This window comes from Burkholderia latens (genome assembly GCF_001718795.1).
Lineage (GTDB): Bacteria > Pseudomonadota > Gammaproteobacteria > Burkholderiales > Burkholderiaceae > Burkholderia > Burkholderia latens_A.
Map to the genome: position 1 here is coordinate 458333 of NZ_CP013437.1, position 115343 is coordinate 573675.

Consider the following 115343-nt stretch of genomic DNA (forward strand, 5'->3'; position numbering starts at 1 on the left):
AGGAACCATCATGAATATCCTCGCATTCGATGCGGGCTTGGTTGCTCAACTTGCAGCCAATATATCTCAATATTAAGATAGTTCGGAAGCACATGTGGGGAGCAGCAGTGGAGCAGGCAGATGGCAAAACTATCATTCAGTGACCACGATCTTTATTATGCGGACGTCGGCAGCGGCCAACCGATCATATTGATTCACGATCTGGGTAGCTGCGGTCTCGCATGGGCGCGGCAAATGCCGTTTCTCCGTCAAGCGGGTTATCGCGTGATCGTGCCGGATCTGCCGGGGCACGGTGCGTCCTCGTATCCGGACCGCACGCTTGACGTGAGGGAACTTGCCGGCGGCGTGCAGTTTCTGCTGGATTACCTTGGCCTCGAAAGTGCCGCCCTCGTCGGCATCTCGCTTGGTAGCGCGATCGCTTTGACGATCGCTCTCGATGCACCCGCACGCGTCGGCAAGCTGGTCGTCTGCAACGGCTTCTCGAACCTGGTCGACGACGAATTCGTCCGCCGCTTCGAGCTCTGGAAATGCGGTTTCGCGCGCGACGATGGCGCAACGCGGTGGTTCGAGGAAATGTGGCCTCTGATGGTGAGCGCCGAATTCGCTCAATCGGAAGACGGTGAAATCGCGTATCAAATCGGCCATGCTCGTGCGGCAACCACCGATTCCGCGCAGCTCGCCCGCCTCTGCATGGGGATCGCGAACTACGACGTCAGAAGGCGACTGAATCTCATACGCAGCGAAACGCTCGTGCTGCAAAGCGAAGATGGCAGCATTTTTCCGGCGACCGAAGGGCAACGGCTCGCGGCCATGATTCCGGGCGCCCGCTTCGGAACGCTTCCCGAAGGCGGGCATCATGCAAATCTCGACCGTGCCGGGGCGTTCAACTGGGCGGTATTGCGCTTTCTGAGCGGGTCGAACGCTGTGTAGGTGTTCTTATATTTCTCGTTTGAATGGGCGAGATGCGGGGACTGTCATTGACCCCACGCCACAAAACTGTCCCGCTTGAATGTGGAAAATTCCGGCGTGCCGTCTAGCGAACCAGCCTGCACAGATCCCTGCCGGCACCGTCAACGATGGCCAGAACCGCGCACAAAGTCTTCCGACAGAGGGCTTTGCTGCGAAATCGTCAGGTTTTGCGCGAAAAGGACGGATACCCCTACGAATGCGAATGCCCGCACCAAACTGAACCGTTCGGTTTAAAATGCTCGCATCTCATCGTGTGGTGTTCCGAAATGGGCAGACCCAAAAAATTCAGCCGAGACGGCGTGTTGGAAAAAACGCTCCCGCTCTTTTGGAAATACGGCTTCGCCGGCACCTCGCTCCAGCAGCTGGAACAAGCCACCGGCGTCAATAAGTCCGGGCTCTATTCGGAGTTCGAGGACAAGGAAGACTTGTTCCTGCATAGCCTTCTCTATTACTACGAGCATCGGGGCGCACAGCAGATCCTCACCGCAGAACCGAAGGGCTACGGCAACATCGAGCGCTTTCTTCGGCTCGGCGATCCGCAAGACAACGGCTGCGTGGGCTGTTTTTCCGTCAATTCGATCCGTGAATTCCCGTCGCTGTCCGAGCGGGTCCGTGAGGTGGTTGGTGCGTATCACCACAGGCTGATGCCGCAGATCATCGAAAACGTCGAAGCGGAACGTCACCAGCTCCCGGCCGCAACGATCGCAACGATCGTCACAGTGTTCTTTGCCGGTTATTGCATCGAACGCAATTTGCCTCAACTGGCGGAAAGCGACGCCGTCGGCGCATTCATGCAAGCGCTGCGCCTTCTCTGACGCCCCCGACGGCCGGCGCCTCGGCCCGATAGCCACTTCATTTTGAACCGATTGGTTTTTTTAATTGGCGTAGGCCGCTCCGCGCACTCATAATGAACCAATCGGTTCAATAAAGTGCCGATCCAAACGGAGAGCAGCCATGGCCTTGAAGATTCACCCCATCAATTTCGGCAACATGTCGCTCGATTCGAGCGGTCTCGTGCTGTTTCGCGAACCGGGCAAGCAGGTGACGATCCCGGTGCTGGGCTTCCTGATCACCGGCGGCGCACATCCGGTGCTCGTCGATACGGGCTCACGCAACGTCGAGCAGTACACGGCTTTCGGCTTGCCGTACGAAGTCACGCCGGAAATGACGATCGAGCATCACCTTGCGCAGCATGGGCTGAAGATGGGCGATATCCGCCACATCGTGCACACGCATGCGCATATCGATCACGTCGGCATGACCGACCGGTTTCCAATGACGACCACCGTCGCAATCTCGCGCCGCGAGCTCGAATTCGCCGCCTCGGGAATCATGGGCCCGCTGATGTACACAGCCGCCGATACGAAGCATCTGATCGACCGCCTGCACACGCGCGGCGCGATCCGTCTGCTCGACGTCGACGGTACGTTCGAGGAAGAGATCATTCCGGGCGTCGCAGTCCGCCTGTCCGGCGGTCACACGCCGGGTTCCCTGTCGGTGCTCGTCGAAACCGATGAAGGCATCGCGAACATCTGCGGCGATATCGCGTACAACCTGCAGGACCAACTGATCGACCCGATCCTCGATCAGGCCGCGCACGAACCCACGATCACCGCGAACCGCGCAATGTCGACGCTCGACGAAAAGCGCGCGATCAAGCGCGCGCTCGCAACGAGCCGGTTTCTGCTGCCGAGCCACGATGCGCCTGCCCTCGTCGAGGGCGGAAAGGTCGTCGGCGTGATGCAAAACGCGATCTCGAATCCGCAGGCCGATGTCACGAAGGCCGCCGGTTACACGTCGTTGGCCGCCCGTTGATACCGATGTCATACCCGCTACGTCGAGCGCTCGGGCTGCTGATCTGTGCGGCGGGCGCATGGCACGTCGCGGCCGAGCTGGTTCTCCACGCATTCGGCAGTTGACCGGCCGCCCCTGTGCGCTTCGACCCGGCTTTCCGGAGCGCGCGCTTCCCAGGCTCGAAAGGACCCAACATGACTACACCCTTTTCAGCGCGCACGACCCGCGCGCTTCGCATCTTGAGTCTCGCATACTTCGTCCAGGCGACGGGCGCGCTGTCCGTCGTCGGCAGCCTCGATTCGATCTCGCATCAATGGGGGCTCGCGGATTCGCAAAGCGTGTACCTCGTGACCGTATTCGGCGTCACGTTCGCGCTTGCAGCGCCGCTGCTGCAGGTCGGCTTCGGCCATCTGCGGCGCCGCCGCCAGGTATTGCTCGGCCTGACGCTGTTCAGCGCGGCCGCCTTGCTGCTCGCAGCCGCGCCAAATTATCCGGTGCTGCTGCTGTCGCGCGTGCTGATGGGCGTCGGCGCAGGGTTCATCGGCCCGGTGCTCGGCGCGTTGGGCTCGAGCCTCGTCGAACGTGATCAACAGGGCAGCGCGATCGCCGTCGTGCTGCTGGGCCTGAGCGTCGCCGGCCTGGTAGGCATGCCGCTGTCCGCGTGGATCGCGCACGCGTGGGGCGCGCGCGTGCTCTTTCTCGTCATTGGACTCGCAGGCGCGGTAACCGCCGCGCTTATCGTTCGGGCAGTCCCGGACACGAGCCAGGGGGAAACCATCGAATTCGCGACGATGGCATCGTTGCTGACGCGCACCGATACGCTCAGCGCGTTTCTGGTGGTGTTCTTCATCGCGGCCGGCGTGTATTCGACCTATGCGTTCATTGCGCCGATCATTCGCGACGTGTTCCACGCCGGCGCCGATACGGTGTCGACCGCGCTGATCGTATTGGGCGCCGCGGGCATCGCGGGCAACCTCTTCGTGACGCGCGCCGCGCGCCGCTATAGCGCCGAAGCGATGCTGTTTGCCGGCCTCGGATTGCTCGCGCTGGACCTCGTGTTTCTCCGCTTCACGCCGCCGAGCTTGCGTCTGTTGTTCGTCGCGCTCCTCGCCTGGGCGTTCGCGACCGACCTGCTGTGGCCGTCGCAGCAACGGCGCATCGTCGAACTGATGCCGCAATGGCGAGGTATTGCGCTGGCGTTGACCGCGTCGTTCGTGTTTTGCGGCATCGGCGTCGGCTCAGCCGTCGCCGGTTGGGTCTATCCCGTCTTCGGACTGACAGGCTCGATCGGCAGTTCGCTCGCGTTTCTCGCGCTGGCGACCGGCAGCCTGCTCGTGTCGCGCGCCGCGGTCCACGCAAGACGCAGCGCCGCCCCATGCAGTGCATCGCTTCAATCGTGAACCGGCGATGCCCCCATGCAGCCGAGTCGCGTGCGGGCCGCGCGCATCCGCGTGCGCGTCGCGAGGACCCAATGGCAGGCCCATCGCACCGCGTGGCGCTCGTTCCGCTGCGCTCGGCAAGCGCTTTTTCCGTCTATTGCAGAAACTGTTTCTCGCCATTTCGCACTACTCCAGAGCCGAGCGACGGACGACAATCCGAACGACTGCTCCGTCCGCGCAAACGCGCGTTCACGTGTTCTTCTCGAGGCATAGCCATCATGTTGAGTGCGATGTCGACCCTTCTCGCCAGCCAGTTCGTCGGCGAGTTGCTCGCGCAGCTGACGGGCGCGCCGATCCCCGGCCCGCTAGTCGGGATGCTGCTCCTGCTCGGCATCCTGATCTGGAAGGGCGGCCCATCGCCGGACCTCGAGAGATTCGGCGACGACCTGCTGTCGTGGCTCGCGATGCTCTTCGTGCCCGCCGCCACCGGCTTGATGACCGCATTCGACCAGTTGACGACGGACTGGTGGCGCATCGCGGCCGCCATCTTGATCTCGACGTTGCTCGGTCTCGCGACGACCGGATGGATCATGGAGCGACTCAGCAAAACGCTCGCTGCCGAAACGGAGACCGAACATGACGCCTGATCTCGCGTCCGCATGGGCCATATTGCAACACCAACCGCTTTGGGGGCTGCTCGCAACACTGGTCGCCTATCGGATCGGACTGTTCGCGAACCGGGCCGCGCACGGACACGTGCTCGCTCATCCCGTTCTCGTCGCGGTGCTGCTGCTCGTCGGATTGCTGTCGCTCGCGCATGTGCAATACCGCGACTACCTGGCGGGTGCGGAGTATGTGCACTTTCTGCTCGGGCCGGCGACCGTCGCACTCGCCATCCCGATGTTCCGCAGTTTTCACCACATACGCAGAACCGCTCGCGCGCTCGTCCCGGCGCTCGCGATCGGTTCGATCGTGTCGGCCGGCAGCGCCGCATTGATCAGCAAGGGGCTCGGCGCCGCGCCGGTGGTTACGGCATCGCTGATCGCGCATTCGGCAACCACGCCCATCGCGATGAGCATCTCCCGTCGCATCGGCGGCGACCCCTCGCTGACCGCGACGTTCACGCTGCTCACCGGCATCGCGGCCGTGCTGCAGATCGGCGTGGCGATGAAGGTGATGCGCGTCGTCGATTCCCGCGCGCACGGCTTGGCTGCAGGAACTGCGGGCCACGGGCTGGCCACCGCGCGAATGCTGAGTATCAGCGAAACAGCCGGCGCGTTCGGTGGGGTGGCGATCGGAATGAGCGGCGTGCTAACCGCACTTGTCGCGCCGGTGCTCGCCGCGCTGGTCCGATGAACGACGCTGCGAGGCGATCGCCATCGCGGCCGGGGAACGAAACAGCGGCGGCCGGTAATCCCGCGCGCCGCCGCTGCTTGACAGCCAGAGCCGGCAGACTCAGATCAGCTTCTCGAGCAGCACGACGTCGAGCGTCGCCTTGCCTTCGAGCGCAAGCGATAGCGCCTGGAACGCGGGCGCCATGCCGTGCACATTCAGCGCGTGCTCGTCACGCCACCGTTCGACCATCGTGAAGCGATGAAACGCGGCGCGGTGCCGATGCAGTTCGTACTGCTCGCATCCATCCTCGGCGCGAACAGCGGGAACCGCGGCCACCAGCGCCGCTTCCACCGTCGCGGCGTGCTGCGGATCTGCCGTAATCGTGGCAACCACATACTGCGTGGACATTGATACCTCCGTTTTCGATTGGACCGATCGGGCGCGAGCGGGCGCGTTGCCCGAATCGCGACCGCCTTCGTTGCGCGACTTCAAGCGGTATCCGCTGCCTGCCGTCCGCCCGACATGCACGTACGACGACCCACACGACCGCACCGGCTCGCGCGGCGTCACGCAATGAAACGTGCGCCGGATACGGCCATCCTCAGTCGACAGCCGGAAAGTCGAGCGTCGTGTCGTTCACGCGATTCACCAGATTGGTGAACGTAATCGACGTGACGACGAGGATCGTCTCGATCACCTGGCGCTCCGTCAGCCCGGCTTCCAGCACCGCGTCGAGAACGGCGACAGGCACCGTATCGCGGCTGGTCACGATCGCGCGGACGAACGCGAGCAACGCATCGCGGCGCGCATCGCCGGACGGCAGGCCGGCGCGGATGTGCTTCATCGCGTCAGGCGCGAGGCCGGCCATCCTGCCGATCATCGTGTGCGCCGCGACGCAGTAATCGCAGCCCGACAGCGCGCTGACCGCGAGGCGCACCGCTTCGACGTCGGCCTGCTCGAGCGAGCTGGCGGCGATAGCGGCGTCGACGTTCAGCATGGCCGCCAGACCGGCAGGACTATGCGTGCCGATGGTCGCATACGCATTCGGAACTTTGCCGATCGCGGCCTTGATCTGGTTGAAGACGACAGCGGTTTCCCCGGTCGCTTCCGACGGTTTCAGAGTGGTCAGGCGTGTCATATATATCTCACTGGCTGGATAATCGGGCGCCGGCCGACAATGGCCGACGTGATTAAGGAATGCGTATCGATGTCCGCATTCCGGGTCTTGACTAAGGGTCAAACGCGGCAAGGAGCAAATGCGCGCAGTCGCGCAACGAATGCGATCTGCGGCGACATTTTTCTCCATTCCTTCTCCATTCCTTATCGACGAAATGAATTTCGATTCCGGCGCCTTGGGCGCACCGAAAACGGCATTCGAATTCCGACGCTTTGAGGAAAATGCTCTACACGGCTCTCACGGCTCCGCGGAGCCGTCGATGGTTTCAGTGTGCTTCGCACAGCAGCGCGCGCATGGCATCGACGCGCGCGCGAAATCACCGGCCCTGCTCGCCTGGCAACAGATTGTTGACCACCGACGTTACGCCCGCGACGCGCGCTGCGCTGTCGCCGGCGCGCTGGACCTGCTCGCTGTCAGGCACGTAGCCGGTCAGCGTCACCACGCCATGGCGCACGAGTACCCGCGCATTGACCGCGTTCAGCCCTTTCGTTTTCGACAGCGCCCAGACGATTTTGCGCGACAGTGCCCGATCGGCGGTGCGTTCGGCCCGCCTGTCGGCCTTGTTCACTTCTTTCTGGCTGACGACCGCGTCAGAAGATGCAGCGGCATCCTGTTCTGCCGCATGGGCGGAAACGCCAAAAGCCAAATACGTTACGTACAGTACCGACGCAATAATCTTTTTCATCACACGCTCCTGAAAATACATCGATGGAAATTCGACAAGGGCTGAAACCCGATCGAATGGTAGACAACCGCCTACCCGCGCTCAATGGCGCATTTCCAAAAACAGCTTTAAAGCGATGCAGATGATCATGTCCCGCGGCGGCGCCCGCGGTACTCGCTATACCTGCGTATAGGTGAATTGAATATTTCCGACTAGTCGAATACCCGGCGAGACGATTTTCCGGACGACGCCGCAGCGGCACAGTACAGGCACGTGTTGCACGATGTCCGACCGACGCTCATCCGCGTACGGGATGCATGCAACGCGCTGCATTGCGCGAGCGGGCAATTCGGTGAAGTGACGAAGACGCTTCCGCGAGCGGAACTCGACGACACTCGCGGGCACACGGTCCCGCACTGGAGCCAGAACGATGCGTGCCACGATGCACGAGCTTCGACGTTCGCCGTCAAGCGCGAACGCCTGCACGACGACGCGCCGCGCGTTACTCGGCCGCGTCGCCGACGTAGTCGCGCATCGCCGCGATCATTGGCGCGATCCGCTCGCGCAGATGCGCATGGAGATATCGGACGGCGGGCGAAAACTGACGACGATGCGGGCACACGAGGCTAAGCGGAGCTGCCTCGCCGCGCTGTTCTGGCAGCAGCACGACGAGCCGGCCGGCCAGCACATCGTCGTGGACATCGAGCCACGACTTGTACGCGATCCCTCGACCCTCGACGGCCCAGCGTCTTGCAATCTCGGCATCGTCGCAAAGCAGTACGCCCTTCACCGTAACTTGACGCCGCACGCCGCTGGCGGGGAACACCCAGCGATCGTATACACGTCCACCCAGCACGAACGGCAGGCATTCGTGCAACACCAGCTCGTCGAGCGATGCAGGCGCGCCGTGCCGCTTCACGTAGCCGGGCGACGCGACGAGCACGCGTCGATTGCTTTCCGCGAGCGGCAGCGCAACGTAACTCGCGGCTTCAGGTGCGCCGTAACGAATCGCCACATCGACGGGGTCGCGAAACACGTCGGTTACGTAGTCCGACAACGACAGCCGAAGCACGAGCTTCGGATGCGCGTCGCGGAACACGCCGAGCCACGACAGCAAAGCGTTGCGTCCGATGTCCGACGGCGCCGCGATGCGCAACGTGCCTTGCAACGCCTGCTTGTCTCCATGCAGGCGTTCGCGCCCCTCGTGGATCGTCGACAGCACCTCCTCCGCATAGGGGAGGTATTGCTCGCCTTCCGCAGTGAGCTTGAGGCTGCGCGTCGAACGCGCAAAAAGACGCGTATCGAGCTCGCGTTCCAGCCGCTGGATGGCGGCGCTCACCTGTCCGGGTAGTAGATCGGCCTCCCTCGCCGCGCTCGAGAAGCTGCCGAGCGCCGCGGTTCTGACGAACAGTTGAAGGTCTTCCAGACGCACCATTTTCATTCCCGGAGTGAAAGTCCTCCCTAATGTAACGCGTTTTTTCGATAGATGAGGACGCGCAGTATTTCATCCACATGCAGCGACCTGCATGCCACTGCGGGTCGGTCGCCAGTCAAACACGATTCGGAGTTCATTGATGAAAGCAGTTGTCTACGCACGGCACGGCTTGCCCGCCGACCATCCGGAATCCCTGTTCGATGCCGACGTACCGAAACCGGAAGCCGGGCCGCGCGATCTGCTGGTGAAGGTCGATGCGATCGCCGTCAACCCGGTCGACACCAAGGTGCGCATGGGTTCGCCCACCGAGCAGCCACGGATCCTCGGATGGGACGCCGCAGGCACCGTCGAAGCGGTCGGCGCCGACGTGTCCATGTTCGCGCCCGGCGACAAGGTCTTTTTCGCAGGCTCGATCGCACGGGCCGGCGCCTATGCGCAATACGTTGCCGTCGACGAGCGAATCGCGGGCCGCAAGCCCGCGACGCTGTCGGACTCGCAAGCCGCGGCATTGCCGCTGACGTCGCTGACTGCGTGGGAATTGCTGTTCGATCGACTCGGCATCGAAGAGGGCGGCGGCGGCAGCGACGCATTGCTCATCGTCGGCGCGGCGGGCGGCGTCGGGTCCATGCTCACGCAACTGGCGCGTCGGTTGACCGCCCTTCGCGTGATCGGCACCGCGTCGCGCCCGGAGACGCGCGCATGGGTGCAAGCGCTCGGCGCACACGACGTCATCGACCATAGTGAACCGTTGCTCGAAGGGCTGCGCCGTATCGGTGCGCCGCAGGTGCGCTACGTCGCGAGTCTCACGCAAACAGACGTCCACTACGCGCAGCTCGTCGAGGCGCTGGCGCCGCAGGGCCGGCTCGCCGTCATCGACGATCCTGACGCGCTCGACGCAATGCCGCTGAAGCGGAAGTCGATTTCACTCCATTGGGAGCTGATGTTCACACGCTCCCTGTTCGAAACCGCCGACATGGTCAGGCAGCACGAAATCCTCGACCGGGTGTCCGCCCTGATCGACGACGGCGTGTTGCGCACAACCATGGCCGATCACTTCGGCACCATCAACGCCGCCAATCTGCGTCGCGCGCATGCGCTCATCGAGAGCGGCCGCTCGCGCGGCAAGATCGTCCTCGAAGGCTTCTGACGCGAGCAGCCCCGCCCGCATCGCAATTCCAAACACACTGAATCAGACCGGAGAACCCCCATGCGCTTCCCGCATCGACACATCGCTAGATTCCCCGTCATCCGCCGCCACGCCAGCGCGCTCGCCGCCGGGCTGGCGTTCGGCGTGCTGATCAAGCCGGCTATCGCGCAGCCGCCGGCTCACGACACGCCGGCTGTCGGACAGGCGACCGAGCGCACCCTCGGCGTCATCGAGACCGTCGCGACGTTTCCGGGGGCAATGCCCACTGGCGTGACGGTAACCGAACGCGGCAGGATCTTCGTGAACTTCCCGCGTTGGGGCGACGCCGTGCCGTTCACGGTCGGCGAAGTGCATGACGGCCGCGTCGTCGCTTATCCGAACGCGGAGATCAATCGTGCCGATGCGTCGCGCCCGGCCACGCACTTCCTGAGCGTGCAGAGCGTCGTTGCGGACGGACGCGGCCGGCTGTGGGTACTCGACACCGCAGCGCCCAATTTTTCGGAGCCGGTCGCCGGCGGCGCGAAGCTCGTTGCCATCGATCTCGACACGAATCGCGTCGTCAAGACCATCGTGTTTCCGGCCAACGTGATGCGCACACAGACCTACGTGAACGACGTTCGCTTCGACTTCCGCGTCGGCAAGGCCGGCGTCGCGTACGTGACGGACTCGTCGTTATCGGGCGTCGGCGGGTTGATCGTCATGGACCTCGACAGCGGCAAGGCGATACGCCGCCTCACCGGCGACGTGTCGACGTCCGCCGATCCGGCGTTCGTGCCGGTCGTCGAAGGGCAGACTCTGAAACTCCGCGACGCGAACGGCACGAGCAAGCCGTTCTCCGTGGCGTCCGACGGCATCGCGCTGTCGGCCGACGGCAAGACGCTGTACTACTGCCCGCTGTCGAGCCGACATCTGTACTCGATTCCAACCGCGATGCTGCGCGATCCGTCTATCAGCGACGCACAACTCGCAGCCGCCGTCACGGATCTCGGCGAGAAGGGCGCGTCAGACGGCCTTGCGAGCGACGCGAACGGGAACATCTATGCGGGCGACTACGAACACGACTCGATTCGCCGGCTCCAGCCGGGCGGCGAATGGCGGACCATCGTGCACGACCCGCGTGTGCTGTGGCCGGACACGCTGTCGGTGGGCGCCGACGGCTACCTGTACTTCACGGCGAATCAGCTCCATCGTCAGCCGGTCTTCCACGGCGGCAAGGACGAGCGTGAGAAGCCGTATGCGCTGTTCCGCGTGCGCATCGATGCCGGTCCCGCGCCGACCTATTGACCGCACCGCTACCCATTAACGACAACCGGAGTTTTTCGCAATGAACCTCGCCGACGCCGTCCATGCACGCCATACCGTGAAGGCCTTCGACAGCGGCAAATCGCTGCCGCAAACGGAGGTCGACACCCTGCTCGCGCTGCTCCACCAGTCGCCGTCCTCGGTGAATTCCCAGCCGTGGCATTTCGTCGTCGCGGCGACGCCCGAAGGCCGTGCGCGAATTGCCGCCGCCACGACCGGCACCTATGCGTACAACGCGCCGAAGGTCGTCAATGCATCGCACGTGATCGCGATGTGCATGCGCATCGACATGGACGACACACACCTGCAGACGATCCTGGAGCGTGAGTCCGCCGACGGCCGCTTCAAGACCGCCGAGATGCGCGCCGCCCAGGACAAGAGCCGGCGCTCGTACGTAGACATGCACAAGTACGAGCTGCGCGATACGGCGCAGTGGATGGAAAAGCAGGTGTACCTCGCGCTGGGCGGCCTGTTGCTAGGCGCGGCCGTGCTGGGCGTCGACGCCACACCGATGGAGGGCTTCGACAGCCGCGCGCTCGATGTGACCCTCGGCCTGCGCGAACGCGGTTTGACGAGCGTCGTACTGGTATCGCTCGGATTCCGCAGCGACGAGGACTTCAACGCCGAGCTCCCCAAGTCGCGGCTGCCGCGCGAGCGGATATTCACCTTCATCTGATCGTTCGACTTCGACGCGCGTTCGCCGCCGCCATGCGGCGTCGGCTCGCATCACCCCGAGGAGCGTCATCATGTCCGAGCTGGTTCGCGTGGAGCCGCAGAGCCGCACCGCGGCGGCGCCGCAGTCCAAATACGGCGGTGCGACGATATTGGGCGCCGCCATCCTGTTGTGGGGCGCCAACTGGCCCGCGATGAAGTTGGGCCTCGCGCACATCACGCCGCTGTGGCTGTCGGCGATGCGTTTCGCATCCGGCGCGCTCTGCCTGTTCGCGGTGCAGGCCGCGACCGGTACGCTCAGGATCCCGAAGCGCGGCGATCTGCCGTTTCTGGCCAGCGTCGGCGCCCTTCAGATGCTCGCCTTCACCGCGTTGAGCGCCATTGCGCTGCATCGCGTGGGCGCCGGCCGCTCGGCGGTGCTCGCGTATACGACGCCGATCTGGGTCACGCCCGTGTCGGTCCTCGTTTTTCGCGAGCGGCTTTCCCGGCGCACGGCGCTCGGCACGACGCTCGGCATCGCGGGCGTGCTGTTGCTGTTCAACCCGCTCGACGTCGACTGGCACGATCATCGGGCCGTGCTGGCGAACGTCATGTTGCTTGCAGCTTCGTTGTGTTGGGCGGTCTGCATCCTGCATCTGCGGCATTTCCGCAGCGAATCGAGCGCGTATGTGCTCGCCCCGTGGCAGATGCTCGTAGCGGCAGTACCGCTGGTCGTACTCGCGGTAATCGTCGAAGGGCGGTACACCGGCGATGGCAGCATCGCATTGACATCGGCGCTGCTCTACATCGGCCCCATCGCGACGGCATTCTGCTTTTGCGCGGTGAATGCCGCGAACACGCGCATGTCGAGCACGAGCATGGCGACCGCGATGCTCGGCGTTCCCGTCTTCGGCCTTTTCACGGCAGTGCTCTTTCTTCACGAGCCGCTCACCCCGGCGCTGGCGACGAGCGACGTTCTCATCGTCGCCGGCATCGCGCTTTCCATTACCCGTCGCTGATCTCGATCGTCTACCCAGGAGAATCTCATGGCCGGTCACGTCCCGCCGCAATCCGCGCTCACGCTGGTTACCATCGATCTGTCGTTTCATCGTGCGGCGTCCGCCGTCGTGCGGCGAATATTGAACGCGCATGGCGTTACGGTCCAGGAAGTTTTCGCGCCGCACGAACAAGCATTCCGGCTGCTGCGCGAAGGAAAGGCCGACATGCTGAGCAGCGCGTGGCTGCCGAGCAGCCACAGCATTTATCTCGCACCGTTTGAGCATGACGTCGAGAAAATCACGGTTCTTTATCGGCCATACGCGTTGTGGGGCGTGCCGGATTACGTTCCGGCCAGCGCAGTGCGCGCGATTCCCGATCTGAAACGGCCCGATGTCGCCGCCCGGATGGTCAAGCGGATTCAGGGCATCAATCCTGGCGCGGGCATCAGCCGCTTTTCGCGCGAAATCGTTACGCAGTATGGTCTGGACGACGCGGGCTATCACTTCGAGAACGGCACGCTCGACGACTGCGTTGGCGCCTTCGAACAGGCGGTCGCCGAGCGTCGCTGGGTCGTCGTTCCGCTGTGGACGCCGCAGTATCTGCATGAGCAATACACGATCCGCGAGCTCGACGATCCAAAGGGCCTACTGGGCGGCACGGACGACGCCACGCTGATTGTGAGGAAGGCATCGCTTCACGCGATCGCGCCCGCCGCGCTGGCCGAACTGCGCGCGCTGAACCTCGGCAATCGCGAGACGAGCCGGCTCGACTACGTGCTGTCACGCACCGGTGCGAAGCGGCCGAGCTGACGCGCGACGATCGGCGCCGCCAGATGCCGGCTCGCCGATCCGGTATTCATGCTGGATGAATTGAGTTTATGGGTGGGACTCGTTGATCGACCCGTCATGCGGCCAATACACTGCATCGCACTACGCCGACACGACCGAGGAAGCGCATGCAGCACGGAGCCACCGGCATCATGCAAGCGGCTCATGCACTTCCCTGACCTGTGTCGATCACTTCGTCACCCTCACCGGAGCAACAGCATGACGCAAGCACATCAAGGCACCGCACTCATCACCGGCGCATCGTCGGGCATCGGCGCAATCTACGCACAACGACTCGCACGCCGCGGCTTCGATCTCGTCCTCGTCGCCCGCAACCGGGACCGGCTCAACGACTTCGCGAAGCGCATCACCAACGACACGCAGCGCAATGTAGAAGTGATCGCCGCCGACCTGGGCGATCCGCATGCGCTCGCCGAGATCGAAGCAAAGCTGCGCACGGACGCGAGCATCACGCTGCTCGTGAACAACGCCGGCGTCGGCACGCACAAGCCGCTGCTCGAAAGCGACGTCGACGCCATGACGCGCATGATCGACCTCAACGTGACAGCGCTGACGCGCTTGACCTATGCGGCCGTACCGGGCTTCGTCGCGCGCGGCCGCGGCGCGGTGATCAACATCTCGTCGATCGTCGCAATCGGCCCCGAGCTGCTGAACGGCGTGTACGGCGGCAGCAAGGCGTTCACGCTCGCCTTCACGCAGTCGCTTCATCACGAGCTGGCGGACAAGGGCGTGCAGGTGCAGGCCGTTCTGCCGGGCGCGACGGCCACGGAGTTCTGGGACATCGGCGGGCTCCCGCTCGACAATCTGCCGAAGGAGATCGTGATGTCGGCGTCCGACCTGGTCGATGCGGCACTCAGCGGTTTCGACCGTCGGGAAGTCGTCACGATTCCGTCGCTTCACGCAGCGGAAGAATGGGACGCCTACGATGCCGCGCGTCGCGTCATGCTTCCTCATCTGTCCAACAGCGTCGTCGCTGCCCGTTACGCGGTCACGCATTGACCGTTGCCATCCATTTTCGTAGCTGCTTCCGTCACACATTCAAAGGAACGTCGATCATGAAACTCACCGGAAACACCATCTTCATCACCGGCGGCACGTCGGGCATCGGCCGCGCGCTCGCGGAAAACCTGCATCGTCGCGGCAACAAGGTCATCGTCGCCGGGCGCCGCAAAGCGCTGCTCGACGAGATCGCACGAGCGAATCCGGGCATCGACACCGTGGAGCTGGACGTCGGCGACGCGCAGCAAATCGAGCGCGTCGCACGCCAGCTGATCGCCGACTATCCGACGCTGAACGTCGTCGTCAATAATGCGGGCATCATGCCGTTCGACGATGCCGGTGGCGCGCTCGACGACGCCCAGGCCGTGCGCCTCGTGACCACCAACCTGCTCGGGCCGGTTCGCGTCAGCGCGGCGCTCGTCGAGCATCTGAAAGCGCAACCCGAGTCGTACATCATCAACAACAGCTCGGTTCTCGCATTCGTGCCGCTCGCGGCCACCGCGCTCTATTCGGCGACGAAGGCCGCCATTCACTCGTACACGCTGTCGCAGCGCTTTGCGTTGCGAAACACAAGCGTGCATGTTCTCGAGATCGCGCCGCCGTGGGTCGATACGGACCTGATCCACAAGAGCGGCGATCCACGCGCAATGCCGCTCGACGCATTCATCGCGGAGACGCTCGAGCATCTCGAAACCGCGACGACGGAAGTCGTGGTCGAGATGGCTCAGCCGCTGCGCAGCAACGTCGGCCCGAACGAGCATGCGTTCGTCGAGCAGTTCAATCAGGCGCTCGTCGACAACCCGATTCCGGTTGCATGAGTCGTTGCGGATCGACGTATGGACAACTTGAGGAGTCGCGTTATGGAAAGCCCCAGACATTACGAATACCTGTTCCTTGGCGGCGGCAAGGGTGGCAAGTCGCTGGCGATGGATCTCGCGCGTAGCGGCAAACGCGTGGCTGTCATCGAGCGCGGGATGATCGGTGGTTCGTGTATCAACGTCGCGTGCATTCCGAGCAAAACGTTGATTCAGAACGCACGCAACATGCACGCGTGGCGCACCGCTGCCGCGCCGGCGCGCCCCGTTGCCAACATGGCGCGCGTTCATGCGAACGTGCGCGGCGTCGTCGACGGGATGGTGGATATCAACCGCCGCGCGTTCGAGCAGTCCGGCCTCGAGCTGGTCATCGGCTCCGGCCGCTTCGTCGCGCCGCGGCGGATTGCCGTGCGCGCTGCCGACGGCAGCGAGCAGGTGTTCGAAGGCGAGAACGTCTACATCAACACCGGCACCGTCGCGACGATTCCCGACGTACCGGGGCTACGCGATGCCGGCCCGCTGACCCACGTCGAGGCGCTCGGCCTCGACGCGCTGCCTGAAAAGCTGATCGTCATCGGCGGCGGCTACATCGGCCTCGAGATGGCGCAGGCCTTCCGGCGACTCGGCAGCGAGGTCGTCGTCGTTCATGACGCGCCGCGCGTCGCCGCCCGCGAGGACGAGGACGTCAGCATCGCGATCCAGCAGGCGTTCGAAAGCGACGGGATCACGCTGAAACTGTCCGCCCGCTTGGCACGCGTGGACGGCCGGTCCGGCGCCGGCGTCACGGTCGCGCTCGGCGACGGCACCACGGTCGAAGGCAGTCATCTGCTCGTGGCGACCGGCCGGCGGCCGGTCACGGACGACATCGGCCTCGATCTGGCCGGGGTCGAGCGCGACGAGCGCGGCTTCATCAAGGTCGACGACACGCTCGCGACCACCGCGGAACGGACCTGGGCCATCGGCGAAGTAGCCGGCACGCCGATGTTCACGCACGCGTCATTCGACGACTATCGCGTGCTGAAGGCCGGCATCGAAGGCCGTGGCGGCAGCACGGCGTCGCGCGTGATTCCGTACGCGTTGTTCACCGACCCGGAGCTGGCGCGCATCGGCCTGAACGAAACGGACGCCAAAGCGCGGAACACGCCGGTCATCGTCGCGAAACTGCCGATGGCGGCCGTACCCAGAGCGCGCACCAACGGCACCACCACCGGCTTCATGAAAGCGCTCGTCGCGCCGGACACCGGCCAGATTCTCGGCTTCACGATGGTCGGCGCGGGCGCGGGCGAAGTGATGTCGGCCGTCCAGATCGCGATGATCGGCAAGTTGCGCTACACGGCGGTGCGCGACGCGATTCTTGCCCACCCGCTTCTCGCCGAAGGCCTCAACCTGCTTTTCGCAACGATCAAGTAAGCCGCCGCTCGCCCAGATTGCCGGGTTTTCCCGGCAGGGCGCGCGGGCCCGGCCGGCTGCTTGCGCCGTCGCGACGCCTGATGCGTCGCGACGGCGTCGGCACGTCCGCACGCGTGTCGCAGCCGACATAAAAATGACTGCACTTTGCGTACTCGCGTCGCCGCTATCCGGTAAAATCCGCGGGCGAGTTCGAATGGCGCGTCGCCTCGGTCAACAGGCACACGGACGGCGCGGCAGTCGCGAGCTTCGAGAAAAACATGCGTTCGTCGATACCGACGCCCCGCCGCGGGCGCGTGGGCATCGACCGGGGGTAAAGTCGCCGTTCTTCCACTTGCATCCAGCAACCCGCTGCACTTCGTTACCGAGCGAACGACGTGCACGCGCAGGTATGCGTCGCGGCGTGGAAACATGAATTGCTGTTGGCATTCGATATCGACGATCACAGGCGTTGCCATGGACGAATCCGCGCGGCCTGGCTCGCCATGCAACGAGGGAACCTCTTGGATCTGAACGCGACGCGCTCATCCGGTGATCCGGCCGGCAGCGACGACCCGAACGACGAAGCGCGCGAAAATCGGATCGCGCGGCATCTCGCGCTACGCATCCTGCCGATCTTCATGTTCGCGTACGTTGCCGCATACGTCGACCGCATCAACGTCAGCTTCGCGAAACTGCAGATGGGCGTCGACCTCGGTTTCACCGATGCGGTGTTCGGGTTCGGAGCCGGCACGTTCGCGCTGGGCTACGTGGTGTTCGAGGTCCCGAGCAACATGATCCTGCAGCGGGTCGGAGCGAAGCGCTGGCTCACGCGCATTATCCTGTCATGGGCGATCGTGTCGGCGCTGACCACGTTCATCGCGACACCGAAGCAGTTCTATGTGATGCGCTATCTGCTGGGCGTCGCGGAAGCCGGGCTCGTACCGGGCATCGTCTATTACATCTCGCAGTCGTTCCCGCGATACCATCGCGCGCGGGTGCTGTCCACGTTCTACGCGGCGCTTCCGCTGTCCGGGCTGATCGGCTCGCCGCTGAGCGGCTTCATCATGGAATACTTCGACGGCATCGGCGGCCTCGTCGGCTGGAAGTGGATGCTGGTCGTCGAGGCGTTGCCGGCCTTCGTCGCCGCGCTGCTTTGCTGGAGATATCTCGAGGACGACGTCACCCAGAGCCGCCACGAAAGCGACGCCGATCGCGCGTATCTGAGCCGGACGCTCGCCGTAGACCGCGCGCTCGCCGCCTCTGCGAACAACAACCAGATGTTCGGCAGCTGGATCTTCTGGACGTTTGGGGTGATCTACTTCCTCGACGTGTTCGGAATATACGGCTACACGCTGTGGGCGCCCACGATGATCAAATCGCTGGGCGTCGGAAGGGATCTCTTCATCGGGTTGATTGCAGCGCTGCCGAATGCGGTCGCAATGATCGTGATGATCACGGTCGGACAAAGCGCGGATCGTCATCGCGAGCGCCGCCTGCATACGGCCGCCCTGTTCCTGCTGGCAGCGGCCGGGCTGACGCTCGCGCTCGTCTGGCACGGCAACCTGTGGCTGACCGTGATCGCGCTGTGCATCGCCAATGCCGGGTTGCTGTCCGTGCCACCCGTGTTCTGGGGTATGCCGACGGCATTGCTCGGCCCGAGCAACGCGGCGAGCGGCATCGCCTGGATCAGCGCGATCGGCAACATCGGCGGCTTTTTCGGCCCCTATGTCGTCGGCGTGCTGAAGCAGTCGTCGGGCAGCTTCGTGCTTCCCGTGTCGTGCATGATCGTGTGTCTGCTGGCAGGCCTGTGTCTCACACTGACGCTGCCGACGCACATCGTGAACCGATAGGCTGCCGGCAGCGCACGCGCCGCCGCAGCGCATCGCGCCGGGGCTGCGGCGCCAACACCGTCATTCCGATGCGGGATCCAGCCCCAATGCTTGCGCGCCAAGCACGAATTCGGGCAGCGTTCGCGCGCCCATCTTGCGCATCGCATGGCCTCGATGGATCTTCACGGTGATTTCACTGAGCCCCATCTCCGCGGCAATCTGCTTGTTCAGCAGGCCGCTCACCACGTACTTCATCACTTCGCGCTCGCGCGGCGTCAATGTGCCGTAACGACGGCGAACGTCGGCGAGACGACCGTCCGACTTGCGGCGCTTCTCGTCCTTCAGCAATGCATTCTGGACGACGTCCAGCATGTCCTGATCGCGGAACGGCTTGGACATGAAGTCCAATGCGCCGTTCTTCATCGCCTTCACCGACATGGCGACGTCGCCGTGCGCCGTGATGAAGATGATCGGCAACTGGAGATCGCCGGCAACGATCTGTTCCTGCAAGGCAAGGCCGCTTTGGCCTTTGAGCCGGACGTCGAGAATCAGGCAGCTCGGCACATCGCGCTTGTCGAAATCGAGAAACTCCTGAGCCGAACCGAAGAGTTCCACGCCAAGACCGACAGAGCGAAACAGCCGGCCGAGCGCATTGCGCATCGAGTCGTCGTCGTCGACGACATATACGACAGAGTTCGTTGCGATGAGATCGGGACCGTTGCTCATGGCTGCGTGCTTCCTTCGACTGGTAGAACGAACTGCATCGATGTCCCCTCGTTTTCTTGTGATTCGGCCCAGATGCGGCCACCATGCCCTTCGACGATCGAACGGCAGATCGACAGGCCCATTCCCATGCCCTCCTTCTTGGTCGTGAAGAACGGCGTAAACAGCGAATCGGCGTCTTGCCTTCTGATGCCGTGACCGGCGTCATCCACCCTCACCTGCACGGACGTGCCGTCAACGAGCCGCGTCGACACGGCCAGCGTGCGCCTGCGGTCCGCGACGCCGCTCATCGCCTGCACCGCGTTCATCAGAAGATTGATGATCACCTGCTGCAACTGCACACGATCGCCGCGCACCCACAGCGACGGCTGGCAGTTCTGCGCGACTTCGACGTCGTGGCTCTGCAGCTCGCGGCGCATCAGATCGATCGATTGCTCGACGATCGACGTCACGTCGACGCGCGCGTCGTCCCGGTCGTTGCGCTTCGCCATCGCACGAATCTGCCGAATGATGTCCGTCGCGCGCCGCGCGTCGTCGGTCATCTGTTCGATCGAATCCCGCACCTCGTCGAGGTCCGGCACGTCGTGGTTGAGCCAACGGAGCCCGGCCTCGCCCGATGTGACGATCGCAGCCAATGGCTGCGTGACTTCGTGAGCGATCGAAGCCGCCAGTTCGCCGAGCATCGTGACCCGCGTGACGTGGGCCAGTTCCGCGCGCGAGCGCTCGAGCGCCTGCTCGGCCTGCCGGCGCGCCTCGATGTCCGTATTGACGCCGTACCAGCGGCGAATCCGGCCGTCGCCGTCGCGCAACGGTGCGGCGCCGATGATCATGCAGCGATACTCGCCGCTGCCGAGCTGGACCCGCGCCGTCACCTCGAACGGGCTGCCCGACGTAATCGCGTCGTGCCACGCCGCCTCGAGCGTTGCGATGTCGTCGGGATGCACGATGTCGCGCCATACGTTCGTGCCGTCGCGCGTTCTCACGTCGTAATCGGTCCAGCGCCGATTGAGGTACAGCAGCCGGCCGTCTTCGGCGGTGCTCCATACCATCGCGGGGATCGCGTCGATCGTTGCCACCAGTTCTTCCTTCTGGCGGCGCAACTCGGCCTCCAGCGACTTCGCCTGCGTGATGTCGCTGTCGGTGGACAGAATCGCTATCGGCTGGCCCGACTTGTCGCGCGACACAATCCAGCGGCTCGAAACCAGCACCGTCTCGCCGTTCTTGCGCGTGCGCGTAAGTTCCCCTTGCCAGCTGCCGTCCCGGATCGTCGTGTCGATCAGCTCGGCGATCGGCGATGCGGCTCCGGTGCGCGTCAGCTCGTGAAACGCCTCGCCGAACGCTTCGTGCGCGCGCCATCCGTACAGGCGCTCCGCGCCCTTGCTCCAGAAACGGACTCGCCCGTCAAGCCCGTACACCACGATTGCATCGTGCGTGAGGTTCAGCAAATCGACCTGGTTTTGCAGCATCGCGCGGCTGCTCTGATTGCGCAGCGCCAATGCCGACACAGTCACGATCGCAATGACACTAACGATACAACGCGCGAGCGAACTCACCGCGATCTGGTCGCTTTGAGCGAGCAGAAAACCGAGGAGAGTCAGCGACACGCAGGCCCATGCCACGCCGACGGTGACCGTCGGGGACGCAACCGACGCGACCAGCAGCACCACGACGACATACAGCACGGCGACCGCGACGTCGACCGGCGCAAACGCATCGATGAGGAACACCGTTAAGCCCAGTGCAATCGCTACCGCATACACGACGTAGGGGCTCGTGCGCAATTGAGCGTCGACATTCGGGCCCAGCGCCGACGCGTGCACCGCCGCGAGCTCGGGCGGCGCAATGATGTGGTCCACACGTACGCCGCGACCCTCGCTCATCTGGCGATTGCTATCCATATCGTGACTTGATAAAAACGGATGTCCGGATTACTGGGGGCCGCTGTTTGCGGCGACGTCCTCGAGGCGCTCCTGGATTCGCGCCGGATCCACCGGTTTGCTGAACACGCAGATCGCGCCAAGCTTCATCGCTCGCTCGCGCGTTGCTTCGGACGGAAAAGCCGTGATGAAGATCACAGGAGGAGCCGGCCCGCGCTCCAGCAGGGTTTCATACATCTCCAACCCCGTGATGCCCTTCATATGCACGTCCGAGATGATACACGCGACATCCAGTATCAGATCGGCGTCGAGGAACGCCTCCCCGGACTCGTAGACGCGCACGTCCCAGCCCAGCGAGCGCACGAGACTGCGCGTTGCCCGACGGATGGACCGATCATCATCGACGATGGAAACAATACCTCGGTTCGACATACCAGCGGGTCCTTGCCCTTCAATTCAAAAAAATGGCGAGATCGCGCATTCGAGGTCCGCGGGCTCGACCGCATCCTATGCCGCCGGCATCGGCACGCAAACTATACTTCGGTATAACGCCGCGCCCGATATGCGTGCAGCCACCTGGTCTGTGCATCTCACGCCGTGGCCGACAGCTGCTGGAAGCCCGCTGTAATGAACGGCCGCTCGCTGTTCGGCGTCCAGTACGGTGCCGCGTCGCGCCTGCCGTTCGGCGCCGACGTATGGTCGAAGCTGGCGATTTCCAGATCGCGAAGCTGGGTCTGCATCCAGTCGATGAACGCGCGTATCGACATCGGCACCTGACGTCGATCCGGATACAGCACCGAAATCGGCAGCGGCGGCGGGCCGTACTCGCCGAGAATGCTGACGAGCGCGCCCGTCGCCAACTCTTCCGCGACCATCCGTTCGCTCACCTGCGCGATGCCGACGCCTTCGACCGCATATCGAACGGCCGAACGCACATCGTTGACGGAAATCCGCTCGGCCAGCTTGAGCCGCGTCTCGGCGCCGTCCACGGTGTAACGGAACTCGCGGACCGGACCGAAGCGCCGCGGCGTGTAATGAATAACGTCGTGGCAATGGAGGCCGTCGGGATCGACCGGCGTGCCGCGCGCTTTCAGATAGTCGGGGCTCGCCACCGTCACCGCATGGAACTGCCCGACGCGACGGCTGCGCAGCGACGAGTCCGCCAACTGGCCGACCACGACCGCGCAGTCCACGCCGTTCGCAATCAGGCCGTCCGCGTCGCCGCCGACGTCGACGCGCAAGCCCACTTCCGGATGGTTCGCACGGAACACCGGCAGGAACGGCAACACCGAATGCGCGACTTCCTGATCGAGATCCACCGCCAACCGGCCGCGCGCGACCTTCCCCGCGCCGCTCAGTTGCTGCTGCATCAGTTCGATCTCGCCGAGAATGCGCTGGCAGTGCTCCTGATACTGCTCGCCCTCCGCAGTGAGCCTGACACAGCGGGTCGATCGCTGAAGCAACGTGACGCCGAGATATTCTTCCAGTCTGCGAACCAGCGTGCTGGCCGACGCTGCACTGATACCGAGCATATCAGCCGCTGCGGTGAAACTGCCGAGGCGGGCGACGTGACTAAACACTGACATCGCGTGCAGGGTACGGTCCATGCTGTTCTCCGGAAATTGTTGCGGTGGAAGGATTAACCGGAAGTCTAGAGAACCGTCGGCCTCCGCAATATCACCTCGTGGGAGTTTGGACCTTATACGATAGTGTTAGCCGCCACACCATCGACCCGGCGAAATCGCACGGCGGTACGTGGAATTGAACGGGTGATCGCTGCTGGTCACACGCAATCCGGCGCAGGGTCGCCTGGCCGGCTACTGACGGCCCGTGGATTTCCGATTCGTCACGTCGCCCAAATCCATTGGCCCGCAACGTAACTTTTGGCCGTTCTGACGAGTTCGCTTCCGAGCGGGATGCTCGCCCCGATTCCATTCAACACTGATGTCAGGGTAAACCGGTTATTCCTTCAAGGAACGCTTATGCCGGGCGTGCGCCACAAGCGACGGCCCGGCTGTTCGAAAGAGCGCGGTTTGCGCCCCTCTCTCTTGCGACAGTTCAACGCTCCCATGTTGGTGCAGCTGGTGCATCTCCTCTGACGTAGCGCTCGAGCACCGCATTGAGCACGCTGCGCTCGATCGAACCCTCGTCCGCGAGCGATGCTCCGGACCCAGCCGATGAGCACGATCATGCGTTGCCGCCATCCAGCGATTTCGGCGTCACGCACTGTCTGTCGACAGTGCCTGCTGCTTTTGGGCCTCAAGACCGGCGAGGCGTTCGCTGAGGGCTTTATGGATCATGTTGTGTGCATCGGTGCCGAGCACGATCCGTCTTGGCGCTGGGGTTTCGTGCGCGCTGGCGATAATCACGCGCACCATCTTCTCAAGATCGCCATTCGGCGCGAAAGCAGGATCGGCCAGCCGCGCACGCAGTGCGCCGATCGGCGAGTCCTTGTAGGCCGGCAGGTCTGCACCCATCCGGGCGCCGGCGGTGCATCGGAATGCCGTCCGCACACTGCCCGGCTCGACGATCGTCACGCCGATATCGAAAAACGCCACCTCAGCGGCGAGCGATTCAAAAAAACCCTCTAGCCCCCACTTGCTCGCATGGTAAAGCGACGCGCCAGGATGCGCGGCCTGGCCACCGTACGTAGACATCGCGACGATGCGCCCGCCACCCTGCGCACGCAAGTGAGGAAGTGCCGCACGTGTCACATGTATCGGACCGACCAAGTTGGTATCAATCTGGTCCCGGATTTGCTCGCTGGTCAGCCCTTCGGCCGGCCCGAACAGCCCATAGCCTGCATTATTCATCACGACATCGATCCTGCCGTATTCGGCAAACGCTTGCCGCACCACATTGGGGATGGCTGCGATGTCGGTAACATCCAATGGGAGTCGCCGAAACGATTCCGGGTAACGCGCGCGCAGGTCGTCGACGGATTGCAGTTCACGTACCGTACCGACGACACGGTGACCACGCGCGAGCAGTTGTTCGCTCATCTCGCGGCCGAAGCCGCTGTTCACAGCCGTAATGAACCACGTATGGGTCATGGCACGCTCCTTCAGTCGAATGGGAATCGGGTCATCACTGTATCCGCCGCTAAAGCAGGCGATAAGTGGTCTAATGCGGCATGTCTTGATGGCAAAAAACCATGAATAGCCGCCCCACTCTAAATGAACTGAGAGCGCTCAGCGCGGTTGTCAGTCACCGCAGTTTTCGAAAAGCCGCCGAAGAACTCGAGCTGGCTGCCTCCACACTTAGCCACATGATGCGCGATCTAGAAGAGCGACTCCGCGTGCGGCTGCTTAACCGAACGACGCGCAGCGTTTTCCCCACTGCGGCCGGGGAACGCCTCGTCACGAAGCTTCATCCGATTTTGCAGGATCTCGACAGCGTGCTCGCCGAGATGGATGCGAATCGCGATCACCCTACTGGCACATTGCGTCTCACTGCGTCCGAGACGGTATCGATGCTGCTTGTTCAGAAAATCATCCCCGAATTCCTGCACCGGTACCCGGAAATGCGCGTCGACCTCGTCGCCGAACCGGCCTTCGTGGATATCGTTGCCGAAGGCTTCGATGCAGGCTTTAGGCTCGGGGAGGCAGTGCCTCAGGATATGGTCGCGGTTCATTTCGGCGGCCCGTCTCGAATGATTCCCGTCGCATCCAAAACATATCTCGCTGCCCGCAAACCGCCGCGCACGCCAGTTGATCTCGCTGAACACCAATGCATTTGTTCCCGTACGCCGAACGGGCGGCCGTACAAGTGGGAGTTCAAGCGCCGTGGTCATGCAGTTTCGATTGATGTTCCGGGCCCACTGGTCTTGAACCGGACCGAATTGATGCTTGAGGCCGCACTACAAGGGCTCGGGGTGGCTTTCGTTCCCGAGCAGATGGCCAGGCCGTACCTCGATAATGGTTCGCTGAGCGCGTTGCTGAGCGAATGGTGCCCGACCTACCCCGGCTTGTATTTGTACTACCCCGGACGCCGACAAGTTCCCGTTGGTTTGCGCGCTTTTGTTGGCGTTCTTAAGGAGCTCGACGCTACGCGGTCGCATCGCGATGGTCCACGGGTGTAGGGCGTTCACAATAAGCGCTAGCAATGTTCATAGGCGCGCCAATATGTTCGGCAACCCTGCCGGCACCGGGTTCCGGGCCGCGAAAATTGTGGAGTTCGATAGCGCGATATCGCTCGCAGACCGGCATCGAGAGCCGCGTCCTTTCGGAAATCGCGCGCCTGGATACAGTTTATGAACAATCATGGAGTGTCTGAGCAGCCCGCTACGACGGCTTTCGCGGACACGCGCCGTCCCATGCAGCCTGAGCACCGCTAGCGCCAATCCTGAACACCAACCGTTGTCGTGGAGCATCCGAAAACAGGCGATGGCCGGATTCGCGCATGTCGTGCGCCCAGTCGGCCCGGCGCGCGGCAAGCCTCGCCGGCGTGACCGTGAGTGCGTCGTAGATCCGCGCCGGTGCGTCCGCCGACGGGGACGGTGCGCGCCCCGTGCGCGTTTCAGCGCCTCGCCGGCGTTAGGTTGCGGCGTGCGCAGCGCGATCAGGCCTTACGCGCGACGACACCCACCGGCGAAGCGGGCGCGCGTTTCGGTGCGGTCTTGTAGTGCGTGCTGTACAGCGCCGCGCCGACGAACACCAGCCCGCCGACCAGGTTGCCGAGTACCGTCGGGATCTCGTTCCACAGTAGATAGTCGACGATCGTGAAGTGGGCGCCGAGCATCAGGCCGGACGGGAACAGGAACATGTTCACGACCGAGTGCTCGAAGCCCATGTAGAAGAACACGAGGATCGGCATCCACATCGCGATCACTTTGCCGGGTACGGACGTCGACATCATCGCGGCGACCACGCCGGTCGACACCATCCAGTTGCACATCACACCGCGCACGAACAGCGTGAGCATGCCGGCTGCGCCGTGGGCCGCATAACCGAGCGTGCGTGCTTCGCCGATGCCGCCGATCTTCTGTCCGATTGCGTTCGGTGCTTCCGAAAAGCCGAATGTGAAGATGATCGCCATGAACAGCGCGACCGTCAGCGCGCCGGCGAAATTGCCGAAGAACACCAGCGTCCAGTTGCGGAACACGCCGCCCCAGGTCGCGCCGGGTCGGCGATCGATCACCGCGAGCGGCGCGAGCGTGAATACGCCGGTGAGCAGGTCGAAGCCGAGCAGGTAGAGCATGCAGAAGCCGACCGGAAACAGCAGCGAACCGGCCAGCGCGTTGCCTGTGTTGATCGTGATGCTGACCGCGAAGGCGGCTGCGAGCGCGAGTATCGCGCCCGCCATGTACGCGCGAATCAGCGTATCGCGGGTCGACATCGACAGCTTCGATTCACCGGCGTCGACCATCCTGGTGACGAATTCGTTGGGCGTGAGATAGGCCATGGTGTGCGCTCATAGAGTTGGACGGGCAAAAAAAACGCGCGAGGCACTCGCTGGACATGCGAGTGCCTCGCGCGGACGCTGTTATCCACGTGATCGGCCGCCACGGTTGGACATGGCGGGATCGTCAGGCCGCCATTAGCCCGACGAACGAGATGTTTGCAATTTTCATACCGGTGACAACGATATCGCGATGCAGGCCCGCAGGACGCGAAATGCCGGGGAAAATGCCGCGGACGATCGCAGCGAGCCGCACTCGCGCGGTGCAAACTGCACTTCGTGCATGCGCGTCGCGCGCCGCCGCGGTGCGTGAAGCGCGGTGCCGTTCCTGTCAGGTCGTGCCGTCGTCATGCGGTGTCTCCGGCGTGCTTCGCTGCGTACGGCGTCGCGCGGAAGGCTGCGCGTGCTCGTCGACGAATCGCTCGGGCGACGTCAGCGCGTCTTCCGCGATATCGGCAAGTGGCCGATTGCCATCCATCGACGCTTTTTGCAGCATCCGATACGCTTCGTCCTCCCGCATCCTGAAGCGCGTCATCAGCGTATTTTTCGCGCGCTGCACCAGCTTTCGTTCGTAGAGCGCGCGACGTGCCGCATCGAGCTCGACCTCCGCACCCGCCAGTCGCGCCGATTGCGATTCCAGCAGGGATTTCAGGCTGGCGAGCGTCAACGGATCGGAGCCGGAGAGGCGTCCCGGCAGCTCGTGAACCGCCGCGCGAGCCGACAACGGATCGCCGGCGAAGAACTGCGCGAGCGCCTGGATATGCGGGGGCGGATTGTTCCGCAACTGAGCCATCAGGCGCTCGGAGTCGCGAAGCGTTCGGTGCGCGTCGTCGATTCGCGCGTCGCACGTTTCCTGCACCTGCAGCGTCAGCGCAATTTGAAGGTACCAGAGATCGTCGACGCGGGCGCTCGCGGCGTCGAACCATGCTTTGCTCAGGCCGGCATCGAGCGCATCGCCCGCGCGCGCCGTGCATAGTACGCGGCGCAGCTTCTCGAGCGCTGCCATGTGCGGCTCCGTCATGCGGATTTCCCACCATGCGTTTTGCGCCGTGCTTGCGAAGCTCGCGAAGACTTCGAGACTGCGCTCCTGCGCGGCGATCAGATACAGCAGGCGCTGCTGTTGGTCCGCCGAAAACGTGCCCGCCGCGAACATGTGCGCGCCGACGGCGCGTTCCTGTCCGGCTTGCTCCTTGCCCTCGACGACATGGACGAGGGCAATCAGCATGCGCGACACCGACGGATCTGCCGCGCTGTCGGCAAACTGAAAAATCAGTTCCACCAGGCCGCCGATCACTGTGCTGAACGCCTGGACGGAATCGTGCGCCGACAGCCCAAGATGGTCGATCCGTTCGCGCAGCACATCCAGCGATTCCAGGTCGAGCAGCACCCACGCGATCAGCGACAGCAGACGCGACGTCGAGCCGCGCGCGGGCGTCAGCTCCAGATCCAGCCGCGCGCGCAATTGCGCGACGAGCGGCGCCGATTCACCGCGCGAAGCCGCGCGCTCCGCGACAAAGCGCTTGCCGCTCGACGCCAAATAGATGCTGGTGGTGCCGCGCTCGCGCTGTAGCGCGTGGATTAGGCGGCCGAGCAAGTCGACCAATTCGATCTGCTGGGCCAGGCGGCGCAGGGACGCGATTTCCTGCTGCTTGGCGAGCAGCGCAAATTGCAGGGCGGTGGCGGGCATGGTGGAGACTGACCGTCGACAGTGACTTGGTGCAGTGTAGTGCGGACAATAATCGTCGTTTTTTGACGCCTCGCCTACCAAGACTCGTGACGAAGGCGCAGTCAGCAACGAGGCGACCTATTTGGCGCCGCTCAAGCGCGAGCTTTAGTCGCTCCGCGATGCAGGCCAGCCGTGATACCCAGGCTTTTGAGCGGGCGCTCGCAGCATAGTGCACGGTGATAAGGTGCCCTATCGTGCTGGCACATTAGCCCCGGCATCAGCGTTGGCCGCGACCGCGCGCGGTTCCGGGGCGACGCGAACGACTCTGCACGACCTGTTGCCGACGCTCGAGCCAATGACAGTGTAACGGCAGGTATGACACACAAACGGCCCCTGTCGCTCTTGGCATTCGGGATGCCATAGGCCCAGCCTGTCGTCGCCTTTGCCTGGCATGGCTCTGGCAACGACGTTTACCGAGCAGACTTTGAAGCCCTCAATAACGGCCGCCAGCATCGGCCATTAAGCGTCAAGACTGGATCTGCCACGCCAGAACCACCCGCAGCAACTGTCTCGCGAGCGGTCAGGTACGCCAGGATTTACCGGAGGAGCGGTTGAGTCCGATGGGCGTGACAGAAGTGAAGAGGCGTCAGTTGCATCGAGCACGGGACGCCTTTACCTCGCGCGGCGAAGGCAGACCGAACTTGTCAAAGAGCCTCGCCAGATAAGAAGGCGATTCGATCCCTACGCTCAGCGCTGCCGACAGCACGGTTGTGCCGGGAACACTCAAGAGCGAACGCGCGCGCATGACACGTTGCCGGAGTTGATAATCGGTGACACTTTCACCGGTCTCCTCGCGGAAAATCCGGGTGAGATGACGTCGCGATATAGCGAATTCCGAAGCGATTGTCTCGATATCGATCCGCTCCGCCAGCATGACGTCAAGATACGCCTTGATTTCACTGACCAGCTGCTCGCGCGAAACCTTCCGATTGGCACCGCTCGGTGCGGCACTCAGCACAGCCGCCACGCACGCTGACGCAATCAGCCGATCGACCAGATCGCTTTGATACCGCAACATGTCATGTGCTTCCTCCGTTTCGTTGTCCGCGTCGAGCCGTGTCTGCAAACGCAGTGCCCCGAGCAGAGCAGGCGGCGGCACGCAGTAGCGCGGTGCATCGCCCACGGCAATCCGGACATTGGATTTGCGCGCACAAAACGAAACGAAGTCGCGCTCCGCATAGACCGCCGTATGACAATGCTCGCCGGGATTGCTCGCCGTGTCGTGAAAAACCCCCGCCGGAACCATCGCAAGCACGCCGGCGCCGATGCGTTGCGAATGCTTTGAACACTCCGAAGTCAGCGTCAGCGAGCCTTGATTCGGCAACAGGAACATGAATTCTTCGTGCTCGTGCCACGACGTCACGTAATCGGCCATCGTGATGCGACGGGTCGCAGCCACGCGATCGGCGGGAATGTGCGATTTAGACGTCTGATAAAACATGGCGAATACCTGCGACTTGGGACTTGATAGGGGTGGGCAGCTCGGATGCCAACCGCCATGGCCCGATAGTTCGCATTATCCGGCCCAAATGGAAGCGAATAAAAAACGCAGGCCGTGCATGCTGCGAGAGACGACGGACTGGCCTTTGCGCCAGCTTCACACAAGGCGGCATACCGAGCGGCGGAGCTAATAAGGGAGCAAGCGCATGAGCATCGTACAACGTGTGCGGCTCGTACGGGTATTTTCGACCACCGACGAGGGCGGCAATCCGGCTCCGGTTGTGCTCGATGCGAACGGCTGGTCCGACGCGCAGATGAAAGAGGTGGCCCGCAGGTATGGTCTGGAAAGCGGGTTCGTGATGCGCGCCGTCGATCCGCGCCATGATTTCCGCTTCCGCTTTTTTGTGCCCAACCACGAGATGGAGATGTGCGGACACGCGGCGCTGGGCGCATTGTGGCTGCTGCGTCAGACAGGCGCATGGCGCACGAACACAGCGCTGATTGAAACGCTGAGCGGCAGCGTCGAAGCACGTTACGACGCGTCCGACGCGCGGATCGAAGTCAGCCAGCCTGCGGGGCGCACCGAGCCGGTTGTTGACGTGGCGCTCATCGCCAGAACACTCGATGTATTGAACCTGGTTGCGGGCGATCTGCTGCCTGTCGGCATCGTCAACGCAACGACGAGCCGCACCAAAACGCTGGTGCCGGTCCGCTCGACTTCACGGCTGAATGCGATCACGCCGAAACTCGACCAAGTCGAAGGCTTGTGCGACGCGCTGTCGTCCACCGGTCTGTATCCGTTTTCGCCGGTTGTCAGCGCCCCGCACGTGTTCGAGGCACGGCAATTCCCGCGCGCGTCCGGCTATCCGGAAGACGCGGCGACCGGCATCGCAGCGGCAGCGCTCCTGTACGGTGCGCATCGCTATGGGCTCGTCGCCGCGGGGGGACGCGGCATCGTCGTGCGTCAGGGCGTGGCGATGGGGCGTCCGTCGGCGATCACGGTGAACTTTCGCGATCCGGCCGATAAAGGCAGCGGGTGTTGGCTCAGTGGCCCGGTTTGTCTGATCGACGAGGTCTGAGCGATGTTGCTAGGCACACTCGAAGTCGATTTGTCGACGCGCTCGCTGCGACGTGACGGGAAAGCTGTCCATGTCGGTTCGCGTGCGTTTGACGTGCTCGCGGTACTGTTGTCGGCGGCGGGACGTCTCGTAACGAAAGACGAGTTGATGGGCGCGGTCTGGCCCGGGACCGTCGTTGAAGAAAACACTCTGCACGTGCACGTCGCCGCGTTGCGAAAATTGCTCGGACCGCAGCGCGATCTGATCGTGACCGTACCCGGCCGCGGTTACCGACTTACTCGCAGACAAGCCCCGAGCGCGAATTTGGCGATGACTGGCGATATCCCGCAACGGCAAAGGGCACTCACAGGACGCGATGGCCTGGTCTCCGATATCTCGGCAATACTCGACACGACGCATGTATTGACACTGGTGGGCGCCGGCGGAGTTGGGAAAACAAGCGCGGCGATTGAAGCTGCTCATGCGGCACTATGCGACCGTTTTGATATCACGCGTTTCGTCAACCTTGCCGACGCCGCCACTGCCGGCCTGGTTTTGCAAAAAGTAGCTACGGCATTCGGCTTATCGATATCGGAAGACAGGTGGGGCGTGGACGAGCTTGCCGCAGCTCTACCACAAGATCGCACGCTGCTAGTGCTCGACAACGCTGAGCACGTCATCGATGCAGTCGCTCGACTTGTCGATTCGGTTTGCGTCCGGCATGACAACTTGCGGATGCTCGTAACGAGCCGCGAGCCGCTGAGAGTACCAGGTGAAGCCGTGTTGCGCGTGCGCCCACTCCAGGTGCCGCTCCCCGGCTCGTCCACCACGGAGATCCTGGATTGTGCGGCAGTGCAGTTGTTTATGCAGCGCGCGGAACAGTCAGGTTGCGACCTTGATAGTTTGAGAAAAAGCGCCCATCTCGTTGGGAACATCTGTCGCCGGCTCGACGGTAATCCACTGGCGATCGAAATGGCAGTGGCACGTGTCGGTACATTCGGCCTTAGCGGTGTTCACGGATTTCTCGACGACCGCTTCAAGTTGCTGACACGTGGATACAGGACGGCTCTTTCGCACCACCAGACGTTGCTGGCTAGCTTCGATTGGAGCTTTGCGTCGCTGAGCCCGTCGAGTCAGAAGCTATTTGGGCAGATTGCCGAATTCCAGAGTGCTTTTACGTTCGAGGCATTACGCGCGCTAGTATGTGACAGGAGCTATACAGTGTCCGACGTAGCCAGCGACATTGCCGAATTGACCGACAAGTCTCTGGTGAGTGTCGAGCCGGATCGAGACGGACACAGATTTTTTCTTTCCGAATCCGCTCGAGCATACGCATTGCAAAAGCGTCGCCTCGGAAGGGGCGACATTCAAATGCTCGCGCAGTATGCCGGTTACAACTTCGCTGCTCGTGGCGCGGCTCCGACCATCGGAACGGATTCGTTCAACGCGAAAGCGGAAGAGCGGGCGCTTGCCTACGACATCTGAGCATGCAGGGAAGTGGCATGCGTGGCCCCGCTAACGCCACCGAGCGAATAGCATCGGCCAGGTGAATGTGCTCTACGGGTGGCGAACGTGCCGCCGCGATGTATAGCCTGATCGGCACCGCACGCGTGAACGGCCTCGATCGCGACGCGTATCTCGCCTACGTCCTCGAGCACATTGCTGACCAGCCGATCAATCGCATCGACGAACTGCTGCCGTCGAACGTGGCGCCGTCGCTGCCGTCCACTGCCCACATCCAACCCCTCCGCGAGCGTCGCGATTCATCGTCGTCGACAACCTGCACAAATGAAAAAAAACGGCGCCGAGCCGGGTTCACCGAGTGAGGCGAGAAGGATCAAGGGCGAGCCAGGTGACGCCCGCACTTCGATTCGACTCCGCTCGCGACCAGCGCCCGCATCTGCTGCCAAAGATTCTGCTCGCGCCCGCCGAGCTCGTCGCGCATGCGGAACAGCTCCGTCCCACAAGCAATCTTTAGTTGCGCTACTGCCGGGCAATCGCCGCTTGCAGATTGAAGCGTTCTCCGGTTCGCGTTTCATGCTCATCGGCTCGAGAGCGCTTGCGAGCCAGGGTGTCGACTGATTCCCCCGTACGGCCACGTAACACCATATATAACGATTCATTTAACTTTCCGTGAGGACTTCGACACCGGCCGCTGACTACTCTGTGCGCATGTTTTCAGGACCTGCTTCCAGGAGCCGATCATGCCCACCCGCAGACACCTGCTGTTCGCCGGCGCCACCGGCCTTGCCGCGCTCGCGACGCTGTCGTCCACCGGCCGCCGCGCGCTCGTCGGTCGCGTGTTCGCCGCGCCGCCCGCCGCTCCGGGGCACACCCCCGCTCCGACGGCCGCCCCGTTCGAAATCACGCGCAGCGACGCCGAATGGCGCCGCCGCCTCACGCGTGCGCAATACAACGTGCTGCGCGATGCCGGCACCGAGCCGCCGTACAGCAGCCCGCTGAACGACGAGCATCGCCGCGGCACCTTTGCGTGCGCCGGCTGTGACCTCGCGCTGTTCTCGTCGGCCGCCAAGTTCGACAGCCACACCGGTTGGCCGAGCTTCTGGAAGCCGCTCGACCATGCGGTGGCGACCGAGGCCGATGCGTCGTACGGGATGGCGCGCACCGAAGTGCACTGCCGCCGCTGCGGCGGCCATCTCGGCCACGTGTTCGACGACGGCCCCCCACCCACCGGCCTGCGCTACTGCATGAACGGGCTCGCGCTCGCCTTCCACCCGGCCACTGCCTGACGCGTCGCCGATTCCCGACCGACCGGAGACTGCCCCATGCTGCTCATCGTCCTCGCCTACCTCGGCGGCATACTCACGATCCTGAGCCCGTGCATCCTGCCCGTGCTGCCGTTCGTGTTCGCGCGCGCCGACCAGCCATTCATCCGTACCGGCCTGCCGCTGTTGATCGGCATGGCGCTCACGTTCGCGGTCGTCGCGACGCTCGCCGCCGTCGGCGGCGGATGGGTCGCGCAGGCCAACCAGGCCGGCCGCTGGCTCGCCATCGTGCTGCTCGCGGTGTTCGGCCTGACGCTGCTGCTGCCGCGCTTCGCCGAACACCTGACGCGCCCGCTCGTCGCGGCCGGCAACCGGCTCACCGGCTTCGCGCAGCGCGACGGCCGCGCTGCCGGCCCCGCGTCGTCGCTGCTGCTCGGCGTCGCGACCGGCCTGCTGTGGGCGCCGTGCGCGGGCCCGATCCTCGGGCTCGTGCTGACCGGTGCCGCGTTGCACGGCGCGAACGTCGGCACGACGCTGCTGCTCGTCGCGTATGCGGCCGGCGCGGCGACGTCGCTCGGCATCGCACTGGCGATCGGCGGGAAGGTGTTCGCCGCGATGAAACGTTCGCTCGGCGCCGGCGAATGGATCCGGCGCGCGATCGGCGCGGCGCTGCTCGCCGGCGTCGGCGCGATCGCGCTCGGCCTCGATACGGGTGCGCTCGCCCAACTGTCGACCGTCACGACGGGCGGCCTCGAGACGAAGCTCGTCGACCGGCTCGGCGGACGCTCGCATGGCGCGCCGGCGGCGATGGCCGCGACAAGTGACACGAGCTCCGGCAACGGCGGCGCGGCAGCCGGCGCGATGATGGCCGCCACATCCGATGGCGCCCCGGCCCCCGGCGGCGCAATGATGCGCGCCGCCGACACGTCGCCCGCGATGCGCACGACTGCCGCGCTGCCCGTCGAAGGCACGCTGCCATCGCTCGACGGCGCGGTGCAGTGGCTGAACTCGCCGCCGCTGACGGCTGCCGGCCTGCGCGGCAAAGTCGTGCTCGTCGATTTCTGGACGTATTCGTGCATCAACTGCCTGCGCACGCTGCCGTACACCACCGCGTGGGCGCGCAAGTACGCGCCGTACGGGCTCGTCGTGATCGGCGTGCACGCGCCCGAGTTCGCGTTCGAACGCGACATCGGCAACGTGAAGAATGCCGTGCACGATCTCCGCATCGACTATCCGGTTGCGATCGACAACGGTTATGCGATCTGGCGCGCGTTCGGCAACGAATACTGGCCCGCACACTACTTCGTCGACGCGCAAGGACGTATCCGCCATCACCACTTCGGCGAAGGCGAATACGCGCAGTCGGAGCGCGCGATCCAGTCGCTGCTTGCGGAAGCCGGTCACCCCGAGGCGCTGAACGTGCCGCTCGGCCTCACGGGCGCCCCCGCGAAGGGTGCGCTCGCGGCGGCAGACAGCGCGGACGTCCGCTCACCCGAAACGTATGTCGGCTATGCGCGCGCGGAAGACTTCACGTCTGCCGGCGGCGTGGTGCGCGACATGGCGCACCGGTACGACGCACCCGCACATCCGGACCTCAACGACTGGGGTCTCGCAGGCACGTGGCAGGTCGGCGCCGAACGCGCGACGCTCGCCGCGCCGGGCGGCAGCATCGTGTATCGCTTCCATGCGCGCGATCTGCACCTCGTGCTCGGCCCGGGCGCGAACGGCAAGCCGGTGCGCTTTCGCGTGACGCTCGACGGCGCCGCACCCGGCGCAGCACACGGTGCCGACGTCGACGCGCAAGGCTACGGCACCGTCACCGGCCAACGCCTGTACCAGCTGGTGCGGCAACCAGGCGCGATCGCGGACCGCACGTTCTCGATCGAGTTTCTCGACCCGGGCGTCGATGCGTATGCATTCACGTTCGGTTGAACGCACGCCGGCGCCATGTCCCGTATTCCGTCCCGCATTTCGAAGGAGCAATTGATGATCCCGACCTCCACTTCCGATTCCGGCCCGCGGCGACGGTCCGCGATGCTGCGCCGCATCGGCGCAATCGCCGTCGCGGCCGCCGCCGTGTTCGGCTACCAACGCATCGTCAATTCCGCGGAGCCGATGCGCACCGTGCCCGCGCCGGCGCTCGACGAAACGCCGGGTGCGTCCCGCGACGAAACCGCCGTGTTCGCCGGCGGCTGCTTCTGGGGCGTGCAAGGCGTGTTCGAGCACGTGAAGGGCGTGAAGCAGGTCACGGCAGGCTACGCAGGCGGCGCGTCCGAAACCGCGCACTATGCGCTCGTCGGTACGGGGCTGACCGGTCACGCCGAATCGGTGCGCATCGTCTACGATCCGACGCAGATCACGTATGGCCGGCTGCTGCAGGTGTTCTTCTCCGTGGCGCACGACCCGACCGAACTGAATCGCCAGGGCCCCGACGAAGGGTCGCAATACCGATCCGCGATCTTCCCGACCACCGCGCAGCAGCGGGCCGTCGCGACCGCGTACATCGCGCAGCTCGGCGCCGCGCACACGTTCCCTGCACCGGTCGTCACACGCGTCGAGCCGTACAAGGGCTTCTATGCGGCCGAGGCGTATCACCAGAACTACCTCGAGCTGCATCCGGACGCGCCGTACATTGCATACAACGACCTGCCGAAAGTCGCCGGGCTGAAGCAGCGCTTCCCCGCGCTGTACCGTGCCGACGCGGTGCTGTGGCGCGACGCGCGACTTTGACCGAACGCGCGGCGACGTGGGACGGCCGACGCGCGGCATCAGCACAGCGCGCCGCCGCCCGCGTTTGCGCCGCATCAATGAAACGCACGCCGCCCCGACCGGGCAAACCCGCATCGGATCAGCTTCGCGGGCCAACTTCGCGTAGACTTCTCCAGATCAGTCCCCGCCGCGCGTCGCGCGGCGCCTGGAACTCTTCAGCCAGCAGGAGGCGTCACGCATGCGCGCAGTGCCTTTGTCTGACAGCAGCACCCTGGACCAACCCTCCACCGGCGCGGTCGTGCGCGACCTGCGCCGCGTGCCGATCCATCCCGATCACTGGTATCCGCTCGCGTGGTCGCGCGAGCTCAAGCGCGGCAAGACGCTCGGCGTGCGCTTCGCCGGCGATCCGATCGTGCTCGTGCGTACCGAATCGGGCGCCGTGTACGCGCTCGAAGATCGTTGCGCGCACCGCCAGGTCCCGCTGCATGCGGGCGTCGTGAGCGGCGAAACGCTGCGCTGCTGCTACCACGGCTGGACCTACGCGTGCGACAGCGGCCGCTGCGTCGACGTGCCGTACCTCGGCCGCGAGCGTCTGCCCAACGGCGTACGCGCCTATCCGTGCCGCGAGTCGCACGGGCTGATCTTCGTGTTCCCCGGCGACGCGGCACGCGCGAACGAACGCCCGTTCCCCGCGCTCGCGTCAGCCGACGACCCGGCATTCAAGACGCGCCGCTTCGGCCGCGAGGTCAAATGCCACTACTCGTTCATGCACGAAAACCTGATGGACATGAACCATCAGTTCCTGCACCGCAAGCAGATGGGGCAGATGCGGGCGCGCTCGATCGGCCGCCGGCGCGGCGACGACTGGGTCGAGGTCGATTACACGTTCGCGCGGATGGAAGGCAAGCAGCCGGTAGGCGAGGCGCTCGTATTCGGTTCGAGCAAGAAACCCGGCGACCAGGCCAACAAGAGCGTGATGACGGTCCGCACCGAGTATCCGTACCAGACGCTCCAGATCCGCTCGAGCGAGGGCACGCTGGTGATGGACCTGTGGATCGTCTACGTGCCGCTCGACGCCGAGCAGCGCACCAATCGCACGTTCGGACTGCTGTCGATCCACAAGCCCGGCATCCCGTTCGCACTCGATCTCGCGTGGCCGCTGCTCGTATGGTTCACCGAGCGGATTTTCCGCGAGGATCGCTGGATCGTCGAACGCGAACAGGAAGCGCACGACCGGCAGGGCGCCGACTGGAACCACGAGGTGTTCCCGGTCATCAACGAGCTGCGCGACCTGCTGCGCCAGTGCGGCGCGCGCACGGTGATCCCGATCCGCGAGGCGCACGCAAACGACGCGCGCTGAACACCGCCGCGAGCGCGCCGCAGCGCGCCCGCGGGGCCGATGCGTTCAGCCGCTGCGCTCGACCGGATGCGGCTCGCGCAGCCGGTTGGCGATACGCGCGGCCTCGTAGTACCCGGCTGCGGGCGGCCGCTTCAGGTACCGGCCCGCGCCACGCACTGCCCGCAGTTCGCCATCGGTCCATGCAAGCGCGCCGCGGGCGAGCGTATGCGTCGCGACGCCCTGCACCGTCATCCCTTCGAACACGTTGAAGTCGACCTGCTGGTGATGAGTCTTCACCGAGATCGTCTTGGTCGCGGCCGGGTCCCACACGACCAGATCGGCGTCGGCGCCGACCTGCACCGCGCCCTTGCGCGGATACAGGTTGAAGATCTGCGCGGCGTTCGTCGACGTGATCCGCACGAACTCGTTCGGCGTAATGCGGCCGTGATTGACGCCGTGATGCCACAGCACCGACATGCGGTCTTCCACGCCGCCGCAGCCGTTCGGGATCTTCGTGAAGTCCTCGCGGCCCATCGCCTTCTGCGATGCACAGAACACGCAGTGATCGGTCGCCGTCGTATGCAGCTGTCCGGCCTGCAGCCCGCGCCACAGCGCCTCGCGATGCTCGGCCGAGCGAAACGGCGGGCTCATCACGTGCGCGGCCGCGCGCGTCCAGTCCGGGTCGCGATACACCGCTTCATCGATCACCAGATGGCCGGGCAGCACCTCGCCGAACACGCGCAGCCCTTCGCTGCGCGCGCGCGTAATCGCATCGACGGCATCCTTCGCCGACACGTGCACGATATACACGGGCACGCCGAGCACCTGCGCGATCCGGATCGCGCGGTTCGCAGCCTCACCCTCGACCTCCGGCGGACGCGACAGCGGATGCGCCTCCGGCCCCGTCATCCCCCGCGCGAGCAGCGCTTTCTGCAGCTGGAACACGAGTTCGCCATTCTCCGCGTGCACGGTCGGCAGCGCACCGAGTTCGAGCGAGCGCGAGAAGCTGTTCACGAGCACTTCGTCGTCGGCCATGATCGCGTTCTTGTACGCCATGAAGTGCTTGAAGCTCGACACGCCGTGCTCGCGCACCAGCGTGCCCATGTCGCGATGCACGGATTCGTCCCACCACGTGACGGCCACGTGAAAGCCATAGTCGGCCGCAGCCTTCTCCGCCCAGCCGCGCCATTGATGGAACGCGTCCATCAGCGGCTGCTTCGGGCTCGGGATCACGAAGTCGATGATGCTCGTCGTGCCGCCCGACAGCCCGGCAGCCGTGCCCGAATAGAAGTCGTCGCTCGCCGTCGTACCCATGAACGGCAGCTCCATGTGCGTATGCGGATCGATGCCGCCCGGCATCACGTACTGGTCGTGTGCGTCGACCACCGTCACGCCGGCCGCCGCGTCGATCGTCTCCGCGATCTGCAGGATCGTGCCGCCGTCCTGCGGGTCCGCACACAGCACGTCCGCACGATAGGTGCGGTCGGCATCGACCACGGTGCCGCCGCGAATCAGGATTGCCATTTGGTTGCCTCCTCGTTGACTGTCGTGTGCCGCATCGCTCGCATCCCTTGCACCGGCTGCCTCACGCACTCGCGATCTGCGGGCGCTGCGCGGCGCGCCACTTCATCCAGGTTCCGTATACGCAAGACGCAAGCACGAGACCGACGAACCACGCGTACGTATAAAGCATGTTGAAGAACGCCGGCACATTCGGAAACGATGCCGGGAATGCGGTGTGCAGAAAGCCGGGCAGGTTCGGCAGCACGCCGATCGCGAGCGCGGCCAGCGCGGCGGGGTTCCAGCCGTGCGCATAGCTGAAGCCGCCGCGCTCGTCGAACAGCGCGCGCGTATCGAGCCGCGTGCCGCGAATCAGAAAGTAGTCGACCATGAGTATGCCCGCGACCGGCCCGAGCAGCGCCGAGTAGCCGACGAGCCACGTGAAGATGTAGCCGTCCGTCGTCGCGAGGATCTTCCACGGCATCATCACGATCGCGATCGTCGCGGTGATCATGCCGCCTGCGCGGTACGAGATCGCCTTCGGCCACAGGCTCGAGAAATCGTACGCGGGGCCGACGAGGTTCGCCGCGAGGTTGCAGCACATCGTGTCGAGCGTGAGGATCACGAGCGCGATGCCGACACCGATCCCGGTCATCCGGCTCGTGAGGTCGATCGGATCCCAGATTGCGTTGCCGTAAATCACGACCGTTGCCGACGTCACGACCACCGAGACCACCGACAACAGTGCCATCGGTATCGGCAGCCCGATCGACTGCACGATCATCTGGTCGCGCTGCGAATGCGCGAAGCGCGTGAAGTCGGGAATGTTCAGCGCGAGCGTCGCCCAGAACCCGACCATCGCGGTCAGGCCCGGCCAGAACGTCGCCCAGAAAAGCCCGGCCTTCTTGCCGCCCGCGACGAATTGCGACGGCGCCGACAGCATCGAGCCGACGCCGCCTGCCTGCGACGTCGCCCACCATACGAGCGCGATGCACATCACGACCTTGATCGGCGCGGACCAGCTTTCGAGCCAGCGGATCGAATCGGTGCCGTGCAGAATGAAGTACAGCTGCAGCGCCCAGAACACGAGGAAGCACGCGAGCTGCCCGAGCGAAATGCCGACGACGGGCAGTGCCGGGCCGTGCAGCGCGTTGCCCGTCAGGATGTTCAGCAGCGTGTAGATCGCGCTGCCGCCGAGCCAGGTCTGGATGCCGTACCAGCCGCACGCGACGATCGCGCGCAACAGCGCGGGCAGCTTCGCGCCCTGCGTGCCGAACGACGCGCGCACCAGCACCGCATACGGAATCCCGTGCTTCGCGCCCGCATGGCCGATCAGCAGCATCGGCACGAGCACGATCAGATTGCCGAGCAGCACGGTCAGCACCGCCTGCCACGGCGACATGCCTTCCTGGATCAACCCGGCCGCGAGCATGTACGACGCGATGTTCATCACCATGCCGACCCACAGCGCGGCGAAGTGATACCAGCGCCAGGTGCGCTGCGCGGCTGTCGTCGGCGCGAGGTCTGCGTTGTACAGGCTGCCGGCGGGCACCGCGGCGGCGTCGGGATCGGCGGAAATCGCTGCTGGTTTCATCGAACGCTGCTCCTTGTAAACGTCGGCGCCGGCATCGCGCGATGCCGGCAGAACAGGACACGAGCAGCGGCGCGGGCGATACCGCGCCGCCGGCCGCCGATCAGGCCGCCTTCGCGTGCTTCGCGGGTTCCGCGGCGCCGGCGCCTGCATCGGCACGCGCCGGGTTGTTCGGATGCGTGGTCCAGTTCGCGTAGTCGCCCGCATCGACCCGCTCCATCGTGATGCATTGCTCGACCGGACACACATGCATGCAAAGATTGCACCCGACGCATTCCGAATCGATCACTTCGAAATGGCGCGCGCCGTCCTTCATCGCGGTGATCGCCTGATGCGACGTGTCCTCGCACGCGATATGGCACAGCCCGCACTGGATGCAGCGGTCCTGGTCGATGCGCGCCTTGATGTCGTACTTGAGGTTCAGGTATTTCCAGTCGGTGACGTTCGGTACCGCTCGGCCGCGGATGTCGTCGAGCGTCGCGTAGCCCTTGTCGTCCATCCAGTTCGACAGCCCGTCGGCGAGATCCGACACGATCCGGAAGCCGTAATGCATCGCGGCGGTGCACACCTGCACGCTGCCGGCGCCGAGCACCATGAATTCGGCCGCGTCGCGCCACGATGAAATCCCGCCGATTCCCGAGATCGGCAGGTTCGGCGTTTCCGGATCGCGCGCGATCTCCGCGACCATGTTCAGCGCGATCGGCTTCACCGCGGGGCCGCAATAGCCGCCATGCGTCCCCTTGCCGTCGACGGTCGGCATCGGCGCCATCTGGTCGAGGTCCACCGCGACAATCGAGTTGATCGTGTTGATCAACGACACGCCGTCCGCGCCGCCCTTGTATGCTGCCCGCGATCCCATCCGGATGTCGCTGATGTTCGGCGTAAGCTTCACGAGGCACGGCAGCTTCGTGCCCTCCTTGACCCAGCGCGTGACCATCTCCACGTATTCCGGCACCTGCCCGACCGCCGCCCCCATCCCGCGCTCGCTCATTCCATGCGGACAGCCGAAGTTCAGCTCGACCGCATCCGCGCCCGTATCCTCGACGAGCGGCAGGATCCATTTCCAGTCGCGCTCGTTACACGGCACCATCAGCGATACGATCAGCGCGCGGTCCGGCCAGTCGCGCTTCACCTGCGCGATCTCCTTCAGGTTCACGTCGAGCGGACGATCGGTGATCAGCTCGATGTTGTTCAACCCGGCGATCCGCTGGCCATTCCACTGCACCGCGCCGTAACGCGAACTGACGTTGACGACGTGCGGATCGAGCCCGAGCGTCTTCCACACGACGCCGCCCCAGCCGGCCTCGAATGCACGATTGACGTTGTACGCCTTGTCGGTCGGCGGCGCGGAGGCCAGCCAGAAAGGATTCGGCGAGGTAATGCCTGCGATGGTGCAGCGAAGGTCGGCCATGTTCTGCTCCGTGAGAATGGGGGCGTCTATCTTGACCCTTGCGAGTCGCGGCATCCGCGTGGCGCGCACGACGTGTGCGACGCGCGCGGCGCCGTCGCGGATCTCGCATTCATGCAGCCTTGGCGTCGCGCTGCGCAAGCGCCGCGTCGATCGCAGCCGCCGCGCGCTTGCCGTCCTGCACGGCCTGTACCGTCAGGTCCATGCCGTCCGTCGCCGCGCAATCGCCGCCGGCCCATACATCCGGCAACGCAGTGCGACCGTGCGCATCGACCGCGATGCGCGATCCGTCGTCGGTCAGCAGCGCGCCGTCGACACCATCCGGCGCCAGCGTCTGGCCGATCGCCTTCAGCACCATGTCCGCGTCGAGCGTAAAGCGTTCGCCCGTCGCGGCCTCGAATTCGACGCCGGTCACGTGCCCGTCCGCGCCCGCGATGCGCACCGGCTTCGCGTGCGTCACGAGCGTGACACCGCTCGTTTGCGCGAACTCACGTTCGGCCCAGGTCGCGCTCATCGCGTCGACGCCGCGCCGATACACCATCGTCACGCGCTCCGCACCGAGCTTGCGGCTCTGCACGGACGCGTCGATCGCCGTATTGCCGCCGCCAATCACGACCACGCGCCGCCCGACCGGCACGTTCTCGAGCGCATCCGCCTGACGCACCTGCTCGATGAAGTCGACCGCGTTCATCACGCCGGCCAGCTGTTCGCCGTCGATCGCGAGGGAGCGCACGCCCGTCAGACCGATCGCGAGAAACACCGCGTCGTGCCGCTCCCGCAACGCGTCGAGCGTGACGTCGCGCCCGAGCGCGACGCCCGTTTCCACCGCGATGCCGCCGACCGACAGCAGCCATTCGACTTCGCGCTGCGCGAAATCGTCGACCGTCTTGTATGCGGCGATTCCGTATTCGTTGAGGCCACCCGCCTTCGCGCGCGCATCGAACAGCGTGACGCGATGTCCGGCCAGCGCGAGCCGGTGCGCGCATGCGAGGCCGGCCGGCCCGGCGCCCACCACGGCGACATGCCGCCCTGTGTCGGGCGCACGCATGAAGCGAACCGCGCCGCTCACCATCGCCCAGTCGGTCGCGTGCCGCTGCAGCGCACCGATCGCGACCGGCTCCGCGTCCTGATGATTGCGCACGCATGCGCCTTCGCACAGGATTTCGGTCGGACACACGCGTGCGCACATCCCGCCGAGCGGATTCGCAGACAGGATGTCGGTCGCCGCCCCTTTCAGGTTGCCGTTGCCGATCTTGCGGATGAAGCTCGGGATGTCGATGCGAGTCGGGCAGGCTTGCACGCACGGCGCGTCATAGCAGTAGTGACAACGGCTCGCCGCAGCCGCGGCGGCAGTCGGATCGAGCAGCGGCGCGATATCGGCGAATTCGCACGACAGTTGCGTGGACGACAGGCGATGCGCGGCGATATCGCCGGGTGACGACTGGGTAGTCATACGCGTTCCTTCGACTGGTGGAGACAAAGCCGTCCCCGCCGGCTGACGATGCACAGTCGGGGCGGTCCTGCTTCGGAGTACTGGGGTCAAGCGGTGCGCAGCCTGCCTGCCGCGCTATGTCCGATCCGTCATGAGGCGGGTTCGCATGCGCGCGACAGCATCGCGTGCAGCAGCACGTTCGCGCCGGCCTCGATCCACGCAGGCGTTGCGTCCTCGATCTCGTTATGGCTGATGCCGTCGACGCACGGCACGAATACCATCGACGTTGGCGCGACCTGCGCCAGATAGCATGCGTCGTGTCCCGCACCCGACACGATGTCGCGATGCGAGTACCCGAAGCGATCGGCCGCATCGCGCACGGCCGCGACGCAGGCGGGATCGAACGCAACGGGCTTGTAATAGAAAATCTGCTCGAGCGCGGTTTCGAGCCCGATCTCGCCTGCGATGCGCGCGACGCCGTCGCGCAGCGCCGCGTCCATCTCCGCGAGCACGGCGTCGTCCGGATGACGAAAATCGACGGTAAAGAACACGCGGCCCGGAATCACGTTGCGCGAATTAGGATGAACCTGCATCATCCCGACCGTCGCGCAGCCGAACGGCGCATGATCGAGGCCGATCCGGTTCACGAGATCGACGACGCGCGCCGCGCCGAGCAGCGCGTCGCGACGACGCGGCATCGGCGTCGGTCCCGCGTGCGCTTCCTGGCCCGTGAACGTGATCTCGTACCAGCGCTGTCCCTGCGCATCGGTCACGACACCGATCGTCCTGCACTCCGCCTCGAGTATCGGCCCTTGCTCGATATGCAGCTCGAACGCCGCATGCAGCTTGCGGCCACCGCAGGGCGCGTCGCCCGCATAACCGATCCGCGCGAGCTCCTCACCGATCGTCTTGCCGTCGACATCCTTGCGCGACAGTCCGTACTCGAGCGAAAACACGCCCGCGAACACACCCGAAGCCACCATTGCCGGCGCGAAGCGCGAGCCTTCCTCGTTCGTCCAGATCACGACCTCGACCGGGTGCTCGGTCTCGATGCCGTGATCGTTCAGAGTCCGAATCACTTCGAGGCCGCCGAGCACGCCATAGATGCCGTCGAAGCGGCCGCCGGTCGGCTGCGAATCGGCGTGCGAGCCGGTAACGACCGGCGCAGCGTCGGCCACGCGCCCAGCGCGGCGCATGAACACGTTACCCATCGTATCGACGGTCACCGTGCAGCCCGCGGCCTTCGCCCAACTGACGATCAGATCGCGGCCGGCCTTGTCGAGATCGGTCAGCGCAAGACGGCACACGCCGCCTTTCGGTGTCGCACCGATCTTCGCCATCTCCATCAGGCTGTCCCACAACCGCCGGCCGTTGACCTTGATCGACGTGTCGAATGCTGCCCGCTTTGATGTTTCCGATACCGCGTCCATTCGTATCGCTCCTGTGGGGTCCGTCATGTCGTCATCCCGGTCGATGCCGGTGCGCGCGTTGCCGCCGTCGGGCAAATCCGCACCTGCGAGGTGCAGCGAAGCATCGTTAGCGTGATTCGTCCGATCGATCGGCGGAGTCGCCGGCGCCGCGTTCCTCCGCACGTCGAATCCTGTCCGATTGGACAGGTTTTAGACGATCAAAATGCGTAGCGCAATGTCTTTCTTGCGCGCGCTGATGGAGCGAGAAGCGTGCCACCGCATTGCAGCATCGCGCAGGCGCCGACGCAGGAGCGCACGTGCGCTTGCTGCGAACCAGCGGCTAGAATGAAGCGCAACGCGGCATGCACGCCGCGCGAGGATAACGATGAGACATGACGAAGCAGCCGCCGAAGCAGCCGGCCACGACGAAACCGGCGCGCCTTTGCGGCGACGCAAGGCGCACATCCGCGCGTCAAACGAAGCGCATCTGCTCGCATGCGCGGAAGCGGTGTTCGCGGAACGCGGGCTCGACGGTGCGAGCACGGCAATGATCGCCGAACGTGCGGGTGTGCCAAAGGCGAACGTGCATTACTACTTCCCGACGAAGCTTGCGCTGTACCGTCGCGTGCTCGAGGACCTGTTCGAAGACTGGCACCGCGCGGCCGGCTCGTTCGAAGCCGGCGACGATCCGGTCGATGCGATCGGCAGCTACGTGCGGGCGAAGATGGATCTGTCGCGCCGGCGCCCGCTCGGCTCGAAGGTATGGGCCAACGAGATCATCCACGGTGCCGCGCACATGCACGACATCCTGTCCGAACGCGTGAAGCCGTGGTTCGATACGCGCGTGAAGGTGATCGAAGGCTGGATCGCACGCGGGTTGCTCGCACCGATCGACGCGCACGCGTTGATGTACCTGATCTGGGCGACCACGCAGCACTATGCGGATTTCGACGCGCAGATCCGCGCGCTGAGCGGCAAGCGTGCGTTCACGCAGAAGGCGTTCGCCGAGAAGACCGAGCAGGTCGTGCAGCTCGTGATCCGCGCGTGCGGTGCGGTATCGCCCGGCGCGCGCGCGTAGGATTGGTCGCAAATGCAAAGCGGGCGGCGGGCACGATGCAGGAATGTCCTGCACGATGCTCGCCGCCCGCGGCGGTGGACCGCCAGCGTGCCGTCCCGCACGTGACACGTCGGCTGCCCCCGCGCGGCCGCGCGACGCCGCCGGTGGGCGCGCGTTACGCGACGCGCTCGATCGCGATTGCCGTCGCCTCGCCGCCGCCGATACACAGCGACGCGACGCCGCGTGTCATCCCGTACGCTTCGAGTGCTGCGAGCAGCGTCACCATCACACGCGCACCCGACGCACCGATCGGATGGCCGAGCGCACATGCGCCGCCGTGCACGTTCACCTTGTCGTGCGGCAGGTCGAGATCGCGCATCGCGGCCATCGCAACCACCGCGAACGCTTCGTTGATCTCGAACAAATCGACGTCGCGCAGGTTCCAGCCGGTTTTCTCCGACAGCCGGCGGATCGCACCGATCGGCGCCGTGGCGAACAGGCCCGGTTTGTTCGCGTACGTCGAATGCGCGACGATCACGGCCTTCGGCGCAAGGCCCAATCGCTCCGCTTCAGAGCGGCGCATCATCACGAGCGCGGCCGCACCGTCTGAAATCGACGACGCGTTCGCGGCCGTCACCGTGCCGCCCTCGCGGAACGCCGGCTTGAGCGTCGGGATTTTGTCGAGCTTTGCCTTACCGGGCTGCTCGTCGATCGACACGATGCTTTCCGTCTTGCCGGCCTTCACGGTTACCGGCGCGATTTCCGCGACGAAGCGCCCTTCCGCGATCGCACGTTGCGCGCGCGTGAGCGACGTAATCGCAAACGCATCCTGCTCGTCGCGCGTGAACTGATAGGACTGCGCGCAGTCCTCGGCGAACGTCCCCATTAGCCGGCCCTTGTCGTATGCATCCTCGAGCCCGTCGAGGAACATGTGATCGAGCACCTGGCCGTGACCCATCCGCATCCCCGCACGCGCCTTCGGCAACAGGTACGGTGCGTTCGTCATGCTTTCCATCCCGCCCGCCACTGCTACGCTGGCCGACCCGGCCAGCAACAGGTCGTGCGCGAACATCGCGGCCTTCATCCCGGAGCCGCACATCTTGTTGACCGTGGTCGCGCCCGCGCCGAGCGGCAACCCGGCCTTCAATGCCGCCTGCCGCGCCGGTGCCTGGCCCTGGCCGGCCGGCAGCACGCAGCCGAACACGATTTCATCGATGCGCTCGGCCGGCACGCGGGCACGTTCGAGCGCCGCGCGAATCGCCACCGCGCCCAGCTCGCTGGCGCTGGCCGCCGCCAGATCGCCCTGAAAGCCGCCCATCGGCGTGCGCGCCGCGCCGACGATTACGATCGGATCCTGTGTCGTCATGATTCATTTCCTCCAGTGTCAGCGCGGTGCCATGCGCAGCGCGCCATCGAGACGGATGACCTCGCCGTTCAGCATCGTATTCTCGGCGATGTGGCGCACCAGCGCCGCGAATTCGTCCGGGCGGCCGAGCCGCGGCGGAAACGGCACGCTCTTGCCGAGCGCATCCTGCACGTCTTGCGGCATGCCTGCCATCATCGGCGTCGCGAAGATGCCCGGCGCGATCGTCACCACGCGAATGCCGAAGCGTGCGAGTTCGCGTGCGATCGGCAGCGTCATCCCGACCACGCCGCTCTTCGATGCCGCATACGCCGCTTGCCCGATCTGCCCGTCGAACGCCGCGACCGATGCCGTGTTCACGATCACGCCGCGCTCGCCGTCCGCATTGGGGTCCTGCTTCGACATTGCGTCGGCGGCGAGCCGGATCATGTTGAACGTACCGATCAGGTTGATCGACACCGCGCGCGCGAAGCGCTCGATCGAATGCGGTCCTTCACGGCCGACGACCTTCTCGCCCGGAGCGACGCCCGCACAGTTCACCAGCGCGTCGATGCGGCCGAACGCGTCGCGTGCGGCGGCGACCGCAGCCTGTCCGTCCGCTTCACTCGTCACGTCGGTCTTCACGAATCGCGCGGCCGCGCCGAGTTCGTTCGCGAGACCCGCACCGGCGTCTTCGTTGACGTCCACCAGCACCGCGTTGCCGCCTTCGGCGACCACCATGCGCGCCACTGCGGCGCCAAGGCCCGAACCGGCGCCCGTAATCAGAAAAACTCGATCCTTGATATTCATTCGCAGTCCGTATTCAGTGTCCTGGAGTCAGAATTGAGCGGCCTTTTCGGCTTCCATCTTGCGCAACACGAAGCGCTGTATCTTGCCGCTCGGGGTTTTGGGCAGTGCGTCGACGAACTCGATCGCACGCGGATATGCATGGGCCGACAGCCGTCGCTTCACGTGCTGACTGAGTTCATCGGCAAGCGCCGGCGTGGCGTCGAAGCCTTTCGACAGCACGACGAACGCCTTCACGATCTCCGTGCGCTCCGCGTCGGGTACGCCGATCACGGCAGCCTCGCTGACGGCCGGGTGCTCGATCAGCGCACTTTCCACGTCGAACGGGCCGATCCGGTAACCGGATGACGTAATCACGTCGTCCGCGCGACCGATGAAGCTCACCGTGCCGTCCGGTTCCAGTTCGACGTTGTCACCGGTCCGGTAATAGCCGCCTGCGATCGCGGGCGTGTCCTGCTGCCAGTAGCCGTCGAACCACAGCAGCGGCGAGTGTGCGATGTCGATCGCCAACGTGCCCGGCTGGCCGGGGCCAAGTTCGCGGCCAGCTTCGTCGAGCACAGCGACACGATAGCCGGGCATGGCCAAACCCGCCGAGCCGGGATGGACCACGTGCGTGAGCCCGTGATGATTGTTCACCACCATCCCCAGTTCGGTCTGGCCGTAGTGGTCGTAGATCGGCGCGCCGAGCGCTGCGTGGAACCAGCGCACGACTTCGGGGTTCAGCGGCTCGCCCGCGCTGCTGACGACGCGCAGCTGTCCCTTCAGCCGCGCGGCCGGTTCCGTGCCGGCCGCCATCAGCATCCGGTACGCAGTGGGCGAACCCGCGAGGCTCGTAATGCCAAGCCGCTCGATCACGTCGTAGGTGCTGTCGACCGTGAAGCCGCCCTCGTACAGCGTCGTTGCATGGCCGAGCAGCAGCGGGCCAGTGATTGCGTAATAGAGACCATACGCCCAGCCGGGATCCGCGATGTTCCAGAAGCGGTCGCTGTCGCGCAGGTCTACGGCGTCGCGCATGTACGCGCCGAACGCGACCAGCGCACGCAGGGGCACCGGCACGCCCTTCGGCAAGCCCGTCGTGCCCGACGTCGACATCATCATGAACAGATCGGTGCCCTTGCGCGACACCGGTTCGAACACGTCGGGCTGCGTATCGAGCGTTGCGCGGAAGTCGATGTCGCCGGCCGGCAGCACGTCGCCGGATTCGCGCACCGTCGCGATCCGCGGGCAATCCGCGATCTCGTCGAGTTTCGCGCGATTCGCGATGTTGGTGACGACCAGGCGCGCATCGCTCATGCGCAGCCGATGCTCGATGGCCTTCGGCCCAAATGCGGTGAAAAGCGGCTGGTAGACGGCGCCCGCGCGCCACGTGCCGAGGATCGTCGCGACCAGCTCCGGCGTACGCGGCAACAAGCCGGCGACCACGTCGCCCGGCTTCACGCCCTGCTCGACGAGCAGGTGCGCGACACGCGCCGACAGCGCGCGCATCTGCGCGAACGTGAAGCTGCGGTGCTGGCCGCCCGCGTCGATCCAGTCGAGCGCGACAGCATTGATGTTCGCTGCCGCATGCCGGTCACAGCACTCGACGCAGGCGTTCAGGCCCTGCTCCAGATCGCCGAGCAGACAGGCCGCGGCCTTCTCGATACGGAAACCGGCCACGGCGTCGGCGTAGGCCGGCGCCACCCGGGCGGTTGCTCCATCACGCATGCATGTCTCCTGTTCGTTATGACCGCCGGCGGGCCGGGGTATATCGATGATGGTAGACAGCCGTCACATTGCAATCAATGACAAACAGAATCTAGAATCGTGATCGCTTTTGCCATGTCTGGAGGCATGAATAAATGGGGCCACAGATGATCTCGCCGGGCTTTGTCGACGATGCGCTCGAGAGCCTGCGCCGACAACGCATGCCGACGGCGCCGGTGCTGCGCGCGGCAGGCCTGCCGGCCACCGTGCGCGAGCCGGTCACGCCGCAACAGTACGGCCGGCTGTGGCTCGCGATCGCCGGCGCGATCGACGACGAATTCTTCGGGCTCGCCGCCCGGCCGATGCGGCGCGGCAGCTTCACGCTGCTGTGCCATGCGGTACTGCACGCGGGTACGCTGGAAAAGGCGCTGCGCCGTGCCCTGCAGTTCCTTCGAGTGGTGCTGGACGAGCCGCACGGGGAGCTCGTGGTTGCCGACGGCCAGGCGCAGATCATTCTGACGCAGGCCGGCGCGCCATATTCGGCCTTTGCCTACCGAACGTTCTGGCTGATGCTGCTCGGCGTCGCGTGCTGGTTGATTGGCCGGCGCATTCCGCTGCAGCGCATCGATTTCGCGTGCCCGAGCCCGGACCAGCGCGGCGACTACCACCAGTTCTTCGGTGTGCCGGTCCATTTCGACCGGCCCGACAGCCGGCTCGCGTTCAACGCCGCGTACCTCGCGCTGCCGACGATCCGTTCGCCGCAAGGGCTGAAGACCTTCCTGCGCGGCGCGCCCGGCAATCTGCTGGTGCGCTATCGGCACGACACGGGCTGGGTGGCCAAAGCACGCGCGCACCTGAAGGCATCGCCGGCCGCCGAATGGCCGGACTTCGACACGCTCGCCACGCGTCTCGGTACGACGCCCGCGACGCTGCGGCGACGCCTGCGCGCCGAGGGACAGAGCTTCGCGTCGATCAAGGATGAACTGCGCGGCGCGCTCGCTCAGTCGCTGCTACGCGAGCAAACTCTCAGCGTCGCGGAAATCGCGGCCGAACTCGGATTTACCGAGCCGAGCGCGTTTCATCGCGCGTTCCGGAAATGGACGGGCACGAGCCCGGGCGCGTTTCGGCGCGACGTCAACGCGGCGTGATCTGAGCGGGGAACGGCGGTTTGCCGGGAGTCGGCGGCCGCCGACGCTTGCGCGTGCTATCGATCGTGAATGCACCGCAGGTGCGGTTCAGTTCCGAGAAGAGCGTGACGGGTGCCACGGCAAGCGAGATCGATAAAAGACGGATGGGAACCGCGTCGATCGCCCAGGGGAAAGCCGGGCAACCTGCGTGGAGGGAGGATTTAACTGAGCGTGCTATCCGAACCGGTAACACGGAACGTCCGGGTCTGTGCCCGATGGCGAGCTTCGCCGCGCAACATGCCTTTCCGCCGCCGCAAATGCAAAAACCCCCGCCTGTTTGGGCGGGGGTTTCTGGCTTAGGGAGCCTGACGATTACCTACTTTCACACGGGAATCCGCACTATCATCGGCGTAGAGTCGTTTCACGGTCCTGTTCGGGATGGGAAGGGGTGGGACCGACTCGCTATGGTCATCAGGCAAAGAGGGTTGTCCTGCTGGCATGGCCAACAGAACCAATCTGGGAAGAAGCAGTAATTTTAGGTTGTGTGTATCACACACGAGAATCCAACCGTCCGACGCGCTCTGTAGCGCGAAACAGACTTGTTATAGGATCAAGCCTTACGGGCAATTAGTATCGGTTAGCTGAACGCATTACTGCGCTTACACACCCGACCTATCAACGTCCTGGTCTCGAACGACCCTTCAAGGGGATCTAGTCCCCAGGGATATCTCATCTTAAGGCGAGTTTCCCGCTTAGATGCTTTCAGCGGTTATCTCTTCCGAACATAGCTACCCGGCGATGCCACTGGCGTGACAACCGGTACACCAGAGGTTCGTCCACTCCGGTCCTCTCGTACTAGGAGCAGCCCCCTTCAAATATCCAACGCCCACGGCAGATAGGGACCAAACTGTCTCACGACGTTTTAAACCCAGCTCACGTACCTCTTTAAATGGCGAACAGCCATACCCTTGGGACCGGCTACAGCCCCAGGATGAGATGAGCCGACATCGAGGTGCCAAACACCGCCGTCGATATGAACTCTTGGGCGGTATCAGCCTGTTATCCCCAGAGTACCTTTTATCCGTTGAGCGATGGCCCTTCCATACAGAACCACCGGATCACTATGACCTGCTTTCGCACCTGCTCGACTTGTCGGTCTCGCAGTTAAGCACGCTTATGCCATTGCACTATCAGCACGATTTCCGACCGTACCTAGCGTACCTTCGTACTCCTCCGTTACGCTTTGGGAGGAGACCGCCCCAGTCAAACTGCCTACCATGCACTGTCCCCGACCCGGATCACGGGCCAAGGTTAGAACCTCAAACAAACCAGGGTGGTATTTCAAGGACGGCTCCACCGAAACTAGCGTTCCGGTTTCATAGCCTCCCACCTATCCTACACAGATCGGTTCAAAGTCCAATGCAAAGCTACAGTAAAGGTTCATGGGGTCTTTCCGTCTAGCCGCGGGTAGATTGCATCATCACAAACACTTCAACTTCGCTGAGTCTCGGGAGGAGACAGTGTGGCCATCGTTACGCCATTCGTGCAGGTCGGAACTTACCCGACAAGGAATTTCGCTACCTTAGGACCGTTATAGTTACGGCCGCCGTTTACCGGGACTTCAATCAAGAGCTTGCACCCCATCATTTAATCTTCCGGCACCGGGCAGGCGTCACACCCTATACGTCCACTTTCGTGTTTGCAGAGTGCTGTGTTTTTATTAAACAGTCGCAGCCACCAGTTTATTGCAACCCCTTCACCCTCCTGGCGCAGGCCAGTCAAGCTACAAGGGCGTACCTTATCCCGAAGTTACGGTACCAATTTGCCGAGTTCCTTCTCCCGAGTTCTCTCAAGCGCCTTAGAATACTCATCTCGCCCACCTGTGTCGGTTTGCGGTACGGTCATCGTTAGACTGAAGCTTAGAGGCTTTTCTTGGAACCACTTCCAATTGCTTCGCTCCCGAAGGAGCTCGCGCCACACCCTTGAATTACGCGCCCGGATTTGCCTAAGCGCCTTCTCCAATGCAGCGACCGGGACTTCCAACACCCGGACAACCTTCCGCGATCCGTCCCCCCATCGCATCTAACGACGGTGCAGGAATATTGACCTGCTTCCCATCAGCTACGCATTTCTGCCTCGCCTTAGGGGCCGACTCACCCTACGCCGATGAACGTTGCGTAGGAAACCTTGGGCTTACGGCGAGGGGGCCTTTCACCCCCTTTATCGCTACTCATGTCAGCATTCGCACTTCCGATACCTCCAGCACGCTTTTCAACGCACCTTCGCAGGCTTACGGAACGCTCTCCTACCATGCGTGCAAGCACGCATCCGCAGCTTCGGTATATAGCTTAGCCCCGTTACATCTTCCGCGCAGGACGACTCGATCAGTGAGCTATTACGCTTTCTTTAAAGGGTGGCTGCTTCTAAGCCAACCTCCTGACTGTTTTAGCCTTCCCACTTCGTTTCCCACTTAGCTATATTTGGGGACCTTAGCTGGCGGTCTGGGTTGTTTCCCTCTTGACACCGGACGTTAGCACCCGATGTCTGTCTCCCGTGATTGCACTCTTCGGTATTCGGAGTTTGCTATGGCGGGGTAATCTGCAATAGACCCCCCAACCATGACAGTGCTCTACCCCCGAAGGTGAGACACGAGGCACTACCTAAATAGTTTTCGGAGAGAACCAGCTATTTCCAGGTTTGTTTAGCCTTTCACCCCTATCCACAGCTCATCCCCTAACTTTTCAACGTTAGTGGGTTCGGACCTCCAGTACGTGTTACCGCACCTTCATCCTGGCCATGGATAGATCACCTGGTTTCGGGTCTACGCCCAGCAACTGAACGCCCTATTCGGACTCGCTTTCGCTACGCCTGCCCTATACGGTTAAGCTTGCTACTGAACGTAAGTCGCTGACCCATTATACAAAAGGTACGCCGTCACCCCTTACGAGGCTCCGACTGTTTGTATGCATGCGGTTTCAGGATCTATTTCACTCCCCTCCCGGGGTTCTTTTCGCCTTTCCCTCACGGTACTGGTTCACTATCGGTCGATCACGAGTATTTAGCCTTGGAGGATGGTCCCCCCATCTTCAGACAGGATTTCACGTGTCCCGCCCTACTTGTCGCACACCTAGTTCTTTCATACTGTTTTCGCCTACAGGGCTATCACCTGCTATGGCCGCACTTTCCAGAGCGTTCGGCTAACAATACAAATAAAGAGTGCAAGGCTCATCCCATTTCGCTCGCCACTACTTTGGGAATCTCGGTTGATTTCTTTTCCTGCGGTTACTTAGATGTTTCAGTTCACCGCGTTCGCTTCGCATGGCCTATGTATTCAGCCATGGATACTCCATAAGGAGTGGGTTTCCCCATTCGGACATCTACGGATCAAAGCTCGTTTGCCAGCTCCCCGTAGCTTTTCGCAGGCTACCGCGTCCTTCATCGCCTGTGATCGCCAAGGCATCCACCACATGCACTTGTTCGCTTGACCCTATAACGAGTCTGTCTCGTTACAGGTTGAGTTCTCGCGTTGTGCCGTATTCCAAGTTGATGTCGACCAGAGTTGGCGCTTTAGCGCTTACTCTGGCCCCACTCCCGTAGGGAGCCGAACATGAAGTTCGAATCATCTTGAGATACATCGATACAATCACAACCCGGATAGTTTTCACGTCCATCTCAAAGACGCTTCCGCTATCCAAATTACTTACTTCTTCCAGATTGTTAAAGAACGACAGCCGATACTTTCGTACCGCTCTGACTGGCTCAATCGCCAATGAGTAATGTTCGATTCGTTCTCTCGAACTCCATCAAACATTATCCATTGGGCTCCCTTCGGGAGTGAGATGCTCGTAAGCGCTGAAGCGCTAACGATCATCGCAATTGGTGGAGGCAGACGGGATCGAACCGACGACCCCCTGCTTGCAAAGCAGGTGCTCTCCCAGCTGAGCTATGCCCCCATGAGTACAGATTTGCCTCAGGTACTACAGCCATCGGCATGGGCTGCTCGTAAGCGCTAAAGCGCTAACGATCACCGACACGTCAGACAATGGTGGGTCTGGTTGGATTCGAACCAACGACCCCCGCCTTATCAAGACGGTGCTCTAACCGACTGAGCTACAGACCCCTGAGTCTGTCTTTAATTTACAGCCGATAAGCGTGAGCGCTCAACTTTGCGAGAAGCTCTGGAAAGGAGGTGATCCAGCCGCACCTTCCGATACGGCTACCTTGTTACGACTTCACCCCAGTCATGAATCCTACCGTGGTGACCGTCCTCCTTGCGGTTAGACTAGCCACTTCTGGTAAAACCCACTCCCATGGTGTGACGGGCGGTGTGTACAAGACCCGGGAACGTATTCACCGCGGCATGCTGATCCGCGATTACTAGCGATTCCAGCTTCATGCACTCGAGTTGCAGAGTGCAATCCGGACTACGATCGGTTTTCTGGGATTAGCTCCCCCTCGCGGGTTGGCAACCCTCTGTTCCGACCATTGTATGACGTGTGAAGCCCTACCCATAAGGGCCATGAGGACTTGACGTCATCCCCACCTTCCTCCGGTTTGTCACCGGCAGTCTCCTTAGAGTGCTCTTGCGTAGCAACTAAGGACAAGGGTTGCGCTCGTTGCGGGACTTAACCCAACATCTCACGACACGAGCTGACGACAGCCATGCAGCACCTGTGCGCCGGTTCTCTTTCGAGCACTCCCGAATCTCTTCAGGATTCCGACCATGTCAAGGGTAGGTAAGGTTTTTCGCGTTGCATCGAATTAATCCACATCATCCACCGCTTGTGCGGGTCCCCGTCAATTCCTTTGAGTTTTAATCTTGCGACCGTACTCCCCAGGCGGTCAACTTCACGCGTTAGCTACGTTACTAAGGAAATGAATCCCCAACAACTAGTTGACATCGTTTAGGGCGTGGACTACCAGGGTATCTAATCCTGTTTGCTCCCCACGCTTTCGTGCATGAGCGTCAGTATTGGCCCAGGGGGCTGCCTTCGCCATCGGTATTCCTCCACATCTCTACGCATTTCACTGCTACACGTGGAATTCTACCCCCCTCTGCCATACTCTAGCCTGCCAGTCACCAATGCAGTTCCCAGGTTGAGCCCGGGGATTTCACATCGGTCTTAGCAAACCGCCTGCGCACGCTTTACGCCCAGTAATTCCGATTAACGCTTGCACCCTACGTATTACCGCGGCTGCTGGCACGTAGTTAGCCGGTGCTTATTCTTCCGGTACCGTCATCCCCCGGCTGTATTAGAGCCAAGGATTTCTTTCCGGACAAAAGTGCTTTACAACCCGAAGGCCTTCTTCACACACGCGGCATTGCTGGATCAGGCTTTCGCCCATTGTCCAAAATTCCCCACTGCTGCCTCCCGTAGGAGTCTGGGCCGTGTCTCAGTCCCAGTGTGGCTGGTCGTCCTCTCAGACCAGCTACTGATCGTCGCCTTGGTAGGCCTTTACCCCACCAACTAGCTAATCAGCCATCGGCCAACCCTATAGCGCGAGGCCCGAAGGTCCCCCGCTTTCATCCGTAGATCGTATGCGGTATTAATCCGGCTTTCGCCGGGCTATCCCCCACTACAGGACATGTTCCGATGTATTACTCACCCGTTCGCCACTCGCCACCAGGTGCAAGCACCCGTGCTGCCGTTCGACTTGCATGTGTAAGGCATGCCGCCAGCGTTCAATCTGAGCCAGGATCAAACTCTTCAGTTCAAACCTGTTACTGTTTTCGGTTCCGTTAAGAACCGGTCGCTCACTCAAAGCTGACAGGAATATGAATCACTTCATAAACCTGACTTACTTTAGTGTGAGACTCTTGATACTTTCGCTTTCTGATCCGAGGATCAGCTCGCTGCCATCAAGCGCCCACACTTATCGGCTGTTAATTTTTAAAGAGCATTCCTGCGAGGAACTTCGCGTTTCCCGGCAGCGCTGCGTTTTCAGCAGCAGAGAAGCGAGATTATGAACCGCCTTTCTTCGCTCGTCAACAACTTTCTGAACTGCTTCGTTGCGACCGCGAGGGGTTCAGCTTCGTGTGCCCAAGGCCGTTACCGCTGACCCAGTCGCACCGCTTCCCTTCTTCTCCCGCGCCGCGTTTCCGTTAGCGCGAAAGAGGCGTGATTCTAGGCACCCGCCCGCGGCCGCGCAACCCCTTTGTGAAAATATTTTGAAAAAGCCCCGTGCGCTGCCGCGCACGGGGCTTGGGGCTGGAGCGCGCGCCGCACTTCATATACAGAGGGCATCACGAGCCGGGGCCGATCGGGAACGCATTCTTCCTCCATCCCCTATAGAAAGTGCGCCACGCCTCGCTCTCGATCGCGCCGATGGTCACGCGGCGGAACGATCGATACGCGTCGCGCCGTCGCGTATCATGCGGCGATCGAACCACGCACCCATACCCACGATGGACAGCACCACACAATCCGGCGACACGGACCTTCGAGGCGAATACACGGCGCTGCGCGAGCGCGCCGTCATGCTCGAAGAAAATGTTCCGCCGCTTCTGCAACGAATTTCGGACGTGCTCCCGCGCATCTGCGGCGAATCCGAACTCGCGGACGAGCATCGTGAACGGCTCGTCGGCGCGCGCAATGCGGCAATGGTGTCGATCGAAAACTATCAACAGGCGATCCCGTTTCTGCAAACCGCAGACTCCATCATCGAACAGCTCGACAAGACGCCTGAGCGCGACGAGGACGTCGAGTGGCGCGAATCGCTGCTGCAACGGCTCGACGAACTGATCGACGTCGCGGTCGTGATGATCGACGATGCGCAAACTTATTACGAGCAAGCGGACGCTAGCGATCTGTCCAGCGTGCCGAAGTCCATTCTCGAAGACTGAGCATCACCGCCGGCGCGCGTACCGTGCACCTGCTGCATATGCCGCGCGCCCCCCACTTTCGGACGGCTGTCGGCGCGCTGCGCCTTCCACGTCGGCAGCTCCGCACCTCGCCAGAACCAATTCGCCGCCGCGCTCACATCTTGTCCAGAACGACCGGCTCGGCGACTACCGGTACTCGGATATATCCGCCCTTCGCATCGCCATACGCGCGGGCTTTTCCGTCAAGCACGTATTGCGCGGTCAATGCACATAACGCGGCGTCCCGCGCGTCCACCGATCGCAATGCCGACACGTCAATTCCGAGCTGCGTCAGCAAGTGCCGCCGCTGATTGCGTTTCAGCTTCGCCGACGCGATCGCCGTGCCGAGCATCGCGCAGGTAATCGCATACGGATAAGTCTCGAAGCTCACACGTCCACCGGCATAGTGCACATTGGTCAACAGCGGGTAGGCATCCGCCAGCGCGCGGTACACGCGCTCGCCCATGAACATCCAGTCGAAAAAACCCGATGTGCTGGCCACGGCCTGCTCGCGCGACGGCGTCGGGAAACACGAGATCCGCTCGCGCGCGAGCGCCTGCTCGGCAGCCCGGCGTCCCGTTCCGCTCCACCACAGGCTCGGCGCATCGACACCAACAGCCATTACATTATGCTGGGTACACAGCGCAGGCAGCGCTTCCGGCGCAATCCTGGCCTCGCGACAAACGATCGTCGAGCCACGCAGGATCACGAGATCGCACAGCTTCCTGTCGCCACCGACGTCGACGCCCGCGACGGCGGGCAACGACCGCGCAACAGATCCGGATCGGTCCGCTCGCATGGTCGCGCGTCAGTTCGCCGGCCGCGCGTCGTACGCGGCATCGAAGATCGCCTCCAGCCCCGGGTGCACGCCGCGCATCCGGTCGACGACCGACTTCGCCCAATCGAAATACGCCTGCTTGCGCTCGAGTGGCCAGTCCGCGGGCGGATGCCGCGCGATGTCGCGCAGGTTGCAGATCTTGTCGGCCAGCTTCACGAGCTTCGCGCGACGGCTAATAGTCGCGGCATGCTCGACCTGCAGGCGCTTGCGTTCGTCCTTCGGCAACGACTTGTCGTCGGTGACCTCCATCACGATGTCGGCGACGTCCTTGCCGAACAGCCGCAGCAACTCTTGTTCGGTCGTCTCCGTATCCTCGATCGTGTCGTGCAGCACTGCCGCGACGATCACGCGCTCGTCCTCGATGCCGGCTTCGTTGGCCAATACGTCGGCCAGTGCGATCGGATGGTTGATGTACGGCGACGCGTCGTCGTCCTTGCGCCGCTGATTGCGATGCTTGTCCGCCGCGAATGCGATAGCCGCTACAAGCTTGTTCATTGTCGATTCCCCTCGTGTGGCCGGACCCGCGGCCGGCAGAACCGGCAGCGTGCGTTTCGGAGCCGCACATACTACCTGTACGCGATGACCATTCCCACGTATTGAGACATCGGGACACCCACCGTCATGCGCCCGCGGCCTCGCGCTGCAGTGCGACGACGTTTACCCGTGCGCCGAACACGTCGTGCACGAGCGGCAGCAGGTGATCGTGATGAGTCAGGAACAGCACCTGCGTACGCGTCGACAGATCGCGCAGCGCCTCGAGGCCTGCCTTCGCCCGCGCATCGTCGAAGTTGATGAACAGATCGTCGGCGACGAACGGCAGCCCGCTTCTGCTGGCAAGCTGCAGTTCGAGCGCCGCGATTCGCAGCGCGAGGAACAGCTGGTCGCGCGTCCCTTCGCTCAGGCCGGCGACTTCGACCGACGTGCCCGTCGTGCGGCGCGCGTAGAGCGCAGGCGGCGTCCGTTCGGTATCGACGGTCAGCCGCGCAAATTCACCGAGCGTAAGCCCGGCGAAAATCTCGCCCGCGCGGCGCAGCATCGGCCCCTGCTTCTGGTCGCGATAGCGATCGGTCGCCCACTTCAACAAGCGGCTCGCGGTCGCTGCTTCCAGATACTGCTCGGCTGCGTCGCCCATGGCCGCCAGCGCTTCCTGACGCTTCGCCTCGGCCACCGCCGCATTCGCGTGGCCATCGATCGCACCGAATGCCTGCTGCGCGACGACCTGTTGCTGAGCGAGTTCGTTCAGGCGCTTGCCGACATCGCCTAGCGCCTGCTTCACGGCTTCGAGATGTGCGGGCACATCGGCGATGTCCTGTTCCGCGACCTCAGCCTCGACAGCCGACTGCGACAACCCGTCGCCGTCGCGCACGAGCGCCTCCTTCGCGGCTTCGAGCGCCTGTCGCAGCTCGCGTTGCCGATCCGAGCGCTCGGCCAGCGGCAGTGCCGCGTCGATCGACGCGACGCCGGCCAGTTGCAGCAGCGGTTGAATCCGCGCGTCGGCGCCGGCGACGGCCGCAGCCGCATCGGCGACCTTGCCGTCAGCTTGCCGCACAGCGTCGTCGGCACGTGCAATCGCACGCGCGGTTTCGCGTGCAGCCGCCACACGCATCGTCAACCGACGCGCCACGTCGAGCCAGTCGCCGCTTGCAAGCCACGCGGGCTCCAGTGCTTCGGCAAGCCGCCGTGCGCCGGCCTCGAGCGCAGCCAGTTCCGCACGAATCGCAGCGATCCGGTTGCGCGGCGCATCGGCGGCGGCCAGTTCGGCCGTCACCGTATTCGCAAGTGCGAGCGCCCCTTCGGCCGCAGCCAGCGTCACCGCGTTCGCGTGCAGCCGCGCGTCGGCAAGCGCGCCGCGCCATTGCGCATGCCACGCATCGTACGCGGTCTGGGCCTGGGAAGCGCGCGAGCGGGCCGTTGCGCAGCCGCGCTCGGCTTCGCGCGCGCGCTCCGCGAGCCCCTCCTTCTGCGCGAGCATTTTCTCCGCCGACTGCACGAACGTCTCGGCGATCGCGACGAGCGCGCCCAGTCCATCGGCACCATCCCCGCGCGATACCAGTTGCAGCGCCGAACGCAATGCGGCTTCCGCAGCGGCGCGTGCCTCGCGAGTCATCGCGAATTCGCGGCGCAGGCGGTCGAGCTCGGATTGCGCGGCGAACACTGCGTCGCGCTTCGCGAGCCAGTCGCTCATCGCCGTGAGCGGCATGCCCGGCACGCCGGCCGTCGCCGCCTGTGCGGCCCATGCGTCACGATGTGCAGCCAGCTCGCGTTCGCGCTCGTCAACGGCCGCCTGCCGGCGCGTGAACACCGCGCATGCGGCCTCGACCTGCTGGCGCAGCGACTGCAGCGTCGCCGCTGCCTGCGTCGCGCCGAGCTGCGCATCGACGAGTTCGTCGGCGAGGCGAATCGCATCGTCAACGGCCGGCGCGCCGGTCGCAAGATCGACCGCACCGCTGCGGACGTCGCCCCACGCAGCGTCGCGACGCGCACGCGCAGACAGTACCTCGGCGGTCGTGACGACCTTGTGGGTCTGCGCGAAATGCTTCTCCTGCAGTTCGAGCCGCTCGAGCTCTTCGCGCGCGGCATCACGGGCGTCGCGGGCGGCAACCGCAGCGCTCACGCGTTCGCTCGCTTCGGCAAGCAGCGCACCCAGCCCGGCCGCGGTCGGCACGTCGAGCAGCCTCAGCGCGTCGACCGGCATGCGCCACCGGCCGAGCGCATCGAGCGCGTCGGCGAGCGTACGTTCGGCGGCGGCAATGTCGCGTTCGAGCGCCTGCTCACGCTGCCCGCTGCCGCGAAAGCCCTGCGCATCGGCGAGGGCCGCACGCAATACTTCGGGCACCTCGACCGTCGACAGGCGCGTCAACTGATCCTGCACCTGCGCCAGCTCCTGCGTGCGCTCGTCGAGCGCTTCGCGCGCGCCGGCCAGCGCCTGATGCAGCGCGCCGTGATCGCGCAACAGGTTTGCGACGGTCTTCAGCGACAACGCGCTCGGCAGTGCAGCCCGCAGCGGCGCTTCGTCGGTCGGCCAGCCGAGCTGCGCTGCGGCCGCGCCGGCGGCCGACAGATGCCGCTCGGCTTCCGCTCCCAACAAGAGCAGATCCTGCGCGTGGTTCATGCACGCGCCGCGCAACCGGTCGAGCGATTCGATGTCGCCTTCGAGCGCCAGCGCGTCGGCATCCGGCTCGATCGCATCGCGTGTCTGCCGTTTCGCGAGCAGGTCTGCACGCCGCTCCTCGAGCACTTTGCGTTCGGCCGCGAGATCACCTTGCGCTTTCAGCAGGTCGGCGTACGCGGTCGGCGGCAATTCGACGACGGCGCCCAGCTCGGCGAGCGCCGCTTCCTTGATCGTCAGCTCCTTCAGATATGGCGCCAGTCGCCGCACGCGTTCGAGCTTCGACCGCAATGCTTCGAGGCGGCGCTGCTCAGCGCGTGCCTGTTCGATCTCGTGCTCGATTGCATCGCGCGCTTCCTTGCGATCGACCCAGTCGCGCGTGCGCACCTGGACCGCCTTCAGTTCGCCGACGGCCTCGTTGAACAGCGTCTCGGCCTGCGCGAACGCACTGCCGCTGCGTCGCGGCGCCCACAGCTCCGCGACGCGGGCATCCAACTCGTCGCGCACGGGCCCCAGCGTACCGACGCCCGCAGCCGATTCGAACAGCACCTGACCCAGCTTGTCGGACGCGTCGAGTATGCTGCGGCCGCCGTCGACGAGCCGACCATGGTCCAGCCCGAACATCTGCTCGAAGAACTCGCGCGTCGCGCCGTCGAGGATCCCGTTCAGATAGTCGTCCGGCAACTTGTCGTCGGCCGGCGTGCGCAGCGGGCTGCGTCCGCGCGCACGATGAAACGCGAGCGAACCGCTGCGGCCCTCCAGCACACCGCCGATCCGCAGCTCCGGCGTCGCATGCAGGAAGTCGAGCGGCGTCTGCAGCTTCATCCCGAACAGCAATTCCGACACGGCCGTGCGGATGGTGGACTTGCCGGCCTCGTTCGGCCCCACGATCACGTGGAAATCCTGGCTTGCCGACGGAAAGCGCAGCGTTTCGTCGGTGAACTTGCCGTACTTGATCAGATCGAGCTGACTGATGCGCATCGCTTACTCCCCCCTCGCAAGCCGCGCGAGCAACGCGGGCCCCACCTGTTCGACCAGCGCCGTGAGTTCGCCGGCGCGCGCCATCGTCAGCAGCGGCACCTCCTCCTTCACGTCGCTGCGCACCTTGCCGACGAACGGCTTCAGGTCGCGGTCTAGCAGGGCGAGGAAGTCGGGATCGTGCGCGGCCTCGGTCAGAATCTGCTTCAGATCTTCCAGCGCCTCGAGCTGCTCGCTCTCGCGTTGCGCCCGTTCGGGTTCGGACGTCGCAAGCCGAACCTTCTCCAGCCACAGCCGTTCGTTGCCGATGATGCCGATCTGGTTCAGCACCTCCGCGCGCAATTGCGGTGCACGGCCGAAAAAGAGACCATGCGCGGACGTCCGCCCGACGACCGTCACGCGCACCGCGCGCGGCACGTGGCCGTCGACGCTCAGCAAAGTCTCGAGCGACTGGCCGATCTTTCTCGACAGATCGGCGACGGTGAAGCAGTCGGACGCATCGACCGACACGGCTTCCCAGCGCAGCACATCGAGGTACAGGCGTTCGACGTGCGTGCGGCCCTGCTCGACCGTCACCAGCACCGCGCCGCGGCGACCCGTCTCGCGGATATGACGGCCCTGCAGGTTGCCGGGGAATACGACGGTCGACGGCCCCGACCATTGCTGGAACTCGTGCACATGGCCGAGCGCCCAGTAGTCGTAGCCTTTCGCATGCAGTTCCGCCAGTGAGCACGGCGCGTAGTTCGCGTGCGCAGCATAGCCTTCGAGCGCGGTGTGCAGCACGCCGATGTTGTAATGGCCCGGCACGGGATCCGGATAGCCGATCGCGAGATTGTCGACGACGGCCTTGTCCTTGAAGCTCTGCCCGTGCAGCGCGACGTCGAATTCCGGCAGCGTGAACGTCTCCGGCTTGCGGTGACCGAACACGGTCACGTTGTCGGGCAAGGTCAGCTTCTTCGTCATCTCGCTCTCGGCATCGTGATTGCCGCCGAGCACGAATGCGCGAATGCCGGCCTTGCGCAGACGGCCCATCTGCTGGCCGAAAAAGATGCCGGTGTTGTGGTCCTTCCAGTCACCGTCGTACAGGTCGCCCGCGATCACGAGGAACGCGACTTCCTCTTCGATCGCACGATCCACGAGTTGCCGCAGCGCCTCGCGGGACGCGTTGCGCAACTGCGCGGCCGGCGCGTCCGGATAGGCGCTCAGGCCGTGCAACGGGCTGTCAAGGTGAATGTCTGCCGCGTGGATGAACTTCACGAAGGTTCCTCTGGATCATGACGAAAGGGCGATGTCGACCGGCATTGTGCACTGTTGAACGACGGACGCTGCAGCCAGCGACAATCCGGACAGCCGCCGGCGCATCATTGCGTTGCGACGCGAGTGCGATCGGGCGGTATTGCCACGATGCCGGCCCGCAGACCGCACGCGCAGCTATTTAAGCATGGCGACCACGCGATGGCAGGCGCGTGGTGCGCGTACGAAGCACACGGGCCCGGCGCGGATGCGCGATTGCGGTCGACGCGTTTCGTCGTCACTCGTTCATGGAAGAGCACCGGCATGCGCAAACGCGCGGCAGCGTGGGCAACACGGATGTATCCGCCATCGAATCGGACGATCGCCGTCGCGGTTTCGGCCACACAGGCGCGCCAGTCGCTCAGCGCGCGAGAGGTCTGCGAGCTGCCGAAACGCAGTCCGTGGCCGCGTTCTTACCGTGCTCCGCGCCGGTTCGCATGCAATGAAATCACGGCCACACGGAATGCACCGGATAGAGGCCGACGCGCAACGTGCGCGGGCTTTTGTGCCCGCGGAACGAGATCCGTCGTGAGCCCTTTTTTGCAAGCGAGAAAGTGCCCGCATAAAGCAGACTTGCTCGAATCTGTCCGGGATTCGTGCTGAAAAGCCGCGCCGGGCAAACTTCAACAATGCCTCAGCGTCGAAGTGCTGGATTTCATATGAGCTTTGCACGACCGGATCGACGCCGATCGTCAATACCGTGTCCCTGACGTTACTCCAGAACGACAAAATCCTCACTCAGCGTAGACCGCTGAGTGAGGATCGCGCCGACCATCCCGAGCAGCCCGGCCCGCATCAAGGCGGCCCGAACCTTCGCGGGAAACGTATCGCTTACAACGCTCCGCCTTGTGCCGACGCCGAACCCTTCACGCCGACCGATGCGCCGCCCTGCACGGAGTTCGTCGCGCCTTCGAGCGCTTCACCGGCCTTCGCCTTCGCACCGCCTGCGACATCGCCCGCCGTCGACACTGCGCGCTGCGCGTGGGTCTTTGCCGAGGTCGCGACATGCTTCACGTGTGCCTTCGTCGCGTGTGCGGCGGATGTTGCGGCATCCTGCGCGGAACCGGCAGCCGAGCCGACCGCCTGCGTCGCGCCGCCGACCGTATTGCCCGCTGCCGAGCCGACATCGCCGACCGTCTTGCCGACGCCGTGCAGTGCACCGCCGACGAGATTGCCTGCGCCCGAACCCGAGCCCGCCGCATTGGCGCCCGCGCCGGCCTGCACGCCCACGCCGCCGCCGAGCAGAGGCGTCTGGACCTGTGCGCCGACGCCGGCGGAACCCTCCGCGCCCGTCTGCGCGGTTTGTGCGAAAGCAGCCGATGCGATTGCCGTCAGCGCGGCGCCAAGCAGAATCGTGCGAATCTTGTTCATGGTCATTCTCCCCAAAGACGTTGTTGCTGCGGGCCGCTCAATGCGGCCGGTCGCATGCCTCGCCGCGACGTGCGGCAGGTGGAGCTAATGTAGCGGCGCAAACGCTCGAAACCGTCGAATTGCGGCGACTGTTACTTCGGTTGCAAATGCTGACGATTGACTCACAGTGTTTGACAATCGTCGCGGCCGGCGCATGCATTGCGCAGCCTCTTGATGGCGGTCACGCAAGATTGCCTGCGCTGCGACGTGCGGATATAAATCCTGCATGGACACGAATCGCTGGACTCATGACCCCGTCGGCGCATTTCGCGCGTGGCAGGAAACGGCTGCGACCGGCGCCGGCCGCCGGCCGTTCGCACCACGATCGGTCGTGCAACATGTGGCGATGTTCGAACGATTCCTGCACCATCTCGTTTCGCAGCGCGTATCGCTGGCGACGTTCGGCCCGGATCATGTCGCGACGTTCCTGGCCGAACTCGAACGGCGCTGCACACCGGGCACGTCGACACGCATGCGCTATGCGAAGCTGATCGAGCGGCTATCCCGCCATCTCGTGGAGACCGGTGTGCGGACGAGTCATCCCGCAGGTCGAACGACGCGCGATCTCGCATGGCCCGATGGCGAGCCTGAACCGGGCTACTTGTCGGCGGACGCCGACGCCGCCCTGCAGCGTCACGTTCAGCCGCGTCCGGACGATACGCCGGCCGCCTGCAGGAATCGCGCGATCATCGCGCTGTTGCTCGGGAGCGGCATCACGTCGGCCGAGATTCGTGTACTGACCCGCGACGCGCTCGATCTCGACGCACGGCCGCCAACGCTCGCCGTGCCGCGCAATCGCGCACGGCCGGCGCGAATGATCACGCTCGCGTCGTTTGCGTGGGCGCCGCTCGCCGCATGGCGAGCGATTTCGGCCGAGGGGCCGGCATCGGCGCTGTTGTTTCCCGCACCGCGCGGCGGCGCAATGAACGACATGTTCCTGCTACTGGTCGTGCGCGAAGCGCTGGCCGCGATCGATGTTCATGCGACGGAGCTGAGCCCGCGCGTGCTGCGCAATACGTATGCGCGTCGCCAATTGCTGGACGGCCATTCGCACGCGGACGTCACTGCGATGCTCGGTCTCGCCAGTTCACGGACGGTCACGCGGATCCGGCAAACGCTGGCGCGAGACGCAGCCGCAGATCGCGCCGCGCACGAACGCTGACCGGCATTGCGGACGCGACGACGCGCGATCGGCATTACGTATCCTTGTTCGAATGGACTAGCCGCAGAATCCGGCTGTCGTACGGCGATTGCATGATTTCCGCAATCCGGACTTCGGAAGCCGCGGGATGGAGCGGGTTCAACAGGAAGTTGTGCGCGTGCGGCACGACGACGCTTGGGACGCGCAACAGCGCACTTGGTTGCGTATGCAACCATTCGGTGCCGGCACTGCGAGTCCACTCGACATCGTCTCGCCAGTCGGCCGGCGCATCGCCTTCCGCGATCTCGGCAACGTCCACCGATTCGGCCACCTCGACGCGCAGCAACTGGTATCCGCTTGGCAACTGCGCGACGGTCGCGATTTCGAAATGAACGAGCGTCTCGAGCAGCGCGAGCGCCGGATGCTCGGCGAGGTAGACGACCGGCTGCCCGGCAAAATGCCATCGCCCGCCGGCCCGCAATCCGCCAACGCCTTTCAGGTCCGCGTAATTGCTGATCCGCCACAGCGTGATCAAGCGAAGTACCCCTCGTCGACCTGTGTGAGGGCCTCTTCGACCAGTCGCGCGCCGTGTTCAGTGCTCGACATGTCGAGCGACGTGCGGCCGCCGAAGCGTTGAAGCCCGTTGCGCAGCCATGCCATCGCCTTGTCCTGATCGCCGAACGTGGCCGTCGCCTGCGCAACGATGCGCGCGAGCCGGATCGCCTTGTCGGATTCCTCCGGCGACAGACGCTCGTGCGCCTGGCGGCGATGGCTCAACGTGCGCCTGGGGATGATGAACGCAAGTTCGTCCGACTTGAGTCCGCGCTCCGACAGCCGGTCGATCACCGCGACGTCGACGCGCGCGCTCGCCAGTTCGGCAAGATCGGCGCCCGAGCGCACGCGGATCGCAAGCAGTTGTTCGAGGATCGTGAATTCCGCCTGACGCGGATGCGCGACGCCCGACGGGTGAAATGCGATCGTGCTCATGATTCTTCTCCGGCAATTTGCCCGTTCATTATAGGCGTTTTGCCGGGATCATGCGGATACGGTCGTAGTGCGCTATCGGGAGCCCGTCGCGGGGGCGAGCCAGCAACGGCACTGCCCCTTTGATGTGCTCTTGGAGGTGGCAAATCGCAGAGCCACTTCGTGGCGACGATAGCGACATTCAGTATATAAAGTCGGCCCATCTGGTCATACGATTGTCACGTAACAACTTTTCCACCGGATAACCGTCGGAGCGGCGCACGCTCGCCGGCTGCATCGAGCACGGCCGCCCCCCTCCGACGCCGGTCAACCAGCCCACGCCGACGAGCGAATCACGCTGCAGAAGTTGCCCGCATGGAAATGCGGATCCTTGTCGGCCAGCACGTCGGCCTTCACGTTGCCGAACGTGGTGTCGGGCTTGTGCCGGATGCCGTCGTAGAACGTCTGGATGATGTCCTCCTTGAAATGCGGCGTGCGCGGATGCGCGCTCACGATGGCCTCGCGCTCGACGTCGCTGTATTCCGAATACTTGAGGCCCAGCACGTCCATTTCGACACCGGCCGTCACGAGCGCAATGACCGGATGCATGTGCTGCGGAATCCCCGGCGTGGTATGCAACGCGATGGCGGTCCACACGATGTCGATGTCCTGTTGCGAGATCCCCTTGCTCTTCAGGAAATCCCGAGCGGCGTTCGCGCCATCCACTTCGAATCGCTCGCACGCGCTGCTGTGCCGATGCGTGAGCCCCATGTCGTGAAACATGCAGCCGCAATACAGCAGTTCGGGATCGTAGTTGAGCCCGCGGCGCTGACCGGCCAGCGCGCCGAAATAGTAGACACGGCTCGAGTGATGAAACAGCAGTTCGGACTCGGTATCGCGCACAAGCTCGGTAATCTCGCGAGCCAGCTGGCTGTCGGGAAGAGTGATACCGGCAACGTTCACAGTCATGGTCGACCTCCATTGAAGACAGCATCCATTCTCCGGAACCGGGGAGTTGGCATCAATTGACGTGCCACGACAAATCCTGCCATTTCGCGTGATCGCCGGCCATCAACGCGGAAACCGCGACCATGCGCGCGCGGGCTGCGCCGCCGGCCCGTCGCGTCATCGCAACTGGCGCCTATACTGCTACCCGTCACATTCGCCAAAGCGTCACGACGCACAATCGAACATGCCGAAAGTCGTGGGTATTTTCGCGGTACCGGGCGTACAACTGCTCGACATCTCCGCACCGCTCGACGTATTCGCACAGGCGAACGCCGAATGCGGCAAGTCGTTCTATACGTTGCGCGTGATCGCGAGCGGGGCCGGTCCGATTCGCACGTCGTCCGGCGCTCGACTGCTCGCCGACTGGATCGTCCCCGACATACCCGATCGCATCGATACGCTGCTCGTTGCCGGTGCGCCGGGTGCAAGCCGGATCGTGCTGAGTACAGAGGTACTCGCATGGCTGCGATCGGCGGCCGTGCAAAGCAAACGGTATGGCTCGATCTGCACCGGTGCATTCATCCTCGCGGCGACCGGCCTGCTGAAAGGGCGCCGCCTGACCACGCACTGGGCCGCCGCCGACGCGCTCGCCGAAGCATATCCGTCGCTGACGGTCGAAGCCGACGCGCTGTACGTACGCGACGGCAAGCTACGCACGGGCGCCGGTGTCACGGCCGGCCTCGATCTCGCGCTTGCGCTGGTCGAGGAAGATCTTGGTCGCGAGATCGCAAGGCGCGTCGCCGCGCAACTCGTCATGTTCTTCAAGCGTCCGGGGGGCCAGCTCCAGTTCAGCCGCGGTGGCGACGCACGGCCGGCCGGACGCTCGGTACTGCAGGAAGTCCAGCGCTGGGTCGCGAGCCATCCCGAACTGGAGCACTCGGTGGCGGAACTGGCGAAGCACGCTGGCATGAGCCCGCGCCACTTCGCGCGACTCTTCCGCGCGGAGGTGGGCATGACGCCAGCGGCATGGGTCGAAGCGACGCGCGTCTCGAAGGCGCGGCAGTTGCTCGAAAGCGGACAGCACACGCCGAAGCAGGTCGCCGCGAAATGTGGCTTCACGAACGTCGATACACTCAGAAGGTCGTTCGCGAGACATGTCGGGATCACGCCAGCCGAATACCGTAAGCGACAAGCGGTTGCCGGCGAGTGATGCGATACGCGCGACGATGCAACTCTCCAATTTCCGTCGATGCGCAATCACGATTGCCGGCATGGCATGCAGAGCCAATCAAGCGGCCGTATCCCGTGTTCTGCCGAGCACTTTGTTGTCCGATTTATTTGACTTTCCATCGATCGGAGTCGGCATGCGGTCGACACACGTGCCCGTTCTCGATCGCGTCAATCGATCGTCAGCCCGCGGTCCGACCAGTGAACGCAGGCATGCGAGCGGTTCGCCGGTGCGCGCGCACGATCTCGCGTACTAACAACTGCCTTCCGTCGTGCGAAGAATAATCCGATGAAACTACGCTTCGGCGTCGATCGTTTACCCAGTTGCAATAATTATTCGCTGGAACGTGTATTTCCGGCCGGTATCGCGATCGCTACGATGCAGTCAACCGCTCGATGCAACACGCGAAGCGCGAAATCCACGAAAACCGGAGGTCACCATGAAGTCGTTCATCTGCGCAGTCGCCGCTGCCGCCGCGCTCACCGCATCCTTTGGCACCTTCGCGCAGTCGAGCCCGTCGGGCGAATTGACGCGCGCCCAGGTCCGCGAGGAACTCGTACAGCTCGAGCAGGCCGGGTACAAGCCGGAAGTGTCCGACGCGCACTACCCGAATGCGTTGCAGACCGCGCAGGCGCGCGTGACGAACAACGACGCAGCAGGTTACGGTGTCCAGGCCGCCGCCGGCGTGCGCGCGGGCCGGGCCATCGCCAGCAAGCAAAGCGCTCGCGACTCCGTCTATTTCGGCCAGTAAGGCAACGCACGCGCCCCACCCCGGTCCGCTCGCTACGTCGGCGAAACACCCCGCTCCCGTTCATCGGCGCGGGGTGTTTCGTTTGCGGCGCCGCCGACATGCACACCGGTCGATTCAAACCGCACGGTCAATGCAATTCCGGATCGGCCGCCGCGCCGCCCCCTTTCGCGCAGACTGCCGGCGTTTGCGCATAGAATGGCCGCGTGGTCGGCGCCGGCCGAAGCGAACGCGAGCCAACCCTCGAGCCACCGGGCATACCGCGCTCGCTGGCCGACCCGATGCCGCACTCATCGCATTTTTCGAAAAGGAGCGGTTTCATGTCTCAAACATCCGGTTCCATGATCACGTTTCGCCGCCCGGACGGGCAGGAACTGCAGGGCTACCTCGCGACGCCGGACAAGACCGAAGGTGCACCCGCTGTCGTCGTCATCCAGGAATGGTGGGGCCTGAATGACCAGATTCGCGGCGTCGCCGATCGCCTTGCGCGCTGTGGCTACTTCGCGCTCGTGCCCGATCTGTATCGCGGCAAGTCGACGGTCGAAGAGGAAGAAGCGCACCATCTGATGACCGGTCTCGATTTCGGCGACGCCGCATCGCAGGACATTCCTGGCGCCGTGCAATATCTGAAGACGCGCGCATCGCGCGTCGCCGTCACCGGTTTCTGCATGGGCGGCGCACTCACGCTGCTGTCGTTGCAGTTCGCCGATGCGGACGCCGGCGTTACGTGGTACGGATTCCCTCCGCTCGACTACCTGGATCCGTCCAAGATCAAGGTGCCGCTCATGGGCCACTGGGGTACGCAGGATGCGTTTTTCGCGATCGATCAGGTCGACGCGCTGGAGAAAAAATTGACCGACGCGAAGGTCGGCTTCGAGTTCCACCGCTATCTCGCTCATCATGCGTTCGCGAACGAAACGGCCGTCGGCCCGGGCCGCATTGGCGGTACGCAGTTCGACCCGGTGTGGTCGCAGATAGCATGGGATCGCACGCTCACGTTCTTCGGGCGTACGCTCTGGAGCGAGCAGCACTAACGCGTAGCGCGCAATCGCGAATGCCGTGCGACGACGCACGGCAAGCAAGACGCCACGGAGTCGCATCCGTGGCGTTGTCGTTTTCTGCCGGGAATTCGTTGCGCACGCACCTGCAATGCTGCCGCGCCGACGTCGGCGATGCGCCGATCAGATTCGGTGTGCAAATCATCCGGCGCATCGAAACGCCGGTTCGCCGCGGATACGACATGCGCCATGCCGCTCGACCCGGCACGCGTTGCCGGTTTCGCTCAGGACTGACAGGAACCGCGCAGCGCCGCCTCGTCGGCGGACAGCATTTCGGGCACGCATTCCCGCAGAAAATCGACGAACGTGCGGATCTTCGCGTCGAGATACTGGCGCGACGCGTATAGCGTGTAGACCGTCAGCTTCTGCAAACGATATTCGGGCAATACGCGAACCAGCGCACCGCTTTCGAGTGCGGGCACCGCGGTCGACATTGGCAGCGAGCCGATCCCGAGGCCGGCGCGCAGCGCGGCACCGAGCGCATCGGCGATGTTGACCTGGAAATCCTGCTGCGGCAGTTCGAATGTCTCGCGACCGTTCGGACCGTCGAGGTGCCAGCGGTCGCGCGGAAATATCGGCGTGACGATCTGCAGACACGAATGCGTTTCGAGATCACGCACGGTGCGTGGCGTGCCGCGCTCGTTCAGATAGGCTGGTGACGCGCACAGCACGCTGTGCACGTCGCCGAGCCGCTGCGATACCAGCCCGGAATCGGGCAACTCCGTCGTGCTCAGTTGCAGCGACACGTCGTAGCCTTCGTCGATGATGTCCGGCACGTGCTGCGACAGCGTAAGCTCGACCGCCACCGACGGGTAGCGCTGCCGGTATCGCACGACCGCGGGCACCAGATAGGCCTGCCCAAAGCTCGTCGTCGCGTGCACATGCAGGCGTCCCGACGGTTTCGCCTGCGCATCGGCCGCCTCGGCTTCCGCTTCGTCGATATATCCGAGGATGCGCTGGCACCGGTCGAGATAGCGCTGTCCGGCATCGGTCAATGCGATGCGGCGCGTGCTGCGGTTGAGCAGCCTCGTACGCAAATGCGTTTCAAGTTGCGCGACCGAACGCGAGGCGTAGGCGGTGGTGATGTCCAGACGCTGGGCCGCGCTCGTGAAGCTGCCCTCCTCCGCCACCCGGACGAAAATGCGCATCATCTGTAACGTGTCCATCGACATGTCCCCGGGATTGAAATCGCTTCGCAGCGCTGCGCTGCCGGCGCGGGCCGGTCTGGCGCGAATTGTGCGGAACAGTACCGCAGCGGTGCCGACGTGTCCAGTTCGCCGTGCGCGCGCGCGACGCATGAGCGTTCATGCGCCAATCGATGCACCGGGGGCGAGCGGGACCCCGTCAGCGCGGGCCGCATCGCAGCGACTCGACCGAGCCGCGGTGCATCGTGCGCACCGCATTTACGCCGCGTCGAACGGGTTGCTCAGCACGATCGTATCGTCGCGCTCGGCGCCGGTCGTGATCATCGATACCGGTGCGCCCGCGACCGCCTCGACCCGTGCGATGAAGTCCTGCGCTGCGCGCGGCAGCGCCGCACGGTCGCGGATGCCCTTCACCGTGCCCTCCCACCCGCGGAACCGTTCGTACACGGGTTTCGCGCGTGCCTGCGCATCGAGGCTCGCGGGCAGATGGTCGACGCGCGCGCCATCGAGCTCGTAGCCGACGCACAGCTCGATCGACGTAAAGCCGTCGAGCACGTCGAGTTTGGTGAGCGCGAGCGAATCGATGCCCGAGACTCGCACGGCCTGCCGCAGCTGCGCGGCATCGAGCCATCCGCAGCGGCGCGGCCGCCCCGTGTTGACGCCGAACTCGCGTCCGCGCGTGCGCAGCGCTTCCCCGGTTGCATCGATCAGCTCGGTAAGGAACGGACCACCGCCGACTCGCGTCGCATACGCTTTGGTCACGCCCAGCACGTGACCGAGCTTCGCCGCTCCCAGACCCGTGCCGGCCGCGGCGGCCGATGCAACGGTGCCCGACGACGTCACGAACGGATAGGTGCCCCAGTCGATGTCGAGCATCACGGCCTGCGAGCCCTCGAAGAGGATCCGCTCGCCGCGATCGGTTGCGTCGTTCAGGTCGGCCCACACGGGACGCAGGAACGGCAGGATCTTGGGTGCGATGTCGACGAGGGTCGCGAGCATTGCGTCGCGCGAGCACGGCTCGAGCCCCAGCCCGCGAAACCACGCATTGTGATGGTCCACGAGCACGTCGAGCTTGCCCGCGAGCCGGCTCGGTTCAGCCAGATCGGCAACGCGCAGCCCGCGGCGACCGATCTTGTCTTCGTATGCCGGCCCGATCCCTCGAAGCGTGGTGCCGATGGGTTCGGGACGAAGACGCTCCTGCGCCTGATCGATCGCACGGTGAATCGGCAGCACCAGCGTGGCGTTCTCGGCAATCGACAGGTTGTCGGGCGTTACCGACAGCCCGAGTTCTGCCATCCGGCCGATCTCGGCCAGCAGCGCCTCCGGATCGAGCGCGACGCCATTGCCGATTACGCCGCGCTTGCCGCGCACCAGGCCGCTCGGCAACAACGCCAGCTTGTATGTCTTGTCGCCGACGACCAGCGTATGGCCCGCGTTGTGGCCCCCGTTGTAGCGGGCGACGATATCGGCCTGCGCCGCGAGCCAGTCAACGACGCGCCCCTTGCCTTCGTCGCCCCATTGGGCGCCCACTACGACCACGTTCGGCATGCTCCATACTCCATGTGAGAAATTCAGACACACATATCGGTCGTGAAGACCGGTTGTGTGCCATATTGGAGTACCTGTATTGCCCGATCAAACGATTTAATCTGAGCGATCGTGTGATTAAAATTCACGCGAACAACGAATGGCCCGACGACTTCCCCCGCTTAATTCGCTGCGCGCGTTCGAAGCCGCGGCGCGGCTCGGCAGTTTCACGCTCGCCGCCGACGAGCTGTGTGTGACCCATGGAGCGATCAGCCGGCATGTGCAGCAACTAGAGGCCTGGCTTGGCCGACCGCTGTTCGAACGGCACAACCGGCGCGTCGACCTGACCGATGCCGGCCGCGCGTACCTTGCCGAGGTCGGCGCTTCGTTCGACCGCATCGCGCTGGCCACCGCGCAGCATTTCGGTCAGGGGCAGCAGCGGGTGCTGCGGGTGAGCGCCCCCGCGACGTTTTCGCTGCGCTGGCTTGTGCCGAAGCTATCGTCGTTCCAGGTCGCGCATCCGGCCATCGAGGTCCGTCTGTCGACGTCCAACGAGCCGATCGACAAGCTGCGCGACAAGGTTGATTTGATCGTGCGTGGCGGCCCGCTGGCCATCGACGGATATGTTGCGGAAGAATTCCTGTCCGAGGTCCGGCTGCCCGTGTGCTCGCCGAAACTGCTCGAGCGTCGACCGTTACATACGCCAGCCGATCTTGCGGATTTCACGCTGTTGCACGCGGCAACCTATCCCGGCATGTGGCCGGAATGGCTAGCGGCAGCCGGATACTCGAACCTGGTGCCGCGCCACTCGCTCACGCTGGAACACTTCTATCTGACACTGCAGGGCGCGCTCGATGGCCTCGGCGTGGCAATGGGGCCGATTGCGCTCGTCGCGGACGACATTGCCGAGGGCCGCCTGGTGCAGCCGTTCAGCGAACCGGCATTGCCGCCGTGGCGCTATTTCACTTATGTGGCAGCCGCTCGCGCCGGCGATGAAGCGGTGCGGGCATTCAAGGACTGGCTGAAAGCGACAGGGAATGCAGGGGGAACGAACGGGCGGCGTTGACCATGTCGGCAGCCGCGAGAACGTTTGGGGCGGTTGGGCGCGGCCACGTTCGCGCTGATTGCGCATGTTTCGCGGCGGATCACCAGCGCAGTGTCACCGCGCTCTTTTGCACTCCATAGCAATAGCGCGAGGAGATCCGCATAGGCCGGACTTCAATTTTGCCTACCGAGAACGGGCCGGTTTCATCGCATTTCGCTCGTGCCGTGCAACGGCCCAGTTGAACGCATGACGCGAATGCGCTCGGCAGTCGCCGACCGAATCGACATGTCGTCCAGGAGCATGATGATTGAGGAATGAAAACCGAGCGGCACTGAGGGGAAACGTCGGCGAAGACATGCGCACATGCTTTTGCCGCACAAATGACAAACCCCGGCACAAGGCCGGGGCTTGTCAAACCACGGGCGAGCTTATTGGCTTGCGCCAGCGGCTTCGCCCGCCTTCTTCTCAGCGTTCTGCAGGTTCTGCGGATAGTTCGGGTCATTGGCCGACGGTTTGTAGCCAGCGTCTTCGAGCTTCTTCAGTTCGGCGTTGTTTTTCGCACGCGCTGCCTTGTGTTCGGCCTTGCGTTTTGCCCGTGCTGCCTTGCGTGCTTCACGCTTCGCGGCTTTCGCATCCTGGGCAGCCGGTGCGCTGGCATCGGTCTGCGCGAACACAGGAGCCGCCGAGCCGAAGAGGAAAGCAGCTGCCGTAGCAGCCAGCGTGAGTTTTCTGATCTGGATTCGCATTGCTGAACTCTCTTGTCTGATTGATCACGGAGTGAAAGGACATCGAGATACCGCCCCTGCTCCCAATCGCTCCTCATGTCGCGATTAGAGCCTTTGCATCATAACCGCGTTGCAAAAAATGTGGGGTCATCGTGCAAACATTCGCGGGAATACGCACACCGGGACCACTCGGCATTGACGTCCGACCCGCGCGGCGCAATCTCACTTCTCGCGATGGAACACGATGAGACAGCTTGCGCATCGACACTCCGACACATCGGTCGCAGCAACCGTTCGGCGAACGCGATCGTTCCGGACGGCGGACGCGCGTCCTGCATGACGATGAGATTCGTTTCGGTGCTTCTGCACCGAAATGACGCCAGTGGATGCGTCGTTTTGAGCGCCGCTCGAGCAGCGCCACCGTCGTTCGATGAGCCGGTGAGCAAGCGGAATATCAAACGTGTCTGAAATGTCGTCCGGCGCTCCTGCTCGAACCGCCGCGTTTCCCATAAACGACCACGATTGCCGTCGTGCCGCAGGCGGCTCGATCACACATACACCTTGAGCGGGCACCGCGCCAAGGACGGGGTAACCAGACGCCATACGCGAGGCTACCTGTTCGGCACTTTTCTTCGAACGTCCGCGCGTCGACGACTTCTTGGAAAGGTGAACGCTTCAGCAGCCGGCCGTCACGGATGCACGGTCGCGCCGGCGCATCACCAATCGCGCCGAATCGAACGACGAGTTCGCGCCGTGCATCACAGTCCGGCGTTTTGACGCGCTTTGACACAGGGCCCCCGGCCGGGTCGGGCCCGCCCGCTACGCGTAGCGCTCACAGTTTTTCATGTCGTGCTCACGGACGTTTGACTGTGACCTACAAGAGCTGTGCGTCACCTCGTCGGTGAGGATTTACAGGACACGTCGACGACCTGGTGGTGAGAGTGTTCGGGAGCCCGGTATGGGCCGACCATGTGCGGGGCTCACAATGGGGCCCGGCTCACGGTCGGGGCGATGCTGAATTTGTCGAAGTCACCTCAGCAGACACAGCCGATGGATTACAACGCGGCGTCGGCTCACCAAAGGTAGAAGAATGTGTGGTCCGATCGAGAGGTAGAGAGGAGGCAGCTGTCGCTCTACGTCTCCGCACTGATGAGAAACCCCGCAAGGGGGCTATTCGCGATAACGGAAGACTTATCTCCAGATACGTCGCGATCGGCGCGCAAGGGACTGCCGCCCGCTGAATTTCAGCGATTTCTTGCTGTTGAGGTCGACGCCTGCAAAAACCGCCTGCCAGATTCGGCGTGTCGCTTTGCGCGGAGAGCGTCCACCCGGTACGTCGTTCCTGCCGTTTTGCGATCCCATAGATGGGAACCTAACTGCTGGAACTGGCGATTTCGTCCCATAAGTTTCTACGTTTGGTCCCTTGTGAGTGGGTACTTACCCCCAGGGAAAGCCTTGCCAGGCTTGAAACGGCGATTGTTTCGCCCACATGGGCGGTGACCTGTGGGCCTGAAGCCATCAGAGCTGCAAGTCCAGCCCACGTGCGGACGGCTTGGGTAGCGGTTTATGGGGGAGTTTTTCTGCGCAAGCACACGTGTGTTTACATCTTTGGTAAACCACGTTTACTTCTTTAACTACTTTTAGACGGCTCGAAGCCTTGTCAGGCAAGGCTTTGACGGGCGTTCGGTACCCATTTATGGTGGCACAGGCGGAAGAGTATGGGGCTTCAGGTCTGTGGATTTGGGGAATCGGGTACCGCGTTGTGGGAAACAGGGGTTGTGGATATGGGGCACGCGTAGCCTGTTATGGGATTTCCGCTTCAATATCGTTCAGGTAGCCGTTTGTGGGACCCGTTATTGGTAGCCATTTATGGGGCCGCGCCACTGCGTCTCCTGCTGCTTTGCTGCTTCACAGGCTATGTGAGGTAGCTGGTTATGGGGGCGCTTTGAGGTAGCCGTTTATGGTAGTCCAATGTGGGCTGGGCACCACCCTTTACATGGCCGGATGAGCGCACTCTCCCATAAACAGGAACGATGAGGCGGAAAGGTTACCTTCTGTGGGGATTTCTGACGGTAGCCGTTCATGGGAGCCGTTTTACCTGCCCTGCAGTATGTGCCGACAAAAGGCGCGGCCGGCGGATTCCACAGGTATCCATCCATGGGAAACATGCAAGGTACCCCGTTATGGGAGAAATGCAGATCGTGTTGCACGGCACCACTGGAGTGTGCAGCGCATGCGAATCCCGACGGATTTCGCCCCATGGATGGGTACCTAAGGGCCGGCAAATGTCGTGCCGGGTTTGGCTGTCGCAGGGGGAAAGGTACCAGGATTTGGGAGCGTTTTTTCGTGGAAAGGTATATGCGTATGGGGCGTCCGGTTGGTCGAAAAATGGGAACTTTCCTTTTCGCAACATGGTGTTAGAAACGATAGTGCAAGTAATACTGGAGAACAACACGTTGCTCGTCCGCCGGAAAAGGTATAAAGTCCGCCATCAATAAGGTCACCTTCTCCGGACAACACGATGCCGCGCAAGCCCGCAATCAAAGGCTCCGACAAGCAGGTTTCGCTGTTTCAGACACCCGAGCCTCCCGATCTGCTGCGCAAGGCGGTCCAGGCCATTCATATCGCTCCGAAGTCCGGAAAGATTGGTCTGCAGCAGCGCAAGATGTTCAGCTCGCTGATCAAGAACGCTCTTCGTCAAGAAGCGTTCGAGCCCGGCCGCACGAGTTTCTCGATTTCGATCGCCGCGCTATCGCACGAGAGCGGGTTGAACAGCAACAACACAAAGTACGTGAAGGACACGGTCAACTCGCTGATCAGTACCGTCGTCAATTGGGACTATCTGGCTGCCGATCGCTCGACGGTGTGGAAGGCGTCCGGCCTGCTCGCCGGCGCCGAGCTCGAGCAATCGGTGCTGAAATACAGCTTCTCCGACCAGATTCGCAGCGAGCTGCTCAATCCGGAGATCTACGCGCTGATCGATATGCGGATCGCGCGCGAGTTCCGCCGTTCGCACTCGCTGGCGTTGTGGGAAAACACCGTGCGCTACGAGGGAATCGGTATCACCGCGAAGATCCCGCTGCCGAAATTTCGAGACCTGATTCTTGGTCAGGACAAGGCATCGCAGTCGTACAAGGAATACAAGCTCTTCAAGAGCAAGGTTCTCGTGCCGTGCATTCAAGAGGTGAACGAAGTTTCCGACCACACGCTCGAGCTGATTGAACACAAGTCAGGTCGCAGCGTGGAGGCCGTCCAGTTCAAGGTGACACGCAAGCAGAGCGCGGATACGGTCGAGGAAGGCGACGTCAAGAATGAAGCGCTGATCGACGAAGTTGCCAAGTTCGGGATTCCGCGCTCGGAAGCCCGCCGGCTGATCACGCAGTACGGCGTGCAGCGCATCAAGGCTGCGATCGCTTATACGCTGAATCGGACTACGAAGAAGAATGCAGCGCCAGTCGACAACGTGGCCGCGTATTTCCGCAAGGCGTTGACGCACGGCTACACGCTGGCCGATGGGCAGGGAACCGACACGGCCGCGCCGGCGAAGGAATCGGCACAGAGCAAGCAGGAGCAGATTCGCGACAAATACCTGGCCGCGAAGGTCGACGAAGCGGGGGCGTACTTCCGAGAGCTGGAGATCGACGACCAGACCAAGCTGATCGAGCGCTACAACGAGACGGTGGCCGGGTCGAAGGACCTGACGCTGTCGCCGAAGAAGAAGGCAAGCAAGCTCGCGCAAACCAGCTTCTTCCGATGGCTGGCGCTCGACACCTGGGGCGAGCCGACTTCGGACGACTTGCTGGAATTCCTGCTGAAAAGCAGCCTCGCGACGAGCTGATCGGTCAAGGCCTCGGTGCCTTGCATGCACCGTGCAACCGAATGCATCTGGTTGCACGATGCCATGCTGGTGCGAGGCCTTTGCCTTGGGCCGTTACTTTTGCGCGACGGCCGCCAGTTCCGCCACGTACGCGTCGATCACGGCCTTGAGCCGGTCGGCGAGTGCCTCCTGCTGGGAAGCGTCCACGCCCTTCAGCTGAAGATCCAGACGCCCGTCCGGATAGGTTTTCAATTGACCGATCGCGCGCGATTCCAGCGCAAAATCATGACGAACGCTGTAACGCGTGCGCCCCGACTTCTTGCTGCCGTCGCTCTGCGCGCGCAGGAAATTCTCAAGGTCGCGCACCGACTTTTTCCGATCGATCACTGCCGTTAGCAGCCGGTCGGCAGCCGGCTCGCCCATGCGTTCGAAGATGAGCTTCAGAAAGTATGCGGCCTGCAGGCCGACCACGTCGTTCGCGCTGGCCATCCGTTCGAGCAGCGTGTTCGGCAGCGCGTTCAGCGACAGCGTCTTGCTGATCGATGCCTTGTCCTTGCCGATCTTTTCCGCAAGCGTGTTCTGGTCGGGAAAGACCTTTTCGTCGAGAAGGCGCTTCCACGCGACCGCATCGTCGAAGATGGTCTGGCGTTCGTGGTCGTGGTTCGCGCGATAGGCGATCGTATAGAGCTGCTCGGGCGTATGGTCAGTACGAAACGTTGCGTTGATCGTCTCGTCGCCGTTGATGCTGGTCGCACGAAGGCGGCGCTGTCCGTCGATCACGACGAGCTTGCCCGGAAATTCAGGGAGCCGCGTCACCTTGATCGGCTCGATCTGCCCTTCCCGCTTCAGTGTCAGCGCGAGCTCGTGCAGGCTCGATTCCGAGTAGAACACGCGCGGATTGAACGGATTCGGAATGCAGTCCTTCACCGCGACTTTTTGCGGTGCGCCAAGCTCCAGCGCGTCGGCGGAGGTGGTCGCGGCGACGGGTGCCGTGGCTTCGACGGCGGCGGGCGATGCCGGCGCCGGATCGGGCAGGCGCGTTTCCAGTGCCGCGTTTTCCTGCGCGAGCCCACGCAGCAGGCCGGCTGCGAGATGCAGGTTGCCGGTGGGCTTCTTCTCTTTCGATGTGTCTTTAGCCATGTGCGGCTCCGGTAGCGCGTGTCGACGCGATGTATTGGGCCATTTCGGTGACCAACCGCTCGATCTCCGCGCGCGCTTCCTTCAATCCCTTCAGGTAGCGGTTGTGGTGATGGATCGTGGTGCCGAGGGCGAACGTCTGGCGGTAGACCTCGCGTTGTGCGATCTGGCTGTCGAGCAGATGCTCCCCTATTTCTTCAGCTTTTAGAATTTTTAAAATTTCTTCACGCATTTTAGTTTTTCCATTGACGCTGTTCAGCATCAGTGCGGAAGACAAATTGGGGTTACGGACCGCGCGCATCGACTCGATCATCCGGATCATCGCGACGGTGCTGTACAGGTCGGCCGGCGACGGTGACAGCGGTACGAGGCAGAAATCTGCGACTTCGAGCACGGACGCGATGCGCGGGTCTTCGAGGTTGCCCGGACAATCGACGACGATTACGTCGAAGTTCGCATCCTGTTTCTTGATTTCGCCGCCGATCCCCCGCCCGGCGGGGGCGAGCGACAGGACAGTCATCGGGAGCGTATTTTCTCCGCTCGTGACCCACCTCACCGAAGTGCCTTGAGGGTCGGCATCGATCAATGCGACTTTGTTGCCGCCTGCCTCGAACGCAGCGGCGATATTGACGGAGATGGTCGTCTTTCCCGTGCCACCTTTTTGATTGCTCACCGCGATCTTGAAAGCCATTAAGTTCTCCACGGAGTTTTACGTAATATATGTAGTTATTGTCAAAAAGTCCAGATAAACGTTATAGAAAAATTGGAATTTCCCGTAGATGTCGTTGTCACGTGACAAGTCGGCCGGATAGGAGAGTGGCCAGGATAGGGAAAGTGAAAACAATAAATTGACTGGAGAAATTATTGAACGAGGCGATTATGGACTTGCGGCTTTCACATGGACGCAACAGATGAGAGCATCGCGGCCTGACTCAACTATCCATCCTTGAAACTACTTCGCCGGTCCAGGATTAACGAAGCGCGGGCTTGCAAACGTGGTGTTGTCACGTGACAAACGTAATGTCCACCCGTCCGGGTTGCCAATCTATGGCTGGAGTGTTCAGATTCGACTGCCGCGAGGGGGTCCTGAGCGATCTCTAGATCATCGACACGACGCCAGCGTCCTCCATATGCCCATACGCTGGCTTTCGTACTCCTCGAGCCGCGACGGCACCAGTTGTCACGTAACAACCCGCCCGTTGGCTTTGCTGCTGTACCCAGGCAACTAGGCGGTGGACCCGTCCAGTGACCGGGAGTAATCGGTGTTTAGCGAGTCGTAGGAGCGCGCAGGGTTGTCACGTGACAACTCATGAGGTTCACATGGAAATACTGAATCCCATACACGGATTCGGGGAGCCAAGGGACCGGCTGCGTATCCATGGCAGGGTTGGAGGTCGAGCGGCCTTGCGGCGACTTCTTGCTCCCTGGTCAACGACGATTAGCGGGCAACCGAGCACGGCGTGCAGGGTCGCATATAGCATTTTGATATGTCCCTAATATATCACGGCGCAGCCTCAATGGAGGTGACGAGCAACGGAGAGGGTGCGCTACACCGGGACGTTCCTACTTCAAAGGTCGTTCGGCCACCTGTTTTGTGTGCTGTTTGCAACCGGAGTCGGGTAGTGCTTTTAATAACTACGTGGAACGCGGGACCGGCGGCGCCAGGATGATCGCGGGGTCGTGAAACATTTCTCTAAAAGCACTCCGATTCGTAAACCCTTGTCACGCAAGCGGTTGCGCGATTTTGTTCATGTTGTTTCACGAAAAATCGGCGTGATCAGTACGCAAAATGGGGGCGAATGAACTTTTAGCGACCGCGCGCGCTGCATGGCCCAAGGTACTCGCATTCTCGTATCAAACAAAACGTAATGTGTAGTTTTTAGCACATGTCACCACGGCGACGCTCTAATTGATATGCTCGCCGGCGTTACTTCCCTTAGTAAGAAGGTTCGATCAGCGCCGTGATATGAAGCGCCTCGACCCTCGGTTGTCACGTGACAACAAGGCTAACGGCGCTTAGCCCTGCGCTCGCTTGAAACAAAGCGCGAAGAATCGAACCGCACGTACAACGGAATAAGGACTTTGCCGGGCCGGAGCGGCAGCCGCTGAGAATCCGGGCTGAGCGTTCACCGATGGGCTGACGAGTCCGGGATGCGCATAGCGCGCGTAGAACAATGAAGCGCCCGCATGCCATCGCGGTCGGATCCGTATCCTCACCAAGGCCGGTTGTCACTGGCCAATGCCGGGCAGCCAATGCATTCCGATTACCTCACGGCGTCCTCTGCGGCACGAGGTTCTGGGGCGAAGAACCAAATCCTCCGCGCCGCAACTTCTCGATCGAAGATCACGGCGCATACAAACTGATCACTCCACCTTACTGGCTGGTGCCCGTCGCACAAAGTCGCCACCGTCGCGCTTTCGCCGCTAGCGCCTTCGTTTGTGCGTCTGCCTTTCGCCACCACCGCTCCCCGCGGTGCGGCGCATTCAAATCGAGCTGTTCTCCCATCCTCGGCGTGGACAATGCGATGCCACGTGCCATCGCCAACGCCGTCACACGTTCGAATGGCTCTTCCCAGCGATGCATCGCGAGATCGAACGTGCCGTTGTGAATCGGCACCAGTGTGCGGCCGCGCAGATCGACATGTGCCTGAACTGTTTCCTCCGGCTGCATGTGCACGTACGGCCATTGCGGGTCATATGCGCCTGTTTCGATCAGCGTCACATCGAATGGCCCCAGACGCTCGCCGATTGTCTTGAAGCCGTCGAAGTAACCTGTGTCCCCGCTGAAGAATATGCGCCGGGCGTCATCCGCGATCACCCACGAGGCCCACAACGTGCTGTTTCCGTCAAACAAGCTGCGCCCCGAGAAGTGCTGCGCGGGAGTTGCAGTCAGCAGGAGCCCGTCGACGTCAATGTTTTGCCACCAGTCGAGCTGGCGAACCTTCTTCCCGTCGATGCCCCATTCGATCAGTCGGTCGCCGACCCCGAGGGGCGTGATGAAGAGCTCCGTGGTGGCTGCCAATGCCACGACCGTGTCGCGATCGAGATGATCGTAGTGGTCGTGCGACAGGATCACCGCGCGTAACGGCGGCAGATCCTCGAGCGAAATCGGCGGTGCGTGAAAACGTTTGGGGCCGATGTGCCGAAATGGCGACGCGCGTTCGGCAAATACGGGATCGGTCAGCCAGAACGCGCCGCGCAGTTTCATCAGCAACGTCGAATGACCGAGCCGGTAAAGACTGCGATCGGGGGCCGCGTCGAGTTGCGCGCGGCTCATCGAATCGATCGGTAGTGGCCCCGTCGGAACCGTGTCGCGCGGCTTGTTAACCAGCATGTTCCAGGCGATGCCAAGCGTCTTGCCAAGCCCTTCGGCCGACTGCGGGGCGACGTTGCTGAAACGCTCGCCGTTGTGCTGCTGCGACGTGCCGGACAGCGCGCGACCGCGCCTCGCAGCAGCGAACCCAAGCATGCGGTGAAGGAAAACGAGAGGCGAAGCCATTGGGACTCATCCGAAAGTAAAAGTACACCGACCAGTGTAGTAGTTTATCCGTGGGAAATGTAAACTCATCGGTGTAAAATTTTCGAATGAACACCAGTACCACTCCGGCGCGTTTGACCGATCGAAAGCGCGCGGCAATTATCGATGCGGCGATCGAGGAATTTCTCGCTGCCGGTTACGACGCAACCAGCATGGATCGAATTGCCGCGCGGGCACGCGTGTCGAAACGCACGGTCTACAACCATTTCCCGGGCAAGGAAGCGCTATTCGCGGCGATCCTGCATCAGCTGTGGGACGCAACCTTCACCGCCGGCGCACCGGGTTACCAGGCCGACATGCCGTTGCGCGATCAATTACTGGCATTGCTGGGCCGGAAATTACGCCTGCTGAGCGATGAAGCGTTCGTCGCGCTCGCCCGAGTCGCGATCGGCGCGGCCATCCACTCGCCGGAACGCGCGCGCGATATGGTCGAACGCATGGGCGAGCGCGAAGAAGACGTGACGGTCTGGATTCGCGCGGCCGCGGCGGCTGGCAGGCTGACCGCGCCTGATTCCGTGTTCGCCGCGCATCAACTGCACGGCATGGTGAAGGCGTTCGCGTTCTGGCCGCAGGTGACGATGGGCCAGCCGCCGCTCGGTTCACAGGAACAGCGGAAGGTCGCGGAAGCGGCCGCCGACATGTTTCTCGCGTATTACGCGCAGCGCGACGATGTCGATGCGTTGGGTGAGGAACGCAACTGAGCGCCCCAGCCGAATTGTGAAGCGGCTCCGCTTCGCGCCGCGCCTCGTCCGTCACATCGAGCAAAATGCCACTCGGCGACAGGCAACTCCTCGCCACTCGCGGACGGTCGGCGTAGCGTATCCGGCCGAGCGGAGGTGCGTGGTGGCCGACCATGAAACGAAAAGCGAGCGAACACCGATGAAAACGCTGTTGATCGTCTATCACACGATGACCGGCGGTACGCAGCAAATGGCCGAGGCAGCGGCAATTGCGGCGCGTGAGCAACCTGGCATCGACGTCAGATTGCAGCGTGCGGATGCGACGAACGCCGACGACGTGCTCGCCGCGGACGGGTACCTGTTCGCGACGCCGGAGAATCTGGCCGCGATGTCGGGGATCATGAAGGATTTTTTCGATCGCTGTTACTACGCGGCGCTCGATCGCGTGAACGGCAGGCCGTATGCGGCGATGATCTGCGCGGGCAGCGATGGGCAGAACGCGTTGCGTCAGATCGATCGGATCGCGACGGGCTGGCGGCTCAGGAACGTCGCGCCGGGATTGATCGTCTGCACGCATGCGCAGACGCCGGAACGCATCCTCGCATCGAAGACGATCGACAGCGACGATCTCGCGCGCTGCGCGGAAATCGGCGCCGGTCTTGCAGCGGGCCTAGTGCTTGGCGTGTTCTGATTTTCGGCGACCGAGTCGGTAGCAGCGAAGAGGCAGCCGGCCTCAGCGGTCGCTGCGCAAGGCCGTAAATCGAATGCCGATACATAGGCGCCCCTGCCCGACTCGGTTGCGCGATGCTATCCCGGGGCATAGCGATTGCTCGAGGCCGCGCGAAGCGCCATATGCATGCAACTACCGATCACGTTTCCATTGTCATCGTGGCAGTTCAAGCGACGACGGACGGTTGCGATACAGGTTTTCGCTCCATTTGGTGTAACCGGGATCGCTCCTCACTCGATGCCGAGCACGTTGATCAGGTGGCGCGTAGCGAGATCGCCCACACCGAAGTGCTGTCTACACTGGTCGGGGCTGCTATGCACTTTCCCCAGCCGCCGTACAGCTCTCGATCGATGCGGACGCAACTAATTCGATGAAGGCTGCGATGGGCGGAAGTCGACGCGCCGCGCGCAACAAATGCGCAAGCCGGCCACCCGGAGCGCATGCTACGACGTCCTCAGGTGCCAACCTGCGCGCCCTTTCGCCGTGTGAAGAGGGCCCCGAGCAATGGCGATCCGTCCCCGCAAACCAGGCGTCGCCGTACGACACTACGTAAGGCACGGGTCGATGCCCGCCCCAAACGCCGCCATAATGCGCAACACGACCGCGCTGTCGCATGAGCAGGCTCACGGTTCCGACAAATGCGCACCGGTGAGGCAGCCGATGGCCGCGCGTACCGGTATACTTCCACTCCTGCCTTTGTCCGGCATCGTGGCCGGGTGCCTGAAACAGTGGTGGTAGCGATGCGGCCCCGCAATGTTCCGCATCGGTGGCAGACGAGCCGCAGGCGATGCGGCGAAACGCCGATGTGCTGAACGACTGCACGAACCACACCTTATATTCCTGGTGGATTGAATTTATGGGTTTTGAACAACTTGCCGAATTGCGGGCGCAGCTCGCAGCCAAGGCCAAGCAGGAGCGCAACGCGAAGCGACCGGCTACGCAACCGGACGCAGGCGAAAAGCCGAAGTCCGGAGACCGGGCTGCTCGCGGGGCAAAATCGGGCGCCGCGAACAAAGCGCCGTCGGGCGCCAAGCCCGCTTCGGCGAAGCCGTCGGCCCCCGTCGATCCGGTGATCGTCGCGATCGGCAAACTGCAGCGGCGGTTCCCGCGCGCGTTCCCGAAGAATCCGGCCCCGAAAGTGCCGCTGAAAGTTGGCATCTGGGACGACCTGGCTCGCGAAGCGCAGGCGCTCGGCCTGAGCGAAGCCGAATTGCGCGACGCGATGTCCACGTGGTGCCGCGGCAATCGCTACTGGTCGTGTCTCGTCGAAGGCGCGGTGCGGGTTGACCTGCAAGGTAACGAAGCCGGTCGGGTGACACACGACGACGCGGCACGTGCGCGGCGGCTGAAGTCGCGCCGTCCGGGCAACAAGGGCGGTGCGCAAGCGGCAAAGGGTGCACCGCAGCAGCCGAAGGCCGATGCGCAGGCGGCCGCCGCCGAACCGCAGCCGACGGCCCCGGAAGCATCGGCAGACGCAATACCGCAAGCCGAGCAACAAACGACCGCGAGCGAGTAACTCGCGATGCGTCGCCGTGCGGTCGCGCGGCGACGGCCTGCACCAACGTGCAGGCCATCACCTCAAGGGCCGATCTGCTCCACGGGGCGGGTCGGCGCTTCCCTCCGGCAGTACCAGCATCTCGTCTTACCCGTTCAGTATCGAATTGTCCATCGACTAGACGACGAAACGCGACGGCGGCCCTGGCTAGTCCAACGCATCGGTCGTGTCACGCGAGCATGACGGCCCCAGTAGCAAAAAAACGGCTTATGCGACAACGCCACTCGCGAGTGATCAAATGACTCGTGATCCATATTAATGATCGGCTGCGCCGGCCATTTATTTGGATTGCGAATGAAGCAATACCCATGTGAGTCGGCGAGCCGAGACACGAACGCAATAATGGAGCGACCGGGACCGAGGAATCGGTACACGTTGCACGAGCCCGTCTGCGTCGTTCATTAAAATACGGCGTGGCGCGCGCTGCGCGAATTCAACGGCTGCGGCAACGCGCACGATCGATGCCATTGCACGAAGGCCTTGGTCGGATACGCACTGACACTCACCGAAAAACCAGCCTCATGAACCCCAGACAATCCGCGATTCTGGTAGCGCTCACCGCCGCTGCGTTGTTCGGCGCCGCGACGCCGCTCGCCAAGGCATTGATCGGTGCGATGTCGCCGTTCATGGTCGCCGGGCTGTTCTATCTCGGCAGCGGAATCGGTCTGGGGACCGGGATCCTGCTGCGCCGATTGTCCAGCCGCGGGGGTGTCGCGGAAAACGCCGCGCCGCTGCGACGGGCCGATTTGCCGTGGCTCGCCGGTGCGATCGCGGCCGGCGGCATCGCGGGGCCGGCGTTGCTAATGCTCGGCCTGTCCACGACGCCGGCCGCGACGAGCGCGCTGTTGCTCAATCTCGAAGGGGTGCTGACCGCCGTCATCGCATGGGTCGTGTTCCGCGAGAACGTCGACGTCCAGGTGCTTCTCGGCATGCTGGCAATCGTCGCCGGCGGCACGCTGCTGTCGTGGTCGCCGGGTCACGCAAGCGTGACCGCCGGCGCGTTGCTGATCGCCGGCGCATGCCTGTGCTGGGCGATCGACAACAACCTGACCCGCAAGGTCGCAGTGAACGATGCGATGATAATCGCGTGCGTGAAAGGGCTCGTCGCCGGACCTGTCAATATCGGCATCGCGCTCGCAGGCGGCGCGACGCTGCCCGCCGTTCCCGTCGTGGCCGCCGCGATGCTGACGGGCCTCGGCGGCTACGGGATCAGCCTCGTGCTGTTCGTGGTCGCGCTGCGTCATCTAGGCAGTGCGCGCACGGGCGCTTATTTTTCCGTCGCGCCGCTGTTTGGCGTCGTGCTGTCGCTGCTGATCTGGCCGGTGCTCCCGTCCTTTGCGTTCTGGATCGCTGCCGCATTGATGGCGCTCGGCATCTGGCTTCATGTACGCGAACGGCACGAACACGAGCACACGCATGAACCGCTTGCGCATACGCACCGACATCGGCACGACGAGCATCATCAGCACACGCACGACTTCCCGTACGACGATGACGAACCGCACACGCATCCGCACGTACATCTGCCGATCACGCACAGTCACGCGCATTTCCCCGACATTCACCACCGCCACAGACACTGATCTCGCGGCGCAGGCAGACGCTGCATGCGCGCGTGCGTTGCGTCGCGCAAGGTGACCGTTTATGGGAGTCGGTTCGAGCCCGCAGCGCCGCCGGCAATCGGCTTGCGCTTTCAGTCCTCCGCCTGAATCAGGCGTATCAACGAACCATCGGGGTCGATCAGCGCGCCGACGATGCCGCCCCATGGTTCGCGTGTCGGTCGATGCACGCGCGGCCAGCCGGTCGATTGTTGCGGAAGGCCTGCCGCGAGCAACTCATCGAAAAATGCGCCGACGTCGGCGAGCCGGAAGCAGCAGCTGAACGCGCTCGTGGCCGGGTCGAGATCCGGGTGGCGGAAGAACTCCAGCAGCAGATCCCCGCGTCTCAGGATCATCCAGTCATCGTCGCGCCACGTTTCGGCAAAGCCGAGCTTGGCGTAGAAAAGCGACGTCGCTTCGAAATCACGGGACGGCAGATTGGGGGTGGCGATGTCGGGCAAGGCTGGCTCCTGTGGACGATGCAATCGGACGAACCGGCGAATAAAAGACGTATGCACATGGCGCGGCCGGTGGTGAAACGCTGGGCGCAACAAGTCGCGCGAATTGACGCCGTGATTATTGTTTGCGCGGAAAGCAGAACCCGAAATCGTCGCAGCCCGGACATCCTGGGGCTGGCCCCGCCACTTGCCCGCGGGAAGCGGCCACTTCCTGTGCGAGGAATTTCTTCCAGCGCAGCTGTGCGACATTGCGCGCAGCGAGCGCGGGGAAATAGCGGTCGAACATGGCGGAAACCGCGTCGCGACCGTCGAGGCCGAGATCGCGCCAGAGGTGATCGGGGCGCAGACACGCATGCGCGACGATCACGGCGATGCACTCGGCATCGTCGCGTGCGATGGCGGGATGCGCATCCTGCATCAGCAAAGCGAGCAGTGTTGCGACGAAATGCGCGTGCGCGGCCGCCAGGGGCGCGCACGCATCAGATGGCAGAAGCGTGGCCGCATCGGCCGGCCCGAGATGCGGAAAGTGGCGGGCAACCAGGCCGTTCCACTGCACGGACGGCAGGCCGAGCAGCGCGAGCTCGTCGCGGCATGCGCGGGCCGCGACGAGTACGGCGAACAGACGTGTATCCGCGGACGCCGCGTCGGCAGCCGCGGATAGCAGCGCTTGCAACACGCGCTCGCGTGCGTGCTCGCGCGCGGACGTCATCGCGTCCGTCCACATGCCGCCAGAGCGCAGCGCGATGCTTGCGACGAACGAGTAGACGTCATTGCAAGCGACGGGCCGATCATTCGACGCCGACGATCACGCTCGATGCCTTGAAGATCGCGGCGGCGGCCTTGCCGCTCGCGAGACCGAGACGGTCGACGCTGTCGTTGGTCACGATCGCGACGATCTCGGCACCGCCTGCTGCCTTGATCACGACTTCCGAATTCACCGCACCTTTCGCGATCGACGACACGGTGCCCGCGACGCAATTGCGGGCCGACACCTTGCTACGGTCGACGTCGACCATCACGATCACCGACGACGCCTTGACGAGCGCGAATGCGTTCATGCCGGCTGCGAGACCGAGCGATGCCGCGCTGCCATGCGTGATGATCGCGACGATGTCGAGGCCGTCACGGGTGCGCAGCGTGATCTCGTCGTTGACGGCGCCGGGCGTGACGGTACCGATCTGGCCGACGAATTGATTACGGGCGCTGGTTCGCATGAGGGTTCTCCGGAAAGGGGCCGCGCGGCGGGCGGCGCGCGGACGACGAAATTGCGCACGAGTGTACCGGTAACGCGGCGGACGCGCGACGTTCGCATCCACATGCCGGACATGCGAAACCGCGCACGACGCTGCGGGAAACGCGTGCGCCGCGCGGGTTCGCGTGCGCTTATTTGCGTGCGTTGGACGCCGCGGCCGGTGCGTCGGCCGCCACATCGGCTTCCCATCCGCCACCGAGCGCGAGGAACAACCTCACCTGATCGGCTGCGACCTGGCCTTCGGCCGCCGCGACCTGTGCGCGCACACTCGTCAGCGTGCGTGTCGCATCGAGATCGGAAATGAACGACTCGCGCCCCGCCGCAAAGAGCCGGTGCGTTTCGTCCGCGGAATTGCGCGCCGATTCGTAGGCCGTGCGCAGCGCGTCGGTGCGCTGCACGTCGGCCGCATACGTCGCGAGGCTCGACTGCGTTTCGCGCAATGCGTTCAGCACGACGCCGTCGAAGTGCGCGAGCGCGCCGCTGGTCGCGGCTTCGGCTTCACGCACGCGCGCGCGCTGGCCGTTGACCGGAAACGTCCAGCTGATCAGCGGTCCGAACGACCAGCGATTCGTGGTGGACGAGAACAGGTCGGCAGCCACGCCGACCGAACCGGCCGACGCGCCGATGCTGATCGACGGATACAGCGCGGCAGTCGCGACGCCGATCCGCGCGGTCGCGGCGGCGAGCTGGCGCTCGGCCTCGCGCACGTCGGGGCGCCGCCGCAGTAGCGCGGCGCCGTCGCCGATCGGGATCGGCTGACGGAGTTTCGGCAGCCGTTCGCATTCGACGACCGCCTTCGGCAAGTCGGCCGGCGAGCGCGCGAGCAGTGCGGCGAGCTGGTATTGCGCGACCTTGCGGCGGCCTTCGAAACGCGGTATGTCGGCGGATAGCGTGCGCACCTGCGTGACGCCGCGCGTCACGTCGGTCTGGTTGCCGCGCCCGACATCGCGCAGCCGTTGCGACAGCTTCACGCGCTGCTGCTGCAATGCGAGCGACTGTTTCGCGATCGCCAGCTCGTCGCCGGCGGAGCACGATTCGACGTATGCGCGCACGACATCGGCGACGACGGTGATGCGCGCCAGGTCGGCCGCCGCCTGCACGGCTTCGCTGTCCGCGCGCGCAGCTTCGACGCCGCGACGCAGCTTGCCGAACAGATCGAGTTCGTACGACACGTTGATGCCGACCGCGCCTTCGTTTACGACCGGCAGCTTGTTTTCGAGCAGATACTGCTCGGCCGATTCCTGCGCGCGCTGCACGCCGGCTTCCGCGCGGCCGGAAAAGCCGCCCTGTTCGTTCGCGACTTCGAGCGCCGCGCGCGAACGCGCGAGATTGGCCGCGGCGACGCGCAGGTCGGTGTTCGATTTCAGCGCGCTGCGCACGAGTTCGTCGAGCACCGGATCGTCATACAGCTGCCACCAGTTGCCGGGCACCGCGTCGCGCGACACGAGCGCGCCGTTCGCGTCATCGAGCGCATGATTCGCGAGCGGCGCATTCACGTATGCTTGCTGCGGCAGCGTGTAATCGGGACCGACTGACTTGCACGCACCGAGTGCAAGCGCGAGCGGCGCGAGGGCTGCGGCGACGCGCAGGCGGTGCCGGTTCATTGCGATGCTCCGGTCGTGCCGACGGCCGCGGGTGCGGATGCAGAGGCCGCCGCTGACGCGCCGGCGGCCCGCTTCGCGGTGTCCTCGCGGCGCGCATCGGCCGAGCGTATCGCGACGGTCGCCGTGCGGCCCGCGATCATCCGGAAGTCGTCGGGCACCTCGTCGAGCACGACGCGCACCGGCACACGTTGCGCGAGCCGCACCCAGCTGAATGCCGGGTTCACGTTCGGCAGCAGGTTCGCGCCTTGCGTGCGGTCGCGATCTTCGATCGCCGCGACGATGCTTTGCACGTGGCCGCGCAGCGGACGCGGCTCGCCCATTACGACGATATCGACGGGCTGGCCGATATGGATGCCACGCAGCTTGGTTTCCTCGAAGTAGCCGTCGACGCGGAACGAATTGCGGTCGACGACGGACAGCACCGCGCGGCCGGCCGGCACGTATTCGCCGACGCGCGGCGCGCGATCGTTCAGGTAGCCGTCTATGGGGCTGACGATGGTCGTACGCTGCAGGTTCAGCTTCGCGGTGTCGAGCGACACCTGCGCATCGGCGACGGCGGCTTCGCCCTGCTCGACGCGCGTGCGGCTTCCCTCGACCTGCTCGCTCGCGACCAGGTTGCCGAGCTGCATGTTGCGTGCATATTCGCGCTTCGCCTGGGCGAGCGTCGCCCGGCGCTGCGCGAGCGTCGCTTCGGCGAGCCGCTCCGCGAGCGTGTAGCGTGCCTGGTCGATTACGAACAGCACCTGGCCGCGTCTGACTTCCTGGTTGTCGGCGACCTGCACCGAAGTGATGAGGCCCGACACGTCGGGCGCGACCTGGATCACGTCGGCGCGCACGTGCCCGTCGCGCGTCCACGGCGAGAACATGTAGTAATTGATGATCCGCCACAGCACGAGGGCGGCGACGACGACGACGATCAGGGTGAGCAGGATCTGCCCTGCCGAAAGCCAGGTTTTTTTCACGATTAGCTAGCCACGAGATGGTGGGACACGATGACGACGGCGGCAAACACGAACACGTAGATGCCGAGGTCGAAGATCGAACGGTGCCAGACGAGGCGGTAAAAGCCGACGCGCTCGAGCAGCGCGCGCACGACGATGTTGACCAGATAAGCGATCAGCATCAGCACGAGAGGGGCCGGCACGAATACGCCGAAGATGTCGATTTCGCCGATCATGGTCGCGGTCGGAAAGACAGGTTGGGAAGCGGGATCATGTGCGTACTCCGTCGGCCGCGGCTTGCGGCGGCTGTGCGGCCGCGGCCGGATACAGCGACAGCCGCAGGCCTACGAGCGCGTGCAGCGTGTCGCGCAGGCGGCGGTGCATCGCAGCCGCGGCCGGCGCCGTTGTGCCATCCGCCGGCGCCGCCGACGGGCCCGGCAGATGGCGGAGGGCTACGCGCCGCAGTGCGTCGTCGATCGATGCGAGCAGTGCCGCCGGCGCTGGCTGGCGCGCGTTCGCGGCCGCACAGCGCGCGTAGTGATCGGTGACGCCGGCGAGCACCCGATCGATCGCGTCGGGCACGTCGCCGGCCAGCCTGCGGCGCGAGCGGCGCAGGTCGAGCGCGTTCAGTGCGATGCGCAGGTCGCGGAAGCTCTCGATCGACGGATGGCGGTGGTCGTCCGATGCGCCGAGCCGCGGCAGCAGTTGCGTGACCCGATCGAGCATGCGGGACGCGTGGTTGCGCTGATCGTCGAGCGGCTGCGTCGATGCTGAACGTGCGACGTCTTCCCAGCCGGAGCGCAACAGGCGCCGTACCGCGAGCTCGGCGCCGAACGGACGCGTCGCGCGGGTCCAAACGTACGCGAACAACAGCCCGGCGACGCCCGCGAGGTTGCTGTTCAGGAACACGAAGAAATCGGCGTCGTAAGCGCTTTGGATGCTGATGAAGGTCGCCGTGTTGACCGCGACGAGCATCGTCACCATGTTGAATTGCGGGCGCGGCAGCAGCGTGCCGATCAGGATGAACGGGCCGGCGAACATCAGCACGAGCATCGGGAAGTCATGCACGTGGGGCAGCACGGCAAACAGGTAAAGGCCCGCGAACACGACGCTCGCGGCTGTGGCCAGGAAAAACTTGAACACGAGCGGTGCGGGCTCGTCGAGCGCCGCGAAGAAGCTGCACGCGACGGCGACCAGCGTGACCGCGCCGGCACCGTCGTGCCAGCCGGACGCGATCCAAAGCCAGCACGCAAGCACGATTGCGCCTGCGACGGTCAGCGTCGAGAACAGCATCATTCCGCGATCGAAGAAGCGCTCGGTGCCGCCGAGTCGCCAATGCCGGTAGCGCGGTTGCCACGCGCCGGTTTCGTTTGCAATCAGCGCGCGCAGCGTGCGGCAATCCTGCCAGATGTCGATGACCTGGCGCAGTCGCCACAGCGCGTTCGACAGCAGCGCGCCATCCCAGCTCGCGAGTGCGCTGTCCGGCGGCTGCAGCGACGCGATGCGCTCGCGCAGGTCGTCCGCGACGGGATCATGGGCCGTCTCGCCGTCGGTGCCGGCCTTCAGCGACGGCAGCGGTGCGTCGAACCACTTCGCGGCATCGGCGAGCAGCGCATCGAGAGCCGGCGGGCGCACATGCAGCTCGCGCATCAGCGCGATCAGCGGATCGGCGAGCGACGACATCAGCGGCAAGAACAGCTGCATCCGGCCGGCGAGCGCCTGCGCCCGCGCAAGCACGCGCGGGTGCGCATGGTCGTAGCTCAGCTGGCTCAACAGGAATTCGAGGCCGGTGATGGTCGCGGCGAGGCGCTGCCGGCACGCGGACAGTGCCTTGCCTGCGAGGTGGCCGGACAACGTCTCGCGGCCATAGAACGCGGCATCCTTGAACCACGCATCGGTGCGCTCGATCAGCGTCGGCGCGAGCCGGTTCGGAAACACCGTGCTGCCGACCACGCTGGCGCACACAATGCCGAGCACGATTTCCTCGGTGCGCGCGATCGCGACATCGAAGATCGTCGACGGATCGGTCACCGTCGGCAGCGCGACCAGCGGCATCGTGTAGCCGGCAAGCATGAACACGTAGCTGCGCGCGGTTCGGTCGGACATTGCGAGGTACAGCAGCGTGCCGCACCATGTCGCGACAATGACACTGAACAGCAACGGCGTCTCCACGAACGGCGGGACGAACAGGATCGCGGCGGCGGCGCCGAGCGCGGTGCCGAGTGCACGATACAGCGCCTTCGAGCGTGTCGCGCCGACGAACGGGTTCGACACGATGTAGACGCTCGCCATCGCCCAGTACGGGCGTGGCAGCTGGAAATACAGGCCGAGGTACAACGCCAGCATCGATGCGGCGAACGTCTTGCCGGAAAACAGCCAGTCGCGAAGGCTCGGATAGGTCATCGCGCGGAATCGGAGGAGTGGGATTGGCGCGGCGCCGGATGCTGTGCATCGGCCGCGCTGAACGCGTTCAGCACGCGCAGCGTCGCTTCGAGATCGGCGCGCGTGACGCCTTTGAGCACTTGCGCGCGCAGCACGCGCAAGTCTTCCTCCATCTTCGCGGTGACCGCGCGGCCGGCGGCCGTGAGCGAGATCGTTTTCGCACGGCGGTCGTGTGGATCCTCGTCGCGGCGGGCGAGGCCGGCCGCGCACAGCTGGTCGAGCAGGCGCACAAGCGACGGCCCTTCGATGCCGACGTGCTCCGCGAGCGTGCCCTGGCGCACGCCTTCGCCGAGCCGGCCGGCGATCAGCAGCGGCGTCGCGCAGGCTTCGGACACGTTGTATGCGGTCAGCACGGCGTCGCTCGTGCGGCGCCACTTGCGCGCAGTGAGCACCAGGAGGCTGCTGACGGCGAGGCGAAGATCGTGCAGATTAGTCATGGGCGAGATGATAGGGGCAAAAATATTCGATAGCAAACTATCGTTTTTGTTGCCCGGATATCGTCGTGCATGCCGGGAACGCCGATCTTCAACAAGCAATTTAGGCGCGCGGCTCCCGGATGGTCAAGCTGTAAGGTTGTGAGCGGTGAGGGCTCGCTACAGCGCTGCGCGGCGGGCGTCTGACCGGACCATACCGGTCCTACCGGGTTGTCGGCAGCGCCCGCAGGGCTGCCGATACAGCAGACTTTCGGCGGTTTCGACCGATGCGCTCCGCTCGATCGTCGGCGGCCGCGACCGGGCAACCCCATTCAACACATTCACATGCTGGCCCTATTGTCCGGCTTCCGCACACGATTGCACTAGGACAATATTTTTCAGGTGTCTTTCTGAGCGACCATGCGGTAGCGACAACGGAGACATCGAGATGGGACGGACCGAGGTATCGGCGCGCTGGCTGGACGCGATCGGCGCGGTGCACGGCGTCGAGTCGAAATACAAGCGGCTCGTGAAGGCGATCGCTGCCGACATCGAAAGCGGCGCGCTGGCTCCCGGCGCGCGGCTCGCGCCGCAGCGCGATGTCGCGTCGAGCCTCGGCGTCAGCGTGCAGACCGTCACCAACGCGTACAAGGAACTCGAAAGGCAGGGCCTGATCCGCTGCGAAGTGGGGCGCGGCAGCTTCGTGGCCGCGCGCGTGACCGAGTCGATGTCGAACTACATCCTCGATACGGCCGAGCGCGAGCTTGTCGACTTCTCGATCGCGCGCATCGTTCATACACCCGAGCACGATGCCGCGTGGCGCGCCGTCTGCGCAGCGCTGGCCGACGCCGACGACCAGCCGTGGATCCGCTCGTTCAGGCCAATCGCGGGGCTCGACGGGCATCGGGAAGCCGGCGCCGCGTGGCTTGCGGCGCTGAACATGCCCGTGCATCCGGAATCGCTGCTGATCACGAACGGCGCCGCGCACGGAATCTTTCTCGCGCTCGCATCGATCGTCGGACCCGGCGACACCGTGTTGTGCGAAAGCCTGACTGACCACGGCGTAATCGGTTCGGCGAACGTGCTCGGGTTTACGCTGAAGGGCCTCGAAATGGACGAACACGGAATCCGCCCGGAACATTTCGAGGAAATGTGCGACAGCGAAAAGATCAGCGCGCTCGTGTGCACGCCGACCCTCAACAACCCGACGGTGTCGATGATGTCCGATTCGCGCCGCAAGGCGATCGCGCGGATCGCGTCGCGCTACGGCGTGTACGTGATCGAGGACGACGTGTACGGCCCGCTGCCCGCAAAGACGGCGACTCCGATCGCGAGCCTGATTCCGGAGCTGGGCTTTTACTGCACGAGCATGACCAAGTCCGTGCTGACAGGCTTGCGCACCGGCTACCTCGCGATGCCGCGGCGGCTCGCGCTGCGCGTCGAGAGCGTGCTGCGCGTGAGCAGCTGGATGGCGACGTCGCCGATCGCCGAGATCGCGACGCGCTGGATCGCGGACGGCACCGCGCGGCGCCTCGTCGAACTGCAGCGGCAGCGGCTGGCGGTGCGCCAGGAGATGGTCAAGGCCGCGCTCGGCCCATACGTGCTCGGCGCGCATCCGAACGCGTTGTCGGCGTGGCTGCGCGTGCCCGATTACTGGCAGGCCGACCGGCTCGTGCGCGAATTGCGTACGCGCAAGATCGCGGTGACGTCGCCTGATCCATTCCTCGTCGGCAATACCGAGCGGCCGAATGCGGTGCGCGTGTGCATCGGCGCGGAGACGACGGATGCCGCGTGCAGCGCCGCGCTCGAGACGGTCGCGCGGGTATTCGAGCAGTATCCGCACGTGCACGATTTTCATTGAAGCAACGTCGGCCGCATGCGCGACGCACAATGTATCAGGACATTCGAAAGCGCAATTTGGAACATTAGACTGGATCGCACCACATCAATGAGGCGTGCGTTCCATGTCCTTCCTGTCGCTGTCCGACGTCTATCGCGCGCGCCGCCGCATCGCCGGGCACGCGAGCGTCACGCCGCTCGTCGCGTCCGCCGCGCTGTCCGAGCGCGCCGGTGCGCCCGTTTACCTGAAACTCGAAACGCTGCAGCCGACCGGCAGCTTCAAGCTGCGCGGCGCGGCCAATGCGCTCGCCGAACTCGCAGCGCAGCGCGTGACGCGTGTCGTCACCGCGTCGACCGGTAATCACGGCCGCGCGGTAGCGCATGCGGCGCGCGCGCTCGGTATCGACGCCGCGGTCTGCATGTCGTCGCTCGTGCCGGCGAACAAGGTCGACGCGGTCGCGGCGCTCGGCGCGCGGGTCGTGATCGCGGGCGACAGCCAGGACGACGCACAGGCCGAGGCACGGCGGCTTGTGCGCGACGAAGGCTATGCATACGTGCCGCCGTTCGACGATCCGTGGATCATCGCCGGTCAGGCGACGATCGGCATCGAGATTCTGGAAGCGCTGCCCGATGCGGGCACGCTCGTCGTGCCGCTGTCGGGCGGCGGCCTGTTCAGCGGCGTCGCGTTCGCCGCGAAGTCGATCCGGCCGACCATCGACGCGGTCGGCGTGACGATGACACGCGGCGCCGCGATGCATGCAAGCCTCGCGGCCGGGCGCCCGGTCGACGTCGGCGAGCAGCCGACGCTCGCCGATTCGCTCGGCGGCGGCATCGGCCTCGACAACCGCTACACGTTCGACATGACGCGTGCGCTGGCGGACGACGTCGTGCTGCTCGACGAGCCCGCGATCGCGCGCGGCATCGCGCATGCGTATCGCGAAGAACGTCTCGTCGCGGAGGGTGCGGGCGCGATCGGCATCGCCGCGCTGCTCGAAGAGCGGATCGCGCGTCGCGATCGCGGTGGCCCGATAGTCGTGGTGGTGAGCGGCGCGAACATCGACATGACCGCGCATCGGCGGATCGTTTCCGAAAACTGACATGAACCATTCCGTCACGCTGCTCGGTCACGCGCAACTGCGCGCACTGGTGCCCCTCGATCTGGCCGCGATCGACCAGGTCGAGGCCGCGTTTGCTTCGCTCGCGACCGACGAGGTCGTTATGCCGCCGATCCTCAACCTGGCGTTGCCCGCGCGTCACGGTGAGGTCGACGTGAAGACCGCATATCTGCCGCGCTTCGACAGCTTCGCGATCAAGGTGAGTCCCGGCTTCTTCGACAACCCGTCGCTCGGGCTGCCTAGCCTGAACGGATTGATGCTCGTGCTGTCCGCGCACACGGGCCTGACCGAGGCCGTGCTGCTCGACAACGGCTACCTGACGGCCGTACGCACCGCCGCGGCCGGTGCGGTGGCGGCGCGCCGGCTTGCGCGCGCCGATGCGCGCCGCGCGGCGATCATCGGCGCCGGCGAACAGGCGCGGCTGCAGCTCGATGCGCTGAAGCTCGTGCGCGACATCACGCACGTGACAGTCTGGGCGCGCGATGCCGGGCGCGCCGCGCGGTTCGCGGCCGACGTGCGTGCTGCGCATGGAATCGACGCGGTCGTCGCGCGCTCCGTGCATGCCGCGCTTGCCGATGCGGACGTCGCGGTGACGACCACGCCGAGCCGCGAGCCGCTCGTTCACGCCGAGGATCTGCATCCGGGGCTGCATGTGACGGCAATGGGCGCCGATGCCGACTACAAGACCGAGCTTGCACCGTCGGTATTCGGCGTCGCGCGCTACTTCTGCGACCGGCTGCAGCAGACTCGCGTCGCCGGCGAACTCGCCCATGCGATCGCGGCCGGTGCGACGCGGGCCGATGCCGTGTTCCCCGAACTCGGCCAGGTGATCGCCGGGCAGCACGAAGGCCGCACGCATCGCGACGACATCACGATCTGCGACCTGACAGGCACGGGCGCGCAGGACACCGCCATTGCCGTGCTCGCGCTGCAGCGCGCGCGCGCGGCACAGGCAGGCACCATTTTTCACAACGACGTCACGATTTGAGAGGAGACAGATGGCCGCAGTCATCGAAACCCACGAAGCCGTGCCGCGCCTCGCGTTCGAGCGCAGCGAATACGCTGCACGCATCGCGAAGACGCGCACGGCGATGCAACGGGCCGGCATCGATCTGCTGATCGTCACCGACCCGACCAACATGGCGTGGCTCACCGGCTACGACGGCTGGTCGTTCTACGTGCACCAGTGCGTGCTGTTGGCAATGGACGGCGAGCCCGTCTGGTACGGCCGCGGGCAGGACGCGAATGGCGCAAAACGCACCGTGTTCATGGCGCACGACAACATCGTAGGCTACCCCGATCATTACGTGCAGTCGACGGCGCGTCACCCGATGGACTACCTGTCGACCGAAGTGATCGCGGCGCGGGGCTGGAGCTCGCTGCGCATCGGTGTCGAGCTCGACAACTACTACTTCAGCGCGGCAGCGTACGGGTCGCTTCGCAAGCATTTGCCTGCGGCGCGCTGGGTCGACGCGACGGCGCTCGTGAACTGGCAGCGCGCGGTGAAATCGCCGCGCGAAATCGAATACATGCGCGTCGCCGCGCGGATCGTCGAGCGCATGCACGCGCACATCGTCGATACGATCGAGCCGGGCATGAGGAAGAGCGACCTGGTTGCGCAGATCTACGCGACCGGGATCGGCGGCGCGGACGGCTGCGGCGGCGACTATCCGGCGATCGTCCCGCTGCTGCCGACCGGCGCGGACGCGGCCGCGCCGCATTTGACTTGGGACGACTCGGTGTTCGCGCGCGGCGCGGGCACGTTCTTCGAGATCGCCGGCTGCTACCGCCGCTATCACTGCCCGCTGTCGCGAACCGTCTATCTCGGCAAGCCGCCCGCGCACTTCATCGAAGGCGAGCGCGCGGTGGTCGACGGGATCGACGCGGGGCTCGCGGCCGCGAAGCCCGGCAACGTGTGCGAAGACATCGCGAATGCATTCTTCGCGGTGCTGCGCCGCGCCGGCATCGACAAGGACAGCCGCTGCGGCTACCCGATCGGCGCGAGCTATCCGCCCGACTGGGGCGAACGCACGATGAGCCTGCGTCCGGGCGACCGCACGGTGCTCGAGCCCGGCATGACGTTTCACTTCATGCCCGGGCTGTGGCTCGACGACTGGGGGCTGGAGATCACGGAAAGCATCCTGATTACCGAGACCGGCGTCGAGACGTTCTGCAACGTGCCGCGCAAGCTGTTCGTGAAGGAGTAGGGCGATGCGAGCCTCCCCGATCACGCCGACCGTCGATTTCGACGCGGACGGCGAACAGCATGGCTTCCTGAAGCTGCCTTACTCGCGCGACGACTCCGCGTGGGGTGCGATCATGATTCCGGTGACCGTCGTCAAGCGCGGCGACGGGCCGACGGTGTTGCTGACCGGCGGCAATCACGGCGACGAATACGAAGGGCCGGTCGCGCTGTCCAAGCTCGCCGGTTCGTTGAAGGCGGCCGACGTGACCGGCCGCGTGATCGTCGTGCCGTTCATGAACTACCCGGCATTTCGCGCCGGCTGCCGCACGTCGCCGATCGACGCCGGCAATCTGAACCGCAGTTTTCCCGGGCGGCCCGATGGCACCGTCACCGAGAAAATCGCCGATTATTTCCAGCGGCATTTGCTGCCGCTTGCGACGCATGTGCTCGACATTCACGCCGGCGGCCGAACGCTCGACTTCGTGCCGTTCGCGGCGATCCACGTGTTGACGGACCGCGACCAGGAAGTACGCTGCGAGCGCGCGATGCGCGCGTTCGGCGCACCGTACTCGATGCGCATGCTCGAACTCGACAACGTGGGTCTCTTCGACACCGCGGCGGAGGAAGCCGGCAAGGTGTTCGTATCGACCGAGCTCGGCGGCGGCGGCTCGTCGACCGCCGCGAGCGTCGCGATCGCCGAACGTGGCGTGTACGGATTTCTCGCGCATGCCGGCGTGATCGCGAAGGACGTGATCGATCGCAACGCGCCGCGCACGACGACGCTGCTCGACATGCCGGACGGTTCCTGCTTCACGACGAGCGAGCACCACGGGCTGCTCGAAATGTGCCGCGATCTCGGCAGCGACGTGAACGCCGGCGACGTGCTGGCGCGCGTGCACGACATCGACCGCACGGGCGTTGCGCCAGTCGAATACGTCGCACGGCGGCGCGGGCTGCTCGCGGCTCGACACTTTCCTGGCATCGTGCAGGCCGGCGACACGATCGCGGTGGTCGCCGACATCGTCGAGCGCAACATTCCGGTGTCCGCATGAGGACGCGCTGGCCGTGATCAAGCTTGACCGATACGACCTCGCGATCCTGCGCATTCTCGAGCGCGACGGACGCATCACGAAGTCGAAGCTCGCGGAGGCGGTGAACCTGTCGATCTCGCCCGCGTGGGAGCGCGTGCGCAAGCTCGAGGAAAGCGGCGTGATCCGCGGCTATCGCGCGGACGTCGACTGGATCGGCACGTTTTCCGGCAGCCGCATCGTCGTCGAGGTGACGCTGTCGCGTCATACCGCGCCCGACATGCGGCGCTTCGAGGCGCGCGTCGGCGCGGCACCCGAAGTCGCGCAGTGCTATGCGACCGGCGGCGGCGTCGACTACGTGCTGCACGTTGTCGCGCGCGACATCGACCACTACCAGCGCTTCATCGACGCGTTGCTGATGGACGATCTCGGCATCGAGCGCTATTTCACGTACATCGTGACGAAGGTCGTGAAGTGCGAATCCGGCGGCGCGCCGGACTGGCTCTGAAACTTCGCGCGAACACGCGGCAATACGGAAAAAAGCACAAGCGGCGGGCGCCGAAACGGAAATTTCCGCACCCGCCGGCACGACAGAATGAAGCTCGTGCCTACCCCAACGAGGAGACGCAGGATGTTGCCCGGACACCCCATTCTGTTCAAGTCGACGTGCTATGTCGACGGTCGCTGGATCCACAGCGACAATGCCGCGACGGTCGCCGTCGTGAACCCGGCCGACCAAGCCGTGATCGGCCACGTGCCGATGCTTGAGCGCGCGCAGATCGTCGGCGCCGTCGATGCCGCTCAGCGCGCGTTCGATACGTGGCGCTGGACGCCGCAGACGGTGCGCAGTGCCGCGCTGTTGCGCTGGCATGCGCTGATCCTGCGGCATCTCGACGATCTCGCCGCGCTGCTGTCGCTCGAACAGGGCAAGCCGCTTGCCGAATCGCGCGGCGAAATCCGCTACGCGGCCAGCTTCGTCGAATGGTTCGCGAACGACGCGAAACGCATCGCAGGTCGCACGATCCCGACGCATATCGACGGCGCGCACCTCGGCACGGTGATGGAACCGGTCGGCGTCGCGGCGCTGATCACGCCGTGGAATTTCCCGGCCGCCATGATCACGCGCAAGGCGGCAGCCGCGATCGCGGCCGGCTGCACGGTGGTCGTGAAGCCGGCGCACGAAACGCCGTTCTCGGCGCTCGCGCTCGCGCAGTTGGCCGACGAGGCCGGCGTGCCGGCCGGCGTGTTCAACGTCGTGCTCGGCGAACCGCAGATGGCGATGGAAACGCTCGTCGGCGATGCGCGCGTGCGCGCGGTGAGCTTCACCGGTTCGACCCGCGTCGGGCGGCTCGTCACCGAAACGGCCGCGAAGGCCGGCATTCGCAAGATCGCGCTCGAACTGGGCGGCAACGCGCCGTTCATCGTCACCGAGGATGCGGATCTCGATCAGGCGGTGCGGATCGCCGTCGGTGCAAAGTTCCAGACGTCCGGGCAGGACTGCTGCGCGGCGAACCGGATCTTCGTCGCCCGCGCGCTATACGAAACATTCGTCAGCCGCTATGCGAACGCGGTACGTGAACTGAAGACGGGCCCCGCGTTCGAGCCGGACGTCGACGTCGGGCCGTTGATGCACCAGGCCGCGTTCGACGCGACGGTCGCGCGCGTCGACGACGCACGCGCTCGCGGCGCACGGATTGTCGCGGGCGGACGGCCGCATGCGCTCGGCGGCTGGTTCTACGAACCGACCGTGATCGCGGACGCCGCGGCGGGCATGCGTGTGTACGACGAGGAAAATTTCGCGCCGATTTCGGCGGTGTGCGCGTTCGACACGCTGGACGAAGTCGTCGAAAAGGCCAACGACACCGAGTACGGACTCGCCGCGTACGTATGCGCGGCGCGCATCGACACGATCTTTCAGCTCGTACGGCGGCTCGACTTCGCGATGGTGTCGGTCAACGGCGTGAAGTTCACCGGGGCACCGATCCCGTTCGGCGGGATGAAGGCGTCCGGCCTCGGGCGCGAAGGCGGCAGCGAAGGGTTCGAGCCGTTCACCGAAACCAAATACTTTTGCCTCGGCAATCTCGGCCTGCCCGTCGCGGCATCGGCCTGACTCAATCAAAGGAGCACATCATGAAGCAATCGATCGACGCACTGCTGCGCGAGGACCGCGCGCACTTCATGCACCCGTCGACGCACGCGTACGACCACGAGAGCGGCGCGCTCCCGGGCAAGATCGTACGGGGCGCCGAAGGCATCCGCATCGAGGATCACCAGGGCAAGCGCTATATCGACGCATTCGCGGGCCTCTACTGCGTCAACATCGGCTACGGCCGCACGGAAGTGGCCGATGCGATGCACGAGCAGGCGAAGCGGCTCGCGTATTACCACACTTATGTCGGTCACTCGTCGGACGCGATCATCGAGCTGTCGTCGCGCATCATCGACTGGGCGCCGGCCGGGATGAAGAAGGTGTACTACGGGATGTCGGGTTCCGACGCGAACGAGACGCAGGTCAAGATCGTCTGGTACTACAACAACGTGCTCGGCCGGCCGAACAAGAAGAAGATCATTTCGCGCGAGCGCGGCTATCACGGTTCGGGCATCGTGACGGGCAGCCTCACGGGCCTGCCGAGCTTCCATCAGCACTTCGACCTGCCGATCGACCGCGTGAAGCATACGGTATGTCCGCACTGGTATCGCAAGGCGCCGGTCGGCATGAGCGAAACGCAGTTCGTCACATACTGCGTCGACGAACTCGAGAAGCTGATCGCATGCGAAGGCGCGGACACGATCGCCGCGTTCATCGCGGAGCCGGTGATGGGCACGGGCGGGATCATCGAGCCGCCGGCCGGCTACTGGCCGGCGATCCAGGCCGTGCTGCGCAAGCACGACATCCTGTTGATCTCCGACGAAGTGGTGTGCGGGTTCGGGCGCCTCGGCTCGAAGATGGGCGCGCAGCATTTCGGCATCCAGCCCGATCTGATCACGGTCGCAAAAGGCCTGACGAGCGCGTATGCGCCGCTGTCGGGCGTGATCGTCGGCGAGAGGGTGTGGGACGTGATCGCGCGCGGTTCGCGGGAACACGGACCGATGGGGCATGGCTGGACGTATTCGGGCCACCCGGTGTGCGCGGCCGCCGCGCTCGCGAACCTCGCGATTCTCGAGCGCGAGAACCTGGTCGGCAACGCGGCCGAGGTGGGCGCGTATTTCGGTGCGAAGCTGCGTGACGCGTTCGGCGCGCATCCGCTCGTCGGCGAGGTGCGCAGCGTCGGGATGCTGGCGGCGCTCGAATTCATGGCGGACAGGGATGCCCGCACGCCGTTCGATCCGGCGCTGAAGGTGGGCGCTCAGGTATCGGCCGCGGCGCTGCAGCGTGGCGTGATTGCACGCGCGATGCCGCATGGCGACATCCTCGGCTTTGCGCCGCCGCTCGTGATGACGCGGGCGGAAGCCGACGAAATCGTCGGAATCGTGAAGGAAGCCGTGGACGAGGTGGCGGAGCGCAATCTTTCGAGCGTCGCGTGAGTTTTCTGCGGGGTCCGATGCGCGCGCAAGCGCGCGAAGTGACGCCGTCGCACGGGAGTGCGGCGGCGCTTTTTGCTTCACGGGGGACCTTTCGCGACAGCGGTGCTACCTGCCACGACGTATCAACATCGCTACAAGAACGACGGCGATCGCTCGAACATCGTCAAAATACGGCTCGCGCGCCGCCCGCTGCGTGCCCCGCATCGATCAGTAATCCCACACGACTGGAACGAAGCGGAAGCCGTCGCCGTTCCGCGCCACGTGTCCTATCGAAGGGAACGCGACATGCGCCGCGGCCAGCAGCGCGCCGGTGTCGGCGGCTTCGCTGAACAGTGCGATCCGGACGTCGGTGGCCGCTTGCGGATCGTGCTCGAAGCCGTTTTGCCAGTCGGGATGGTCGAAGTTCACTTCGAAAATCGCGTCGCCCGCAAACGTCAGTTTTTCGCCTTGCGATGCGATATCGACGACGCAGTGTCCCGGGGTGTGGCCGCCGGTCACGCGCGCGGATACGCCGGCCGCAACTTCCGCGATGCGGTCGAACGGCACGATGTGCTCGCGATACAGGTCCACGAATCGGGCCGCCGCCTTGCGCAGTGCGGGCGGAACGGCTTCCGGCATCACCGTCTTGCTGAAGTCCGGGTTCTTCCAGAACGCCAGCTCCGCGGCCGACACGTGAATGCGCACGTCCGGACTCAGCCGGGCCTTGACGCCGTCGACATTCAGCCCGCCGACGTGATCCATGTGCAGGTGAGTGATCACGATGTCGGTGATCGCGGCGAGATCGATCCCCACGGATTCCAGACGCATCACTGCACGCCCTGCGCGCGTGAAGTATTCGAAGCCGTCGCCTACGCCGGAGTCGATCAGGATCAGGCGATCGCCGGCGCGAACAAGCGCGATATTGAGCGCCCAGTCGAACATGTCGCGTTGCAGGAATCGTCCGTCGAACCATTCGTTGCGGTCCGCTTCGCTCACGTTGGTGGACATCGTGGAAGTCGGCAGTGGCAGAACGCCGTCGCTGATCAGCACGACGTCGACGTCGCCGATGCGCACTGCATAGCGGGATGGACGAGTTCGCCAGCCCGTTCATTGCCCAGGCGGGTCGTGACCGGCCGCACGTTGCGGGTTGTTTCGTTCATGTTCGGTTTTCCTCTTCATCGAGTGGGGGCTTCCGCGCTGCGCTGCAGCGCGGGTCGCGAGCGCGATGGCGCAACGCGTGTCGCGCGCATGCCGATCGAGCATGTCGGCGATTGTAGGGACGCTCGACGCACGCCTGAAGCGCTGCGCTTGCGAACATCGTGTTGCCCTCGCGACACCAATCCGCCGGCGGGTAGGCATCCACATGCACATCGCCCGCGGATCCGTTGCCGGACCGCGGGCGACGCAGGGGATGCCATTTATGGGACCGCAGGCGCAGTCCCGTTGCGTGTCAGCCCGGCTGTCCCGGGAGCGTCTCGCCGCGCAGCGAGCACCCGCGCGTTTCGATTACCGCCGACAGCGCGACCAGCCCGACCGCACACGCCGCCATCATGTAATACGCGGGAATCATCGTGTTGCCGGTCTTCCCGATCAACCAGTCATTGACGATCGGCGCGGTGCCGCCGAACAGCGACGTCGACACGTTGTACGCGATCGCCATGCCCGCATACCGCACGTGCGTCGGGAACATCGCGGGAAACATCGCCGAAATGGTCGCGAGCTGCGGCACGTAGAGCAGCCCGAGCACAGCGAAGCCGACGAAGGCGCCGAGCACGCCGTGCGTCATCAGCGTGAACATCGGCACGGCCGCGACGAACAGCCCGACGAGCGAGACCCACCACATCGCCTTGCGGCCGACGCGATCCGACAGCCAGCCGGCGAACGGCAGCAGGATCATCATCGCGAGCATGCCGATCAGCGGAATCAGCAGCGACATGTTCTCGCTGACGCCGAGTTCCTTGTGCATGTAGGTCGGCATGTACGCGAGCAGCACGTAATTGACGACGTTCAACGCGACGACGAGCCCGCCGAGCAGTACCAGCGGCCGTGCGTAGCGGACCAGCAGCTGACCGATCGGCAGCACGGTCGGCGCGGCCTGTTCGCGGCGGTGTGCTTCTTCCTCGAGTTCGCGGAACACCGGCGTTTCCTCGAGTCGCGAGCGCAGGTAGCAACCGATTAGCCCGAGCGGGGCCGCGACGAGGAACGGCAGGCGCCAGCCCCATGCATGCATTGCCGAATCGCCGAGCAGCAGCGCGAAGCCGAGCAGCAGCAGCGCGCCGAGCGAGAAGCCGGCGAGTGTCGCGAATTCTAGGAAGCTGCCGCACAGGCCGCGCCGCGAATCCGGTGCGTATTCGGCGATGAAAGTCGCCGCGCCGCCGTACTCGCCGCCGGTCGAGAAGCCCTGGATCATCCGGAGCACGATCAATGCCGCGGGCGCGAGCCAGCCGGCGCTCGCGTAGGTGGGCAGCAAGCCGACGAGCAGCGTTGCGCCGGACATCGTGAGGACGGTCAGCGCGAGCACGCGCTTGCGGCCGAAGCGGTCGCCGAGCGGGCCCCAGAACAACCCGCCGAGCGGGCGGATCAGGAACGAGATCGCGAAGGTGCCGAGCGCGAACAGCGTCGCGCTGGCCGTGTTGCCGGGAAACAGCGCGGCGGAAATGTATGCCAGTCCGTACGCGTAAATCCCGTAATCGAACCATTCTGTCGCGTTGCCGAGCGCAGCGGCCGCGATTGCGACGCGCGGGAGGCTGTGCGGCTCGTCGCCGCGGGAAGCCGTCTCGTCCGGAACGGACGCGGCGGCGGAAACGGAAGTCCACGATGGCACGTATCGCATGGGGGTCCTCGTTATCAGCATGCGCCCGGGCGGGCGCCGACGAGGATCAAAGTAATCCCGCCAATTAGCGACGCCCGATGTCATAGGACGATGTGGAGATCGGGGTTTTCCCGTGCCGTCGAGGGGCGGTCCGCACGCGGGCGTTACCGTTGAATTGACGGTCGAATTGGACGAGTGCTGAACGTTGTCTGCCTGCCGTGGCGAACACGCTGGCGGTCGGTACGTACGTACAAATCGGTCAGTTGCCGCCGCCTAGGAAACGCTGCACGGGACGCTTCAGGCATTCTTGCGCCACGGCAAGGCACAGGCCCTGAAATGCCTTCCATCCAACCGTATGTAGCCGATAGTCTCTGCCAAAAACGAACTCCAACATGTTCCACGAACTGGGATCCGATGTTACCGCTTGGAACCTTATCAGAACGCCGCCTTGCCCACCGATGCGCCACCGTCGACGAACAAGGTCTGTCCAGTGATAAAGCCTGCATCCTCTGACAAAAGGAACGCCGCGGCCGCCGCCAGCTCCTCAGGCTTGCCGAATCGCTTCATCGGAACAAGCGACAGAAAGCGCTGTTCCGCTTCGCTGCCGACGGGCGTGTTCTGCCGGAACAACTCGGTCTCGGTAGGCCCGGGCGCAACGGCATTGACCGTAATGCCGGTCTGCGCGAGTTCCAGCGCCCAGGTGCGCGTAAAGCTCATCATCGCGGCTTTAGCCGCCGCGTAGGCCGTGCGATTGGCGACGCCGAGCACGACGAGACTGGAGAGATTGACGACTCGCCCCCATCCGCGGTTCCGCATACCGGGTAGCAGCGCTTGCACGGTCTGCACGGCTGAGGTGAGATTGTGGCGGAAAGACGCTTCGAGATCGTCGAGATCAACCGCTTCAACGGCGGCCAGACGGACAAACCCTGCGTTGTTTACGACGCCGTCGAACGTATAACGTCCGACCAGCCGCTCCAACGTGCGTGTCGTAGCATCGCGATCGGTCAGATCGACGGAAACCAGTGTGCCAGGGAAGCTTGGGTCGTCGGCTCCGCGTGCGAGACCGATGACATGGTGTCCGTCGGCAGCAAGCCGGTGTGACAACGCGCGCCCGATACCCTTGCTGGCGCCCGTGACCAAAAACGTACGTTTGAGCATTACGAGAATCCTATAGATTTGGGACTGTACTCGTGGGAGAGGCCGGTCAGCCCCACCGGGAATTCAGAATGATGCTGCACAGGTTCGCGCGCTCGAAGCTAGGGTCCTTGTGCGCCAGAAAATCGTCGTTGAATGTGCCAAAGGTGGTGCCCGGTCGATGCTTCATGCCGTCGTAGAACGCGTCGATTATCTTTCCGGCGAAATCGGTGCCGCGAGGATAAGCCGCGACCACCGCCGCGCGCTGTTCCTCGGTAAACGCATCGAAGTCCCGTCCTGCCACGTCCATTCCAGCTCCAGCTTGCACCAGCGCGATCTCGCCGTGCATGTGCTCGGGAATGCCCGGCGTCGTATGGAGCGCCACAGCGGTCCATACCTTTGCCACGTCAGCCTCGTCAACATGATGGCTGCGCAGAAAATCACGCGCGGCGTTGGCGCCGTCTACTTCGAAACGAAGTTCACTTTCGCGATAGGACGAAGTCAAACCGATATCGTGGAACATGGACGCAACGTAGAGCAGTTCCGGGTCGAAGGCGACGCCATTTCGTTTTCCTAGCAGTGCGCCCCAGAGGTAGACGCGCGTCGAGTGATTGAACAGTAATTCGCTTTCCGTGTCGCGAATGAGCTGCGCGACCTCGCGCGCGAGCTGGCTGTCGGGAATGACGACGCCGAGCATGTCGCTCGCCGGCGCTGTTTTATTCTGCTTCATCGGGTGACCTCAGCTGTCAAGAGCGTGCGCTTCCCGCGCTACGCTTGGCTTGCCGACCGCCTCATGTGGGCGGTCGGTTCCGCGCCGAAACTGACCGGCGGCGTTACACCGAGGAAGTTACGCTTCGCGTGGGTTATGAAACAGGCCCAAGATCGAGCAATCCGAATGTACTATCGCCCCCATGACAACGCTCTCCATTGGCCTCGATCGCGCCGGCCGCACCTCGCTATCGGCACAAATTTACGGATCGATCCGGGACGCGATCGAATCGGGGCAGCTTGCCGCTGGCGCGAGGCTGCCGTCTTGGTCGGATCTCGCCACGCAGCTCGGCGTGTCACGGGGCACTGTGCGGGCCGCGTATGAACGGCTGATCGACGAGCAGTTCGCGATCGGCCTTGGGGCGGCCGGCACCCGGGTAACCGCGCGGCCTTTGGCGGCAGCGACCGGATGGTCGCCGGAGGCGCCGCCGCTGCCGGATCTTTTCTACGACTTCAGCGCGGCGCCTTTGGCCTTTCAAATGGGCGTGCCTTCCCAAGACGCCTTTCCGTTTAAGCTCTGGTCGCGCATTCAGGCGCGCGCGGCACGCCGGGCGGCAGCGGCTCCTGTCTGCTACCCCGATCCGCGCGGCGATCCGGAGTTGCGACAGGAGATCGCGGCGTATCTTGGCGTCTCCCGTGGACTTAGATGCAGTCCCTCCCAGGTCTTTGTCGCGGCAGGTTTCTCCGGATCGCTCAATCTGGCGATTCGGGGCCTGCGCCTAGAAGGTCGACAAGCCTGGATGGAAGATCCGGGCTTTCCGCTCACGCGCACGGCGCTCGAGCTGGCCGGCATGACCGTGGCAGGGGTCCCTGTGGACGCGGACGGGTTTGATATCCACGCAGGCATCCGGTTCGCGCCCAAAGCGGCACTGGCGGTAGTAACGCCCGGCCAGCAGGCTCCGCTCGGTATGACGATGTCGCTCGCCCGACGGATTTCGCTCTTAGGCTGGGCCAAACAACACGACGCCTGGATTGTCGAGGACGATTATCTCGGCGAGCTGCAGTTGAAAGGACGCGCCGCCCCGGCGCTTGCCTCGCTCGATCAGGACGGGCGAGTGCTGCACATCGGCACCTTTAGCAAGACGATCAGTCCAGCACTGCGCCTTGGATTTCTCGTAGTCCCGCCGGATATGGTGCGCTGCTTTGGCGACGTCGCAGCGTGTCTGGCGCCTGCCCCGGCCGCATCCGAGCAGCACGCCGTGACCGAGTTCATGCATGACGGGCACTACCTTCGCCATCTGCGGCGAATGAAGCGTCTTTACGCCGCCCGACAGCAAGCGCTGGTTCGTTGTCTGAAGGACCTGGGCTCGGATTCGATGAAAGTGCAGGCCGCCGCAGGAATGACTGTCGTGGTCGCACTTCCCCCGTCCGTATCGGATCTCGATGTCGCCGCGCGAGCCCGAGCTTTCGGGTTGGCCCCAGTTCCTCTCTCACCCTGGTACACGAGCAAGCCGGCGCAGCAGGGGCTGCTACTCGGTGTGACCAACCTGGATGAGAGAACCCTGGCGGCCAATTGTTCGCGCCTGCTGGAGCTCATTCTCGGACGCCACTAACGGACAAACGGCGCCAGCTCTCCCGTCGCCTCTTGGTACATTGAAAATGTTCATTCCTGGTGCTTTTGGGTACCCGCATGTCGCTCGACAATGCAGAGACACAAAGGAGCCTGATACCCATGAACATTCAATCGATTGTAGGAACAGCATGCGCGGTCGTGGCCTTCGGGATAGCCGTGCCGGCCGTTGCGCATGGCACGGCAGAAACTGTCACACCAAACTTTCAGCACTCCATTCCCAACATCGCGGGCAAGTCCTTGACCGCTGTCGTCGTTGACTATGCACCTGGTGCGGCGTCGCCCGTGCACAGGCACGCGGGCTCGGCTTTCGTCTATGCCTACGTGGTCGCGGGCGAGATCGAGTCACAGGTCGATGGCGATCCAACCCGTATCTACCATGCCGGCGAGAGCTTTTTCGAGGAGCCCGGCGCGGTTCATCGCATCAGCCGCAACGCGAGCAAAACAAGGCCCGCAAAGTTGCTTGCCGTTTTCGTTGCGGACAGCACTGACAAACGCCTGACCAGTCCCATCCAGTAAACCACCGCCTCAAGGAGCTACCTCATGAGCAAGCGTCTCGATTACACGCAGATTGCGCCCGCGGGCGTCAAAGCCCTGGGTCACGTCTATGGCTACGTCATGCAAAGCGACCTGCCGCCGGTCCTCGTCGACCTTGTCTACCTGCGCGTCTCGCAGATTAACAACTGCGCCTATTGCCTCGACATGCATACGCGCGACCTGCTGAAAAAGGGCGTGCAGGTTGAAAAGCTGGCGCTCGTGCAGGCATGGAGGGAAGCAGGCCATCTGTTCGACGAGCGCGAACGTGCGGCACTCGCCTGGGCCGAGTCGATCACGCTGGTCGCGCAAACCGGCGTGCCGAACGCGTCCTACGAGGCTGCACGCGCCGCGTTCGACGAACGCGAACTGGTTGACCTGACCATCGCAGTGGGTCTGATGAATACCTATAACCGGATGGCGATCAGCTTCCGAAACACACCTCAAGCCGTGATGGAACAGTAAAGCGCCTGATGTGTGTGTATACCGTAAAAATTGCTCGTTTTGGCATAAGCTGCGCCCAATGATCTAAAGCAATGCTCCGGGCTCGATGGATAGGCGCAGCACGAGTCTGTATCTTCCGAGTTATCGATATGACGATCCTTGCCGGCATCAAGATTTCCGACAGCGGGATGGCGCGGGTTTCCAGCGAACTCACTCGAGACACGCAGTCAGATCTGCTTTTCCGTCGCTCTACCCTGGTGTTTCTTTTTGGCGCTTTGACGGGAGAGCGACTGCAGTTGAAATAGGACCCGGAACTTCTCTACATCGGTGCGATGTTCCATGACCCCGGACTCACAGAGCAGCTATGCACGTCCCGGAACCGGTTCGAGGTCGATAGCGCGAACGCCGCTCGACGTTTCCTTAAGAATCATCGCATTCCTGACGACGAGAATGGTCTGGTATGGGACGCGATTGAGATATCCGGAGTCGAGCCGAAAAGTATCCATTCTTTCAAAATACTGCGGCGTGTCCGGTGTGTTCGTCCGTCGCGTGGACGAGCCGATTGCCGCCGAGCGATTTTGCTCGATACAGCGCCTGGTCGGCAACCGAGAGCAGGTGGGTAAGCGAAGCCGTCTCACGATCCGACTCGGCCAGACCAATGCTTACGGTAGCGCGGAAGCGATTGCCGTCAGCGCCATGCGATATTGCCGCGAACCGGTTTGCGACGGTCTCTGCCACCGTTCTTGCGCGGTGGGTGTCGTAACTTGGCAGCAGCGCAGCGAATTCTTCTCCGCCGATGCGCGCGAGAACCCCGCTCGTCTCTGCGTCGACAACGGATCGAACCGTATCCGCGAATGACTTCAATACCTCGTCGCCGGTTTTGTGCCCGAAGCAATCGTTGATTCTCTTGAATTGATCAAGATCAAATGCAAGGAGCGTGACAGGTAGCCGACGTATCCCGTGCTCGTGGATAACCCGCTCTCCCTCTTCGAAAAAAAGCCGGCGATTACCCAGGCGAGTCAAGTAATCGGTACGGGACTCCTGCAAGAGCTCCCCATGAATTTCTTCCCGTGTCAGGCGGAGCAACGTCATCGGCAAAATAACGGAATAAAGGACTCCCTCGTACATGGTGATTTTGCTGGCAATTGATTGTGCGCCCGCGCCAAAAACCGAGATCAGCCATGGCAGGGCGAACGCTCTGGTGGCATAGAACAATGCGTGGATTCCCGTCACGGCCACCGCGACGCGTCGGGATTGAACCGCTGGAATGCCATCGCATCGGGTGAGCTCGAGGGCCGTCATGGCGGAGACGAGCGCGATCGGGATTGCGCTGACATAGAGCCAAATGGCCGTCTGAGTGGATGCTGTAGAGGCCGTCCATGTCAGCCCCATCAAGAGAAGCAAACCCGTTGAGCTTCTGACATACCGTCGGCCGTTGAACATGGCGACGGCATGTAGAACGAGCAAATAGCCACACAGAATCACGAGGTTGCTCACGGCGGCGCCAGCGGCACCCAGCAGTTCGCGCCGAAATGTCGCGAGCGCGCAGCCGCCTCCGAGTGCCGCATATCCGATCGCCAGCATTCGCAGTTCGTTGCCGCGCTTGGGATGTGAAATATGTTCCCAGTACGTCATGGCGGAACTGGCAAGCAAGGTTCCGATCGCCAGCAGGTAGAGGGTAGCTAGATCGACTGTCATTGCCGACGCCAAGGCGAGTCCCCGCCATGACGAGGAGAGGTTGAGGGAATACCGAGATAACGGCAGACGAGTCGAATTCTTGAAAAAAGTCCGGACTTGACCGCATGCGCCGTAAACCCCCGGGTCTGACGGGGCCGTCCAGGCGCCGTGAGCGGCGATGAGGGGCAAGCTCGGTTGTTGCTCGGTTCGCTGGAACCCCTTGCAGCGGAACCGGCGGGTTTTATGAAACCGTCTCTCCGCCCGCCCTTGCGTCGCGAGCAGGACCAGCGGCACGGCCCACGCCAGTCCCTAACGAAACGCCCGCATCTGCCCCGTCATCATCTGCAGCATCTTATTGGCGGCCACCGACAGCTTGCGACCCACGCGCGTGACCATGTGCGCCTCGGCGTTCTCTAGGATCGGATGCGCGATCTCGATCGCGAACAGCTCCTTGGCCTGCAGTT

Annotated in this window: 94 protein-coding genes, 2 tRNA genes, 3 rRNA genes and 4 pseudogenes (2 of these 103 running past the window's edge); 48 read left to right on the forward strand and 55 right to left on the reverse strand. The window is 64.0% G+C overall.

What is annotated here, in order from left to right:
- On the reverse strand, positions 1-12 hold the beginning of the coding sequence (locus tag WK25_RS17620) for a MarR family winged helix-turn-helix transcriptional regulator (protein WP_069242234.1). Its footprint begins 540 nt before the window's first position; only the first 12 of its 552 coding nucleotides appear in the window; its start codon is at positions 10-12; its stop codon lies beyond the left edge, outside the window.
- 108 nt (positions 13-120) lie between these two features.
- Between WK25_RS17620 and WK25_RS17625 the strand changes: the two genes are divergently transcribed.
- From WK25_RS17625 to WK25_RS17650, 6 genes are all read left to right on the forward strand, one after another.
- Positions 121-930 carry an alpha/beta fold hydrolase gene (locus WK25_RS17625; RefSeq protein ID WP_038570957.1) on the forward strand — a complete coding sequence of 270 codons (810 nt, stop codon included), beginning with the start codon at positions 121-123 and terminating at the stop codon, positions 928-930.
- 305 nt (positions 931-1235) lie between these two features.
- The gene (locus tag WK25_RS17630; RefSeq protein WP_069242235.1) at positions 1236-1784 is read left to right on the forward strand and encodes a TetR/AcrR family transcriptional regulator; all 549 of its coding nucleotides are present in this window, start codon (positions 1236-1238) and stop codon (positions 1782-1784) included.
- Between the two features lie 139 nt (positions 1785-1923).
- Complete coding sequence (locus tag WK25_RS17635) at positions 1924-2784, forward strand: N-acyl homoserine lactonase family protein (protein ID WP_038570962.1); 861 nt, start codon at positions 1924-1926, stop codon at positions 2782-2784.
- 173 nt (positions 2785-2957) lie between these two features.
- Positions 2958-4163: an MFS transporter gene (locus WK25_RS17640; RefSeq protein WP_069242236.1), complete on the forward strand. Its 1206-nt coding sequence runs from the start codon at positions 2958-2960 to the stop codon at positions 4161-4163.
- 269 nt (positions 4164-4432) lie between these two features.
- A complete protein-coding gene (locus WK25_RS17645; protein ID WP_226209401.1) occupies positions 4433-4789 on the forward strand; it encodes a CidA/LrgA family protein in 357 nt (118 codons plus the stop codon).
- Complete coding sequence (locus tag WK25_RS17650) at positions 4779-5498, forward strand: LrgB family protein (protein ID WP_069242237.1); 720 nt, start codon at positions 4779-4781, stop codon at positions 5496-5498. The genes WK25_RS17645 and WK25_RS17650 overlap by 11 nt, the downstream gene beginning before the upstream one ends.
- 99 nt (positions 5499-5597) lie before the next feature.
- On the opposite strand, the gene WK25_RS17655 is transcribed toward WK25_RS17650, so the two are convergent.
- The 4 genes from WK25_RS17655 to WK25_RS17670 form a co-directional block, all read right to left on the reverse strand.
- Complete coding sequence (locus WK25_RS17655; protein ID WP_038570974.1) at positions 5598-5885, reverse strand: putative quinol monooxygenase; 288 nt, start codon at positions 5883-5885, stop codon at positions 5598-5600.
- Between the two features lie 193 nt (positions 5886-6078).
- The gene (locus WK25_RS17660; protein WP_038570977.1) at positions 6079-6615 is read right to left on the reverse strand and encodes a carboxymuconolactone decarboxylase family protein; all 537 of its coding nucleotides are present in this window, start codon (positions 6613-6615) and stop codon (positions 6079-6081) included.
- A gap of 355 nt (positions 6616-6970) precedes the next feature.
- Positions 6971-7339 carry a BON domain-containing protein gene (locus WK25_RS17665; RefSeq protein WP_069242457.1) on the reverse strand — a complete coding sequence of 123 codons (369 nt, stop codon included), beginning with the start codon at positions 7337-7339 and terminating at the stop codon, positions 6971-6973.
- Positions 7340-7820: 481 nt separating this feature from the next.
- Positions 7821-8753 carry a LysR family transcriptional regulator gene (locus WK25_RS17670; protein ID WP_069242238.1) on the reverse strand — a complete coding sequence of 311 codons (933 nt, stop codon included), beginning with the start codon at positions 8751-8753 and terminating at the stop codon, positions 7821-7823.
- A 139-nt stretch (positions 8754-8892) separates the two neighbouring features.
- On the opposite strand from WK25_RS17670, the gene WK25_RS17675 reads away from it, so the two are divergent.
- The 9 genes from WK25_RS17675 to WK25_RS17715 all read left to right on the forward strand — a co-directional run bounded on the left by WK25_RS17675 (position 8893) and on the right by WK25_RS17715 (position 18753).
- Positions 8893-9900 (forward strand): zinc-binding alcohol dehydrogenase family protein, encoded by a 1008-nt coding sequence (locus WK25_RS17675; RefSeq protein ID WP_038570983.1) that lies wholly within the window; start codon positions 8893-8895, stop codon positions 9898-9900.
- 60 nt (positions 9901-9960) lie between these two features.
- The gene (locus WK25_RS17680; protein WP_069242239.1) at positions 9961-11184 is read left to right on the forward strand and encodes an L-dopachrome tautomerase-related protein; all 1224 of its coding nucleotides are present in this window, start codon (positions 9961-9963) and stop codon (positions 11182-11184) included.
- A gap of 40 nt (positions 11185-11224) precedes the next feature.
- Positions 11225-11878 carry an oxygen-insensitive NAD(P)H nitroreductase gene (gene nfsB / locus WK25_RS17685; RefSeq protein WP_069242240.1) on the forward strand — a complete coding sequence of 218 codons (654 nt, stop codon included), beginning with the start codon at positions 11225-11227 and terminating at the stop codon, positions 11876-11878.
- Between the two features lie 70 nt (positions 11879-11948).
- Complete coding sequence (locus WK25_RS17690) at positions 11949-12872, forward strand: DMT family transporter (protein ID WP_069242241.1); 924 nt, start codon at positions 11949-11951, stop codon at positions 12870-12872.
- Positions 12873-12899: 27 nt separating this feature from the next.
- Positions 12900-13661, forward strand: coding sequence for a glycine betaine ABC transporter substrate-binding protein (locus tag WK25_RS17695; RefSeq protein ID WP_038570994.1), 762 nt, complete (start codon positions 12900-12902; stop codon positions 13659-13661).
- Positions 13662-13898: 237 nt separating this feature from the next.
- Positions 13899-14699 (forward strand): SDR family NAD(P)-dependent oxidoreductase, encoded by an 801-nt coding sequence (locus WK25_RS17700; protein WP_069242242.1) that lies wholly within the window; start codon positions 13899-13901, stop codon positions 14697-14699.
- 56 nt (positions 14700-14755) lie between these two features.
- Positions 14756-15517, forward strand: a complete 762-nt coding sequence (locus WK25_RS17705) for an SDR family oxidoreductase (RefSeq protein WP_069242243.1) — start codon at positions 14756-14758, stop codon at positions 15515-15517.
- A gap of 42 nt (positions 15518-15559) precedes the next feature.
- The gene (locus WK25_RS17710) at positions 15560-16924 is read left to right on the forward strand and encodes an FAD-dependent oxidoreductase (protein ID WP_069242244.1); all 1365 of its coding nucleotides are present in this window, start codon (positions 15560-15562) and stop codon (positions 16922-16924) included.
- A gap of 500 nt (positions 16925-17424) precedes the next feature.
- Positions 17425-18753, forward strand: a complete 1329-nt coding sequence (locus WK25_RS17715; protein ID WP_069242245.1) for an MFS transporter — start codon at positions 17425-17427, stop codon at positions 18751-18753.
- 60 nt (positions 18754-18813) lie between these two features.
- Here the strand turns inward: WK25_RS17715 and WK25_RS17720 are convergent, their stop codons facing one another.
- The 5 genes from WK25_RS17720 to WK25_RS17740 form a co-directional block, all read right to left on the reverse strand.
- Positions 18814-19458, reverse strand: a complete 645-nt coding sequence (locus WK25_RS17720; protein ID WP_038571007.1) for a response regulator transcription factor — start codon at positions 19456-19458, stop codon at positions 18814-18816.
- Positions 19455-21353: a PAS domain-containing sensor histidine kinase gene (locus WK25_RS17725; RefSeq protein WP_069242246.1), complete on the reverse strand. Its 1899-nt coding sequence runs from the start codon at positions 21351-21353 to the stop codon at positions 19455-19457. Before WK25_RS17725 ends, WK25_RS17720 begins: the two co-directional genes overlap by 4 nt.
- Positions 21354-21383: 30 nt before the next feature.
- The gene (locus WK25_RS17730) at positions 21384-21764 is read right to left on the reverse strand and encodes a response regulator transcription factor (protein ID WP_038571011.1); all 381 of its coding nucleotides are present in this window, start codon (positions 21762-21764) and stop codon (positions 21384-21386) included.
- Positions 21765-21922: 158 nt separating this feature from the next.
- Positions 21923-22939: a LysR family transcriptional regulator gene (locus WK25_RS17735; RefSeq protein ID WP_038571013.1), complete on the reverse strand. Its 1017-nt coding sequence runs from the start codon at positions 22937-22939 to the stop codon at positions 21923-21925.
- 612 nt (positions 22940-23551) lie between these two features.
- A complete protein-coding gene (locus tag WK25_RS17740) occupies positions 23552-24385 on the reverse strand; it encodes an SDR family oxidoreductase (RefSeq protein WP_069242247.1) in 834 nt (277 codons plus the stop codon).
- A 101-nt stretch (positions 24386-24486) separates the two neighbouring features.
- Between WK25_RS17740 and WK25_RS17745 the strand changes: the two genes are divergently transcribed.
- A complete protein-coding gene (locus tag WK25_RS17745; RefSeq protein WP_069242248.1) occupies positions 24487-25413 on the forward strand; it encodes a LysR family transcriptional regulator in 927 nt (308 codons plus the stop codon).
- 328 nt (positions 25414-25741) lie between these two features.
- On the opposite strand, the pseudogene WK25_RS32350 reads toward WK25_RS17745, so the two are convergent.
- From WK25_RS32350 to WK25_RS17760, 4 genes and pseudogenes are all read right to left on the reverse strand, one after another.
- Positions 25742-25881, reverse strand: a pseudogene (locus tag WK25_RS32350) (ABC transporter substrate-binding protein); the annotation flags it as partial.
- An 11-nt stretch (positions 25882-25892) separates the two neighbouring features.
- Positions 25893-26735, reverse strand: coding sequence for a formate/nitrite transporter family protein (locus tag WK25_RS17750; protein ID WP_034204814.1), 843 nt, complete (start codon positions 26733-26735; stop codon positions 25893-25895).
- 328 nt (positions 26736-27063) lie between these two features.
- On the reverse strand, positions 27064-28500 hold the full coding sequence (locus WK25_RS17755; RefSeq protein ID WP_226209399.1) for a nitrate regulatory protein: 1437 nt from the start codon (positions 28498-28500) through the stop codon (positions 27064-27066).
- Positions 28501-29044: 544 nt separating this feature from the next.
- Positions 29045-29899: a helix-turn-helix domain-containing protein gene (locus WK25_RS17760; protein WP_038571028.1), complete on the reverse strand. Its 855-nt coding sequence runs from the start codon at positions 29897-29899 to the stop codon at positions 29045-29047.
- A 205-nt stretch (positions 29900-30104) separates the two neighbouring features.
- Between WK25_RS17760 and WK25_RS17765 the strand changes: the two genes are divergently transcribed.
- The 7 genes and pseudogenes from WK25_RS17765 to WK25_RS17795 all read left to right on the forward strand — a co-directional run bounded on the left by WK25_RS17765 (position 30105) and on the right by WK25_RS17795 (position 37751).
- The gene (locus WK25_RS17765; protein ID WP_069242250.1) at positions 30105-30977 is read left to right on the forward strand and encodes a PhzF family phenazine biosynthesis protein; all 873 of its coding nucleotides are present in this window, start codon (positions 30105-30107) and stop codon (positions 30975-30977) included.
- 3 nt (positions 30978-30980) lie between these two features.
- Positions 30981-32441, forward strand: coding sequence for an ATP-binding protein (locus WK25_RS17770; protein WP_069242251.1), 1461 nt, complete (start codon positions 30981-30983; stop codon positions 32439-32441).
- Between the two features lie 77 nt (positions 32442-32518).
- A pseudogene (locus WK25_RS17775) lies at positions 32519-32692 on the forward strand (transposase domain-containing protein); the annotation flags it as partial.
- Positions 32693-33160: 468 nt separating this feature from the next.
- Positions 33161-33706 carry a peptide-methionine (R)-S-oxide reductase MsrB gene (gene msrB, locus WK25_RS17780; RefSeq protein ID WP_038571037.1) on the forward strand — a complete coding sequence of 182 codons (546 nt, stop codon included), beginning with the start codon at positions 33161-33163 and terminating at the stop codon, positions 33704-33706.
- A 36-nt stretch (positions 33707-33742) separates the two neighbouring features.
- Positions 33743-35614, forward strand: coding sequence for a cytochrome c biogenesis protein DipZ (locus WK25_RS17785; protein WP_069242253.1), 1872 nt, complete (start codon positions 33743-33745; stop codon positions 35612-35614).
- A 54-nt stretch (positions 35615-35668) separates the two neighbouring features.
- Positions 35669-36412: a peptide-methionine (S)-S-oxide reductase MsrA gene (gene msrA / locus WK25_RS17790; RefSeq protein ID WP_069242254.1), complete on the forward strand. Its 744-nt coding sequence runs from the start codon at positions 35669-35671 to the stop codon at positions 36410-36412.
- Between the two features lie 217 nt (positions 36413-36629).
- Complete coding sequence (locus WK25_RS17795) at positions 36630-37751, forward strand: aromatic ring-hydroxylating oxygenase subunit alpha (RefSeq protein ID WP_069242255.1); 1122 nt, start codon at positions 36630-36632, stop codon at positions 37749-37751.
- A gap of 45 nt (positions 37752-37796) precedes the next feature.
- Here WK25_RS17795 and hydA read toward each other — a convergent pair whose 3' ends face one another.
- From hydA to WK25_RS17820, 5 genes are all read right to left on the reverse strand, one after another.
- Positions 37797-39254 carry a dihydropyrimidinase gene (gene hydA, locus WK25_RS17800; RefSeq protein ID WP_069242256.1) on the reverse strand — a complete coding sequence of 486 codons (1458 nt, stop codon included), beginning with the start codon at positions 39252-39254 and terminating at the stop codon, positions 37797-37799.
- A 61-nt stretch (positions 39255-39315) separates the two neighbouring features.
- Complete coding sequence (locus WK25_RS17805; protein WP_069242458.1) at positions 39316-40824, reverse strand: NCS1 family nucleobase:cation symporter-1; 1509 nt, start codon at positions 40822-40824, stop codon at positions 39316-39318.
- 100 nt (positions 40825-40924) lie between these two features.
- Complete coding sequence (preA, locus tag WK25_RS17810) at positions 40925-42232, reverse strand: NAD-dependent dihydropyrimidine dehydrogenase subunit PreA (protein WP_059548242.1); 1308 nt, start codon at positions 42230-42232, stop codon at positions 40925-40927.
- A 109-nt stretch (positions 42233-42341) separates the two neighbouring features.
- Positions 42342-43682: an NAD(P)-dependent oxidoreductase gene (locus tag WK25_RS17815; RefSeq protein ID WP_069242257.1), complete on the reverse strand. Its 1341-nt coding sequence runs from the start codon at positions 43680-43682 to the stop codon at positions 42342-42344.
- A 128-nt stretch (positions 43683-43810) separates the two neighbouring features.
- Complete coding sequence (locus tag WK25_RS17820) at positions 43811-45091, reverse strand: Zn-dependent hydrolase (RefSeq protein ID WP_069242459.1); 1281 nt, start codon at positions 45089-45091, stop codon at positions 43811-43813.
- Positions 45092-45455: 364 nt separating this feature from the next.
- Here WK25_RS17820 and WK25_RS17825 point away from each other — a divergent pair, with 364 nt between their 5' ends.
- Positions 45456-46148 carry a TetR/AcrR family transcriptional regulator gene (locus WK25_RS17825; RefSeq protein WP_038571053.1) on the forward strand — a complete coding sequence of 231 codons (693 nt, stop codon included), beginning with the start codon at positions 45456-45458 and terminating at the stop codon, positions 46146-46148.
- Positions 46149-46302: 154 nt separating this feature from the next.
- Here WK25_RS17825 and WK25_RS17830 read toward each other — a convergent pair whose 3' ends face one another.
- The 3 genes from WK25_RS17830 to WK25_RS17840 are packed head-to-tail and all read right to left on the reverse strand — an operon-like array spanning position 46303 to position 49980.
- Positions 46303-47493 carry an acetyl-CoA C-acyltransferase gene (locus WK25_RS17830; protein WP_038571056.1) on the reverse strand — a complete coding sequence of 397 codons (1191 nt, stop codon included), beginning with the start codon at positions 47491-47493 and terminating at the stop codon, positions 46303-46305.
- 18 nt (positions 47494-47511) lie between these two features.
- Positions 47512-48279 (reverse strand): 3-hydroxyacyl-CoA dehydrogenase, encoded by a 768-nt coding sequence (locus tag WK25_RS17835; protein ID WP_069242258.1) that lies wholly within the window; start codon positions 48277-48279, stop codon positions 47512-47514.
- Positions 48280-48306: 27 nt separating this feature from the next.
- Positions 48307-49980, reverse strand: a complete 1674-nt coding sequence (locus WK25_RS17840; RefSeq protein ID WP_069242259.1) for an acyl-CoA synthetase — start codon at positions 49978-49980, stop codon at positions 48307-48309.
- Positions 49981-50114: 134 nt separating this feature from the next.
- On the opposite strand from WK25_RS17840, the gene WK25_RS17845 reads away from it, so the two are divergent.
- Entirely contained in the window at positions 50115-51107 is a 993-nt protein-coding gene (locus WK25_RS17845) for an AraC family transcriptional regulator (protein ID WP_069242260.1), read from the forward strand.
- Positions 51108-51449: 342 nt separating this feature from the next.
- Here the strand turns inward: WK25_RS17845 and rrf are convergent.
- The 5 genes from rrf to WK25_RS17870 all read right to left on the reverse strand — a co-directional run bounded on the left by rrf (position 51450) and on the right by WK25_RS17870 (position 56801).
- Positions 51450-51562, reverse strand: a 5S ribosomal RNA gene (rrf, locus tag WK25_RS17850).
- Positions 51563-51692: 130 nt separating this feature from the next.
- Positions 51693-54573 (reverse strand): 23S ribosomal RNA (locus WK25_RS17855).
- Between the two features lie 390 nt (positions 54574-54963).
- Positions 54964-55039 (reverse strand) — tRNA-Ala (locus WK25_RS17860).
- A gap of 90 nt (positions 55040-55129) precedes the next feature.
- Positions 55130-55206, reverse strand: a tRNA-Ile gene (locus tag WK25_RS17865).
- Between the two features lie 62 nt (positions 55207-55268).
- Positions 55269-56801, reverse strand: a 16S ribosomal RNA gene (locus WK25_RS17870).
- Together the 16S, 23S and 5S rRNA genes with 2 tRNA genes alongside form the textbook arrangement of a ribosomal RNA operon.
- A 658-nt stretch (positions 56802-57459) precedes the next feature.
- Here WK25_RS17870 and WK25_RS17875 point away from each other — a divergent pair.
- Complete coding sequence (locus tag WK25_RS17875; protein WP_069242261.1) at positions 57460-57930, forward strand: ATPase; 471 nt, start codon at positions 57460-57462, stop codon at positions 57928-57930.
- A 133-nt stretch (positions 57931-58063) separates the two neighbouring features.
- On the opposite strand, the gene WK25_RS17880 is transcribed toward WK25_RS17875, so the two are convergent.
- The 5 genes from WK25_RS17880 to WK25_RS17900 form a co-directional block, all read right to left on the reverse strand.
- Positions 58064-58747, reverse strand: a complete 684-nt coding sequence (locus WK25_RS17880; RefSeq protein ID WP_069242262.1) for a DUF429 domain-containing protein — start codon at positions 58745-58747, stop codon at positions 58064-58066.
- A gap of 9 nt (positions 58748-58756) precedes the next feature.
- On the reverse strand, positions 58757-59281 hold the full coding sequence (locus WK25_RS17885; RefSeq protein WP_038571077.1) for an HD domain-containing protein: 525 nt from the start codon (positions 59279-59281) through the stop codon (positions 58757-58759).
- A gap of 124 nt (positions 59282-59405) precedes the next feature.
- Positions 59406-62876: an ATP-binding protein gene (locus tag WK25_RS17890; RefSeq protein WP_069242263.1), complete on the reverse strand. Its 3471-nt coding sequence runs from the start codon at positions 62874-62876 to the stop codon at positions 59406-59408.
- Between the two features lie 3 nt (positions 62877-62879).
- On the reverse strand, positions 62880-64130 hold the full coding sequence (locus tag WK25_RS17895; RefSeq protein ID WP_038571083.1) for a metallophosphoesterase family protein: 1251 nt from the start codon (positions 64128-64130) through the stop codon (positions 62880-62882).
- A gap of 867 nt (positions 64131-64997) precedes the next feature.
- A complete protein-coding gene (locus tag WK25_RS17900; protein ID WP_038572243.1) occupies positions 64998-65537 on the reverse strand; it encodes a hypothetical protein in 540 nt (179 codons plus the stop codon).
- Positions 65538-65802: 265 nt separating this feature from the next.
- Between WK25_RS17900 and WK25_RS17905 the strand changes: the two genes are divergently transcribed.
- Positions 65803-66738: a tyrosine-type recombinase/integrase gene (locus tag WK25_RS17905; RefSeq protein ID WP_069242264.1), complete on the forward strand. Its 936-nt coding sequence runs from the start codon at positions 65803-65805 to the stop codon at positions 66736-66738.
- A gap of 34 nt (positions 66739-66772) precedes the next feature.
- Here the strand turns inward: WK25_RS17905 and WK25_RS17910 are convergent, their stop codons facing one another.
- The 3 genes from WK25_RS17910 to WK25_RS17920 form a co-directional block, all read right to left on the reverse strand.
- Positions 66773-67252, reverse strand: a complete 480-nt coding sequence (locus WK25_RS17910) for an RES family NAD+ phosphorylase (RefSeq protein ID WP_038571091.1) — start codon at positions 67250-67252, stop codon at positions 66773-66775.
- Entirely contained in the window at positions 67249-67704 is a 456-nt protein-coding gene (gene parS, locus WK25_RS17915) for an antitoxin Xre/MbcA/ParS toxin-binding domain-containing protein (protein WP_038571093.1), read from the reverse strand. The genes WK25_RS17910 and parS overlap by 4 nt, the downstream gene beginning before the upstream one ends.
- A 303-nt stretch (positions 67705-68007) precedes the next feature.
- Positions 68008-68649 (reverse strand): HD domain-containing protein, encoded by a 642-nt coding sequence (locus tag WK25_RS17920; protein ID WP_038571096.1) that lies wholly within the window; start codon positions 68647-68649, stop codon positions 68008-68010.
- A 223-nt stretch (positions 68650-68872) separates the two neighbouring features.
- Between WK25_RS17920 and WK25_RS17925 the strand changes: the two genes are divergently transcribed.
- The 3 genes from WK25_RS17925 (at position 68873) to WK25_RS17935 (ending at position 71638) form a co-directional block, all read left to right on the forward strand.
- Positions 68873-69838, forward strand: coding sequence for a GlxA family transcriptional regulator (locus tag WK25_RS17925; RefSeq protein ID WP_069242460.1), 966 nt, complete (start codon positions 68873-68875; stop codon positions 69836-69838).
- Positions 69839-70295: 457 nt separating this feature from the next.
- On the forward strand, positions 70296-70607 hold the full coding sequence (locus tag WK25_RS17930; protein WP_038571098.1) for a DUF4148 domain-containing protein: 312 nt from the start codon (positions 70296-70298) through the stop codon (positions 70605-70607).
- Positions 70608-70924: 317 nt separating this feature from the next.
- Complete coding sequence (locus WK25_RS17935) at positions 70925-71638, forward strand: dienelactone hydrolase family protein (RefSeq protein ID WP_059545023.1); 714 nt, start codon at positions 70925-70927, stop codon at positions 71636-71638.
- Positions 71639-71886: 248 nt separating this feature from the next.
- On the opposite strand, the gene WK25_RS17940 is transcribed toward WK25_RS17935, so the two are convergent.
- Together WK25_RS17940 and WK25_RS17945 are read right to left on the reverse strand one after the other, a co-directional pair.
- Positions 71887-72828, reverse strand: a complete 942-nt coding sequence (locus tag WK25_RS17940) for a LysR family transcriptional regulator (RefSeq protein ID WP_038572250.1) — start codon at positions 72826-72828, stop codon at positions 71887-71889.
- A gap of 237 nt (positions 72829-73065) precedes the next feature.
- Positions 73066-74355: an adenylosuccinate synthase gene (locus WK25_RS17945; RefSeq protein WP_069242265.1), complete on the reverse strand. Its 1290-nt coding sequence runs from the start codon at positions 74353-74355 to the stop codon at positions 73066-73068.
- Between the two features lie 139 nt (positions 74356-74494).
- On the opposite strand from WK25_RS17945, the gene gcvA reads away from it, so the two are divergent.
- The gene (gene gcvA / locus WK25_RS17950; RefSeq protein WP_069242266.1) at positions 74495-75400 is read left to right on the forward strand and encodes a transcriptional regulator GcvA; all 906 of its coding nucleotides are present in this window, start codon (positions 74495-74497) and stop codon (positions 75398-75400) included.
- Positions 75401-75807: 407 nt separating this feature from the next.
- Here the strand turns inward: gcvA and WK25_RS17955 are convergent, their stop codons facing one another.
- Positions 75808-76125: a hypothetical protein gene (locus tag WK25_RS17955; protein WP_038571111.1), complete on the reverse strand. Its 318-nt coding sequence runs from the start codon at positions 76123-76125 to the stop codon at positions 75808-75810.
- Positions 76126-78625: 2500 nt separating this feature from the next.
- On the opposite strand from WK25_RS17955, the gene WK25_RS17960 reads away from it, so the two are divergent.
- On the forward strand, positions 78626-79942 hold the full coding sequence (locus tag WK25_RS17960) for a replication initiation protein (protein ID WP_059545018.1): 1317 nt from the start codon (positions 78626-78628) through the stop codon (positions 79940-79942).
- A 93-nt stretch (positions 79943-80035) separates the two neighbouring features.
- Here WK25_RS17960 and WK25_RS17965 read toward each other — a convergent pair whose 3' ends face one another.
- The 3 genes from WK25_RS17965 to WK25_RS17975 form a co-directional block, all read right to left on the reverse strand.
- Positions 80036-81061 carry a ParB/RepB/Spo0J family partition protein gene (locus WK25_RS17965; RefSeq protein WP_069242267.1) on the reverse strand — a complete coding sequence of 342 codons (1026 nt, stop codon included), beginning with the start codon at positions 81059-81061 and terminating at the stop codon, positions 80036-80038.
- Complete coding sequence (locus WK25_RS17970) at positions 81054-81749, reverse strand: ParA family protein (protein ID WP_011879640.1); 696 nt, start codon at positions 81747-81749, stop codon at positions 81054-81056. Before WK25_RS17970 ends, WK25_RS17965 begins: the two co-directional genes overlap by 8 nt.
- Positions 81750-83432: 1683 nt before the next feature.
- Entirely contained in the window at positions 83433-84557 is a 1125-nt protein-coding gene (locus WK25_RS17975) for an MBL fold metallo-hydrolase (RefSeq protein ID WP_069242268.1), read from the reverse strand.
- An 86-nt stretch (positions 84558-84643) separates the two neighbouring features.
- Here WK25_RS17975 and WK25_RS17980 point away from each other — a divergent pair, with 86 nt between their 5' ends.
- From WK25_RS17980 to WK25_RS17995, 4 genes are all read left to right on the forward strand, one after another.
- A complete protein-coding gene (locus WK25_RS17980) occupies positions 84644-85297 on the forward strand; it encodes a TetR/AcrR family transcriptional regulator (RefSeq protein WP_069242269.1) in 654 nt (217 codons plus the stop codon).
- 178 nt (positions 85298-85475) lie between these two features.
- Positions 85476-85967, forward strand: a complete 492-nt coding sequence (locus tag WK25_RS17985; protein ID WP_069242270.1) for a flavodoxin family protein — start codon at positions 85476-85478, stop codon at positions 85965-85967.
- 895 nt (positions 85968-86862) lie between these two features.
- On the forward strand, positions 86863-87522 hold the full coding sequence (locus tag WK25_RS17990; RefSeq protein ID WP_038571136.1) for a ProQ/FinO family protein: 660 nt from the start codon (positions 86863-86865) through the stop codon (positions 87520-87522).
- Positions 87523-88082: 560 nt separating this feature from the next.
- On the forward strand, positions 88083-89144 hold the full coding sequence (locus tag WK25_RS17995; RefSeq protein ID WP_069242271.1) for a DMT family transporter: 1062 nt from the start codon (positions 88083-88085) through the stop codon (positions 89142-89144).
- Between the two features lie 110 nt (positions 89145-89254).
- Here WK25_RS17995 and WK25_RS18000 read toward each other — a convergent pair whose 3' ends face one another.
- The 8 genes from WK25_RS18000 to WK25_RS18035 all read right to left on the reverse strand — a co-directional run bounded on the left by WK25_RS18000 (position 89255) and on the right by WK25_RS18035 (position 96293).
- Positions 89255-89620: a bleomycin resistance protein gene (locus tag WK25_RS18000; RefSeq protein ID WP_038571142.1), complete on the reverse strand. Its 366-nt coding sequence runs from the start codon at positions 89618-89620 to the stop codon at positions 89255-89257.
- Between the two features lie 115 nt (positions 89621-89735).
- Complete coding sequence (locus WK25_RS18005; protein ID WP_069242461.1) at positions 89736-90326, reverse strand: nitrogen fixation protein NifQ; 591 nt, start codon at positions 90324-90326, stop codon at positions 89736-89738.
- Positions 90327-90405: 79 nt separating this feature from the next.
- Complete coding sequence (locus tag WK25_RS18010) at positions 90406-90831, reverse strand: TOBE domain-containing protein (protein WP_069242272.1); 426 nt, start codon at positions 90829-90831, stop codon at positions 90406-90408.
- Positions 90832-91000: 169 nt separating this feature from the next.
- Entirely contained in the window at positions 91001-92473 is a 1473-nt protein-coding gene (locus tag WK25_RS18015) for an efflux transporter outer membrane subunit (protein WP_069242273.1), read from the reverse strand.
- Positions 92470-93435, reverse strand: a complete 966-nt coding sequence (locus WK25_RS18020) for an HlyD family secretion protein (RefSeq protein WP_069242274.1) — start codon at positions 93433-93435, stop codon at positions 92470-92472. The genes WK25_RS18015 and WK25_RS18020 overlap by 4 nt, the downstream gene beginning before the upstream one ends.
- 2 nt (positions 93436-93437) lie before the next feature.
- The gene (locus WK25_RS18025; RefSeq protein ID WP_038571153.1) at positions 93438-93650 is read right to left on the reverse strand and encodes a DUF1656 domain-containing protein; all 213 of its coding nucleotides are present in this window, start codon (positions 93648-93650) and stop codon (positions 93438-93440) included.
- A 34-nt stretch (positions 93651-93684) separates the two neighbouring features.
- A complete protein-coding gene (locus WK25_RS18030; RefSeq protein ID WP_038571156.1) occupies positions 93685-95817 on the reverse strand; it encodes an FUSC family protein in 2133 nt (710 codons plus the stop codon).
- The gene (locus tag WK25_RS18035; RefSeq protein WP_038571159.1) at positions 95814-96293 is read right to left on the reverse strand and encodes a MarR family winged helix-turn-helix transcriptional regulator; all 480 of its coding nucleotides are present in this window, start codon (positions 96291-96293) and stop codon (positions 95814-95816) included. The genes WK25_RS18030 and WK25_RS18035 overlap by 4 nt, the downstream gene beginning before the upstream one ends.
- A gap of 424 nt (positions 96294-96717) precedes the next feature.
- Here WK25_RS18035 and WK25_RS18040 point away from each other — a divergent pair, with 424 nt between their 5' ends.
- From WK25_RS18040 to WK25_RS18075, 8 genes are all read left to right on the forward strand, one after another.
- On the forward strand, positions 96718-98130 hold the full coding sequence (locus WK25_RS18040) for a PLP-dependent aminotransferase family protein (RefSeq protein WP_038571162.1): 1413 nt from the start codon (positions 96718-96720) through the stop codon (positions 98128-98130).
- A gap of 103 nt (positions 98131-98233) precedes the next feature.
- Positions 98234-99205 carry a hydroxyectoine utilization dehydratase EutB gene (gene eutB / locus WK25_RS18045; RefSeq protein WP_069242275.1) on the forward strand — a complete coding sequence of 324 codons (972 nt, stop codon included), beginning with the start codon at positions 98234-98236 and terminating at the stop codon, positions 99203-99205.
- Position 99206: 1 nt separating this feature from the next.
- Positions 99207-100211, forward strand: coding sequence for a cyclodeaminase (locus tag WK25_RS18050; RefSeq protein ID WP_069242276.1), 1005 nt, complete (start codon positions 99207-99209; stop codon positions 100209-100211).
- Positions 100212-100221: 10 nt separating this feature from the next.
- The gene (gene doeA, locus WK25_RS18055) at positions 100222-101430 is read left to right on the forward strand and encodes an ectoine hydrolase DoeA (protein WP_069242277.1); all 1209 of its coding nucleotides are present in this window, start codon (positions 100222-100224) and stop codon (positions 101428-101430) included.
- Positions 101431-101434: 4 nt separating this feature from the next.
- On the forward strand, positions 101435-102460 hold the full coding sequence (gene doeB / locus WK25_RS18060) for a N(2)-acetyl-L-2,4-diaminobutanoate deacetylase DoeB (RefSeq protein WP_069242278.1): 1026 nt from the start codon (positions 101435-101437) through the stop codon (positions 102458-102460).
- 13 nt (positions 102461-102473) lie between these two features.
- Positions 102474-102944 (forward strand): Lrp/AsnC family transcriptional regulator, encoded by a 471-nt coding sequence (locus WK25_RS18065; protein WP_038571176.1) that lies wholly within the window; start codon positions 102474-102476, stop codon positions 102942-102944.
- 123 nt (positions 102945-103067) lie between these two features.
- A complete protein-coding gene (locus WK25_RS18070) occupies positions 103068-104546 on the forward strand; it encodes an NAD-dependent succinate-semialdehyde dehydrogenase (RefSeq protein ID WP_069242279.1) in 1479 nt (492 codons plus the stop codon).
- A 20-nt stretch (positions 104547-104566) separates the two neighbouring features.
- On the forward strand, positions 104567-105961 hold the full coding sequence (locus WK25_RS18075) for an aspartate aminotransferase family protein (protein ID WP_069242280.1): 1395 nt from the start codon (positions 104567-104569) through the stop codon (positions 105959-105961).
- Positions 105962-106168: 207 nt separating this feature from the next.
- Here the strand turns inward: WK25_RS18075 and WK25_RS18080 are convergent.
- From WK25_RS18080 to WK25_RS18095, 4 genes and pseudogenes are all read right to left on the reverse strand, one after another.
- Positions 106169-107100 (reverse strand): annotated as a pseudogene (locus WK25_RS18080) (MBL fold metallo-hydrolase).
- 290 nt (positions 107101-107390) lie between these two features.
- A complete protein-coding gene (locus tag WK25_RS18085; protein ID WP_069242281.1) occupies positions 107391-108773 on the reverse strand; it encodes an MFS transporter in 1383 nt (460 codons plus the stop codon).
- A gap of 414 nt (positions 108774-109187) precedes the next feature.
- The gene (locus WK25_RS18090) at positions 109188-109910 is read right to left on the reverse strand and encodes an SDR family oxidoreductase (RefSeq protein ID WP_069242282.1); all 723 of its coding nucleotides are present in this window, start codon (positions 109908-109910) and stop codon (positions 109188-109190) included.
- 46 nt (positions 109911-109956) lie between these two features.
- The gene (locus WK25_RS18095; protein WP_083253040.1) at positions 109957-110616 is read right to left on the reverse strand and encodes an HD domain-containing protein; all 660 of its coding nucleotides are present in this window, start codon (positions 110614-110616) and stop codon (positions 109957-109959) included.
- A gap of 181 nt (positions 110617-110797) precedes the next feature.
- Between WK25_RS18095 and WK25_RS18100 the strand changes: the two genes are divergently transcribed.
- From WK25_RS18100 to WK25_RS30570, 4 genes and pseudogenes are all read left to right on the forward strand, one after another.
- Positions 110798-112207, forward strand: coding sequence for a PLP-dependent aminotransferase family protein (locus WK25_RS18100; RefSeq protein WP_069242283.1), 1410 nt, complete (start codon positions 110798-110800; stop codon positions 112205-112207).
- A 119-nt stretch (positions 112208-112326) separates the two neighbouring features.
- The gene (locus WK25_RS18105; RefSeq protein ID WP_069242463.1) at positions 112327-112743 is read left to right on the forward strand and encodes a cupin domain-containing protein; all 417 of its coding nucleotides are present in this window, start codon (positions 112327-112329) and stop codon (positions 112741-112743) included.
- Positions 112744-112767: 24 nt separating this feature from the next.
- Positions 112768-113223 carry a carboxymuconolactone decarboxylase family protein gene (locus tag WK25_RS18110; RefSeq protein WP_069242284.1) on the forward strand — a complete coding sequence of 152 codons (456 nt, stop codon included), beginning with the start codon at positions 112768-112770 and terminating at the stop codon, positions 113221-113223.
- A gap of 128 nt (positions 113224-113351) precedes the next feature.
- Positions 113352-113681: pseudogene (locus WK25_RS30570) on the forward strand (phosphohydrolase); the annotation flags it as partial.
- A 31-nt stretch (positions 113682-113712) separates the two neighbouring features.
- Here WK25_RS30570 and WK25_RS18115 read toward each other — a convergent pair.
- The gene (locus WK25_RS18115; RefSeq protein WP_069242464.1) at positions 113713-114900 is read right to left on the reverse strand and encodes a sensor domain-containing diguanylate cyclase; all 1188 of its coding nucleotides are present in this window, start codon (positions 114898-114900) and stop codon (positions 113713-113715) included.
- Between the two features lie 288 nt (positions 114901-115188).
- Positions 115189-115343, reverse strand: the end of a protein-coding gene (locus WK25_RS18120) for a LysR family transcriptional regulator (protein WP_006753468.1). It continues 754 nt past the right edge of the window; only the last 155 of its 909 coding nucleotides appear in the window; its start codon lies beyond the right edge, outside the window; it ends in the stop codon at positions 115189-115191.

What these genes read in the sequence shown, in the direction of transcription:
- WK25_RS17625 (WP_038570957.1), top strand. Translation starts at nt 121, where the DNA reads ATGGCAAAACTATCATTCAGTGACCACGATCTTTATTATGCGGACGTC.
- msrB (WP_038571037.1), top strand. Translation starts at nt 33,161, where the DNA reads ATGCCCACCCGCAGACACCTGCTGTTCGCCGGCGCCACCGGCCTTGCC.
- WK25_RS17765 (WP_069242250.1), top strand. Translation starts at nt 30,105, where the DNA reads ATGAGCATCGTACAACGTGTGCGGCTCGTACGGGTATTTTCGACCACC.
- WK25_RS17935 (WP_059545023.1), top strand. Translation starts at nt 70,925, where the DNA reads ATGTCTCAAACATCCGGTTCCATGATCACGTTTCGCCGCCCGGACGGG.
- WK25_RS17805 (WP_069242458.1), bottom strand. Translation starts at nt 40,824, where the DNA reads ATGAAACCAGCAGCGATTTCCGCCGATCCCGACGCCGCCGCGGTGCCC.
- gcvA (WP_069242266.1), top strand. Translation starts at nt 74,495, where the DNA reads ATGGCCCGACGACTTCCCCCGCTTAATTCGCTGCGCGCGTTCGAAGCC.
- WK25_RS17735 (WP_038571013.1), bottom strand. Translation starts at nt 22,939, where the DNA reads ATGGACCGTACCCTGCACGCGATGTCAGTGTTTAGTCACGTCGCCCGC.
- WK25_RS17920 (WP_038571096.1), bottom strand. Translation starts at nt 68,649, where the DNA reads ATGACTGTGAACGTTGCCGGTATCACTCTTCCCGACAGCCAGCTGGCT.
- WK25_RS17815 (WP_069242257.1), bottom strand. Translation starts at nt 43,682, where the DNA reads ATGACTACCCAGTCGTCACCCGGCGATATCGCCGCGCATCGCCTGTCG.
- WK25_RS17930 (WP_038571098.1), top strand. Translation starts at nt 70,296, where the DNA reads ATGAAGTCGTTCATCTGCGCAGTCGCCGCTGCCGCCGCGCTCACCGCA.
- WK25_RS17995 (WP_069242271.1), top strand. Translation starts at nt 88,083, where the DNA reads ATGAACCCCAGACAATCCGCGATTCTGGTAGCGCTCACCGCCGCTGCG.
- WK25_RS17885 (WP_038571077.1), bottom strand. Translation starts at nt 59,281, where the DNA reads ATGAACAAGCTTGTAGCGGCTATCGCATTCGCGGCGGACAAGCATCGC.
- WK25_RS17960 (WP_059545018.1), top strand. Translation starts at nt 78,626, where the DNA reads ATGCCGCGCAAGCCCGCAATCAAAGGCTCCGACAAGCAGGTTTCGCTG.
- WK25_RS17940 (WP_038572250.1), bottom strand. Translation starts at nt 72,828, where the DNA reads ATGGACACGTTACAGATGATGCGCATTTTCGTCCGGGTGGCGGAGGAG.
- WK25_RS17955 (WP_038571111.1), bottom strand. Translation starts at nt 76,125, where the DNA reads ATGCGAATCCAGATCAGAAAACTCACGCTGGCTGCTACGGCAGCTGCT.
- WK25_RS18095 (WP_083253040.1), bottom strand. Translation starts at nt 110,616, where the DNA reads ATGAAGCAGAATAAAACAGCGCCGGCGAGCGACATGCTCGGCGTCGTC.
- WK25_RS17635 (WP_038570962.1), top strand. Translation starts at nt 1,924, where the DNA reads ATGGCCTTGAAGATTCACCCCATCAATTTCGGCAACATGTCGCTCGAT.
- WK25_RS17655 (WP_038570974.1), bottom strand. Translation starts at nt 5,885, where the DNA reads ATGTCCACGCAGTATGTGGTTGCCACGATTACGGCAGATCCGCAGCAC.
- WK25_RS17990 (WP_038571136.1), top strand. Translation starts at nt 86,863, where the DNA reads ATGGGTTTTGAACAACTTGCCGAATTGCGGGCGCAGCTCGCAGCCAAG.
- WK25_RS17660 (WP_038570977.1), bottom strand. Translation starts at nt 6,615, where the DNA reads ATGACACGCCTGACCACTCTGAAACCGTCGGAAGCGACCGGGGAAACC.
- WK25_RS17675 (WP_038570983.1), top strand. Translation starts at nt 8,893, where the DNA reads ATGAAAGCAGTTGTCTACGCACGGCACGGCTTGCCCGCCGACCATCCG.
- WK25_RS17835 (WP_069242258.1), bottom strand. Translation starts at nt 48,279, where the DNA reads ATGAATATCAAGGATCGAGTTTTTCTGATTACGGGCGCCGGTTCGGGC.
- WK25_RS17975 (WP_069242268.1), bottom strand. Translation starts at nt 84,557, where the DNA reads ATGGCTTCGCCTCTCGTTTTCCTTCACCGCATGCTTGGGTTCGCTGCT.
- WK25_RS18030 (WP_038571156.1), bottom strand. Translation starts at nt 95,817, where the DNA reads ATGACCTATCCGAGCCTTCGCGACTGGCTGTTTTCCGGCAAGACGTTC.
- WK25_RS18075 (WP_069242280.1), top strand. Translation starts at nt 104,567, where the DNA reads ATGAAGCAATCGATCGACGCACTGCTGCGCGAGGACCGCGCGCACTTC.
- msrA (WP_069242254.1), top strand. Translation starts at nt 35,669, where the DNA reads ATGATCCCGACCTCCACTTCCGATTCCGGCCCGCGGCGACGGTCCGCG.
- WK25_RS18010 (WP_069242272.1), bottom strand. Translation starts at nt 90,831, where the DNA reads ATGCGAACCAGCGCCCGTAATCAATTCGTCGGCCAGATCGGTACCGTC.
- WK25_RS17645 (WP_226209401.1), top strand. Translation starts at nt 4,433, where the DNA reads ATGTCGACCCTTCTCGCCAGCCAGTTCGTCGGCGAGTTGCTCGCGCAG.
- WK25_RS17745 (WP_069242248.1), top strand. Translation starts at nt 24,487, where the DNA reads ATGAATAGCCGCCCCACTCTAAATGAACTGAGAGCGCTCAGCGCGGTT.
- doeB (WP_069242278.1), top strand. Translation starts at nt 101,435, where the DNA reads ATGCGAGCCTCCCCGATCACGCCGACCGTCGATTTCGACGCGGACGGC.
- nfsB (WP_069242240.1), top strand. Translation starts at nt 11,225, where the DNA reads ATGAACCTCGCCGACGCCGTCCATGCACGCCATACCGTGAAGGCCTTC.
- WK25_RS17710 (WP_069242244.1), top strand. Translation starts at nt 15,560, where the DNA reads ATGGAAAGCCCCAGACATTACGAATACCTGTTCCTTGGCGGCGGCAAG.
- hydA (WP_069242256.1), bottom strand. Translation starts at nt 39,254, where the DNA reads ATGGCAATCCTGATTCGCGGCGGCACCGTGGTCGATGCCGACCGCACC.
- WK25_RS17700 (WP_069242242.1), top strand. Translation starts at nt 13,899, where the DNA reads ATGACGCAAGCACATCAAGGCACCGCACTCATCACCGGCGCATCGTCG.
- WK25_RS17830 (WP_038571056.1), bottom strand. Translation starts at nt 47,493, where the DNA reads ATGACGACACAGGATCCGATCGTAATCGTCGGCGCGGCGCGCACGCCG.
- WK25_RS18085 (WP_069242281.1), bottom strand. Translation starts at nt 108,773, where the DNA reads ATGCGATACGTGCCATCGTGGACTTCCGTTTCCGCCGCCGCGTCCGTT.
- WK25_RS17965 (WP_069242267.1), bottom strand. Translation starts at nt 81,061, where the DNA reads ATGGCTAAAGACACATCGAAAGAGAAGAAGCCCACCGGCAACCTGCAT.
- WK25_RS17705 (WP_069242243.1), top strand. Translation starts at nt 14,756, where the DNA reads ATGAAACTCACCGGAAACACCATCTTCATCACCGGCGGCACGTCGGGC.
- WK25_RS17720 (WP_038571007.1), bottom strand. Translation starts at nt 19,458, where the DNA reads ATGAGCAACGGTCCCGATCTCATCGCAACGAACTCTGTCGTATATGTC.
- WK25_RS17820 (WP_069242459.1), bottom strand. Translation starts at nt 45,091, where the DNA reads ATGGACGCGGTATCGGAAACATCAAAGCGGGCAGCATTCGACACGTCG.
- preA (WP_059548242.1), bottom strand. Translation starts at nt 42,232, where the DNA reads ATGGCCGACCTTCGCTGCACCATCGCAGGCATTACCTCGCCGAATCCT.
- WK25_RS17905 (WP_069242264.1), top strand. Translation starts at nt 65,803, where the DNA reads ATGGACACGAATCGCTGGACTCATGACCCCGTCGGCGCATTTCGCGCG.
- WK25_RS18110 (WP_069242284.1), top strand. Translation starts at nt 112,768, where the DNA reads ATGAGCAAGCGTCTCGATTACACGCAGATTGCGCCCGCGGGCGTCAAA.
- WK25_RS17845 (WP_069242260.1), top strand. Translation starts at nt 50,115, where the DNA reads ATGGGGCCACAGATGATCTCGCCGGGCTTTGTCGACGATGCGCTCGAG.
- eutB (WP_069242275.1), top strand. Translation starts at nt 98,234, where the DNA reads ATGTCCTTCCTGTCGCTGTCCGACGTCTATCGCGCGCGCCGCCGCATC.
- WK25_RS18025 (WP_038571153.1), bottom strand. Translation starts at nt 93,650, where the DNA reads ATGATCGGCGAAATCGACATCTTCGGCGTATTCGTGCCGGCCCCTCTC.
- WK25_RS17770 (WP_069242251.1), top strand. Translation starts at nt 30,981, where the DNA reads ATGTTGCTAGGCACACTCGAAGTCGATTTGTCGACGCGCTCGCTGCGA.
- WK25_RS18015 (WP_069242273.1), bottom strand. Translation starts at nt 92,473, where the DNA reads ATGAACCGGCACCGCCTGCGCGTCGCCGCAGCCCTCGCGCCGCTCGCG.
- WK25_RS17680 (WP_069242239.1), top strand. Translation starts at nt 9,961, where the DNA reads ATGCGCTTCCCGCATCGACACATCGCTAGATTCCCCGTCATCCGCCGC.
- WK25_RS17725 (WP_069242246.1), bottom strand. Translation starts at nt 21,353, where the DNA reads ATGGATAGCAATCGCCAGATGAGCGAGGGTCGCGGCGTACGTGTGGAC.
- WK25_RS18115 (WP_069242464.1), bottom strand. Translation starts at nt 114,900, where the DNA reads ATGACAGTCGATCTAGCTACCCTCTACCTGCTGGCGATCGGAACCTTG.
- WK25_RS17760 (WP_038571028.1), bottom strand. Translation starts at nt 29,899, where the DNA reads ATGTTTTATCAGACGTCTAAATCGCACATTCCCGCCGATCGCGTGGCT.
- WK25_RS18005 (WP_069242461.1), bottom strand. Translation starts at nt 90,326, where the DNA reads ATGACGTCCGCGCGCGAGCACGCACGCGAGCGCGTGTTGCAAGCGCTG.
- WK25_RS18050 (WP_069242276.1), top strand. Translation starts at nt 99,207, where the DNA reads ATGAACCATTCCGTCACGCTGCTCGGTCACGCGCAACTGCGCGCACTG.
- WK25_RS17985 (WP_069242270.1), top strand. Translation starts at nt 85,476, where the DNA reads ATGAAAACGCTGTTGATCGTCTATCACACGATGACCGGCGGTACGCAG.
- WK25_RS17840 (WP_069242259.1), bottom strand. Translation starts at nt 49,980, where the DNA reads ATGCGTGATGGAGCAACCGCCCGGGTGGCGCCGGCCTACGCCGACGCC.
- WK25_RS17795 (WP_069242255.1), top strand. Translation starts at nt 36,630, where the DNA reads ATGCGCGCAGTGCCTTTGTCTGACAGCAGCACCCTGGACCAACCCTCC.
- WK25_RS17690 (WP_069242241.1), top strand. Translation starts at nt 11,949, where the DNA reads ATGTCCGAGCTGGTTCGCGTGGAGCCGCAGAGCCGCACCGCGGCGGCG.
- WK25_RS17890 (WP_069242263.1), bottom strand. Translation starts at nt 62,876, where the DNA reads ATGCGCATCAGTCAGCTCGATCTGATCAAGTACGGCAAGTTCACCGAC.
- WK25_RS17970 (WP_011879640.1), bottom strand. Translation starts at nt 81,749, where the DNA reads ATGGCTTTCAAGATCGCGGTGAGCAATCAAAAAGGTGGCACGGGAAAG.
- WK25_RS17925 (WP_069242460.1), top strand. Translation starts at nt 68,873, where the DNA reads ATGCCGAAAGTCGTGGGTATTTTCGCGGTACCGGGCGTACAACTGCTC.
- WK25_RS17880 (WP_069242262.1), bottom strand. Translation starts at nt 58,747, where the DNA reads ATGCGAGCGGACCGATCCGGATCTGTTGCGCGGTCGTTGCCCGCCGTC.
- WK25_RS17640 (WP_069242236.1), top strand. Translation starts at nt 2,958, where the DNA reads ATGACTACACCCTTTTCAGCGCGCACGACCCGCGCGCTTCGCATCTTG.
- WK25_RS18090 (WP_069242282.1), bottom strand. Translation starts at nt 109,910, where the DNA reads ATGCTCAAACGTACGTTTTTGGTCACGGGCGCCAGCAAGGGTATCGGG.
- WK25_RS17875 (WP_069242261.1), top strand. Translation starts at nt 57,460, where the DNA reads ATGCGGCGATCGAACCACGCACCCATACCCACGATGGACAGCACCACA.
- WK25_RS17825 (WP_038571053.1), top strand. Translation starts at nt 45,456, where the DNA reads ATGAGACATGACGAAGCAGCCGCCGAAGCAGCCGGCCACGACGAAACC.
- WK25_RS17665 (WP_069242457.1), bottom strand. Translation starts at nt 7,339, where the DNA reads ATGAAAAAGATTATTGCGTCGGTACTGTACGTAACGTATTTGGCTTTT.
- WK25_RS17980 (WP_069242269.1), top strand. Translation starts at nt 84,644, where the DNA reads ATGAACACCAGTACCACTCCGGCGCGTTTGACCGATCGAAAGCGCGCG.
- WK25_RS17750 (WP_034204814.1), bottom strand. Translation starts at nt 26,735, where the DNA reads ATGGCCTATCTCACGCCCAACGAATTCGTCACCAGGATGGTCGACGCC.
- doeA (WP_069242277.1), top strand. Translation starts at nt 100,222, where the DNA reads ATGGCCGCAGTCATCGAAACCCACGAAGCCGTGCCGCGCCTCGCGTTC.
- WK25_RS18070 (WP_069242279.1), top strand. Translation starts at nt 103,068, where the DNA reads ATGTTGCCCGGACACCCCATTCTGTTCAAGTCGACGTGCTATGTCGAC.
- WK25_RS17695 (WP_038570994.1), top strand. Translation starts at nt 12,900, where the DNA reads ATGGCCGGTCACGTCCCGCCGCAATCCGCGCTCACGCTGGTTACCATC.
- WK25_RS17900 (WP_038572243.1), bottom strand. Translation starts at nt 65,537, where the DNA reads ATGAACAAGATTCGCACGATTCTGCTTGGCGCCGCGCTGACGGCAATC.
- WK25_RS17740 (WP_069242247.1), bottom strand. Translation starts at nt 24,385, where the DNA reads ATGACCCATACGTGGTTCATTACGGCTGTGAACAGCGGCTTCGGCCGC.
- WK25_RS18105 (WP_069242463.1), top strand. Translation starts at nt 112,327, where the DNA reads ATGAACATTCAATCGATTGTAGGAACAGCATGCGCGGTCGTGGCCTTC.
- WK25_RS18040 (WP_038571162.1), top strand. Translation starts at nt 96,718, where the DNA reads ATGGGACGGACCGAGGTATCGGCGCGCTGGCTGGACGCGATCGGCGCG.
- WK25_RS17945 (WP_069242265.1), bottom strand. Translation starts at nt 74,355, where the DNA reads ATGCCGAACGTGGTCGTAGTGGGCGCCCAATGGGGCGACGAAGGCAAG.
- WK25_RS17785 (WP_069242253.1), top strand. Translation starts at nt 33,743, where the DNA reads ATGCTGCTCATCGTCCTCGCCTACCTCGGCGGCATACTCACGATCCTG.
- WK25_RS18035 (WP_038571159.1), bottom strand. Translation starts at nt 96,293, where the DNA reads ATGACTAATCTGCACGATCTTCGCCTCGCCGTCAGCAGCCTCCTGGTG.
- parS (WP_038571093.1), bottom strand. Translation starts at nt 67,704, where the DNA reads ATGAGCACGATCGCATTTCACCCGTCGGGCGTCGCGCATCCGCGTCAG.
- WK25_RS17630 (WP_069242235.1), top strand. Translation starts at nt 1,236, where the DNA reads ATGGGCAGACCCAAAAAATTCAGCCGAGACGGCGTGTTGGAAAAAACG.
- WK25_RS17730 (WP_038571011.1), bottom strand. Translation starts at nt 21,764, where the DNA reads ATGTCGAACCGAGGTATTGTTTCCATCGTCGATGATGATCGGTCCATC.
- WK25_RS17670 (WP_069242238.1), bottom strand. Translation starts at nt 8,753, where the DNA reads ATGGTGCGTCTGGAAGACCTTCAACTGTTCGTCAGAACCGCGGCGCTC.
- WK25_RS18100 (WP_069242283.1), top strand. Translation starts at nt 110,798, where the DNA reads ATGACAACGCTCTCCATTGGCCTCGATCGCGCCGGCCGCACCTCGCTA.
- WK25_RS17650 (WP_069242237.1), top strand. Translation starts at nt 4,779, where the DNA reads ATGACGCCTGATCTCGCGTCCGCATGGGCCATATTGCAACACCAACCG.